The 113398-nt window shown below is 64.8% G+C and carries 99 protein-coding genes, 1 tRNA gene and 2 pseudogenes (2 of these 102 only partly in view); 41 read left to right on the top strand and 61 right to left on the bottom strand.

All coding sequences use genetic code 11. The annotated features are described in order from the left end of the window. The 6 genes from AC1RMD_RS08420 to wrbA form a co-directional block, all read right to left on the bottom strand. Positions 1-1033, bottom strand: the 5' portion of a protein-coding gene (locus AC1RMD_RS08420; protein ID WP_492925518.1) for a lipocalin-like domain-containing protein. 68 nt of this gene lie to the left of the window's left edge; the window shows 1033 of its 1101 coding nt (coding positions 1-1033); the start codon lies at positions 1031-1033; its stop codon lies off the left edge, out of view. Beyond that, a complete protein-coding gene (locus tag AC1RMD_RS08415; protein WP_492925662.1) occupies positions 1033-3588 on the bottom strand; it encodes an FtsX-like permease family protein in 2556 nt (851 codons plus the stop codon). The genes AC1RMD_RS08420 and AC1RMD_RS08415 overlap by 1 nt, the downstream gene beginning before the upstream one ends. Before the next feature lie 62 nt (positions 3589-3650). Beyond that, the gene (locus tag AC1RMD_RS08410) at positions 3651-4097 is read right to left on the bottom strand and encodes a DUF4124 domain-containing protein (protein WP_492925516.1); all 447 of its coding nucleotides are present in this window, start codon (positions 4095-4097) and stop codon (positions 3651-3653) included. An 11-nt stretch (positions 4098-4108) separates the two neighbouring features. Further along, a complete protein-coding gene (locus tag AC1RMD_RS08405) occupies positions 4109-5515 on the bottom strand; it encodes an FAD-binding oxidoreductase (protein ID WP_492925514.1) in 1407 nt (468 codons plus the stop codon). Further along, positions 5512-5919, bottom strand: coding sequence for a DUF2069 domain-containing protein (locus AC1RMD_RS08400; protein WP_492925660.1), 408 nt, complete (start codon positions 5917-5919; stop codon positions 5512-5514). Before AC1RMD_RS08400 ends, AC1RMD_RS08405 begins: the two co-directional genes overlap by 4 nt. Positions 5920-5932: 13 nt before the next feature. After that, complete coding sequence (gene wrbA / locus AC1RMD_RS08395; RefSeq protein WP_492925512.1) at positions 5933-6544, bottom strand: NAD(P)H:quinone oxidoreductase; 612 nt, start codon at positions 6542-6544, stop codon at positions 5933-5935. A gap of 134 nt (positions 6545-6678) precedes the next feature. Between wrbA and AC1RMD_RS08390 the strand changes: the two genes are divergently transcribed. Further along, the gene (locus tag AC1RMD_RS08390) at positions 6679-7983 is read left to right on the top strand and encodes a YihY family inner membrane protein (protein WP_492925510.1); all 1305 of its coding nucleotides are present in this window, start codon (positions 6679-6681) and stop codon (positions 7981-7983) included. On the opposite strand, the gene AC1RMD_RS08385 is transcribed toward AC1RMD_RS08390, so the two are convergent. After that, positions 7980-9440 (bottom strand): aminotransferase-like domain-containing protein, encoded by a 1461-nt coding sequence (locus tag AC1RMD_RS08385; protein ID WP_492925508.1) that lies wholly within the window; start codon positions 9438-9440, stop codon positions 7980-7982. The genes AC1RMD_RS08390 and AC1RMD_RS08385 overlap by 4 nt on opposite strands. Positions 9441-9449: 9 nt before the next feature. Further along, positions 9450-10034 (bottom strand): LysE family translocator, encoded by a 585-nt coding sequence (locus AC1RMD_RS08380; RefSeq protein ID WP_492925506.1) that lies wholly within the window; start codon positions 10032-10034, stop codon positions 9450-9452. Between the two features lie 174 nt (positions 10035-10208). On the opposite strand from AC1RMD_RS08380, the gene AC1RMD_RS08375 reads away from it, so the two are divergent. Then, on the top strand, positions 10209-11345 hold the full coding sequence (locus AC1RMD_RS08375; protein WP_492925504.1) for an HAF repeat-containing protein: 1137 nt from the start codon (positions 10209-10211) through the stop codon (positions 11343-11345). On the opposite strand, the gene AC1RMD_RS08370 is transcribed toward AC1RMD_RS08375, so the two are convergent. Beyond that, a complete protein-coding gene (locus AC1RMD_RS08370) occupies positions 11326-12129 on the bottom strand; it encodes an alpha/beta fold hydrolase (RefSeq protein ID WP_492925502.1) in 804 nt (267 codons plus the stop codon). The two genes, AC1RMD_RS08375 and AC1RMD_RS08370, sit on opposite strands and share 20 nt — an antisense overlap. 1 nt (position 12130) lies before the next feature. Then, positions 12131-13441, bottom strand: a complete 1311-nt coding sequence (locus AC1RMD_RS08365) for an O-acetylhomoserine aminocarboxypropyltransferase (RefSeq protein ID WP_492925500.1) — start codon at positions 13439-13441, stop codon at positions 12131-12133. Positions 13442-13636: 195 nt separating this feature from the next. Here AC1RMD_RS08365 and AC1RMD_RS08360 point away from each other — a divergent pair, with 195 nt between their 5' ends. Then, a complete protein-coding gene (locus AC1RMD_RS08360; protein ID WP_026334688.1) occupies positions 13637-14092 on the top strand; it encodes a CBS domain-containing protein in 456 nt (151 codons plus the stop codon). An 80-nt stretch (positions 14093-14172) separates the two neighbouring features. Here AC1RMD_RS08360 and AC1RMD_RS08355 read toward each other — a convergent pair whose 3' ends face one another. Next, the gene (locus AC1RMD_RS08355; RefSeq protein WP_492925498.1) at positions 14173-16434 is read right to left on the bottom strand and encodes a putative bifunctional diguanylate cyclase/phosphodiesterase; all 2262 of its coding nucleotides are present in this window, start codon (positions 16432-16434) and stop codon (positions 14173-14175) included. A gap of 252 nt (positions 16435-16686) precedes the next feature. Between AC1RMD_RS08355 and aroC the strand changes: the two genes are divergently transcribed. Both aroC and AC1RMD_RS08345 read left to right on the top strand, forming a co-directional pair. Then, positions 16687-17814, top strand: a complete 1128-nt coding sequence (gene aroC / locus AC1RMD_RS08350) for a chorismate synthase (RefSeq protein WP_492925496.1) — start codon at positions 16687-16689, stop codon at positions 17812-17814. A 3-nt stretch (positions 17815-17817) separates the two neighbouring features. Next, positions 17818-18969 (top strand): MFS transporter, encoded by a 1152-nt coding sequence (locus AC1RMD_RS08345; RefSeq protein ID WP_492925494.1) that lies wholly within the window; start codon positions 17818-17820, stop codon positions 18967-18969. A gap of 1 nt (position 18970) precedes the next feature. Here AC1RMD_RS08345 and AC1RMD_RS08340 read toward each other — a convergent pair whose 3' ends face one another. From AC1RMD_RS08340 to AC1RMD_RS08325, 4 genes are all read right to left on the bottom strand, one after another. Further along, the gene (locus AC1RMD_RS08340) at positions 18971-20467 is read right to left on the bottom strand and encodes an HDOD domain-containing protein (protein WP_492925492.1); all 1497 of its coding nucleotides are present in this window, start codon (positions 20465-20467) and stop codon (positions 18971-18973) included. Continuing rightward, positions 20464-22137: a putative bifunctional diguanylate cyclase/phosphodiesterase gene (locus AC1RMD_RS08335; protein WP_492925490.1), complete on the bottom strand. Its 1674-nt coding sequence runs from the start codon at positions 22135-22137 to the stop codon at positions 20464-20466. Before AC1RMD_RS08335 ends, AC1RMD_RS08340 begins: the two co-directional genes overlap by 4 nt. A 259-nt stretch (positions 22138-22396) precedes the next feature. Next, positions 22397-23698: an enoyl-CoA hydratase-related protein gene (locus AC1RMD_RS08330; protein ID WP_492925488.1), complete on the bottom strand. Its 1302-nt coding sequence runs from the start codon at positions 23696-23698 to the stop codon at positions 22397-22399. A gap of 17 nt (positions 23699-23715) precedes the next feature. Further along, positions 23716-24918 (bottom strand): acetyl-CoA C-acetyltransferase, encoded by a 1203-nt coding sequence (locus tag AC1RMD_RS08325; RefSeq protein WP_492925486.1) that lies wholly within the window; start codon positions 24916-24918, stop codon positions 23716-23718. Positions 24919-25027: 109 nt separating this feature from the next. On the opposite strand from AC1RMD_RS08325, the gene AC1RMD_RS08320 reads away from it, so the two are divergent. The 6 genes from AC1RMD_RS08320 to AC1RMD_RS08295 all read left to right on the top strand — a co-directional run bounded on the left by AC1RMD_RS08320 (position 25028) and on the right by AC1RMD_RS08295 (position 29998). Further along, the gene (locus AC1RMD_RS08320) at positions 25028-26188 is read left to right on the top strand and encodes an acyl-CoA dehydrogenase family protein (protein ID WP_492925484.1); all 1161 of its coding nucleotides are present in this window, start codon (positions 25028-25030) and stop codon (positions 26186-26188) included. Next, a complete protein-coding gene (locus tag AC1RMD_RS08315; protein WP_492925482.1) occupies positions 26185-27861 on the top strand; it encodes an isovaleryl-CoA dehydrogenase in 1677 nt (558 codons plus the stop codon). The genes AC1RMD_RS08320 and AC1RMD_RS08315 overlap by 4 nt, the downstream gene beginning before the upstream one ends. Positions 27862-27876: 15 nt before the next feature. After that, positions 27877-28458, top strand: a complete 582-nt coding sequence (locus tag AC1RMD_RS08310; RefSeq protein WP_492925480.1) for a TetR/AcrR family transcriptional regulator — start codon at positions 27877-27879, stop codon at positions 28456-28458. 38 nt (positions 28459-28496) lie between these two features. Beyond that, on the top strand, positions 28497-29147 hold the full coding sequence (upp, locus tag AC1RMD_RS08305) for a uracil phosphoribosyltransferase (protein WP_332853601.1): 651 nt from the start codon (positions 28497-28499) through the stop codon (positions 29145-29147). 5 nt (positions 29148-29152) lie between these two features. Next, positions 29153-29509 carry an Hpt domain-containing protein gene (locus tag AC1RMD_RS08300; RefSeq protein ID WP_492925478.1) on the top strand — a complete coding sequence of 119 codons (357 nt, stop codon included), beginning with the start codon at positions 29153-29155 and terminating at the stop codon, positions 29507-29509. Positions 29510-29794: 285 nt separating this feature from the next. Continuing rightward, positions 29795-29998: a cold-shock protein gene (locus AC1RMD_RS08295; RefSeq protein ID WP_020703630.1), complete on the top strand. Its 204-nt coding sequence runs from the start codon at positions 29795-29797 to the stop codon at positions 29996-29998. 87 nt (positions 29999-30085) lie between these two features. Here AC1RMD_RS08295 and AC1RMD_RS08290 read toward each other — a convergent pair whose 3' ends face one another. Beyond that, positions 30086-30997 (bottom strand): LysR family transcriptional regulator, encoded by a 912-nt coding sequence (locus AC1RMD_RS08290; RefSeq protein WP_492925475.1) that lies wholly within the window; start codon positions 30995-30997, stop codon positions 30086-30088. Between the two features lie 200 nt (positions 30998-31197). Here AC1RMD_RS08290 and aceB point away from each other — a divergent pair, with 200 nt between their 5' ends. Beyond that, positions 31198-32796: a malate synthase A gene (aceB, locus tag AC1RMD_RS08285; RefSeq protein ID WP_492925473.1), complete on the top strand. Its 1599-nt coding sequence runs from the start codon at positions 31198-31200 to the stop codon at positions 32794-32796. 33 nt (positions 32797-32829) lie between these two features. On the opposite strand, the gene gloB is transcribed toward aceB, so the two are convergent. Further along, positions 32830-33636 (bottom strand): hydroxyacylglutathione hydrolase, encoded by an 807-nt coding sequence (gene gloB / locus AC1RMD_RS08280; RefSeq protein WP_492925471.1) that lies wholly within the window; start codon positions 33634-33636, stop codon positions 32830-32832. A 21-nt stretch (positions 33637-33657) separates the two neighbouring features. Here gloB and AC1RMD_RS08275 point away from each other — a divergent pair, with 21 nt between their 5' ends. From AC1RMD_RS08275 to AC1RMD_RS08245, 7 genes are all read left to right on the top strand, one after another. Then, on the top strand, positions 33658-34437 hold the full coding sequence (locus AC1RMD_RS08275; RefSeq protein ID WP_492925469.1) for a class I SAM-dependent methyltransferase: 780 nt from the start codon (positions 33658-33660) through the stop codon (positions 34435-34437). Beyond that, positions 34430-34870 (top strand): ribonuclease HI, encoded by a 441-nt coding sequence (rnhA, locus tag AC1RMD_RS08270; protein ID WP_492925467.1) that lies wholly within the window; start codon positions 34430-34432, stop codon positions 34868-34870. The genes AC1RMD_RS08275 and rnhA overlap by 8 nt, the downstream gene beginning before the upstream one ends. A gap of 53 nt (positions 34871-34923) precedes the next feature. After that, positions 34924-35640: a DNA polymerase III subunit epsilon gene (dnaQ, locus tag AC1RMD_RS08265; protein WP_492925465.1), complete on the top strand. Its 717-nt coding sequence runs from the start codon at positions 34924-34926 to the stop codon at positions 35638-35640. Between the two features lie 71 nt (positions 35641-35711). Beyond that, positions 35712-35786 (top strand) — tRNA-Val (locus tag AC1RMD_RS08260). Positions 35787-36060: 274 nt separating this feature from the next. Then, on the top strand, positions 36061-36849 hold the full coding sequence (locus AC1RMD_RS08255; protein WP_492925463.1) for a substrate-binding periplasmic protein: 789 nt from the start codon (positions 36061-36063) through the stop codon (positions 36847-36849). Beyond that, a complete protein-coding gene (locus tag AC1RMD_RS08250; RefSeq protein WP_492925461.1) occupies positions 36846-39023 on the top strand; it encodes an ATP-binding protein in 2178 nt (725 codons plus the stop codon). Before AC1RMD_RS08255 ends, AC1RMD_RS08250 begins: the two co-directional genes overlap by 4 nt. Beyond that, a complete protein-coding gene (locus tag AC1RMD_RS08245) occupies positions 39020-40276 on the top strand; it encodes a response regulator (protein ID WP_492925459.1) in 1257 nt (418 codons plus the stop codon). Before AC1RMD_RS08250 ends, AC1RMD_RS08245 begins: the two co-directional genes overlap by 4 nt. 88 nt (positions 40277-40364) lie before the next feature. On the opposite strand, the gene AC1RMD_RS08240 is transcribed toward AC1RMD_RS08245, so the two are convergent. From AC1RMD_RS08240 to AC1RMD_RS08215, 6 genes are all read right to left on the bottom strand, one after another. Beyond that, a complete protein-coding gene (locus AC1RMD_RS08240; RefSeq protein WP_492925457.1) occupies positions 40365-42509 on the bottom strand; it encodes a copper-transporting P-type ATPase in 2145 nt (714 codons plus the stop codon). Between the two features lie 59 nt (positions 42510-42568). Then, entirely contained in the window at positions 42569-45694 is a 3126-nt protein-coding gene (locus AC1RMD_RS08235) for an efflux RND transporter permease subunit (RefSeq protein ID WP_492925455.1), read from the bottom strand. 11 nt (positions 45695-45705) lie between these two features. Then, a complete protein-coding gene (locus AC1RMD_RS08230) occupies positions 45706-46974 on the bottom strand; it encodes an efflux RND transporter periplasmic adaptor subunit (RefSeq protein ID WP_492925453.1) in 1269 nt (422 codons plus the stop codon). Beyond that, entirely contained in the window at positions 46971-48242 is a 1272-nt protein-coding gene (locus AC1RMD_RS08225; RefSeq protein ID WP_492925451.1) for a TolC family protein, read from the bottom strand. The genes AC1RMD_RS08230 and AC1RMD_RS08225 overlap by 4 nt, the downstream gene beginning before the upstream one ends. A gap of 162 nt (positions 48243-48404) precedes the next feature. Then, entirely contained in the window at positions 48405-48815 is a 411-nt protein-coding gene (locus AC1RMD_RS08220; protein ID WP_492925449.1) for a hypothetical protein, read from the bottom strand. Positions 48816-48935: 120 nt separating this feature from the next. Next, positions 48936-49364, bottom strand: coding sequence for a YybH family protein (locus AC1RMD_RS08215; RefSeq protein ID WP_492925447.1), 429 nt, complete (start codon positions 49362-49364; stop codon positions 48936-48938). Positions 49365-49553: 189 nt separating this feature from the next. On the opposite strand from AC1RMD_RS08215, the gene AC1RMD_RS08210 reads away from it, so the two are divergent. Further along, a complete protein-coding gene (locus AC1RMD_RS08210) occupies positions 49554-49745 on the top strand; it encodes a hypothetical protein (protein WP_492925664.1) in 192 nt (63 codons plus the stop codon). A 64-nt stretch (positions 49746-49809) separates the two neighbouring features. Here the strand turns inward: AC1RMD_RS08210 and AC1RMD_RS08205 are convergent, their stop codons facing one another. Then, positions 49810-50382: a response regulator gene (locus AC1RMD_RS08205; protein ID WP_492925445.1), complete on the bottom strand. Its 573-nt coding sequence runs from the start codon at positions 50380-50382 to the stop codon at positions 49810-49812. A gap of 67 nt (positions 50383-50449) precedes the next feature. Further along, positions 50450-52120 carry a response regulator gene (locus tag AC1RMD_RS08200; RefSeq protein WP_492925443.1) on the bottom strand — a complete coding sequence of 557 codons (1671 nt, stop codon included), beginning with the start codon at positions 52118-52120 and terminating at the stop codon, positions 50450-50452. A gap of 277 nt (positions 52121-52397) precedes the next feature. On the opposite strand from AC1RMD_RS08200, the gene AC1RMD_RS08195 reads away from it, so the two are divergent. Further along, positions 52398-52784, top strand: coding sequence for a VOC family protein (locus AC1RMD_RS08195; RefSeq protein ID WP_492925441.1), 387 nt, complete (start codon positions 52398-52400; stop codon positions 52782-52784). 3 nt (positions 52785-52787) lie between these two features. On the opposite strand, the gene AC1RMD_RS08190 is transcribed toward AC1RMD_RS08195, so the two are convergent. Next, positions 52788-53615, bottom strand: a complete 828-nt coding sequence (locus AC1RMD_RS08190; RefSeq protein ID WP_492925439.1) for a helix-turn-helix transcriptional regulator — start codon at positions 53613-53615, stop codon at positions 52788-52790. Between the two features lie 2 nt (positions 53616-53617). Next, positions 53618-54244, bottom strand: a complete 627-nt coding sequence (locus AC1RMD_RS08185; RefSeq protein ID WP_492925437.1) for a YbhB/YbcL family Raf kinase inhibitor-like protein — start codon at positions 54242-54244, stop codon at positions 53618-53620. A 230-nt stretch (positions 54245-54474) separates the two neighbouring features. Here AC1RMD_RS08185 and AC1RMD_RS08180 point away from each other — a divergent pair, with 230 nt between their 5' ends. Further along, a complete protein-coding gene (locus AC1RMD_RS08180; RefSeq protein WP_492925435.1) occupies positions 54475-56694 on the top strand; it encodes a putative bifunctional diguanylate cyclase/phosphodiesterase in 2220 nt (739 codons plus the stop codon). A gap of 87 nt (positions 56695-56781) precedes the next feature. Continuing rightward, positions 56782-57186, top strand: a complete 405-nt coding sequence (locus AC1RMD_RS08175) for a bacteriohemerythrin (protein WP_492925433.1) — start codon at positions 56782-56784, stop codon at positions 57184-57186. Between the two features lie 8 nt (positions 57187-57194). Here the strand turns inward: AC1RMD_RS08175 and AC1RMD_RS08170 are convergent, their stop codons facing one another. Genes AC1RMD_RS08170 through AC1RMD_RS08150 form a run of 5 tightly spaced genes read right to left on the bottom strand, consistent with a single transcriptional unit; the run spans position 57195 to position 61575 of the window. Further along, on the bottom strand, positions 57195-57659 hold the full coding sequence (locus tag AC1RMD_RS08170) for a DUF4405 domain-containing protein (protein ID WP_492925431.1): 465 nt from the start codon (positions 57657-57659) through the stop codon (positions 57195-57197). Between the two features lie 3 nt (positions 57660-57662). Next, complete coding sequence (locus tag AC1RMD_RS08165; protein WP_492925429.1) at positions 57663-58487, bottom strand: FAD:protein FMN transferase; 825 nt, start codon at positions 58485-58487, stop codon at positions 57663-57665. Beyond that, positions 58484-59020, bottom strand: coding sequence for an FMN-binding protein (locus AC1RMD_RS08160; protein ID WP_492925427.1), 537 nt, complete (start codon positions 59018-59020; stop codon positions 58484-58486). The genes AC1RMD_RS08165 and AC1RMD_RS08160 overlap by 4 nt, the downstream gene beginning before the upstream one ends. Position 59021: 1 nt before the next feature. Continuing rightward, entirely contained in the window at positions 59022-60338 is a 1317-nt protein-coding gene (locus AC1RMD_RS08155; protein ID WP_492925425.1) for a hypothetical protein, read from the bottom strand. 16 nt (positions 60339-60354) lie between these two features. Continuing rightward, positions 60355-61575, bottom strand: coding sequence for a cytochrome-c peroxidase (locus tag AC1RMD_RS08150; protein ID WP_492925423.1), 1221 nt, complete (start codon positions 61573-61575; stop codon positions 60355-60357). A gap of 182 nt (positions 61576-61757) precedes the next feature. On the opposite strand from AC1RMD_RS08150, the gene AC1RMD_RS08145 reads away from it, so the two are divergent. Beyond that, the gene (locus AC1RMD_RS08145; protein WP_492925421.1) at positions 61758-62498 is read left to right on the top strand and encodes a substrate-binding periplasmic protein; all 741 of its coding nucleotides are present in this window, start codon (positions 61758-61760) and stop codon (positions 62496-62498) included. Here the strand turns inward: AC1RMD_RS08145 and AC1RMD_RS08140 are convergent. Next, positions 62482-64701, bottom strand: a complete 2220-nt coding sequence (locus tag AC1RMD_RS08140; protein WP_492925419.1) for an ATP-binding protein — start codon at positions 64699-64701, stop codon at positions 62482-62484. The genes AC1RMD_RS08145 and AC1RMD_RS08140 overlap by 17 nt on opposite strands. Positions 64702-64710: 9 nt before the next feature. After that, positions 64711-65862: a pyridoxal phosphate-dependent aminotransferase gene (locus tag AC1RMD_RS08135; RefSeq protein ID WP_492925417.1), complete on the bottom strand. Its 1152-nt coding sequence runs from the start codon at positions 65860-65862 to the stop codon at positions 64711-64713. A gap of 134 nt (positions 65863-65996) precedes the next feature. Between AC1RMD_RS08135 and AC1RMD_RS08130 the strand changes: the two genes are divergently transcribed. Then, a complete protein-coding gene (locus AC1RMD_RS08130; RefSeq protein WP_492925415.1) occupies positions 65997-67151 on the top strand; it encodes a branched-chain amino acid ABC transporter substrate-binding protein in 1155 nt (384 codons plus the stop codon). 16 nt (positions 67152-67167) lie between these two features. On the opposite strand, the gene AC1RMD_RS08125 is transcribed toward AC1RMD_RS08130, so the two are convergent. Then, positions 67168-69399, bottom strand: a complete 2232-nt coding sequence (locus tag AC1RMD_RS08125) for a TonB-dependent receptor domain-containing protein (RefSeq protein WP_492925413.1) — start codon at positions 69397-69399, stop codon at positions 67168-67170. Positions 69400-69552: 153 nt separating this feature from the next. Here AC1RMD_RS08125 and AC1RMD_RS08120 point away from each other — a divergent pair, with 153 nt between their 5' ends. From AC1RMD_RS08120 to AC1RMD_RS08105, 4 genes are all read left to right on the top strand, one after another. Next, positions 69553-69942, top strand: coding sequence for an OsmC family protein (locus tag AC1RMD_RS08120; protein WP_492925410.1), 390 nt, complete (start codon positions 69553-69555; stop codon positions 69940-69942). Between the two features lie 240 nt (positions 69943-70182). Then, on the top strand, positions 70183-70569 hold the full coding sequence (locus tag AC1RMD_RS08115) for a hypothetical protein (RefSeq protein WP_492925408.1): 387 nt from the start codon (positions 70183-70185) through the stop codon (positions 70567-70569). Between the two features lie 147 nt (positions 70570-70716). Then, positions 70717-71751 carry a choice-of-anchor J domain-containing protein gene (locus AC1RMD_RS08110; protein WP_492925406.1) on the top strand — a complete coding sequence of 345 codons (1035 nt, stop codon included), beginning with the start codon at positions 70717-70719 and terminating at the stop codon, positions 71749-71751. Beyond that, entirely contained in the window at positions 71748-73160 is a 1413-nt protein-coding gene (locus tag AC1RMD_RS08105) for a PA domain-containing protein (RefSeq protein ID WP_492925404.1), read from the top strand. Before AC1RMD_RS08110 ends, AC1RMD_RS08105 begins: the two co-directional genes overlap by 4 nt. Before the next feature lie 60 nt (positions 73161-73220). Here the strand turns inward: AC1RMD_RS08105 and AC1RMD_RS08100 are convergent, their stop codons facing one another. Together AC1RMD_RS08100 and AC1RMD_RS08095 are read right to left on the bottom strand one after the other, a co-directional pair. Continuing rightward, positions 73221-73535, bottom strand: coding sequence for a PilZ domain-containing protein (locus AC1RMD_RS08100; protein ID WP_492925402.1), 315 nt, complete (start codon positions 73533-73535; stop codon positions 73221-73223). Between the two features lie 64 nt (positions 73536-73599). Next, positions 73600-75021, bottom strand: coding sequence for an MFS transporter (locus AC1RMD_RS08095; protein ID WP_492925400.1), 1422 nt, complete (start codon positions 75019-75021; stop codon positions 73600-73602). 78 nt (positions 75022-75099) lie between these two features. Between AC1RMD_RS08095 and AC1RMD_RS08090 the strand changes: the two genes are divergently transcribed. Then, entirely contained in the window at positions 75100-75957 is an 858-nt protein-coding gene (locus AC1RMD_RS08090; protein ID WP_492925398.1) for a LysR family transcriptional regulator, read from the top strand. Here AC1RMD_RS08090 and AC1RMD_RS08085 read toward each other — a convergent pair. Next, on the bottom strand, positions 75954-76868 hold the full coding sequence (locus tag AC1RMD_RS08085; protein WP_492925396.1) for a LysR family transcriptional regulator: 915 nt from the start codon (positions 76866-76868) through the stop codon (positions 75954-75956). The genes AC1RMD_RS08090 and AC1RMD_RS08085 overlap by 4 nt on opposite strands. 132 nt (positions 76869-77000) lie before the next feature. Here AC1RMD_RS08085 and AC1RMD_RS08080 point away from each other — a divergent pair, with 132 nt between their 5' ends. Continuing rightward, positions 77001-77732 carry an SDR family NAD(P)-dependent oxidoreductase gene (locus AC1RMD_RS08080; protein WP_492925394.1) on the top strand — a complete coding sequence of 244 codons (732 nt, stop codon included), beginning with the start codon at positions 77001-77003 and terminating at the stop codon, positions 77730-77732. 11 nt (positions 77733-77743) lie between these two features. Then, entirely contained in the window at positions 77744-77956 is a 213-nt protein-coding gene (locus AC1RMD_RS08075) for a 2-hydroxymuconate tautomerase family protein (RefSeq protein WP_492925392.1), read from the top strand. A gap of 7 nt (positions 77957-77963) precedes the next feature. Here the strand turns inward: AC1RMD_RS08075 and AC1RMD_RS08070 are convergent, their stop codons facing one another. Together AC1RMD_RS08070 and AC1RMD_RS08065 are read right to left on the bottom strand one after the other, a co-directional pair. Then, positions 77964-78629 (bottom strand): Crp/Fnr family transcriptional regulator, encoded by a 666-nt coding sequence (locus AC1RMD_RS08070; protein ID WP_492925390.1) that lies wholly within the window; start codon positions 78627-78629, stop codon positions 77964-77966. After that, complete coding sequence (locus tag AC1RMD_RS08065; RefSeq protein ID WP_492925388.1) at positions 78626-79345, bottom strand: Crp/Fnr family transcriptional regulator; 720 nt, start codon at positions 79343-79345, stop codon at positions 78626-78628. The genes AC1RMD_RS08070 and AC1RMD_RS08065 overlap by 4 nt, the downstream gene beginning before the upstream one ends. Before the next feature lie 138 nt (positions 79346-79483). Between AC1RMD_RS08065 and AC1RMD_RS08060 the strand changes: the two genes are divergently transcribed. Further along, complete coding sequence (locus AC1RMD_RS08060; RefSeq protein WP_492925386.1) at positions 79484-81217, top strand: putative bifunctional diguanylate cyclase/phosphodiesterase; 1734 nt, start codon at positions 79484-79486, stop codon at positions 81215-81217. On the opposite strand, the gene AC1RMD_RS08055 is transcribed toward AC1RMD_RS08060, so the two are convergent. The 10 genes from AC1RMD_RS08055 to AC1RMD_RS08010 all read right to left on the bottom strand — a co-directional run bounded on the left by AC1RMD_RS08055 (position 81207) and on the right by AC1RMD_RS08010 (position 94156). Further along, complete coding sequence (locus AC1RMD_RS08055) at positions 81207-82346, bottom strand: esterase-like activity of phytase family protein (protein WP_492925384.1); 1140 nt, start codon at positions 82344-82346, stop codon at positions 81207-81209. The genes AC1RMD_RS08060 and AC1RMD_RS08055 overlap by 11 nt on opposite strands. Positions 82347-82375: 29 nt before the next feature. Further along, on the bottom strand, positions 82376-83794 hold the full coding sequence (locus tag AC1RMD_RS08050) for a DUF3526 domain-containing protein (protein ID WP_492925382.1): 1419 nt from the start codon (positions 83792-83794) through the stop codon (positions 82376-82378). Next, positions 83791-85281 (bottom strand): DUF3526 domain-containing protein, encoded by a 1491-nt coding sequence (locus tag AC1RMD_RS08045; protein WP_492925380.1) that lies wholly within the window; start codon positions 85279-85281, stop codon positions 83791-83793. The genes AC1RMD_RS08050 and AC1RMD_RS08045 overlap by 4 nt, the downstream gene beginning before the upstream one ends. Beyond that, positions 85241-85945: an ABC transporter ATP-binding protein gene (locus AC1RMD_RS08040; RefSeq protein WP_492925378.1), complete on the bottom strand. Its 705-nt coding sequence runs from the start codon at positions 85943-85945 to the stop codon at positions 85241-85243. The genes AC1RMD_RS08045 and AC1RMD_RS08040 overlap by 41 nt, the downstream gene beginning before the upstream one ends. A 9-nt stretch (positions 85946-85954) precedes the next feature. Beyond that, positions 85955-88246: a TonB-dependent receptor gene (locus AC1RMD_RS08035; RefSeq protein ID WP_492925376.1), complete on the bottom strand. Its 2292-nt coding sequence runs from the start codon at positions 88244-88246 to the stop codon at positions 85955-85957. Positions 88247-88255: 9 nt separating this feature from the next. Continuing rightward, positions 88256-89500, bottom strand: coding sequence for a GTP-binding protein (locus AC1RMD_RS08030; RefSeq protein ID WP_492925374.1), 1245 nt, complete (start codon positions 89498-89500; stop codon positions 88256-88258). Between the two features lie 155 nt (positions 89501-89655). Next, positions 89656-90081, bottom strand: a complete 426-nt coding sequence (locus tag AC1RMD_RS08025; RefSeq protein ID WP_492925372.1) for a Fur family transcriptional regulator — start codon at positions 90079-90081, stop codon at positions 89656-89658. Positions 90082-90144: 63 nt separating this feature from the next. Continuing rightward, a complete protein-coding gene (hmpA, locus tag AC1RMD_RS08020; RefSeq protein ID WP_492925658.1) occupies positions 90145-91326 on the bottom strand; it encodes an NO-inducible flavohemoprotein in 1182 nt (393 codons plus the stop codon). Positions 91327-91431: 105 nt separating this feature from the next. After that, positions 91432-93702, bottom strand: coding sequence for a TonB-dependent receptor (locus AC1RMD_RS08015; protein ID WP_492925370.1), 2271 nt, complete (start codon positions 93700-93702; stop codon positions 91432-91434). A 97-nt stretch (positions 93703-93799) separates the two neighbouring features. After that, positions 93800-94156: a DUF2946 domain-containing protein gene (locus tag AC1RMD_RS08010; protein ID WP_492925368.1), complete on the bottom strand. Its 357-nt coding sequence runs from the start codon at positions 94154-94156 to the stop codon at positions 93800-93802. A gap of 88 nt (positions 94157-94244) precedes the next feature. Between AC1RMD_RS08010 and AC1RMD_RS08005 the strand changes: the two genes are divergently transcribed. Continuing rightward, positions 94245-96314 (top strand): TonB-dependent receptor family protein, encoded by a 2070-nt coding sequence (locus AC1RMD_RS08005; RefSeq protein ID WP_492925656.1) that lies wholly within the window; start codon positions 94245-94247, stop codon positions 96312-96314. Here the strand turns inward: AC1RMD_RS08005 and AC1RMD_RS08000 are convergent, their stop codons facing one another. The 10 genes and pseudogenes from AC1RMD_RS08000 to AC1RMD_RS07955 all read right to left on the bottom strand — a co-directional run bounded on the left by AC1RMD_RS08000 (position 96315) and on the right by AC1RMD_RS07955 (position 105090). After that, positions 96315-96542, bottom strand: coding sequence for a hypothetical protein (locus tag AC1RMD_RS08000; protein ID WP_492925366.1), 228 nt, complete (start codon positions 96540-96542; stop codon positions 96315-96317). A 324-nt stretch (positions 96543-96866) separates the two neighbouring features. Next, positions 96867-97118 (bottom strand): DUF29 domain-containing protein, encoded by a 252-nt coding sequence (locus AC1RMD_RS07995; RefSeq protein WP_492925364.1) that lies wholly within the window; start codon positions 97116-97118, stop codon positions 96867-96869. A 19-nt stretch (positions 97119-97137) separates the two neighbouring features. Then, positions 97138-97590 (bottom strand): DUF29 domain-containing protein, encoded by a 453-nt coding sequence (locus AC1RMD_RS07990; protein WP_492925362.1) that lies wholly within the window; start codon positions 97588-97590, stop codon positions 97138-97140. 57 nt (positions 97591-97647) lie between these two features. Further along, positions 97648-100020 carry a hypothetical protein gene (locus AC1RMD_RS07985; protein WP_492925360.1) on the bottom strand — a complete coding sequence of 791 codons (2373 nt, stop codon included), beginning with the start codon at positions 100018-100020 and terminating at the stop codon, positions 97648-97650. Further along, positions 100017-100748, bottom strand: coding sequence for a hypothetical protein (locus AC1RMD_RS07980; RefSeq protein WP_492925358.1), 732 nt, complete (start codon positions 100746-100748; stop codon positions 100017-100019). Before AC1RMD_RS07980 ends, AC1RMD_RS07985 begins: the two co-directional genes overlap by 4 nt. 80 nt (positions 100749-100828) lie before the next feature. Continuing rightward, positions 100829-100933 (bottom strand): annotated as a pseudogene (locus AC1RMD_RS07975) (catalase); the annotation flags it as partial. After that, positions 100918-101051: pseudogene (locus AC1RMD_RS07970) on the bottom strand (catalase); the annotation flags it as partial. The pseudogenes AC1RMD_RS07970 and AC1RMD_RS07975, both read right to left, overlap by 16 nt. A gap of 91 nt (positions 101052-101142) precedes the next feature. After that, on the bottom strand, positions 101143-101529 hold the full coding sequence (locus AC1RMD_RS07965; RefSeq protein WP_492925356.1) for an OmpA family protein: 387 nt from the start codon (positions 101527-101529) through the stop codon (positions 101143-101145). Positions 101530-101781: 252 nt separating this feature from the next. Then, positions 101782-103953, bottom strand: a complete 2172-nt coding sequence (locus tag AC1RMD_RS07960) for an ATP-dependent helicase (RefSeq protein ID WP_492925354.1) — start codon at positions 103951-103953, stop codon at positions 101782-101784. A 3-nt stretch (positions 103954-103956) separates the two neighbouring features. Then, on the bottom strand, positions 103957-105090 hold the full coding sequence (locus AC1RMD_RS07955; protein ID WP_492925352.1) for a LacI family DNA-binding transcriptional regulator: 1134 nt from the start codon (positions 105088-105090) through the stop codon (positions 103957-103959). A 192-nt stretch (positions 105091-105282) separates the two neighbouring features. Here AC1RMD_RS07955 and AC1RMD_RS07950 point away from each other — a divergent pair, with 192 nt between their 5' ends. The 7 genes from AC1RMD_RS07950 to AC1RMD_RS07920 all read left to right on the top strand — a co-directional run bounded on the left by AC1RMD_RS07950 (position 105283) and on the right by AC1RMD_RS07920 (position 112303). Next, positions 105283-106533, top strand: a complete 1251-nt coding sequence (locus AC1RMD_RS07950; protein WP_492925350.1) for an Hsp70 family protein — start codon at positions 105283-105285, stop codon at positions 106531-106533. A gap of 15 nt (positions 106534-106548) precedes the next feature. Then, positions 106549-107169, top strand: a complete 621-nt coding sequence (locus AC1RMD_RS07945; RefSeq protein ID WP_492925348.1) for a 3'-5' exonuclease — start codon at positions 106549-106551, stop codon at positions 107167-107169. A 55-nt stretch (positions 107170-107224) separates the two neighbouring features. Continuing rightward, positions 107225-107572, top strand: a complete 348-nt coding sequence (locus AC1RMD_RS07940; protein WP_492925346.1) for a hypothetical protein — start codon at positions 107225-107227, stop codon at positions 107570-107572. Between the two features lie 75 nt (positions 107573-107647). Continuing rightward, a complete protein-coding gene (locus AC1RMD_RS07935; RefSeq protein WP_492925344.1) occupies positions 107648-109117 on the top strand; it encodes a hypothetical protein in 1470 nt (489 codons plus the stop codon). A 9-nt stretch (positions 109118-109126) separates the two neighbouring features. Continuing rightward, complete coding sequence (locus AC1RMD_RS07930; protein ID WP_492925342.1) at positions 109127-110032, top strand: metal ABC transporter substrate-binding protein; 906 nt, start codon at positions 109127-109129, stop codon at positions 110030-110032. Next, the gene (locus AC1RMD_RS07925) at positions 110029-110811 is read left to right on the top strand and encodes a metal ABC transporter permease (protein ID WP_492925339.1); all 783 of its coding nucleotides are present in this window, start codon (positions 110029-110031) and stop codon (positions 110809-110811) included. The genes AC1RMD_RS07930 and AC1RMD_RS07925 overlap by 4 nt, the downstream gene beginning before the upstream one ends. A 106-nt stretch (positions 110812-110917) precedes the next feature. Further along, positions 110918-112303 (top strand): tetratricopeptide repeat protein, encoded by a 1386-nt coding sequence (locus AC1RMD_RS07920; protein WP_492925337.1) that lies wholly within the window; start codon positions 110918-110920, stop codon positions 112301-112303. A 5-nt stretch (positions 112304-112308) separates the two neighbouring features. Here AC1RMD_RS07920 and AC1RMD_RS07915 read toward each other — a convergent pair whose 3' ends face one another. Then, positions 112309-113398, bottom strand: the 3' portion of a protein-coding gene (locus AC1RMD_RS07915; protein ID WP_492925335.1) for a GGDEF domain-containing protein. 731 nt of this gene lie beyond the right edge of the window; 1090 of the gene's 1821 nt are visible here — the last part of the coding sequence; the start codon falls outside the window, past its right edge — the gene reads right to left on this strand; its stop codon occupies positions 112309-112311.

Here is a 113398-nt window from a genome sequence, read left to right as displayed (position 1 = left end):
GCTCCAGCGTTACCGCGCCTTCCCAGTACACCGCGCCGGTGGAGCGGCGCGAGTCCAGTTCCTGGTCGTCCTGCAAAGGCATGACCTGCCACACGGTGCTGCCGGTGGTGAGCTGGGTCGCGACGGGATACTCGGCATTGGTGCGGGGCGAACGCCACCGCCTTTGCGGGGTAAAGCTGACCTGATCCGGCGAGAACTGCGTGATCTTACCGGATGCATCGCGCCATGTCGCGTGCGACCATAGTTTAGCACCTGTCTTGCCGCGCATCTGGAAAGCCATCAGGGCGCCGCCGTCGGCGAGATTGGCGCCTATCCAATCCCAGCCGGCGGCTTCGGCGGCGACGTACTGGGTCGACCATTCGTGATCGAGCCAGGCGGCGCCGGTGACGGCGACCGCCTTGCCGGCGCTGGTGACGGTGCCGGTGGTGGTCAACTGCGGCTCGCTGTAGTAGTAGCTGCTGTCGGAAAGTTGCGCGCCCTTGCGGGAATAACCACGGTCGCCCTGCAGCAGCACGGGCTGCGACGGCGCCAGTTTCAGCTCCAGCTTGAAGCTGGCGGCGTCGAGGTGGATCTGGTAGCTGCCGTCGGCGGCGCGTTTCATGCGCCAGTCTTCGAGCTTGACGTCGGTGTCGCCAACCTTGACATAGGACAGGCCGAACCCTTCGCGCGCGCTGCGCTGGTCGTGCAGCAGTTTGCCGTTGGCCGGATCGGAGACGGCCGCATGGCCGATGATCAGCTGCTTGGGCGCGAACTGGCTGGGATTGGCGCGGTCATGCTGGGTGGCGCTACGGAAGAAGGTGACCTGGAAACCCAGCGGCTTGCCTGCGGCCGTGTTCAGCCAGCCGGTGACGTACCACCATTCGGTCTTGTAGTCGGGATGGGCGCCGAAGTCCGCCGGAAATCTGAGCGAGGCGCCGGGCGCCAGCGGCGCGACCGCCTTGAACACCGGCTCGGCGGCCTGCGCGGAGACTGCGGCCAACAGCGACACTGACATCGACAGCGCGGCCGCGCAACGTTGTACGAAATGCTTCATTACCAGTCCTCCCTGACTGCACGTATCGGCCCGCCCGACAGCGATTGGCGGCCGGCCAGCAGCGCCGTCAGCGCGGCGGCGGCCAGCAGCAGGCCGGCCACGATGGCCAGCAAAGGCCACGGCAAGTGCAGCTGCATGGTCCAGTGGAAGGACTGCGGGTTGACCACGAAAACCAGTATCAGGCTGATGACCCAGCCGAGCGCGAAGCCGGTGACGATGCCCAGCCCCGTCAAGGCGCCGCCTTCGATGGCCAGTATCGCCAGGATCTGGCGCCGCGTGACGCCGACGTGGCGCAGCATGCCGAACTCCTTGGAGCGCGCCAGCGTCTGCGCCGAGAAGGTGGCGGCCACGCCGAACAGGCCGATGACGATGGCGATCGCCTCCAGCAGATAGGTGATGGCGAAGCTGCGGTCGAAGATCTTCATGCTCATCGCGCGGATCTCGGTCGGCGCGGTGGTCGCCAGCGCGGCGGCGAACGGCAGGCGTTTCATGGCGCTTTCGGTATCGGCGGCCTTGGCGCCAGGCTTGAGCCATAGCGCGGCGTTGCTGGCGTCCATGTCGCCGGTGATGGCGCGGTAGTCGACCAGCCGCATCTGGATCGAGCCGGTTGGGCGGGCATAGTCGCGCCATACGCCGGCCACCTGGAAGGCGTGCAGGGTGCCGTTCAGCGGCAGTTGGATGCGCTGCCCCACGCTCATGCCGTACAGATCGACCATCGCTTCCGATATCCATACCGGCGACGGAGCGCCGGGGCCGGGCACCTGCGTGGCGCCGACGATGGCCAGGGTTTTGCCGGGATCGGCCGGGTCGACGTTACGGGCCATCAGCGCGACCGGCGGTCGGGCCGGCGCCAGCGAGATGGCGCGCATGCGCAGGAAGTCGGCGCTGGCCACGCCGGGCAGGGCGGCGATGGCGGCCTGCTCCTGCGGCCGCAGCCCTGCGGTGGTGCCGGCGCTGGTGGTGCTGACGTAGATATCGGCCGGCAGGATGTGTTGCAGCCAGTCGTCCAGCGATACGCGGAAGCTGGCGACCATGATGGCCATCGCCACCATCAGGCTGAAGCTGGACAGCACGCCGCCCAGCGCGATGCCCGCCTGGCTGGAGGCGTTGGCAAGGCGCGACAGCGTCAACGTGACCACCGGCGAGGCGCCGGGCTTGCCGGCGGTGGCCTTGCTCCAGCGCTGGTGCGCCAGGCGGAACACGATGGCGGCCAGGCGCGGCATCAGCGCGATGGCGCCGACCAGCAGCAGCGCGATCGACAGGTAGCCGAACAGCGGCAGTTCAAATATCGGCGGCGCCTGCGACAACAGCGCGGCCAGCGCGATGCAGGCGAGCGCCGGCCAGGCCTTGGACAGTCGCGACATCGCCGCCTCCTCGGTGCCCGACTTGAGCGCGACGGCAGGCTTGGCGCGGGCCGCGTCCAGCGCCGGCGCGGCGCAACCGAGCAAGGCCACGGCGACGCCGAGCGCGAAGTAGATCGTGGCGGCGACCGGCGTGAACTGCACCTGCGGCCGCACGCCGGAGAAGAAGCCGGCGCCCAGGTCGGCCCCCATGAAGTGCAGCGCGGCGGCCGCCATGCCGTAGCCGGCGGCGATGCCGATGGCCGATCCGGCCACACCCAGGCTCAGGCCTTCGATCAGGATCTGGCGCAGCAGGTGCTTGCGGTCCATGCCCAATACGCGCAGCAGCGCGAACTGGCTGCGGCGGCGTATCACCGACAAGGCCTGGGTGGAGAACACCAGGAAGGCGCCGGTGAACAGCGCCACCAATGCCAGCACGGTCAGGTTGACGCGGTAGGCGCGGCTCATGCCTTCGTTGCGGCTGTTCTGGTCTTCGTCGTTGGGTTGGTTGACGCGGAAACGGCCGGGGTAATCATGTTGGAGTTGTTGTTCCAGCTCGGCCTTGAAGGCGTCGCGATTGACGCCGTCACGCAGCTTGATGTCGATGCGCGACAGCTGGCCGAGCTTTTCGAAGCGCCATTGCGCCGCGCCCAGGTCCATCACGCCGATGCGCTGGCCGGCGCGGGCGCGCTGCAGCGAACCGGCCACGCGCAGTTTCAGCTCGCCCACGCCCACTTGCAGCGTCAGCGGCGCGCCCTTGGCGGGTTTGAGCCATTCTTGCGCCGCCGTCGACAGAAACAGCGCGTCGTCGGCCAGGATATCGGTCGGGTGGTCTTCGGCGGGGACGCCGATCAGGTCGGAGGAGATGAAGCTGGCGCGAAAGACGTCGATGCCGAGGATCTTCAGCGCGGTTGGCTCGCCGGGCACGGAAGCGTCGAACTCCAGCACCGGCGAGGCCGCGGCCACGCCTGCGCGCTGCGCCAGCACCGGGTAGATGGCTTCGTCGAAGAACGGCTCGGTGCCGCGCACCTGAACGTCGGCCACGCCGGATAGCCCCTTGATGGCGGACGAAAATTCGTTGAAGGCGGCGGCGTTGATCAGATGGATGGCAAAGCCGAGCGAGATGCCGACCGCAATCGCGGCAATCGCCACCAGGGCCCGCAGCGGATGCGCGCGCCATTCGCCCAGCAACAGCCAACGTGACAAGCGGCCCATCGCAGCCGAGTCCCGGATCGGCGCCGGGGCGGCTGGTTTTGCTACGGATATCGGTTCATGCATTACTTCGGACACTCCAGCGCCAGGGTGTCGCCGGCGCGTTTGGCGCGCAGCTTGGCGCTATCGAGATTGGGGAGGGTGGCGCGGGCCACGTCTTCATCGGCCCACTGCTTGTTCAGTTTGAGCTTGCCGCAGCGCTTGTGCTGCACGGCTGCGGCCTGCCCGGCTTTGTCGGCTGCGCGGGCATCCTGGGCCTCGCGCTGGAGGCGGGCTTTTTCCAGAGTGGTCGCTTCCTTGCGTTGCCTTGCCAGGTCGCGCGCCGCCGCCGGGTCGGGCGCCGGAGCGGACGGCACCGCCAGCGTCGCCGCAGCCGCCGCGTTGGCGGGACAGGGCATGTCGCTGTAACTGACCTTGCCGTCGACGGTGCATTTGTAGACGCCCTGGGCGTGCGCAGCCAAGGCCACGGCGCACAGCAGCACGGCGCAAGGCAGGCGAAGATGAATGTTCATGGCGGTCCCGTTCACAGAATTTTCCCGGGATTCATGATACCCAGCGGGTCCAAAGCTGCTTTGATGGCCCGCATCATGTTCAGCTCCACCGCCGATTTATAGTGCGCCAGCTCGTCCCGTTTCAGGGCGCCGATGCCGTGTTCCGCCGAAATCGAGCCGCCGAAACCGACCACGCTGTCATGCACCACGCGATTGACCGTGTCCTGGTTGGCCAAAAAATCTTCGTTGGAGATGCCTTCCGGCGGCGCCACGTTGTAGTGCAGGTTGCCGTCGCCCAGGTGGCCGAAGCACACCAACTGGCAGCCGGGGAAGGCAGCTTCCAGCAAGGGCCCGGTGGCCGCGATGAAGTCGGCGATGCTCGATACCGGCAGCGAAATATCGTGTTTGATGTTCTTGCCGGCCTTGGCCTGCGCCAGCGGGATATGTTCGCGCAGCTGCCACAGTCCGGCCGATTGGGCCACCGATGTCGCCACCACCGCATCGCTGATGACGTCGTGCTCCAGCGCCGCGCTGATGGCCTGTTCCAGCAGGCCGACGGCGTGCTGCTCCGATTCGCTGCTGGACAACTCCAGCAGCACGTACTGCGGATGCGGCGCCGCGAACGGCTTGGACAGCGACGGGAACTGCTGCGCCACCAGCTCCAGGCAGTAGCGCGACATCAGCTCGAAGGCGGTCAGGCTGGAGCCGCAATGGTCCTGCATCAGGTTCAGTAATTGCAACGCGTGGGCGGGCGAGGGCAGCGCCGCCAGCGCGGTGATGCTGGCCTTCGGCTGCGGATACAGCTTGAGCACCGCGCCGGTGATGATGCCCAGCGTGCCTTCCGCGCCGATGAACAGGTCGCGCAGGTCGTAGCCGGTATTGTCCTTGCGCAGACCGCGCAAGCCGCTCCAGATCTCGCCCTGCGGCGTGACGACTTCCAGGCCGAGGCACAGTTCGCGCGTATTGCCGTAGCGGAGAACCGCCGTGCCGCCGGCGTTGGTGGACAGGTTGCCGCCGATGGTGCAGCTGCCTCCCGCCGCCAGCGACAGCGGGAACAGGCAGCCCGCTGCGGCTGCGGCTTCCTGCACCTGCTGGAGGATGCAGCCAGCATCCACGGTCATGGTGCGGTTGACGGGATCGACCTGTCGGATAGTGTTCAGCCGCGCCAGGGAGAGGACGACGGCGCCGCCGCTGGCATCCGGCACGCTGCCGAGCACCAAGCCTGTGTTGCCGCCCTGCGGCACCAGGGCCACGCGCCACTGCGCGCAGGCGCGCACCAGCGCCGCCACCTGGTCCACCGACGCCGGCCGCAGCACGGCCAGCGCCTTGCCGGTAAAGCGGCCGCGCCAATCGGTGAGGAAGGGCGCCATGTCGGCGGGCGTGTCGAGTACAAAGGCATCGCCCACCACGGAGCGGCAGTGGGGGAGGAAGTCCATCATTTGACGGTGTTGACCTTGACCTTGTCCAGCAGTTCCTTGGCCAGCTTCTTCGCCGCCTTTTTATACGGACGCAGATACATCACGGCGCACACGAAGTAGATGCAGACGATCAGCGCCTCGCCCCAGGCCAGCCATGCGGACAGCGTACCCTTGTCGCTCCAGCCGCGCACCACGCCTTCGGTGAAGTACAGCAGGATCATCATCGATGTCCACTGCAAGGTATAGATGTCGCGCTTCCACACGCCGTACAGCGGCAGCAGCAGCGGCACCGCCTTCAGCACCAGCCAGGAGCCGCCCGGTTTCAGCGGCGCCAGCACCATCTCCCACAGCACGCACCAGACAATCAGCGTCGCCAGGCTGCCGATGGCGCCCCAGTGAAAATACTTTTGCATCGTGTTTTCCATCATGCGATCCCGTTCAAGCGACGGCGCGCAGTTTGACGGCCGTTTCGGCCAGGCGCCGGCCCAGCGCGATGGCCAGGCGTTTTTCATCTTCCGTGATGGTCTTCGTGCCGTCAAGTCCGGACCAGTGGCTGGCGCCGTAGGGCGTGCCGCCGCTCGAGGTGGTCATCAGTTCCGGATTGGTGTAGGGCAGGCCAAGCACCATCAGGCCGTGGTGGAACAGCGGTATCATCATCGACAGCAGCGTCGATTCCTGGCCACCGTGCAGGCTGCCGGTGGAGGTGAACACGCACGCCGGCTTGCCGGCCAATGTGCCGGACAGCCATTGGGCGGCCGTGCCGTCCCAAAAATACTTCATCGCCGAGGCCATGTTGCCGAAGCGGGTGGGCGAGCCAACCGCCAGGCCGGCGCATTCGGCCAGGTCTTCCAGTTCGACGTAGGGCGCGCCGTCGGCCGGCACGTCCGGCTCGGTGGCTTCGGTCACGGTCGACACGGCGGGCACCGTGCGCAGGCGCGCATCGCAGCCTGGCACGCTCTCCACGCCCTGCGCGATCAACTCGGCCAATTTGCGCGTCGCGCCGTGTCGCGAGTAGAACAATACGAGAATAATCAGATTAGGTTGGTTCATCAGCGGTATTATAGGGCGCTTTAGCGGGTGGCATCGCTGCCACTCTTGTATTTCGATTATTGCTCATGTACGAAAAATATATTCATCCGGTTTTCCAGTATGTTTCCCGCAGTTGCCGTGGCGGGATAGATACAATGCGTTCGCTGTCCTGGCCCGAAGTACGGGACCTGTTCCTGTTTGCCCAACGCCGCCTGCGCGAAGAAAGCCTGCCGCAAGTGGCCGGCAGCCTCACTTTCACCACGGTGTTCGCGCTGGTGCCGTTGTTGACGATCGCGCTGGCGATCTTCACCACCTTCCCGCTGTTTAATTCCTTCCGTAGTTCGCTGGAAGCCTACTTCGTGCAAAGCGTGATGCCGAAGTCGATTTCCACCACCATCCTGAACTACCTGACCATGTTCGCCTCCAAAGCCACGCGGCTGTCGGCGGTGGGCGCGGTGGCGCTGATTTTCACGTCGATCGCGATGATGAACCTGATCGAACGGGTGTTCAACCGCATCTGGCGGGTGCGCGCCGAACGGCGCTGGACCAAGCGCATCCTGGTTTATTGGGCCATCATCACGCTCGGCCCTTTGCTGATCGGTGTGTCGCTGACGCTGTCGGGGCGGGTCTTCATGGCCACCAGCGATTTGATCGGCGACGTGCCGGTGGTCGGCGCGCTGATTTACACGGTGCTGTCGCTGGCGCTGACCACGGCCGGCTTCACGCTGCTGTACGTGGCGGTGCCGAACCGCGACGTCGACTGGTACGACGGCGCCTGGGGCGGCCTGGTGGCCGGCCTGGCGTTCGAGGTGGCCAAGCGCGGCTTCGCGGTCTTCATCACCCAGTTCCCGACCTATTCGAAGATCTACGGCGCGCTGGCGGCGCTGCCGTTGTTCCTGCTGTGGGTGTATGTGTCGTGGTTGATCACGCTGTTCGGCGCGCTGCTGGTGGCCGCGCTGCCGGTGGTGAAGTACGAGCGCTGGTGGCATGAGGCGCAGCCGGGCGGTGAATTCGTCGACGCCATGGCGATCCTGAGGGTGCTGCATCTGGCCTGCAAATGCGGCGATACGGCGCTGGTGAGCGCGGGCGCGATCCGCGCGCGCACGCGGCTGGGCTTCGACGAGATGGACACGCTGCTGGAAAAAATGATGGCCGAGGGCTGGGTAGGGCGGGTCAAGGTCGATGCGCCGCAGCGGGTGCAGTGGGGCAAGCGCGTCAGCGATGGCGACAACTGGGTCATCCTGGCCAATGTGGAGAAGCTGACGCTGGCCGAAGTCTATCGCCTGTTCGTGTTTTCCGGCCTGCCGATCAATGCCGGCGTGGTCAGCGACAGCGACGATGAGCGCGACCAGCAAGTGGCGCGCGAAGCGGCGTCGCTGGCGCGCGAAGTGGAATCGGCCGTCGAGGCTGGCCTGGGCAAGACCCTGGCCGAACACTTCGGGCCGATCGACTGCCGCTAGTCTTTCAAACTGGCCGCGCCGCTGGCGCGCGCCAGGCTTGAGCGGGCGCCTGCCACGGCTTGCAGGCGCTCCCGCAGGTAGTTGCTCAGGCGTGGATGCTGGCTGAAAGCGACGTTGAAGCGGATGTGCCGGTCGGGCGTGTCGTTGGCCGAGAAGGCGGCGCCGCGCATCAGCAAGATATCGTTGCGGAAGGCGTCCTGCACCAGCAAGTCGACGTCCAGGCCTTCCGGCATCGTACCCCACAAGAAAATACCGGCATCGCCGGGCTGCTCGAACAGCACGCCCGCCGCACTCAATTGCTGGGTGCTGGCGTTGCGGGCCGCCATGATCTTGCGATGCAAACGGTCCAGGTGCTTGCGCAGGTTGCCGGCTTTGAGGACTTCCAACAGCACGTACTCGTTCAGCGCAGGCATTGTCATGATGGAATGGATCTTGGTTCGCATCAGCACTTTGAGCAAGGCCGGGGCGGCGGCCAGATAGCCCATCCGCAGGGCCGGACTCAGCGCCTTGCAAAAACTGGAGTAGTAAATCACGCCGTCGAGTCCGGCCATGGCGGCCAGCCGCGTACTGTGGCTCTGCTGGAAGTGGCCGTGTACATCGTCTTCAGCGATCAGGAAACCATGCTGCTGCGCCAGCGTCAACACCTTGTGCAGGTTGGCGGCGCTGCTGCTCCATCCGGTCGGGTTGTGCAGCGCCGTTTGCACGAACAGCAGGCGCGGGCGATGCTCGCGGCAGGCGGCCTCCAACTCGTCCAGGTCGAGACCGTCGGGCCGGCGCTTGATCGGCACCAGCCGTATGCCGTCCTGGCGCAAGCGGCCAAACATCAGGAAATAGCCGGGGTCTTCCACCAGCACGGTGTCGCCAGGCTGCAAAAAACTCCGGCAAATCAGGTCGATCGCATGGGTGCCGCCAAAGGTCGTGAGGATGTGGCCGGCGTCGGCGGCGATGCCGACGCCGCGCAACAGCAGCGCGATGTGTTCCCGGAGTTCCGGCAGCCCCTGCGGCGGACAGCGCGACGCCATGCCGGCGGCGCTGCCGGTCACGGCCCGTTGCACGGCGGTGGCGGGCACCGCGTCCTGCAGCCAGGTCGGCGGCAAGGCGCCGCTGCTGGCCAACAATACGCCGGGGCGTTGATCGTTGGCCTGCTGCGCCAGCCAGACCGGTTCTTGCTCCACGCCCGCTTCCAGCGCGACCTCGTCGGGAATGGACTTGCCGGCGCCGTTGGTCGTGCTGACAAAGAAACCCGCCGTACCATGGGAATCGATGACGCCGGCCGCGACCAGCCTGTCATAGGCCGTCACGACGGTGTTGGTGCTGACCGCCAGCTGGGCGGCAAGCTGGCGTATCGACATCAGCTTGGCGCCGCCAGGCAGCGCCCGGCTCTCGACCATATGGCGCAGCTCGGCCTCAATCTGCGAGGACAGGGCGATGGGCGAGGAGCGGTCGATGGCGAACATGGCGAGAGTCTAGCGTAAAAACATCACGGCGAGGACCAGCAGGATGGCGGCCATCGTCAAATTGAACAGGCGCTGCTTGCGTGGATCTTGCAGGAAGCGGCGGATCGAGACGCCGAACAGGGCCCACATGGCGTTGCACGGCGCGCCGACCAGCATGCCGATCACCGCGATCAGCAGCGCATCGACGACCGTGCTCTGCCCCGCAGGCATGAAGACCGACGCCACGGTGACGGCCTTCACCCAGCTCTTGGGGTTAAGCGCCTGAAAGGTCGCAGCCTGGCTAAATGACACTGCCTTGGCCGCTTGCGCGCCACCCACCGATGCCCCGCTGAGCTTCCAGGCCAGGAACACCAGGTACAGCGAGCCGGCGATGCGCAGCGCTTGTTGCGCCAAAGGGTAGGCGACAAAGACGCTGCCGAGCCCAAGGCACATGAGCATGGTTTGCACGAACATGCCGGCCTGGATGCCCATGATGACTGGCAATGCGCCACGGCCGCCGAAGTTGGCGCCGGTGGTGGCGAGCATGACGTTGTTCGGTCCGGGCGTGGCCGACATCACCAGGCAATAGCTCATCAAGGGCAGCAGTTCGGTCATGGTGTGCATTCTGAGTGTGGAGGTGGCGCCAGTCTAGAAGCGCGGCGCGGTGGGCACAAGGCACAAGAGCCAGGGGCCGGACTCATGCTGTATCAGTCGATGCATGGCGACAGTTGCCGATCGTCCGGCTATCGTTATAGAATCGGCATTCATAAAAATCAACTGGGAGATGTCATGCTGAGAATGCCGATGGCGGTGGTCTTGTTGGGTTTTGCCGGCGTGGCGTCTTCCGCCCAGCAGCTGCACCCGCCGGGTTTGGGCGAGCGTGGCAACGAGGCCAGTATCGCGGTCGACATCAACGCCTCTGGCCAGGTGGCCGGCATCATCGAGGAAGAGAGCGGCCGCCAGCGCGCGGTGCTGTGGAATAAGCGCCTGGTTGAGCTGGGCACCCTCGGCGGCAGCGACTCCTTCACCACCGGCATCAACGTCGGCGGCGACGTCGTCGGCTCGGCGCAGGACGGCGCCGGCCACTGGCGCGCCTTCGTCACCCGTGCCGGCCTGGCGATGCGCGACCTCGGCACGCTGGGCGGCGGCAGCAGCTACGGCACCGGCATCAGCCGCTCCGGCCAGGCGGTGGGCTTTGCCGATACCAGCGACGGCTATTTCCGCGCCTTCTCCACCGGCGCCAATGGCGACGGCCCGCTGGTCGACCTGGGCACCCTGGGAGGCAAAATCAGCTATGCGGCCGGCGTCAACACCGATGGCGTGATCGTCGGCACGGCGGCGCTGTCGGACGGCTATCGCCGCGCCTTCATCTACCGTCCGGGCGTCGGCATGACGGACCTGGGCACGTTGGGCGGACGCTCCAGCGGCGCCACCGCCGTCAACGATTCCGGCGTGGTGGTCGGCTCATCCGAAACGCCAGACCGCCGCTGGCACGCCTTCGTCCACGATGGCAAAAAGATGGTCGACCTGGGCGCGATGATCGGCTACGGCAACAGCTTCGCCACGGCCATTAACGCCGCCGGCCACGTGGTCGGCAGCATCCGCATCGGCGACGAGCGTCGCTCCTTCGTCTACCGCGACGGCAAGATGACCGTGCATCCGGGCGGTTTCGGCCTGTACCTGGTCAACAGCATCAACGCCGAGGAACTGGTGATCGGCGCCAAATACGTCGGCAAGAAGTTCGAGGCGTCGACCATGCACTCGGCCCAGCGCGCCGTGGTCACGCACGGCGACACCGATCTGCTCATGCTGATTGCGGTGGTGCTGGCCACCACCGCGGGCATCGTGATCTACCGCCGCCGTTATCGCGGCATCGTGATGCAAAGCGCAAACCGCATCATCCGCTTCAAGTTCCCGCAAAACTGAACAGGGCATCCAGCACCGCGTCCGGCTGCTCGCTCATCAGCGAGTGGCCGCTGTCCACCGTCACCACCTTGCCGTGGCTGATGGTGGAGGTCAGCAGTTTGGTGGATTTGGGTGGCGTCATCATGTCGCGCGCGCCGAACAGGAACAGGGTGGGGCAGCGCACCGCCTGCGCCGCGACTTCGCCGTTGGCGTAGGCGTTGCAGGCCGAGAAATCCGTGTAGAACACCTGCTGCGGATTGATCTGCGAGATGCGCTGCATCAGCCGGCGCGAACCGCCCATCGTATTGAAGCCCGGTCCGGGGCACGACGGCTTTTGCGCGATCGACGAGTGCGACCAGATGTTGACCATGTCGATGGCGCTCTGCTCATCGGTGCGCGAGGTTTCCAGCAGCGCGTCCGAGACTTTCATCGGATAGGTCGAACCTATCATTCCCAGGTGCGTCACGCGTTCAGGCGCCTGGTGCGACGCTTCCAGCGCGATCAACGACCCCATGCTGTGGCCGAACAGCGCGGCCTTCTGCACGCCGGCGGCGTCCAGCACTTGCAGCAGCCAGTCCGCCAGTTCGGGCACGCTGCCCTTGGCCGCGCCTTTGCTGCGACCGTGGCCCGGCAGGTCCAGCGCCAGCACGCTGTAGCCGTGATGGGCGAAATAGCGGGTCTGCAAAATCCACACCGAATGATCGTTTTGCGCGCCGTGGATGAAGACCACGGTCGGCAGGGCGGCGTTGAACGGCTTGCCGCCGGTGTAGCAGTAGGCGTCCACGCCTTGTACGGTCAGCAGCATGTCATGCTCCTTTCTGCGACAGCTTCAGGCCGCGCGCCAGGTCTTCGATCAAATCGTCCACGTCTTCCAAGCCTACCGACAACCGCATCGTGCCTTCGGTGATGCCGGATGCCGCCAACTGGTCGGCCGGCACGCGGAAGTGGGTGGTGGAGGCGGGATGGATCGCCAGCGACTTGGCGTCGCCGACGTTGGCCAGGTGCGAGAACACCTTCAGGCTGTCGACGAAGCGGCGGCCGGCGGCGCGGTCGCCCTTCAGGTTGAACGAGAACACGGCGCCGCAGCCTTTGGGCAGCAGGCGCTTGGCCAGTTCGTAGTCCGGGTGCGACGGCAGCTCGGGGTAGGACACCGATTCCACGGCGGGATTCGACAGCAGGAACTCGACCACCTTGCGGGTGTTGGCCACGTGCCGGTCCATGCGCAGGCCCAGCGTCTCCACGCCTTGCAGCACGGCGAAGGCGTTGTGCGGGCTCATGACGGCGCCGAAGTCGCGCAGGCCTTCGCGGCGCGCGCGCAGCGCGAACGCCGCCACCGTGGACTCTTCCGTGAACACCATGCCGTGGAAGCCGTCATACGGCTCGCACAGTTCGGCGAAGCGGCCGGTTTGCTCGTAGGCCGCCTGCCAGTCGAAGGTGCCGCCGTCCACCAGCAGGCCGCCGATGGCGGTGCCGTGCCCGCACAGGAACTTGGTCGCCGAATGGAACACCAGGTCGGCGCCGTGTTCGAAGGGCTTGAGCAGGTAGGGCGTGGTGAAGGTGGAGTCCATCATCAGCGGCAGGTGCTGCTCGTGCGCGATGGCGGCGACGGCTTCGATGTCCAGCACGTCCAGGCCGGGATTGCCCAGCGTTTCCGCGAACAGCACCTTGGTGTTGGGGCGGATCGCGGCGCGCCAGGCGTCGAGATCGCGCGGGTCGACAAAGGTGGTTTCGATGCCGAAGCGCTTGAGCGTGTAGGCCAGCATATTGTGCGAGCCGCCGTACAGCGCGCGCGAGGCGACGATGTGCGAGCCGGCGCCGGCGATGGTGGCCAGGCCCAGGTGCATCGCGGCCTGGCCGCTGGCGGTGGCGATGCCGGCCACGCCGCCTTCCAGCGCGGCGATGCGTTCTTCCAGCACGGCGTTGGTCGGGTTCGAGATGCGCGAGTAGACGTGGCCGGCGCGTTCCATGTTGAACAGCGAGGCGGCGTGGTCGGAGTCCTTGAAGGCAAAGGATGAGGTGAAGTAAACCGGTGTGGCGCGGGCGCCGGTGGCGGGGTCGGGCGCCGCGCCGGCGTGCAGCGCGAGGGTGTCAAAACCGGGATATTTGGGTCCGCTCATAAGGTCTCGTTGGAGTGATAGGAATGCCCGGCATCCTACCCTGAATCGCGGCTTGGCAACAGCACTGTAAAAATGTTGCGATTTGCTTATCCAGAGCGCTGGATTTTTTGCCGGGCATACGCTACATTCGCTATAAGGCTACAATAATTAGAACTCCCATTCATATAGCCCACTCAGCGGACAGGACGGCCCAAAATGAAAGTTTCCGAAATTCTTCAGGTTAAAGGCAGCATTCTCTACACTATTTCGCCTGACCAGCCGTTAGCGGACGCCGCCAACACGATGGCGGAAAAAGACATCGGCTCGCTGGTGGTCATGGAATTCGGCGAATTGGCCGGCATGCTGACCTTCCGCGAAGTGCTGCGCGCGCTGCACGAAAACGCCGGCACGGTCGGCGCCGGTACGGTGCGCAAGCATATGGACGACCATCCGATCACGGTGACCCCGGATACCGAGGTCAACGAGGTGCGCCGCATCATGCTGGAAAAGCACGCGCGCTATCTGCCGGTGATGAACGCCAAAACCATACTCGGCGTGATTTCATTCTACGACGTCGCCCGCGCGGTGCTGGAAGCGCAGAGCTTCGAGAACAAGATGCTGAAGGCGTATATCCGCGATTGGCCGGCTGAAACGGCTGACCAGGCGGATTAAGCCCGCATAGTAGAAACGAAAAACGCCATGTGGCATTGCGACGATCTTGAGCGTCGCAAGCGCACATGGCGTTTTTTTATTTAGGCCGCGCCTTCGAGCGCGTCGTTGCTGAGCCAGCCGTTGAGCGCTGTCGCCGTCATCGGCCGCGCGAACAGGAAGCCCTGCGCCAGCGGACAGCCCAGCGCTTGCAGTATCTGTGCCTGGCGCTCGTCTTCCACGCCTTCCGCGATCACGGCCAGGCCCAGGTTGCGGCCCAGCTGGATCACCATCTCGGCGATGCTGCTGCCGCGCGCGGAACCGGTGATCTCGGTGACGAAGGCGCGGTCGATCTTCAGGCGGTCGATCTGCAAACGCTGCAGGTAGGACAGCGACGAGAAGCCGGTGCCGAAGTCGTCGATCGCGATGCTGACGCCGGTCTGCTTGATCTGGCCCAGCATCTTGATCAGCATGTCCGGCTCTTCCATCGCCATCGATTCGGTGATCTCCAGTTCCACGAACTCCGGCGGCGCGCCGGTGTCTTCCAGCGCCTTGCGCAGCATCTCCAGGAAGTGCGGATGGCGGAACTGCACCTGCGAGACGTTAATCGACATCATGAAGTTGGTATGCCCGGCCTTGCGCAGGTCGACCAGCTCGCGGCAGGCGGTGCGCATCACCCATTCGCCCAGGTCGATGATCAGGCCCGAATACTCGGCGATCGGGATGAAGCGGTCCGGCGAGATGAACTTGCCGTCCGGCGTCTGCCAGCGCAGCAGCGCCTCGGCGCCCACCGGCCGGCGCGTGGCCAGGTCGATCTGCGGCTGGTACACCACGAACAGCTGGTTCTGGCCGAAGGCGGTGCGCAGCGCGTGCATCATGCGCACCCGTTCGCGGATCTCCACGCCCATCGAGCGCGAGAAATAGAAGTGGCCGGCGCGCTGCTGCGACTTGGCGCGCTTGAGAGCGATGTCGGCGTCCTTGAGGGCGTCGGCGCCGCTGCCTTCATGCTCGCCCAGGCGCACCAGGCCCAAGGTGGCCGACAGCTGCACGTCCTGGCCGTCGATGCTGAACGGGTGGGCGAACAGCGCCAGGATATTGGCCGGGTTGACTTGCGCGGAATCGCCCAGCACGCAGAAGATGTCGCCGCCGATGCGCGCCACCGTCAGCTGGTCGCCCAGCTGCGTTTGCAGGCGGCCGGCGACGGCCAGCAGCAGCATGTCGCCGAACTGGTGGCCCAGCGCGTCGTTGGTCTCGGCAAAGTGATCCAGGTCAACCAGCGACAGCGTGGCCTCGTCGCGCGCCGGGCCGGCCAGCGTGGCGTCCAGGATCTCGACCAGGCGGGTGCGGTTGGGCAGTTTGGATAGCTGATCGTAGAAGGCGGCGTTGTGCAGGTGCGTGACCAGCTCCACGTTGTCCAGGCCCACCGCCACGTTGGAGCAGAACACTTCCAGCAGGCGTTCGTCGATCTCGGTCGGCGCGCGGCCGACGTCGAGGTAGGCGACGAAATCGCGGCTGGCCTTGCCGGCGAAGTACAGCGTGATGAAGTCCGGGCCGTAGACGTTGCGGCGCTGGCCCAGGGTCAGCTCCATGGCGTCGTACACCGGCTTGTGGTCCTGGTCGCACAGCGTGGCGTTGTCGAGGTGGCGGTAGCTGCCGATGGTGGCCATCACCATCAGCTGGTGGCAACCGTCTTCCGGGCATTCCTGCACGCACAGCACGCCGTTGCCGTCCTGGCCGAGCAGGTCGGCAATCTGGGCCAGCACGCCGGAGGCGAAGTTCTGCACCCCGTGCAGCGACATCAGCTGGGTGCTGGCGTGGACGATCTGGTTCAGGCCGCGGCGGCTGTCGTTGATCTTGCGGATTTGTTCGTAGGAGCGGATCGCCGCCGTCACCGTGGTGAACAGCTTGATGCGGGTCAGCTCGGACTTGGTCTTGTAATCGTTGATGTCGAAGTCGCGGATGGCGTCGATCTCCGGCGCATAGCCGGGCTGGCCGGTGCGCAGGATGATGCGCACGTCGGCCAGGTTCAGCGTTTCGCGGATGTAGCGCACCAGGTGCAGGCCGGCGTCGTCCTGCTCCATCACCACGTCGAGCAGGATGACGGCGATTTCGGTTTCGTGTTTTAACAGTTCGCGCGCCTGCCCGGCCGAATACGCATGCACGAATTCGAGCGGGCGCTGCTGCATGTCGAGGTTGCCGAGCGCGAAAGTGGTGGTCGAGTGTACATCCTCATCGTCGTCGATGATCATGACCCGCCAAACGTTGCGGGCACCCGCTACCGCAGGAGCCGTCGGATGCTCTTCTAAGAATACCAGATCGTCTTGATCGTCCTTGGATTGCTCAAGGGGTGTGATCGGTGGGGGCATGTGTAGCTTCTCCAGGATTTCTCGGTGTTCTTGAGTTCAAGTATATAGCGAATTGTTAAAAAGAACGCGGTTTTCCCACGGTTTATACAGAACGTTGCATACTGATGTGCAAGTTTGCCATGCTTACATTGAAAGAATGATATTTTACCAATGGAAACTTGTGTCTTGGAAAATATTATGGCGGCGCGACGGCAATCGCCGCCGGCTGGTAGAATTGGGTACTTTCCACCTTTTTCCAAAGATTCTCTTCCTATGTCCGGCAATACATTTGGCAAATTGTTTTCTGTTACTACGTTTGGTGAGTCGCACGGTCCCGCGATCGGTTGCGTGATCGATGGCTGCCCACCGGGACTGCCGTTGTCGGAAGCGGACATCCAGCCGGAACTGGACCGCCGCAAGCCGGGCACGTCGCGCCACGTGACGCAGCGCAAAGAGCCGGACACGGTGGAAATCCTGTCGGGGGTGTACCTGGGCGTGACCACCGGCACGCCGATCGCGCTGCTGATCCGCAACGAAGACCAGCGCAGCAAGGACTACGGCAATATCGCCGAGAGTTTCCGTCCCGGCCACGCAGATTACACTTATTGGCACAAATACGGCGTCCGCGATCCGCGCGGCGGCGGCCGCTCGTCGGCGCGCCTGACGGCGCCGGTGGTCGGCGCCGCCGCCATCGCCAAGAAATGGCTGAACCAGCAATACGGCACCGTGTTCAAGGGTTGCATGAGCCAGCTCGGCGAGATCGAGGTGCCGTTCCAGGACTGGATCCACGTGCACGACAACCCGTTCTTCGCGGCCAGCGGCGACGCCGACCTGATCGCCCGCATGGAAGAGGCGATGGACGAACTGCGCAAGGCCGGCGATTCGATCGGCGCGCGCATCGACGTGATCGCCCAGAACATCCCGGTCGGCCTGGGCCAGCCCATCTACGACAAGCTCGACGCCGACATCGCCTACGCGATGATGGGCATTAACGCCGTCAAGGGCGTGGAAATCGGCGCCGGCTTCAAGTCGGTGGCGCAGAAGGGTTCCGTGCATGGCGACTCGCTGACGCCGACCGGCTTCATCGGCAACAACGCCGGCGGCGTGTTGGGCGGTATTTCGACCGGCCAGGACATCACGGTGTCGATCGCCATCAAGCCGACCTCGTCGATCCGCACGCCGCGCCAGTCGATCGACATGGACGGCAAGCCGGTGATGGTCGAAACCTTCGGCCGCCACGATCCGTGCGTCGGCATCCGCGCCACGCCGATCGCCGAGGCGATGCTGGCGCTGGTGCTGATGGACCACGCGCTGATGCACCGCGCGCAGTGCGGCGACGTCCACGTGACGACGCCGAACATCGCGCCGCCGGTATCGCCGGTATCGCCGACCTCGCGATAAGCGGTGCCGGCACAAGCCCTCAGCTTCGCCTTATTCCTGTTTTGCTACTACGCGCACGCGGGAACCTGGACCACTTACGCCACGCTGTTCTTTGCCGATAAAGGCATGACGGTGGCGCAGATCGGCGTGTTGATGTCGATGACGCAGGTGCTGCGCATCGTCGGCCCCAACGTCTGGGGCTACGTCGCCGACCATTACGACCGCCGCGTGCAGGTGCTGCGCATGGCCGGCTTTGCCGCGCTGGTGGGATTCTCCGGCTTCTTCTTCGGCAGCACCTTCGCCCACTTCATGCTGGCGATGATCGTGCTGAACCTGTTCACCAGCGGCCAGGCGCCGATCTGCGAAGCGCTGATGCTGTCCGAGATGCGCGGCGACCTGACCTTCTATGGCCGCATCCGCATGTGGGGTTCGATCGGCTTCATCGTCTCGGTGACGCTGGCCGCCTACGCGCTGGAACACTACGGCATCGTCGCGCTGCCGTGGGTGGCCGCGGTGCTGCTGATGCTGACCATCGCCGCCGCGTTCCGCCTGCAGGACGTGCCGCGCCGGGTGCACAAGGTGGCGCCGCCGCCGTTGATGTCGCTGCTGCGCCGGCGCGAGGTGATCGCCTTCTTCTCGTCGACCGCGCTGATGGTGGCGGCCCACACCTCGCTGTACACCTTCTATTCGCTCTACCTGGAACGCAGCGGCTACAGCAAGACCGTGATTGGCGCCATGTGGTCGCTGGGGGTGCTGGCCGAGGTGCTGCTGTTCTACTTCCAGGCGCCGCTGTTCAGGCGCTGGGGCGCCAAGGTCATGATGTATGTGACGCTGGCGGCGGCGCTGGTGCGCTTCCTGATGATCGGCTTCGGCCCGCACGTGCTGTGGTTGCTGATCGTGGCGCAGGTGCTGCATGCGGCCACGTTCGCGCTGCATCACTCGGCGTGCGTGATGACTTTGCAGCGCTGGTTCTCCGGGCCCTTGCAGGCGCGCGGCCAGGCGCTGTACATGAGCATTTCGTACGGCGTCGGCGGCTCGCTGGGCGGGCTGTTCCTGGCGCAATGGTGGGAGCGGGCGGGGCCGGAGTCGGTGTACTACGTGGCGGCGGTGCTGGTGCTGTGTTCCGCGCTGGCTGCCGTGCTGTCCTACCGCTGGCAGCAGCGCGATACATACTGAGCTAACTCCGGGTGGAGGTGGCTTCCTGCTTGTGGCGGCGCTCGACCGCCTTGACCACCAGGGCGCGCATGTCGTTCAGCAGCGAGAACTCGGTCTGGCTCAGCTGGATAGGCGGGAAGGAATCGTCCCAGTCGCCATACAGGAAGCCGGCCGGCTGGCCGTTGGCCGACAGCGGCAGGATCACGAAGCTGCGCGCTTCGGACAAGGAACTCTTCCACCATAACGGCAGCTTGGCGGCGAACTTGGCGTCGCGGGCGTTTTCGATGAAGATCACGCGGTCGCTGTTCAGGGCGGCGTGGAAGACATTCGGCTCGTAGGCGTCGTCGAAAGCCAGCGCCGGCAGCAGCTCCCTGCTGCCCTCGCCGAAGCTGATCTTGGCGGTGTACTGGCTGTCCCTGCGGTTGCGCACAAACGCCACCGCGCGCGAGAAGTCCAGGCCTTTGTACACGGTCTCCAGCGCGATCTGCACCATCTGGCCGGGGTTGGCCGTCTCCAGCATGTCGCGCATGTCGGCCAGGCCGCTGAGCAGGATCTTGTTGCCGGCGGCGCGCTGGCGCGTCTTGGCCAGCGCCTTGGCGCGGCGCTCGGCGGGGCGCGACAGCGGCGCGATGGTCAGGTCGGCCGCCGCCACCACCTTGGCCTGCTCGATGGCGTGCATCAGGTTGTCCGGTTCCACGCCCAGCATGGAGGAGTAGGCCACTGTAAGTTGCTTGACCACGGCGGCGCCGTCCGGATCGTCGTGCCACAGCGATTCCGCGCACAGCGCCGACATCGTCGACAGGCCGGCGATCCAGTCCGAGGTGCTCACCTCGGCGCCCGGCGCCGGCGGCGCGACCTTGCGCATGCCGTTCACCAGCGTGCCGGGCAGGCCCCAGTGCAGGGCGGCGGCGTGGCCGATTTCTTCCATCGTCAGGCCCAGCATCTCCGGCGCGATGTCGTCGATGTTGCGGCCTTCCTGGTCGGCGGTGTGCTGCAGCTCGTTCCAGCGGTCCGGCATGTAGAAGGTCATCATCATGCGGCCCAGCGTGTGCAGCATCGAGCACACCACGGCTTCCTCGCCGTGGCGGCTTTCGGCGGTGTAGGCGATCTGCTGCGCCACGATCCCGGCCAGCACGGCCTTTTCCATTTCGATGTGGGCGATGGTGGCGTCGGGCGAGCCGGCGGCCAGTTCCTCGATCAGCTTCAGGCCCAGCGCCAGGTGGCCGATGGCCTCCGTGCCCAGCACCAGCACCGCCTTGGAGACGGTGTTGACATGTTGGCCGAAAGCCGAATACATGCCGCTGTTGGCCAGCCGCAGCACCTTTTGCGTCAGCACCGGATCGGACAGCACGGTGCGGGTCATGTTGAATTCCTGCTCGTCCTCGCCGCGCATCGCGCCCAGGATGGCGGTGATGGCCTTGGCGAAGCCCGGCATGTCGCCGCGCCGGCGGGTGCAATCCCACAGCGTCGCCAGCGTGGCGTCGCCCAGCGGGGTGCTGGCGGTGAAGCGCGCCGTCATTGCGCCACCTGGCGCAGTTCGGCTGGCACCACTTTGACGTGGATGCTTTCCTTGAGCGCGGCCATGGCCACGTTGGCGGCCATCGGCTTGCCGGTCAGGTAGCCCTGGATGTACTGGCAGCCGCGCTGTTCCAGGTATTCCATCTGGCCTTCGGTTTCCACGCCCTCGGCCACCACCGACAGGTCGAGGTGCTTGGCCAGGTCGAGCACGGCGTTGCAGATGGCGCCGTCCTTCTGCGAACCGGGCAGGTCGCGGATGAAGGTGCGGTCGATCTTCAGTACGGAAATCGGGAAGCGCTTCAGGTAGGCCAGCGAGGAATAGCCGGTGCCGAAATCGTCAATCGCGATGCGGGCGTTGCGCTCCGCCATCTTGGACAGGATGGACTCGGCATGCACCGGGTCGATCATCAAAGTGCCTTCTGTGATTTCTAAAACCAATTGCTCACCAAGTAGGCCGGAGAAGGCGATCGCATCGTCCAGCACGTCGAGAAATTTATCATTGCGGAACTGCCGCGGGCTGATATTAACAGAGATGTACAGGCTGCGCTTGGCCACCTCTTCGAACTGTTTCAGCTGTACGCAGGCCGCTTTCAAGGCCCAGGCGCCCAGCAAATTGATGAGCCCGTTGGTCTCGGCGATCGGGATGAAGCGGGCCGGCGGCACCATGCCCAGGGTCGGATGCTTCCAGCGCATCAGCGTCTCGAAGCCCTGGATCTCGCGCGTGCGGGCGTTGACGATGGGCTGGTAGTAGAGCATGAACTCGCCCTCGCGCACGGCCTGGAACATGGCAGCTTCCAGCGAAATATCGTGCTCCGGCGGGCCGGACTGGGACTGGCTGTAGACCACGCAACGGGCCTTGCCGGTTTCCTTGGCGCGCGACATGGCGGCGTCGGCCAGCGCGACCAGCCGCACCTCGTCCTCGGCGTGCTGCGGATACACCGCCACGCCGACCGAGGCGCCGACGTAGATCGTGTGGTGGTCGATTTCGAACGGCGACTGCAAGGTGGCGATCAGGCGGCCGGTGACCAGCTTGATCTGGGCCTCGGTGGCGGTGCCGGGCAGCACGGCGACAAACTCGTCGCCGCCGACGCGGGCCAGGGTGTCGCTGTCGCGCAGGGTCTTGCGCAGGCGGGCGGCGGCGGTGCGCAGCACGGCGTCGCCGATCGGATGGCCGAGGCCGTCGTTGACTTTCTTGAAGCCGTCCAGGCCGATGGTGGCGACCGAGAAGCCTTGGCCGGAGCGGCGCGCGTTGGCGATCACCATGCGCATGCGGTCCGACAGCAGCAGGCGGTTGGGCAGTTCGGTCAGGGCGTCGTGGGTGGCCATGTGGCGCAGGCGTTCTTCGGTGGCGTGCTGCACCGTCATGTCGCGGCCGACCACCAGCAGTTCGCTGGCGCCGTGCTGGTTGGCGTAGCAGGAGACCCGCAATTCGTGCCAGATCTCGGCGTCCGGTGTCTTGATCCGGGCTTCCAGCAGACGGGACTGGCCCGACGCGCCCACGTCGGCCAGCAGGGCGGCCAGCGGCGCCTGCTCGTCCACCGACATCAGGCGGGGCAGGGTGTCGCCGGCCAACGGTGTCTGGCTGGCGATCAGGGTGACCGCGCGCTTGCTGGCAAACAGTATCTGCCCCAGCTGATTCAGGCGGAAAACAACATCGCCCGCCTCTTCCATGAGGTTATCCAATTCATGACGCGGGGATGGGGCTGGGATACTGGAAAACATCGCGAGGATCTAATCTTTCATTTTATACATGTAACGTGGCTGCGCGAATCTTGCAAAACCAGAACGCAATGTATCACTGATGAGAGTGGAATTACATGAAAAATGACAACATCCGGGCTACTTTTACAGTTTTCTATTGAGTTAGGCTAAAAAATAGGGTTGCCACAGGGGACGGCACGGCTGTTTCGGGCAGCCGTGCGAGGGGGATTCAGGCGCTTTTGGCGGCCGGCCCGGCGTAGCGAGGGCCGAGCTCGGCTGCACGGTTGGCATAGTGTAGCTGGCCGATATGCTGGACCAAGTGGACCGCTCCGCCGGTGTGGGCCGGGAATCCGAGCAAGCGCACGGAAATGAGGTCGGCCTCGTCGCTGCCGACGACGCCCCGTCCGACTTGATCCTGCGCAGTGGCGGACAGGGCGAACAGCAGGCGGTCGCGGATCTCGGCCAGGCCAGGCGCCGGCGTTGCGTCCTCGGTCCGGGTTGGGATGGCTTCCGTGTCCGGCGCCGGCGGCAGGCCGGCGGCGCGGACCGCGTTGCGCAGCAGCGCTTCCGGCACCGACTCGGCGCGCAAGGCTTGCACCTCTTCAGCGTAGCGCTGCTGCAGCGCGGCGGCCAATGCCAGTGCCGCGTCGGACGCCAGGTCGGCGCGGATTTGGCTCAGGCGTATCAGGTTGCGGGCCACCGGGCTGATCGCCGTCTGGCAGAAATAACGGCTTTCGATCAGCTGCGCGCTGTCGAAGTCGACTTGCAGGCCTTCGACCATGGCGCACAGGATGGCTTCCGGCGCCGGCGCGTGGCCGCCGGTGCGCTCGCGCAGCATGGCGGGCGCCACCTGCAGCAGGGTCTGCACCGGTGGGGACGTCAGGGCGCCGCTGGGCAGGCGAAAGCCCTTGACGTCCCACGGCTGCACGGCCGGCGCGTCGGCCGCCATGCTGCCGTGCACCAGCTCGGCGACTTCTTCCTCGTTGTCGGCCACCGCGTGCAGCAGGCCGGCGCGCAGCGCCTGGTCGGCCGTCAAGGTCGCGCCTTCCAGCAGCAGCGGCATGGCGCCCTGCAAGCCGGCCAGGCGCACGCTGCGGGCGATCTCGCCCGCCACCGGCGCCACGCCCAGGTGCACTTGCGGCAGGCTGAAGGTGGCGTCATGCAGGCTGATGCGGTGATGGCAGGCCAGCGCCAAGCCCAGCGCATGGCCGCTGACGTTGCCGCCCAGCGTGGCGATCACCGGGATGCCCAGGCATTCCAGCCGTCGCAGCAAGGCGTTGTAGGCGCCCAGCATCAGCATGCAATCGCCGGCCTGGGCCGTTGTCAGCGACATCAGGTGTTCCACTTCGTGGTCGGAATCGCCGGCGTCGGCGTGGAAGCCGACGATGACGCCGTGCAGCTCGCCGCGCTTGGCTTCCAGCTTGTCGATCAGCGCCGCCAGCTCGCGCTGGAACAGGCGGCTCAGCGGATTGATGGCGCGCGCGGCCAGCATGACGGTGATGGCGCCGCCGTTTTGATGTGTGGTGATCATGATCATGTTGGTTCCGCTCAGACGCGTTCGATGATGGTGGCGATGCCCATGCCGCCGCCGACGCACAGGGTAATCAGGCCGCGCTTGAGTTCGCGGGCTTCCAGTTCGTCCAGCAGGGTGCCGAGCAGCATGCAGCCGGTCGCGCCCAGCGGGTGGCCGAGCGCGATGGCGCCGCCGTTGACGTTGACCTTTTCTTCCGGCACGCCCAGTTCCGTCATGAAGCGCATGACCACCGAGGCGAACGCTTCGTTGACTTCGAACAGGTCGATGTCGCCGATCTCCAGCCCGGCTTTGAGCAGCGCCTTGCGGGCCGCCGGCGCCGGGCCGGTCAGCATGATGGTCGGATCGGTGCCGGTGACGGCGGTGGCCAGCACGCGCGCGCGCGGCTTCAGGCCGAGCCGGTTGCCGGCGGCCTTGCTGCCGATCAGCGCGAGCGCGGCGCCGTCGACGATGCCGGACGAATTGCCGGCCGTGTGGATATGGTCGACCCGCGCCAACTGCGGATACTTGCGCAGGGCCACGCTGTCGAAGCCCATCCTGCCTGCCGCCTCGAACGAGGGCTTCAGGCCGCTCAGCGTTTCGATGGTGGTGTTGGGCTTGATGAATTCGTCTTCTGCCAGGATCAGCACGCCGTTCTGGTCGAGCACCGGCACCACCGAGCGGAAGCGGCCGGCGGCGCGCGCGGCGGCGGCCTTTTGCTGCGAGCGCATGGCGTAGGCATCGACCTGCTCGCGGGTATAGCCGTCCAGCATGGCGATCAGGTCGGCGCCTATGCCTTGCGGCAGGAAGTCGGTGTTGAGGCTGGTTTCCGGGTCCAGCGCCCAGGCGCCGCCGTCAGAGCCCATGGCCACGCGCGACATCGACTCGACGCCGCCGGCCACCACCAGGTCTTCCCAGCCGGAGCGCACTTTCTGCGCCGCCAGGTTGACCGCTTCCAGGCCCGAGGCGCAGAAGCGGTTTAGCTGTACGCCCGCCACTTTCCAGTCCCATCCGGCCGCCAGTGCGGCGATCTTGGCGATGTCGGCGCCCTGGTCGCCGACCGGCGTGACGCAGCCGAGCACCACGTCGTCGATCAGCGCGGTGTCGAGTTTGTGGCGCGATTGCAGCTCGCGCATCAGGCCGGACAGCAGCGTGATCGGCTTCACGCTGTGCAAACTGCCATCCTTCTTGCCCTTGCCGCGCGGGGTGCGGATGGCCTCGTACACATAGGCTTCGGTCATGGAATCTCCTTATCTGGACGACTATCATAGAGTGCAAACGACAACAAAGCAACTGCTTGCTTCGTGCCGGTATTTGCGCTAGTCTGACCTGATAATAAGGGGATAGACCATGTTTGACAGCCACGAACATCAAGAATTGCAACGCACACTGAAGCGCTTCATCGACAGCGAAATCAATCCGCACGTGGATGAGTGGGAGGAGGCTGGCATATTTCCGGCGCACGCGCTGTTCCGGAAAATGGGCGAGCTCGGTTTGCTGGGCCTGACCAAGCCGGTCGAGTACGGCGGCCTGGGCCTCGACTATTCGTACTCGATGGCGATGGCCGAGACGCTGGGCCACGTCGACTGCGGCGGGATTCCGATGGCGATCGGCGTCCAGACCGATATGTGCACGCCGGCCCTGGCGCGTTTCGGCTCGGATGCCTTGTGCCGCGAATTCCTGGCGCCGGCCATCAGCGGCGAGATGGTGGGCTGCGTCGGCGTGTCGGAAGCGCATGCGGGATCGGACGTGGCGGCCATCAAGACCCACGCTCGCAAGGACGGCGGCGACTACATCATCAACGGCAGCAAGATGTGGATCACCAACAGCTTGCAGGCCGACTGGATGTGCGTGCTGGTCAACACCTCCGACGGCCCTGCGCACAAGAACAAGACGCTGGTGATGGTGCCGATGGATACGCCGGGCGTCTCGGTGGGCAAGAAAATCCGCAAGATCGGCATGAACGCCTCCGACACCGGCCTGATTTACTTCGACGAGGTGCGCGTGCCACAGCGCCATGCCATCGGCGAGGAGGGGCAGGGCTTCGTCTACCAGATGCTGCAATTCCAGGAGGAGCGCCTGTGGGCCGCCGCCAACGCGGTGCAGACGCTGGCCAACTGCATCGACCTGACGGTGGAATGGGCGCGCGAGCGGGCGATGTTCGGCGGCCGGCTACTGGATAATCAGCATGTCTATTTCAAGCTGGCGGAATTGAAAACGGAAGTGGAGAGCCTGCGCGCGCTGACCTATCGCGCCGGTCAGCTATATATTAGCGGGCAGGATGTGACGGAGCTGGCCTCGATGTGCAAGTTGAAGGCGGGACGCCTGCTGCGCATCGTGCCCGATGCGTGCATGCAGTTCTGGGGCGGCATGGGCTACAGCTGGGAGAACCGCGTGGCGCGCATGTTCCGCGATGGCCGCCTGACGTCCATCGCCGGCGGCGCCGATGAAGTCATGTTGGGCATCATCGCCAAGCAGATGGGCATCTTGCCCAAGAAGGAGAGGAAATGAATCCATTCGATACGCATGAAGTGCGCAATACGGTTGCGCCGTTTGAAAACGTCAACCTGTATGCGGCCGATCCGGCCTTGCAGCAAGCCTTGCTGCGCGAGGGCGGCGCTGCCGCCGCCGAGTCGCTGCACGCGCTGGGCGCGCAACTGGGCCGGGCCGAAGTGCTCGACCTGGCGCGGCTGGCCAATCTGCACTCGCCCAAGCTGCATAACTTCGACCGCGGCGGCAAACGCGTGGACGAGGTGGAGTTCCATCCGGCCTGGCATAGCTTGATGACCTTGTTGATCGAGAACGGCGCGCACTCGTCGCCGTGGCTGGGCGGTTCTGGCGCACAGGTCGCGCGGGCGGCGCGCTACATGCTGTTCGGACAACTGGAGAACGGCTCGCAATGCCCGGTGACGATGACGTATGCCTCGGTGCCGGCGCTGAGGCAGGCGCCGAAGATCGCCGCCAAGTGGCTGCCGAAAATCCTGTCGACGGAATACGATCCGCGCTCGCTGCCGGTGGAGCAAAAGCGCGGCGCCATCATCGGCATGGGCATGACGGAGAAGCAGGGCGGTTCCGACGTGCGCTCCAACACCACCCGCGCCGAACCGGTGCTGCCGGCCGATGCGCGCGCGATGTTCGGCGACGAGGGCGAGGAGGTGTACCGCATCGTCGGCCACAAATGGTTCTTTTCGGCGCCGCAGAGCGATGCGCACCTGATCCTGGCGCAGACCGATGACGCGGGCAGCGCGGGCTTGTCGTGCTTCTTCCTGCCGCGCTACCTGCCGGACGGCAGCCGCAACCAGATCCGCGTGCAGCGCCTGAAGGACAAACTGGGCAACCGCTCGAATGCGTCGTCGGAAGTGGAGTTCACCGGCGCGTATGGCTGGTTGATCGGCAAACCGGGGCGCGGCATTCCGACTATTTTGGAAATGGGCAGCCATACGCGTCTCGATTGCGTGCTGGGTAGCGCCGGCACCATGCGCGCGGCGCTGACGCATGCGCTGCATCACGCGCGCGGACGTTCGGCGTTCGGCCGGCCGCTGTCCGAGCAGCCTTTGATGCAGAACGTGCTGGCCGACCTGGCGCTGGAATCCGAGGCCGCGACCGTCTTCGGCATGCGGCTGGCGCGCTGCTTCGATGAGGGCGACGATCCGGCTCAGGCGCTGCTGGCGCGCATCCTGACGCCGGCCGGAAAATACTGGATCTGCAAGCGCGGCCCGGCCTTCGGCGCGGAGGCGATGGAAGTCATCGGCGGCAGCGGCTATGTGGAAGACGGCCCGCTGGCGCGCCTGTACCGTGAACTGCCGGTCAATTCGATCTGGGAAGGTTCCGGCAACGTCATGTGCCTTGACTTGCTGCGCGCCTTCGGCAAGACTCCTGCCGCGCGCGCAGCGTTGGCGGCCGAGCTGGCGTTGGCCGGTGACTCCGATGGCGACTACGTCCGCTACACGCAGGCCTTGCTGGCCGACCTGGATCAGCCGCAGTCCGACGAATTCGGCGCCCGCGTGCTGGCCGAGCGTGTCGTGCTGGCGGTGCAGGCCGGCCTGTTGCTGCGGCATGCGCCGGCTTATGTTTCATCGGCGTTTGTCGCATCGCGGCTGGCGCGCGAGCCGGGCGGCGCGTTCGGACGCCTGCCGGCGGGCGTCGATTGCGCCGCGATCCTGGCGCGGGCACTTGTTGAATAAATTGGATAAATAGTTATGACGAATACAGCCCCTGTCGACAACCGCCGCGCCGATCTGGTGCGCGTGGCCGCACGTCTGTTCCGCGAGCGCGGCTTCGACGGCACCACCACGCGCGACATCGCCGATGCGGTCGGCATGCGCTCCGGCAGTCCGTTCTATCACTTCAAGAGCAAGCAGGAGATCCTGGCCGCCGTGATGGAGGAGGGCCTGGTGGCGGGGCTGCCGGCCGCCGAGCAGATCGCCGCCGGCGAACTGCCGCCGCGCGCCAAGTTCCAGGCGCTGGTGCGCGCGCACCTGGAGATCGTGCTGGGAGAAGGCCACGACTTCATTCCGGTGCTGCTGTACGACTGGCGCCGCCTGACGCCTGAGCTGCGTGAGCGCGTGCAAGTGCTGCGCGACCGCTACGATCAACTATGGCAGGACGTGGTGAACGAATTGTCCGCCGCCGGCCTGCTGCGCAGCGACAGCGCGGTTGCCCGCCTGCTGCTGATGGGCGCCATTAACTACAGCGTGCTGTGGTACAAGCCGGGCCAGGGATCGAACCTGGACCAGATAGCAGAGGAGGCGGTCGCCATGTTTCTGGGACCGGAGGGCTAGTATAATAACCGGCACATACCGACTGAAAAGAGCAAACAATGAAACAAGATCCGCGTTTTCCTAATCTGTTCATCACCGACCATCCGCTGATCCAACATAAACTGAGCCACATGCGCGCCAAGGATACGTCGACCCGTACCTTCCGCGACCTGCTCAAGGAAATCACGCTGCTGATGGGTTACGAGATCACGCGCGACCTGCCGCTGACCACCCGCACCATCGAAACCCCGTTGATGACCATCGATGCACCGGTCATCGCCGGACGCAAGCTGGCCATCGTTCCTATCCTGCGCGCCGGCATCGGCATGAGCGACGGCCTGCTGGACCTGGTGCCGTCGGCCCGCGTCGGCCACATCGGCGTGTTCCGCGATCCGGAAACCCACCAGCCGGTGGAATACCTGGTGCGCCTGCCGGACACGGTGGAACGTACCTTCATCCTGTGCGACCCGATGGTGGCGACCGGTAATTCGGCCGTGCACGCGGTCGACGTGTTGAAAAAGCGCGGCGTGACCGACGAGCAGATCATCTTCCTGGCGCTGGTGGCCGCGCCTGAGGGCATCACGGTGTTCCAGAACGCGCATCCCGGCGTGAAGATCTACTGCGCTTCGCTGGATTCGCACCTGAACGACCACGCGTACATCGTCCCCGGCCTGGGCGATGCCGGCGACCGCATCTTCGGCACCAAGTAGTCATCATGGCGATGCCTGAAGATCCAGCCTTTCGTGCCCGATTGGCGGCGCTGAGCGAAAAATTCGCCGCGACCGTGCCGGCGACCTTGGAGCAGATCGGCGGCGCGCTCGCCGTCTGCAAGGCGTCCGGTGGCGAGTTGCCGCCGGATGCGCACCTGCATCGGCTCCACGAATTGCTGCACGGCGTGGCCGGATCGGCCGGGACCTTTGGTTTTGCCATGTTTGGGCAGCAGGCGCGACGCATCGAACACATGGTGCGCGGCGTTTTGGTCGAGCGCACCGGCTGGCCTGCTGTGGCGCCGGAGGTGGAAAAGCTGTTGATTTGGGCCGCGCGTGACGCGCAAGCAACAACTTACGAATAAGCGTGTGCTTGATCCACCTCAAGTCGCGTACTATTAAGTTGTCTACAGTGTTACATACGCCCGGATTTACGAGTGTTGAGCGTTGGAAAGTTATCCTTTTGGGCAGTTTTCTACCAAAAAAAGAATGGCTTTGCATTTATTTTCACGAAGGCGTGCTTTTCTCTCGTAAATGGGTATAATGCGGGATCGTTTAGATTCAAGAGTAGTGCAGTTAGTCTGTCATTTCTTTCTTGCCTCAAACGATATCACGGGCGCAAGCCCAACTTAACTGAAATAGGAATTGTAATGGCAACTGGTATCGTAAAATGGTTCAATGATTCGAAGGGCTTCGGCTTTATCACCCCTGACGAAGGCGGCGAAGATCTGTTCGCTCACTTCTCGGCGATTCAGTCCGCAGGCTTCAAGTCGCTGCAAGAGAACCAACGCGTTTCTTTTGAAGTGACCGCTGGTCCTAAGGGCAAGCAAGCTTCGAACATTCAGCCAATCTAATACGCTGAATCTAACGAAATAAAGAAATCCTCGGTATCCGAGGATTTTTTTTCGCCCGCGTTTTTGTGCGGGCTGTCAAAACGATCACTATTTCCAGGATTTGCGCCAGTAATCCGGCTGCGCATAGGTGTGCCGCAGGAAGTCCACGAAGGCGCGTATCCGCAGCGGCAAGTGCCGGCGCTGCGCGAACACCGCATAAATGTCGTTGCCCGGCGCGGCGTGCTCGTTGAGCACGGTTTGCAGTTTGCCCGCCTCGATCTCATTTCCCACTTCCCACATCGAGCGCCACGCCAGGCCTTTGCCTGCCAGCGCCCAGTCGTGCAGCACCTGGCCGTCGTTGCTGCCCATGTTGCCGCCGACCTTCATCACCACGTTCTTGCCGTTGTCGCGGAAGGTCCAGCCGCGCTGGCTGCCTTCGCTGCTGATCGCCAGGCAGTTGTGCTTGGAGAGGTCGGCCAGCGTTTTCGGTTCGCCGTGGCGCTTGAGGTAGGAGGGCGCGGCCACCACCACCCGTTCGTTGTCGGCCAGCTTGACGCTGACCAGGTTGGAATCGGACAGGCTGGCGATGCGGATCGCGACGTCGATGCCTTCGCCGACGATGTCGACCACGCGGTCGCTCATGTTGAGCGTGACGCTGACGTCGCGATGTTCTGCCAGGAAGGAGGGGATCAGCGGCGCCACGTGCTGGCGTCCGAAACCGGCCGGAGCCGAAATCATCAGGTGGCCCGTGGCGTGCGCGCTACGTTCGGCGACGGCGGTTTCCGCCTCTTCCAACTCGGCCAGGATGCGCTGGCAGTCCTCCAGGAAGGCCGCGCCTTCATTGGTCAGCGCCAGTTTGCGCGTGGTGCGTTGCAAAAGTTTGACACCCAAACGGCTTTCCAGCGCGTCCAGGCGGCGTCCTATCATGGCGGGCGCGATGCCCTCGGCCCGCGCGGCGGCCGACAGGCTGCCCTTGGCAACTACTTCTACGAAGGTGGAAATCTGTCTGAATTGACCCATGGAACGCTTAGCCCGTCATTTGTGATAAAAATGCATAGATGATGTGATTTTTAGTCTCGTTTGCATAACTTATTAGTGAATATACTGTAAAACATATCAAGGCGTAACCGAGTCCGCACACTAAAAGAATCAGCGTGCAACAGGAAGGCCCGTGCTTATAATTTGATCTTGTAGTTAATATTTTCTTTCGGAGAGACCTCATGACGCAGTCCACCATCAATCTGCCGGCAGGCATGGAAATCACGGGCGAGATCAAGCCTGGCTACGAAAACATCCTGACCACCGAGGCACTGTCGCTGGTGGTCAAGCTGACCCGCGAGTTCGAAGCGCGCCGTCAACAATTGCTGGCCGTGCGCGTCGAGCGCGCCAAGCGCCTGGACGCCGGCGAGCGTCCCGACTTCCTGGCCGAGACCGCGCACATCCGCGCCGGCGACTGGAAGATCGCGCCGATTCCGAAGGCGCTGGAATGCCGCCGTGTGGAAATCACCGGCCCGGTCGAGCGCAAGATGGTCATCAACGCCTTCAACTCGGGCGCCGACAGCTACATGACCGACTTCGAAGATTCGAACACGCCGAACTGGGACAACCAGATCACCGGCCAGATCAATATGTTCGACGCTGTGCGCCGCACCATTTCGCTGGAGCAGAACGGCAAGTCCTACAAGCTCAACGACAAGATCGCCACGCTGGTGGTGCGCCCGCGCGGCTGGCACCTGGACGAGAAGCATGTGCTGGTTGACGGCAAGCGCATCTCCGGCGGCATCTTCGACTTCGCGCTGTTCATGTTCCACAACGCCAAAGAGCAGCTGGCGCGCGGCGCCGGTCCTTACTTCTACCTGCCGAAGATGGAATCGCACCTGGAAGCGCGCCTGTGGAACGACATCTTCGTGATGACGCAAAACGAACTGGGCCTGCCACAGGGCACGATCAAAGCCACCGTGCTGATCGAGACCATCCTGGCCGCCTTCGAGATGGACGAGATCCTGTATGAACTGCGTGAACACAGCTCGGGCCTGAACGCCGGCCGTTGGGACTACATCTTCTCGTGCATCAAGAAGTTCAAGCTGGACAAGGATTTCTGCCTGGCCGACCGCGCCAAGGTCACGATGACCGCGCCGTTCATGCGCGCCTACGCCTTGCTGCTGTTGAAGACCTGCCACAAGCGCAACGCGCCGGCGATCGGCGGCATGGCCGCGCTGATTCCGATCAAGAACGATCCGGAGAAAAACGAAGTCGCCATGGGCGGCGTGCGCAACGACAAGGCGCGCGACGCCACCGACGGCTACGACGGCGGCTGGGTTGCCCACCCGGGCTTGGTGGAACTGGCGATGACCGAGTTCACCAAAGTACTGGGCGACAAGCCTAACCAGATCGACAAGCAACGTCCGGACATCGACGTGACCGCCGCGCAGCTGCTGGACTTCAAGCCGGAAGCGCCGATCACCGAAGCCGGCCTGCGTTACAACATCAACGTCGGCATCCACTACCTGGGCAGCTGGCTGGCCGGTAACGGTTGCGTGCCTATCCACAATCTGATGGAAGATGCGGCCACGGCGGAAATCAGCCGTTCGCAAGTGTGGCAGTGGATTCGTTCGGACAAGGGCGTGCTGGAAGACGGCCGCAAAGTCAGCGCCGACATGGTGCGCGCGATGATCAAGGAAGAGCTGGTCAAGGTGCAGCGCGATGCGCCGGGCGGCGACGGTCCAACCTATGTGCGCGCCGGTCACATCTTTGAAGAGATGTCGACCTCGTCCGAGTTCGCAGAGTTCCTGACGCTGCCACTGTACGAAGAGATCTAAAAAAAACCAACGGCCCGCAAGGGCCGTTTTCAATTAGAAGTCATTTTTCCACAAACGCAGCGCGGTGAAGGTGGCCAGCGGCGTATCGATGCGGTCCAGCCGTCCGGCCTGCACCAACTGTTCGGCGATCGCAGGTTCGCGGTAGCGCAGGAAGGGATTGGTCGCCTTTTCCACGCCTATCGTGCTCGGGACCGTCGGCAGGTTGTGCTCGCGCTTGTCGGTCTCCACTTTGACCCGTTCCTGCAGGGCCACATTGTCCGGCTCCACCACGCGCGCGAAGCGCAGGTTGGATAGCGTATATTCGTGGGCACAGTAGACCTTGGTATCATCTGGCAGTGCGGCCAGTTTGCCCAGTGAGCTGATCATCTGGGCCGGCGTGCCTTCGAACAGGCGGCCGCAGCCGCCGGCAAACAATGTGTCGCCGCAGAACAGCCAGGTCGGCGCGTCGTCGGATGCTTCGCGCACGTAGGCGATGTGGCCCATGGTGTGGCCGGGCACGTCGAGCACCGACAGCCGCAGCGGCAGGCCGGGCACGTCGAACACCTTGCCTTCGCCGACCGGTAAAGTGACCGCGGCAATGGTCTCGTTGCGCGGACCAAAAACGGGAACCTGATAATGCTGTAATAATTCAGGGACGCCGCCAATATGGTCAGCATGGTGATGGGTGAGTAGAATGGCGGTGAGCTTGAGTCCGTTTGCTGCGAGCGCTGCCCGGATGGGCTTGGCGTCGCCGGGGTCGACTGCGACGGCGTGGACGCCGTCATGGATCAGCCACAGGTAGTTGTCGTGGAAAGCGGGAACCGTCAGAACACTGAGTGCTTGAGTAGATGAATTGGTCATTGGATCGCAAAAAGGCTAGGCATGGACAAGGCAGGATCTGAGAAATCCATTATAGCGCTGGAAGGCTGGCTGCAAACGCCCGCCGGTGTGTACTTGCGTGAGTGGGAACAAACCTGTCTCGATAATTTAACAGCTGATATCTTCGGATACAACGCGGTGCAGATCGGCATGCCTCAAATCGATGCACTGGCCGCCAATCGCATGCCGTACAAGCTGCTGGTCGACCGCAAAGTGCGCGCAGTCAACGATGCCGCGCTGCGTCCGGTTTCGGTGACGCTCGATTGCACCGAGCTGCCGTTCGCTTCGCAGTCGATCGACCTGGTGGTGCTGCCGCATGTGCTGGAATTTTCCACCGATCCGCACCAGGTGTTGCGCGAGGTCGAGCGGGTGCTGATCCCGGAAGGGCAGGTCATCATCTGCGGCTTCAATCCGGCCAGCCTGTGGGGCGCGCGCCACGTGTTGCGGCGTGTCGGCGGCACTTCCTTTCTACCGCGCACGGAGGAGTTGATCTCTATGCCGCGCATGAAAGACTGGTTAAAATTATTGAATATGGGCGCCAGCCAGAGTCACTTCGGCTGCTATGCGCCGGCCTGCCGCACAGAAAAGTGGCTGCATCGCTACGCATTCATGGATAATGCCGGGCCGCGCTGGTGGCCGTACTTGGGCGGCGTCTATATCGTGCAGGCGATCAAGCGCGTGAAAGGCATGCATTTGATCGGTCCGGCTTGGACCAAAAAAACGGCGTCGGCCCCCGCGGTCGTGCCGGCAACAAATAAAAGGCGGGAACAGCAGGATGGATAAGGTAGAGATTTTTACGGACGGCGCATGCAAGGGTAATCCCGGCCTCGGCGGTTGGGGCGCGTTCCTGGTGGCCGAGGGCGCCGAGAAGGAAATTTGCGGCGGCACCCGCGACACCACCAACAATCGCATGGAATTGCAGGCGGTGATCGAAGCGCTCAACGTGCTCAAGCGTCCGTGCATGGTGACGCTGCACACCGACAGCCAGTATGTGCAAAAAGGCATCAGCGAATGGATACACGGCTGGAAGGCGCGCGGCTGGAAGACCGCCGCCAAGGAGCCGGTCAAGAACGAGGACCTGTGGCGCGCGCTGGACGCCGCGCAGGCCATGCACACCGTCGAATGGCGCTGGGTGCGCGGCCACAACGGCCATCCGGGCAACGAGCGCGCCGACATGCTGGCCAATCGCGGCGTCGAACTGGCACGCGGCCGTTGAGCTGCGTCGGCCTGTTATACTCTTCCGTCCAGTTGTAGCCACCACAGAACACTATGCGCCAAATCGTACTCGATACCGAAACCACCGGTATCAACCCCAAGCTGGGCAACCGCGTCATCGAGATCGGTTGCGTCGAGCTGTTTAACCGCATGCTGACGGGGAATAACTTCCACGTCTACATCAATCCGGAACGCGAGTCGGAAGAGGGCGCGTTGAACGTCCACGGACTGACCACGGAGTTCCTGAGCGATAAGCCGAAATTCCACCAGATTGTTGAAGATCTGCGCACCTACATCCAGGGCGCCGAAGTCATCATTCACAATGCGCCGTTCGATCTGGGTTTCCTGAATCACGAATTCAAGCTGTTGAACCTGCCGGACTTTTCCAGCCACATCGGCGGCGTGATCGATACGCTGGTGCAGGCCAAGGAACTCCATCCAGGCAAGCGCAACTCGCTGGACGCGCTGTGCGACCGCTATGGCGTGTCGAACTCGCACCGCAAGCTGCACGGCGCGCTGCTCGATGCGGAACTGCTGGCCGACGTCTACCTGTCGATGACCCGTGGGCAGAACAGCCTGGGCATGGATGCGGAAGAGGAAGTGGTGGCCGGCGCCGAGCTGCTGGAGCCGGTGCCGCTGGCCGATATCATCTTCCTGCCGGCCTCGGACGACGAGCTGGCGGCGCATGCGGCCACGTTGGCGGGGCTGGACAAGGCCGTCAAAGGCCAGTGCATCTGGACCGCGACGACCGCGCCGCCGGCCGCCGCGTAAAAAGATCGATAGAATTTTCGCCGTTGGCCTTCCCCTGCGGGCAGGTTGTGTGCGATAATTCGCCCCGCTTCGGGAGGTTAGCTCAGGGGTAGAGCACTGCATTCACACTGCAGGGGTCGCAAGTTCGAAACTTGCACTTCCCACCAGAATTCATCAAGAAAATCAAAGGCCTGCGTCAATCTGACGCGGGCCTTTTTTCTTATGGTATGGTTCCCGAGCGCAGGCAGCCTCGGACGGTGTTTCTGGAGACTCCCGACCGCCTGGCGGTCGCTCTCAATGGGATCTGCTCGCGAATGTGCCAGCGTCGAGTTATGCTTTTCAGGGTTAGTGTTGGTGTGCTGCAACGATGGCTCTGTCCGACACAAATCGGCGGTACACTTGTTTCATTCCACGTGGGGACATGAGATGACACGAATAGGCTTGTTCTTACTTGCCGTAAGCGCGCTGGCCGGCTGGCCACCGCCAATCCACGCCCACGCGCCGGAACTCCATCTTGCAAGTCTGGTGTGGTTGCCGTACGTCGGACCTGGCCTGCCCGAGGGCGGCATGTCCGGTGCGGTGGCCAAGGCCACCAGCAAGCGCTTCGGTTACGACGTCAAGATCGACTATTTTCCCTGGAAGCGCGCGATGCAGGTCGGCGGCGCCGACCCGGACTTCATCGGTTACTTCCCCGCTTATTATACGGCGGAGCGGGCGCGCCAATGCCACTTCTCGGCCCCGATGGGCCACAGCACCGTCGGCCTTGCCGTACTGGCCGAGGAACCGCTGCACTGGTCTGTTCTGGACGATCTGGCGGGCGCCAAATTGGGGGTGGTACTGGGCTACTCCAACGGCGAAGCCTTCGACGACATGGTCAAGAAAGGCAAGTTGCGGGTCGACGCGTCGGTCAACGACACGATCAACTTGAAGAAGTTGTTGGCCGGGCGGGTACGCGCGGTCGTGATCGACAGAGCTGTGATGCGCTACCTGCTCGCCACCGAACCCGTACTCAACAAGGAACGCGCGCGTCTGGCGTTCAATGATCATCCCCTGGCCGAGCTGACCTTGCACGTCTGCTTCCAGCGCACCGCCCTCGGACTGAAAATGCAGCAGTCTTACGACGCCGCCTTGCTCCAGACCGATATCGGGAAGATCGAAAATGCGTATTTCGACAAACTGGCCGGCATGCCCGCCGCCAAGCGCCTGTTCCTTAACGAAAGCGCTCGTTGAAACTGCGTGTCGCCATCGTGCTCGCCGTCGCCGTCGGGCTGTTGCTGCCGGCCTCGATTAACATTTACACCAATCGCCATCGCGAGGAAGTGTTGAGACAGCGCTGGGAGTTCGAACATCGCTACCTGACCGATATTCTGGCGCTGGGCATGCAGGAACCGCTGTGGAACGTCGACGCCGACGCCGGCCGGCCATTGCTCGCGTCGCTGTTAGCCGACGAGCGCATCGTCGCCATCCAGGTGCGCGATCAAAAGACCGGCGACTTCCTGTCCGAAGAATATCCAACGCGCCGGCGCGGCCGCAGCTCGCATGTGGTGCGCCAGGTCACGAGCAACGGCACGCTGATCGGCAATGTCGACCTGGAAATGGCCAGCGGACTGCTCGATGCCGAGATCGCCAGCGAACGGCGCATGTTTGCGCTGACGGTGGGCGGCGCCCTGCTGTTGTCGATGTTGATGATCGTCGCCTTGCTGCAACGCCGCCTGCTCGCCCCGATCAAGCGCCTGATGAGCGAATCGGCGCGCCTGGCCGAGGGCGATTTTTCGCTGCCCTTCGTCTGGCACCGAAACGATGAGCTCGGCGCGCTGGGACGCAGCGGCGAGCACACGCGGCGGGCGCTGCACGCCTATTTCATCGAGATCGAGGCGAAGAACATCGCCTTCCAACAAGAGATCGAGTACCGCACCCGCGCCGAGGCCGAACTCGCGCGCCACCGCGACCACCTCGAGGAATTAGTGCGCGACCGCACCACGCAATTGCAGATCGCCAAGGAGCAGGCCGAGTTCGCCAACCGCGCGAAGAGCACTTTTTTGGCGAGCATGACGCATGAACTGCGCACGCCCCTCAACGCGATCCTCGGTTACACCCAGATTTTGAAGCGCAACAAGGCGCTCGACGAACGCCAGAGCGCTGGCCTGAACACCATCGAGCAGAGCGGCGAACATCTGTTGATGCTGATCACCGATTTGCTCGACCTCGCCAAGATCGAGTCCGGCAAATTCGAACTGTTGCTCGCAGCGGTCGACATGAAGGTCTTTCTCGCCGGCGTGGCGCGCATCATCCAGGTGCGCGCCGAGCAGAAGGGCCTGACCTTCGAGGTGAGCGCGCCGGCCCGGCTGGCGCCTATCCTGGCCGACGAAAAGCGCCTGCTGCAGATCCTGCTCAACCTGCTGGGCAACGCGGTCAAATTCACTGATCAGGGCAAGGTGGTGCTGGCGGTCTCCGGCACCGGCGTGCCCGGCGCCAACGGCCGCATCGCGATCCGGTTCGAAGTGAGCGACAGCGGCGTCGGCATGTCCCCCGATCAGCTCGACAGCATTTTCCAGCCGTTCGAACAGGTGGGCGAGGCCGAGCGCAGGTTCGGCGGCACCGGTCTGGGGCTGTCGATCAGCCGGCAACTGGTGCGCATGATGGACAGCGAAATCCATGTCGACAGCGCCCCCGGCGTGGGCAGTCGCTTCTGGTTTGAGCTGGAGGCCGAGCCGGCCGCCGCCGTGCTGGCACCGGCGCGGGCCGAGCGGGCCGTGATCGGCTACAGCGGCGAACGCAAGACCGTCCTGATCGTCGACGACATCGCCGCCAACCGCCACTTGCTGCGCGACCTGCTGAGCAGCATGGGCTTCGATACGGCGCTGGTCTGCAACGGCCAGGAGGCGGTCGATAGCGTGCGCAAGCTGGCGCCGCACGCCGTATTGATGGACATCGTGATGCCCGTCATGAACGGCCTCGAGGCGACCCGCCAGATCCGCCAGCTGGCGGGCATGGCGAAGCTGCCGATCATCGCCATTTCCGCCAGCGTCACCAAGGAGGACCAGGACGACTGCCTGGTGGCCGGCGTGGACGCCTTCATGACCAAACCGGTGCACCAGAACGGCCTGCTCGAGACCCTGGGCGGCCTGCTCGGGCTGGCGCTGCGCTACGAGGAAGAGGCCGCGCCGGCCGAGGGCGCGGCCGACGCCGACCAGTTGATCCCGCCCCCGCGCGCCCAGCTCGAACGGCTGCACCACCTCGCGCGCGAGGGCGACATGCGCGCGATCCGCCAATTGGCCGACGAGATCGAGGCGTTCGGTGTACGGTATGCGGCATTCGCCCAACTATTGCGGCAACTGACGCGGGAATACCAATCCAAGGCACTGGTGGAATTGGCCCAGCGCTACGTGGAGAGTGCGCTATGAATCCGACAGAGCAGCAGACCATCCTGATCGTTGACGACATTCCCGCCAACCTGGGCGTGCTGGTCAATTACCTGGAGGAGAACCAGTTCCGCGTGCTGGTGGCCCAGGACGGTGAAGAGGCGCTCGAGCGCTGCCGCCTGGTGCAGCCTGACTTGGTGCTGCTCGACGTGATGATGCCCGGCATCGATGGCATCGAGACTTGCCGCCGGCTCAAGCAGGATGGCGCCACCGCCCCGATCCCCGTCATCTTCATGACCGCCCTGACCGACAGCGAGAACGTGGTGGCGGCCTTCGACGCCGGCGGGGTCGACTACGTCACCAAGCCGATCCGCATCACGGAAGTGCTGGCGCGCATCCACACCCACCTGGCCCTGCGTGCCATGCACCGGCAGTTGATGTCCCAGAACAGTTTGCTGAAAGAAGCGAACGATCGCCTGCTCCAGGCCGAAAAGATGGCGTCGATCGGCCAGCTGGCCGCCGGCGTCGCCCATGAAATCAACAACCCCATCGGTTTCGTCAACTCCAACATGGGCTCCTTGCAGACTTATGTGACGACCCTGTTCGGCGTACTCGACGATTACCAGCTGGCCGCCGCCGCAGCGCCCGAGGTGGCGGCGCGCATCGCCCAATTGAAGGATGCCGCCGAAGTCGACTTCATCCGCAGCGATTTTCTCGCCCTGATGAGCGAGTCGCGCGACGGCTTGCAAAGGGTGAAGGAGATCGTCCAGTCGCTCAAGGATTTCTCGCACGGCGAGAGCGCCGACTGCGCCAGCGCCGACCTGCATCGCGGTCTGGACAGCACTTTGAACATTGTCAGCAATGAGATCAAATACAAGGCCGAGATCGTCAAGGAATACGGCCAGCTGCCGCCGGTCATGTGCGTCGCGTCCCAGCTCAACCAAGTGTTCATGAACTTGCTGGTGAACGCTGCCCACGCGATCGTCGACCGGGGCGTGATCACGATCCGCACCGGCGTTGCCGGGCAATGGGTCTGGATCGAGATCGCCGACACCGGCAGCGGCATGACCCCCGAAACCGTCCATCGCATTTTCGAACCCTTCTATACGACCAAGCCGGTCGGCACCGGCACCGGCCTGGGCCTGTCGGTTTCCTACGGCATCGTCAAACGCCACGGCGGCCGCATCGACGTCGAGAGCGAGTTGGGCAAGGGCAGCCGGTTTACCGTGCACCTACCCATCCACGGAGACGCGGCAGCGCAGCACCCACAAGCAGGCGCCAGCGTCACTCCCTGACCGTGCGCAGCGGCCGGTGCGGGTGACTCCTGCTCGTCGAGGGCTGCCAAAAGTACGGAAAAAGTACGGAGTCTTAACAATCTGGACTTCATTTGAGCCGCAGCGCGTTGCCGATGACCGATGCCGAACTCAGGCTCATGGCCAGCGCCGCGATCAACGGCGACAGCAGCCATCCGGTCAGCGGATAGAGCACGCCGGCGGCAAGCGGGATGCCCAGCGCGTTGTAGACGAGGGCAAACAGCAGATTCTGTTTCATGTTGCGCACCGTTGACACCGAGATCAGGCGCGCGGTCGCAATGCCGCGCAGGTCGCCCTTGACCAGCGTTACCTGGGCGCTGTTCATGGCCACGTCGGTGCCCGTGCCCATCGCCACGCCGACATCGGCCTTGGCCAGCGCCGGCGCGTCGTTGATGCCGTCGCCGGCCATGGCCACTACCCGGCCCTCGCGCTGCAGCTTGTCGACCAGCGCGAGCTTGTCGGCGGGCTTGACTTCGCCATACACCTCGTCGATGCCCAGCCGGCGGGCCACCGACCTGGCGGTCGTGACACCGTCGCCGGTGGCCATCACCACCCGTATGCCAGCCGCCTTCAGCGTGTCGAGCGCTTCGCGGGTGCTGGCCTTGATCGGATCGGAAACGGCCAGCAAGCCCGCGAACGCGCCGTCGACGGCCAGGTGCATCACGCTCGCGCCCTCGGTGCGCAGCGCCTCGGCGCTGGAGCGCAGCGATTGCACGTCTATCCCCAGCTGATCCATCAGGGCGGTATTGCCCAGCGCCACGGCCTTGCCGCCCAGCGTGCCGCGCACGCCTATGCCGCTGGCCGACTCAAACGTATCGGGCTTGTCGAGCGTCAGCTTGCGCTCGCGCGCGGCGCGCACGATGGCGTCGGCCAGCGGATGCTCGCTGCCTTGATCGAGACTGGCCGCCAGCCGCAACACGTCTTCCTCCGAAAAGCCGGCCGCCGCGACGGCCCGCTCGAACGCCGGCCTGCCTTCGGTCAGGGTGCCGGTCTTGTCGACGATGAGGGTGTCGACCTCGCGCAGTTTTTCGATCGCCGCCGCATCACGGAACAACACGCCACGGCTTGCCGCCTTGCCCGTGGCCACCATGATCGACATCGGCGTGGCCAGGCCCAGGGCGCACGGACAGGCTATGATCAGTACCGCGACCGCGTTGATCAAGCCGAAGACCCAGCTGGGCTCCGGGCCCAGCAGGCCCCAGATGAAGAAGGTCAGGGCGGCGATCGTCACCACGCCGATCACGAAATAGCCGGCGACGACATCGGCCATGCGCTGCATCGGTGCCTTGGAGCGCTGCGCGGCGGCCACCATCTGCACGATCTGCGCCAGCATCGTTTGGGAACCGACGCGCTCCGAACGCATCACCAGCGCGCCGCTGGCATTGAGCGTGGCGCCGATCACCTTGTCTCCGATCCGTTTGGTCACGGGTATCGGTTCGCCGGTCAGCATGGATTCGTCGACGGCGCTGCTGCCTTCCAGTACGACGCCGTCGACCGGCACCTTTTCGCCCGGCCGGATGCGCAGCGCGTCGCCGACATGCACATGGGTGATCGGCACATCCTCCTCGGTGCCGTCGGCGTTGATGCGGCGCGCCGTCTTTGGCGCCAGGCCCAGCAGCGACTTGATGGCGGCCGAGGTCTGCGAGCGGGCCTTCAATTCCAGCATCTGTCCCAGCAGTGTCAGCGAGATGATGACGGCGGCCGCCTCGTAGTACACGCCGATGCGTCCCATGGACATGAACGAGAGTGGAAACCATTGCGGCGCGAAGGTCGCCACCACGCTATACAGATAGGCCGCCCCCGTACCCAAGCCGATCAAGGTCCACATGTTCGGGCTGCGGTTGATGATCGACTGCGCTCCCCGCACGAAAAATGGCCAGCCGGCCCACAGGACGATCAGCGTCGCGAGGACAAACTCGACGATGCTCTGGGTCGCGACCGGTAGCAGTCCGAGCTGGTGCCCAAACATCGCCAGCGTGGTGACGATCACCGTCAATGGCAGCGTCCACCAGAAACGCCTGGCGAAATCCTTCAGTTCAGGGTTGTCGTCGTCGCCGGGCTCCGGCATCAGCGGCTCCAGCGTCATCCCGCATTTCGGGCAACTGCCGGGATGGTCCAGCCTGATTTCCGGGTGCATCGGGCAGGTGTAGAGCACGCCGGCTGCCGCGGCTTGGTGCAGCGTCGAATGCATAGCTGTTCCCTCTGGTTTGTTCATGATCATGTTCTCCCTGTTGGCGCCCCGAAGGGCGCTGCTGCCGATAGCCGGCCTTGCCATTACGTTTCCCATCCCTTGCCGATACGCCATTGCTTGACCAGCGCGTACAGCGCGGGAATCACGGCCAGTGTCAGGACGGTGGAGGAAATCATGCCGCCCACCATGGGCGCGGCGATCCGGCTCATGACTTCAGACCCGGCGCCCTTGCTCCACAATATGGGCAACAGCCCGGCCATGATGGCCACCACCGTCATCATCTTGGGCCGCACACGTTCGACCGCGCCCTCCATGACCGCCGCGTACAGATCGGCGGCGTCCGCTTGCGTGCCCGCCAGCTTGCAGCGCGCCTTGGTCGCCTCCCATGCATGGTCGAGATAGATCAGCATGACCACGCCCGTTTCGGCCGCCACCCCGGCCAGCGCGATGAACCCGACCGCGACCGCCACCGACAGGTTGTAGTTGAGCAGCCACATCAGCCAAACCCCGCCCACCAGGGCGAACGGCACCGACAGCATGACGATCAGCGTCTCCGTCAAGCGGCGGAAGTTCAGGTACAGCAGCAGGAAGATGATCAGCAGCGTGACCGGCACCACCAGCTTCATCTTCTCGATGGCCCGCTCCATGTATTCGAACTGCCCGCTCCAGGTGGCGTAGTAGCCCGGCGGGAATTTGACCTGGGCGTTGACGGCCTTGCGCGCGTCGGCCACGTAGCCGCCGATGTCGCGATCACGGATGTCGACGAAGATGTAGGCCGACAGCAGGGCGTTTTCGGTGCGGATGCCCGGCGCTCCTTTCGCCAGTTCGATATGGGCCAGCTGGCCGAGCGGAATCATGGCGCCGTCCGCCACGGGCACCAGCACCTCGGCGCCGATCTGCTGCGGGTCGGCGCGCAGTTCGCGCGGGTAGCGCACGGTGACGCCAAAGCGTTCGCGTCCCTCCACCGTTGTCGTCACCATCTCGCCGCCCAACGCCGTTCCGATCACATCCTGCACCTCCCCCACGGATAGACCATAACGGGCCAGCTGCGTGCGGTCCGGCTCGATATTCAAGTAGTAGCCGCCGGTGATCCGTTCCGCGAATGCCGAGGTGGTGCCGGGCACCTGTTTGACGACGGTTTCGATCTGCTTGGCCAGCTTCTCCATTTGCTCGAGATCCTTGCCGAATACCTTGATGCCGATCGGCGTGCGGATGCCGGTCGAGAGCATGTCGATGCGTGCCTTGATGGGCATGGTCCACGCATTGGCAACGCCCGGCATCTGCAGCGCCTGGTCCATTTCCGCGATCAGCTTGTCGATCGTCATGCCGCGCCGCCAGGCCGATTCCGGCTTGAGGTTGATGACGGTCTCGAACATTTCGGTGGGCGCCGGATCGGTCGCCGTATTGGCGCGGCCGGCCTTGCCATAGACCGAGGCAACCTCCGGGAAGCCCTTGATGATCTTGTTTTGCGTCTGCAACAGCTCGGCGGCCTTGGTCATCGTCATGCCGGGCAGGCTGGCCGGCATGTACAACAACGTTCCTTCGTTGAGCGTGGGCATGAACTCGCTGCCCAGGCGGGAGGCGGGGTAGTACGACAGCAGCACGACCAGCGCGGCGGCGGCGACCGTCGCTTTTCGCCAATGCAGTACGCCCTGGATGATCGGCCGGTACAGCCAGATCAGGAAACGGTTTACAGGGTTTTTCGCTTCGGGAAGTATCCTGCCACGGACGAACAGCATCATGAGCACCGGGACCAGGGTGAGCGACAGGATGGCGGCGCCGGCCATGGCGAAGGTCTTGGTGTAGGCCAGCGGCGAGAACAGGCGTCCCTCCTGGGATTCGAGCGTGAACACAGGCAGGAAGGACACGGTGATGATCAGCAGGGAGAAGAACAGCGACGGTCCCACTTCCTTGCAGGCGCAGATGATCGCCTCGGCGCGCGAATCGCCGTCCCGCAGGCGCTCGATGTGCTTGTGGGCGTTCTCGATCATGACTATCGCCGCATCGACCATGGCGCCGATCGCGATGGCGATCCCGCCCAGGCTCATGAGATTGGAGCTCATGCCGAGCAGGTGCATGACTGTAAATGCCACCAGCACGCCGACCGGCAGCATCACAATCGCCACCAGGGCGCTGCGCACATGCAGCAGGAAGACCACGCAGACGATGGCGACAATGACGCTTTCCTCAACGAGCGTGCCCTTCAGCGTATCGATGGCGCGGTGTATCAGCTCTGAACGGTCGTACACCGCTTCGATCGACACCCCGTCGGGCAGCCCGGCGCTGATTTCCCTGATCTTCTCCTTCAGGTTGTGGATCACTTCCAGCGCGTTTTGCCCGTAGCGCGACATGGCGATGCCGGAGACGACCTCGCCTTCGCCGTTGAGTTCGGCAAGGCCGCGGCGCTCGTCGGGGACCAGTTCCACCCGGGCGATGTCGCGCACCAGGACCGGCGTGCCCTTGTCGCTTTTGACGACCAGATTCTCCAGGTCGCCGCGCCCGCGCAAGTAGCCGCGACCACGCACCATGTATTCCGTTTCCGCCATTTCCACAATGCGCCCGCCGACATCGCGGTTGGAATCGCGGATGACCTGGCTCACCTTGGACAGGGCGATGCCGTAGGCGCGCAAGCGCAGCGGGTCGACCGTCACCTGATAGGTTTGAACGAAGCCGCCTATCGACGCCACTTCGGCCACGCCGTGCGCCTTGGCCAACTGGTAGCGCAGGTACCAGTCTTGCAGGGTGCGCAGTTCGGCCAGCGTCCTGTCCTTGGCCAGCACCACATATTGATAGACCCAGCCCACGCCTGTGGCGTCCGGCCCGATCTGGGGTGTCACGCCCTTGGGCATGCGCCCGGAGGCGAAGTTCAGGTATTCCAGCACCCGCGAACGCGCCCAGTAGATGTCGGTGCCGTCTTCGAAGATCACGTAGACGAACGAGGCGCCGAAGAAGGAGAAGCCGCGCACCACTTTCGATTTCGGCACGGACAGCATGGCCGTCGTCAATGGGTAGGTCACCTGGTCCTCCACCACTTGAGGCGCCTGGCCCGGGTATTCCGTGTAGACGATGACTTGAACGTCGGACAGATCGGGCAGCGCGTCTATCGGCGTCTTCGCCACCGCGTAAATGCCGCCGATGATGATGAACAGCGTGGCCAGAAGCACGATGAAGATGTTCCGGCCCGACCAGTCGATGATTTTATTGAGCATGGCGTTTTCCGTTAATGACCCGCGTGCCCAAAGGCGCCCACGGCCGCCTTGAGGTTGCTCTCGGCATCGATCAGGAAGTTGGCGGCCACCACCACCAGCTCGCCCTCCCGGACGCCATCGAGCACTTCGACATAGGTGTCGCTGCGCATCCCGAGGCGCACCGCGCGCGGCTCGAATTGCCCCGCCTTGTGCTGGACCAGCACCATGCGGCGCGTGCCGCTATCGATCACGGCGGACAGGGGAACGGTCACGGCCCGGCTGGCCGCCGGCACGGCCAGCTCGACCCTGGCAAACATGCCGGGCTTGAGCAACTGGCCGGCGTTGGACAGCTCGATCCGGACGGTGGCGGTGCGCGTCTCGGCCTTGAGGGTGGGATAGACATAGCTGATCTCGCCATCGAACGCACGGCCGGGATAGGCGTCCAGCGTGACGGTCGCCTTGGCGCGCGGCCGGACGGCGCCGATATCCTGCTCGAAGACGTCGGCCAATACCCATACCGTCGACAGGTCGGTGATCTGGTACAACATATCGCCGGGCATGAAGCGCATGCCTTGCACCGCCTTCTTCTCGGTGACGATGCCGGACACCGGCGAGCGGAAAGTCAAGGTGCGCCGGGGCGCGCCGCCGTGTTCCAGCGCTCGCAACTGCTCGTCGGAGATGTCCCAGTTCTTCAAGCGCTGCAGGCCGGCCGCGGCCAATTGCTGCATGCCCGACCGGGCATCGCTGGCGCCGGCCTCCAGCGACTGCACGCCTTGCTGCGCGATCACATATTCGCGCTGCGCGGCCACCAGATCCGGGCTGTAGACCTCGAACAGCGCCTGGCCCTTGCCGATGGCTTGGCCGGTGGCGTTGACGTGCAGGCGCTCGACATAACCCTCGAATTTCGGCGCAATGGTATAGGTACGCCGCTCATCAGGCTCGACCCGTCCGAGCGCGCGCACCACCTTGCCCAGCGCCTTGACGCCGGCGGCCTCGGTCCTCACGCCCAGCTTCTGGACCTTGTCGGTGGTGATTGTGACGTGATTGGCCGGCGCAGTTTCGCCGTCGCCGTCTCCTTCATAGACCGCGACATAGGCCATGCCCATCTGGTCTTTCTTCGGGATGGGGGAGGTGTCCGGCAATCCCATGGGGTTGCGGTAGTACAGCGGTTTGCGCGGCGCTGTCGCGGTTGCGCTGGTGGTCGCGGCGCCTGCGGCGCTGCGCTGGCCGATCCAGTAGCCGCCTGCGGCGATGGCGGCGGCCGCCGCCAGGCCCAGTATGGCGAGGGTTCCCCGATTCATAATGCTTCTCCCAGCAAGCGTTCAATGTCCACCAGGCGCACGGCGGCATCGAGCTGCGCCTTGAAGCGGCTCTGCCTGGCCATGCGGATCTGACGCTGTGCGTCGAGTACGGTAGCGAAGTCGACCTTGCCGTTTTCATAGCCGGCCAACGCGGCATTGAAGGTGAGCTGTGCCTGCGGGATCAAGCTGTCCGCGACGCGCTGTTCGACGCGCTGCGCCGCTTCCAGTCCCGACAAGTCTTCCGCCAGTTCGGCCAGCAACTGATTGGCCATCGCATCCTTGCGGGCGCGCGCGGCGGCGAGCATGGATTGCGCCTCGCGCTCCTGCGACCTGCGCGACGATTGTTGCAACGGGATGTTGAGTTCGACCATCAACTCCCAATTCTTGACCGTGCGCCCCGATTGCACTGGTGCGATCCCCACGGTGAAGTCGGGATACCGGTTTTTGAGCGTCAGGTCGCGCCCCAGCTCGGCCGCTTGCAGCTTGGCGTTGGCGGCGAACAATTGCGGATTGCCGGCGCGCAGCCGGTTCTCCAGCAACGCGTAGTCGAGGCGTGCCGAGGCCGGCGGTGGCAGCGTGTGGACCGGGGCCGCCAACGGCGCGTGGGCCGGCCGCAACAACAGCATGTTGAGCCGAACGCGGTTCATGCGGATGTCGCTCTCCAGCCCGAACAAGTCGTTGGCCAGCGCGGTCAGCTCCACCTGGGCCCGGATCACATCCTGCTGGGCGGCCAGGCCACTGGCATAGCGTGCCTGGGCAACCTTTTCCAGGCTGTTCATCAGCTCGAGGATTTCACGGGTCAAGCGCTCGTTCTGGACCAGGTAATAGGACTGCGCGTACGCGCCTTTGATCCGCGCGGCGATGTCCTGCCAGCTGCTTGCCGCGCCGGCCTTGGCGGCATCGGCGTCCTGGCTCGCGATCGAGCGCTTCAGCTCGCGTTTGCCGAACCAAGGCACATCTTGCATGATCTGGTAGCGCGTGCTGGCGGCCCGAGCGGGCGAGAGCGACGGATTTTGCTCGCCTCCCATGGTGACATCCTGCAGCTCGACGCGCAGTCTGGGGTCGGCAAGCGCGCCGGCCGGGCCGACGCGTTCGGCGGCGGCGGCGGCGTCATGACGCTGCGCCGCGTAATCGGGATTATTTGCCCTGGCCAGGTCCAGCAGGCTGTCGACGGTGGTGCCTGGCATAGTCTGCGCCACGGCGGCGCCAGCGGCGATGGTCAAGACCAGCCCTATGGCCCGGGGCAGGGCGCTCATTGCATATTGCATATTCTCTCCTGCGTTGCGGGGATCGATGGATGCGGCTGGGCCTGTTACTGTCGGGGCATGTATGTCATTCCCGCAGCGCGGCGCCGCAACGACGTGCATCGTCCTGAAAGGGGGATGCACGTGTGATTCCGCGATGGCGAAGCCATCGCTCAGGTGGGCGTGTCAGATTCTGAAACAGCAGTTTCGAACTGTCGCCGGCGGCGCGGTGGTGCGCAGCAACGAACCGTCATGATCGACCAGGGCGACGGTGCGATAGGGAACGGCGGGATGGACGAGGGATGCGACTAGTTGTGTCGCCACGAATGGCGCGACATCGGGATGGACCGGACGGTCCAGCGACTGATCGTCCGGTTGGCAGTGCGCATGGCACAAGGGCGACGGTGCTGCGGCGAGATCGCGGCAGCCAGCCATAGGTTGATGATCGCCGGCAGCGTCCGCAAATCGCAACTGTTGCACCACAGGTTTGGCCGGCATCCCCGGACATGCGTATGCAGCGACAGCAAACTGCATGAACAGTATGCTGATCAGCACCAACAGTGCCGCATAGGTCTTGGATGAACGGGAAAGCCGCATGGCGCTACAGCTAAACGCTGACTGGGTAGGATGGAGGCACCATACTAAGCGATAGTCTTGCACAAAAAGCTTGATCCAAATCAAAACTCTGCAAATTTACCCCGCTGCTACCCCATACACTTACTTCGATTTGCGTGACGACCAGTGGACGTGAACGATCATCCATTTGTCGGCCTGCTTTTCGAGAATGGCGGTCTCGGTACCAAAGTGATGGACATTGTTCCCTTTGTATTTGCCGGTGGTTTCCGTCTCCTGCATCACGATCGCCAAATTGCCGTCGACGCGCTCACTTTGCTTGAGGACTTTGTTCTTCGTCGCCGCGGCGAACTCGATATCGCCCTTAAGGTGATGGCCGGTATATTCGTCCCGGGATCGTTCGACATAACCGGATTCGTAGATCTGAATTCCAGGGGCCAGCAATGCGCTCGCCTGCTCAGGCTTTCCCGTCGCCAGGGCTGCATGGAATTCTGCCAAGGTCTCTGTCGGCGTTGCCGCGAGGAGGGGCGCGCCAATGGCGGAAAGAGCGAGCAGCGAAATGAGGTGGCGCATGTAGGTCTCCATAGACAATCGTTGAAGTGTTAAAGCTATGCGATTTAATCAGCTGAAGCAGCTTGTTGCAAGGTTCATTTCAAGCCGTTGTTTCCCGGTGAAGTGGCTTGACCTTCCTTCGGTGGGAAGGTGTATGGCCCCAATGTCAGCGGCACGGCGGCGGCAACCACGTTGCCGACGCGCCAGCCCATGCTGACGAAACACACCACCATCTGTTCAACGCGACAAACACCTGCTGCGGGCTACCGTCTGGCGGTGCTGCGGGCCTCCGACATGCGGGCGCAAGCGCAAACCGAATCCGCGCGCGCGGCGGTTGCTGCCTTCAAGGCGCTCGGTGGCGGTTGGCAACACCAGGAAACCGGCGCGGTGGCGCTGCGCTGAATACTGGTGGCCGGGTTGCGGTGGCCCAAGTCATGGGCGCGAGCCGGCAGCGCTTCCGCGCGCCTTAGACGCTAGCCCGGGTCAACAGCATTTGCTCCACCGCCGCCAACAGCTGCTCGTTCTCGAACGGCTTGCGTAGCACGCCATGCGCCCCCAAAGTCAGCGCCGTCTGCAGGCGCTCCTCGGTATCGGCGGATACCACGAGCGTTTTCGACGGCGCAAAAAGCTCGGCCTTTTTCAGAAAATGCAGCACGTCCAGGCCATCGAGGCCGGGCATGCACAAATCCAGTGTCATCACCGTAGGCTTAAACGTCGACAGCATGGCGCCCGCTTCGAATCCATTGGACGCGATCGCCGTTTCAAAGCCCGCTCCGCGCAACACACGCTCGATCGCGCGCGCCATGGCCGGTTCGTCATCGACGATCAGCACGCGCCTGGGCACCTCAATTGCACGCGAGCGGTCGGGGATGCCGTTTTCGCGCATGAAGCGATGCAGCTCGTCGGGCAAGACCCGGCGATCGCCTCTGCCTGGCAATTTATACGCTTGCAATAGTCCGCGGTCTATCCAACGTAAAACCGTTCGAAAATTGACCCCGCAAATGCGTGCGGCCTCACCAGTGGTCAATACGTCTTCCATGCGCTCATCCTGTCTTTTGCGTTGTTTTTTGTAGGATAGTCAGTTTGATCAACATTGGCAATCTGCATCACAGTCCGCCTACGGCAAGCGCGTCGGGCATGATGCTCTCCAGTTGCAAGCGGAGTTCGGTATGGCGCGGGTGGCCGGGCGCCATCCGGTCGATCAGCGCCAGCACCTCGGCGGCCTCGGCCAGCAGCCCCGCATCGTAACCGCGCTTTTGCACATGCGAAATCAGTATCTGCGCCGTATTGAATAGAACACGCAGATTTCCCGGCAACTTCAGGCGCGCGGCGCGCATCCACTCGATCGCCTCTTCCAGCTTGTCGGTCTTCCATAACAGCACTCCGCGATTCATGATGTCGGTCGCCTCCCTGCGCGCATTTTCGATCAGCTCGAGACCCTCTTCGCCCATGTGCGCACACGCGAAGACCTTTTCCACCGCGTCACGCACGCTCTTGTCGTCGTCGTTGTTCTGGATGATGTGACACAGCAGTTTGACCGCAGCTTCCTTGATGCCCACTTCGAGCAGCAAGGTCGCGATATCCATGCAGATATTGGGGGAGGGCAGATCGGCCGCGGTCGCCGTGGACAGCATCGCTTCGAACTCTTCGGCGATAATCATCGCGCTGCGCTGATCCTGATTGTCCAGGTACACCAGTCCTTCGGTGATTCTGGCGCGCAGATCGCTGGCGGGTCCGGCGAATTTTTTTTGTACCGCCGCCAGGATCTGCATCGCTTCCTTGGGCGCCTTCTTGATGCCGCATACCCGCGCCAGCGCAAAATAGGGGTCCGCGGTCCGGCTGACCGAGTGCTCGCCGACACTGATGCATTTGCGGAAGGCCTTCTCCGCCGCTGCGACGTTGCCCAGCCCCAGGGAAACATCGCCCAGCGACCTCTGGCGCGCCGGGGAGTTGGGCGACAATTTGGCGGCCCGCTCCAGTACCGTTCCGGCTTGCTCCTGCTGCCCCAGCTGCTTGTGCGCGGCGGCAAGCTGATCGTAGGCTTCCAGGTACAGGCTGTTGCCATCGATGACATGCTGGAACATTTGACAGGCCCCGGCATAGTCACCGTCCTGCAAATGGAGCTTGGCCAGCCCGGCCTTGGCCCAGGTGCAATCGTGCTGGCGCAAGATGCTTTCATAGAGGGCGCGGACCTGGCCACGCTCTCCACATTTGAGCAATAAATTGGCCTTCATGCGCAGCAAGTCATTTTCGTGCAGCTTGTTGCCGGCGATCTGCATGTCGCACAGCAGGGCCGCGCCGGCATAGTCTTTTCGCGCGTAGGCCAGGTCTATCCTCTTGAACACCTGTTTCTTTTGCCAAATGCGATTCAAGCGCGTATTTAACATGCCCTCGGTGATCGGTTTGATCAGATAGGCGTCGGGATGATATTCGGCCGTGCCCATCACCGAATCGGCGCTTTTCTCGGCCGACACCATGACGAAGATGCAGCTGGGATTGAGCAGATTGCCGCTACGTGCCTCTTCCAGGATTTGCTGGCCATTGCGCCCGCCGTCGAGGTGGTAGTCGCACAAAATGACGTCGTAGCGCTTGTTGCTGATGAGGGCGATCGCTTCGGCGCCATCCATCGCCTGGTCGATGGATTTCGCGCCCATGTTACGCAGGCTCTCGCGCATCAATTGGCGGATGCTGGCGCAATCATCGACCACCAGATAGTGCTTGTCGGTCCAATTGGCGGCTTTGGCGGTGTTGGCACTCGGCTTCTTGTTGGCAAACATATGGTCCATCGTGCTCCCTTTCGGCGACCGCCGCATCACCAGCGTCGGTGTGCTGCCAGTTCGACATTGCCAAGTGGCAACCCCATACTCCCAATGTAGACCATCGTGACTATCCTGTCAAACCAGACTTTCCTTGATCTGGGCGGTGCTTGAAGAGGGTTGCATTTCTCACTATATTTTGTGGCAATAAGATACGTTAGAATGATCCAGCCTTTCGTCGGCTGGATTTTTTGTCGGACGGAAGCTGATTCAATTTTCGATTACCTTAGGAGCCTGCATGAAACGTGTCACTGGCATAGGCGGTGTGTTCTTCAAATCTCCCGACCCCAAGGCGCTGGCCGAGTGGTACCGGGTCCATCTTGGTCTGGAAGTGGAGGCGTGGGGCGGGGTCGGATTCCGCTGGGCCGGGCCGGATAACCCGGGTGGTACGGGCACGACAGTGTGGAATCCGTTCAAGGCCGACACCGACTATTTCGCCCCGAGCACGGCCAGTTTCATGATCAATTACCGGGTAGCCGACCTGCATGGCCTGCTGGCCGCGCTGCGCGCCGAAGGCTGCCGGGTCGAGGACAAGGTCGATGAATCGGAGTACGGCAAGTTCGGCTGGGTCATCGACCCCGACGGCAACAAGATCGAATTGTGGGAGCCGCCCGAAGGCCAATAAGCGTCAGCGCACGTGCGAGGGCGAGCAGCCGAACCGCTCGCGGAAGCGCAACGAGAAGCGGGCGTGTGCCTGATAGCCGCAGGCTGCGGCGACCGACGGGATGCTCCATCCGGTGGTCTGGAGCAGGCCCATGGCGTGATGCATGCGCACCTCCAGCAGCAGGGTTTCAAAGCGCAGTTGCTGGGCCGCCAGCCGCCGCCTGAGGGTGGCCTCGCTCATCGCCAGCTCGCGGCCGGCCTTGGCGGCGGTCCACTGCTGGCCGGGCGCGTCGCTCAGCAGGCTGGTGAGCAGATCGCCGACGTTCTGGCTGGCGGGGCGGGCAAACACGATGCCTCGGTCAGCCAGAGCCAGCAGCAGTCCGAGCAGACGATGCATCAGCACCCGCTCGCTCACGCCCGCAGTGCTCACACCGCGCAGGCAGTGCTCCAGGGTCTCCGCCAGATCGTCATCGAAGGGCGTTTCGCGCCAGGCGGCTACGGCGGCCAGGGGAAGCTCTTGCTGGTCGTAGCGCTTGTGAAATTCGCGCAGCACTTCCGGCGCAATGGCCAGCAACAGCGAGCGAAACCTTGGCTCCTCGCCACCTGGCAGCTTCACCAGGTCCGCGCAGACGTTCTGGGCCACCGCCATCAGCGCGGACGGTGCTTCCAGCAAGGCCTGCGCAGCGCCGGTGTCCAGGCTAAGACTGCCTGATTTGACCAGCAGGATGGTCGCTTCCATGAAGCGGAAGCGACTGGCGCGTTGCGGCTGCCGCAGGCAGGGCTGCGCCAGCATGCACAGGCCGCGGCGGGCGATCGGCATGCCCGATGGCAGTGTCCACTGGCCGTTGTCCATCGTCAGAGCAGCTTGGGATTGAGCGTGTAGGTGCCGGTCAGGCTGGCTTCGGCCAGCACATGGCCGGCGAGCGCGCCGCGGATGGCCGGGCCGTCCAGCGCCAGTTCTTGCGGCAGCGCCGGCACGTCGAGTGCGTACAGCGTGAAGACGTAGTGATGCAACAAGGTGTCGTTCCACGGTGGGCAAGGACCGTCGTAGCCGTAGTAATTGCCGCTCATCTGGGCGTCGCCGGCAAACCAGTTGCTGTAATCGTTGATGCCGTGCTTCATGCCGCCCGTCGCTCCGGGGCCGGATTTGCCGCGTGGCGTCACGCCGTCGCTATGGCTGCCGGCGGCGATGGCGCGCGTGGCGCCCGGGATGTCGAGCAGCAGCCAGTGGAAGAAGTCGACACGGGGCAGGCTGGCCGGCACTTCCCGGCCTTCCTGGTTGACGTCGTCGCCTCGGCTCGGCACGTCGGGATCATGGCAGATCAGCACGAACGACTGCGTGCCGGGCGGGACATCGTCCCACGCCAGCTGTGGGTTGCGATTGCCGGAGAGGGTGATGTGGGTGTCCGGGGCGATCACGGCGAAGGCGAACTCGCCGGGTATGGGCTGGTTGTCGGAAAAGCTGGTGCTGGTCAGTTTCATGGTTGGGAGATCTTCGATAAAAGTTGTAGGCAGTGCTGAAATTATAGAGGCTGGCGCGTCTGCGCGAGCAAGCAATCCAGTCAATTATTGCGCTATTCCGATCAAAATGACGGCTTTGGTGCCGGTTGCCAGGGATGGCCCGCTCGATGTCGAGATCTTGATTTCGATCAAATTTTTTATTGATATGAATCAGTATCCTTGTAGAAAACAGCTCTCTGCGAGGCATGGCCATGACCAATCACAAGCCACTTCAGTTCGCGCCGGGCGCCGGCAGCGCGGCGTGCGATTGTGCCTGTCCCGCAGCTGACCGCCAGCAGGGCGCCGCGCCGCCCTTGCTGCCCGCTGCCGTCGGCGCTTGCCACAGTTTCGCCTGCACCGTGCTCGACGCCTTGCGCGAACAGATCGCCGTGCTGGGGCCCGACGGCACCATCCTGGCGGTCAACACCGCATGGCGCGAGGCCGCCGCCGCGCGCCACCAGCCGGGGCAGCCGGCGCTGTACGCCGACCTCGGCGGCAATTACCTGGAGCTGTGCCGTGAAGCGGCAGGGCGGGGAATGGACGGCGCAGCCGAGGCCGAGGCTGGCATCAGGGCCTTGCTGGCCGGACAAAGCAGCCGCTTCGAGATGGAATATCCTTGCCATACCCCGGCCGCGCGGCGCTGGTTCCGCATGACGGTGTCGCCGATGAGCTACGGCTGGCAGGGGGCGGCGGTGGCGCACGAAGACATCACCGAGCGCCACCTGGCCGAGGCCAACCTGCGGATCGCCGCCACCGCCTTCGAATCGAACGAGGGCATGATGGTCACCGACAGCCACGGGATCATCCTCAAAGTCAACCAAGCCTTCACCCGCATCACCGGCTATCCGATGGAGGAGGCGGTGGGCGGCACGCCGCGCATGCTCAGCTCGGGCCGCCACGACGCCGATTTCTACCGGGCGATGTGGGACGAAATCGGCGAGCACGGCAGCTGGTCCGGCGAAATCTGGAACCGCCGCAAGAACGGCGAACTCTATCCCGAACACCTGAGCATCACCTCGGTGCGCGACGACAGCGGCCGCGTCTGCAACTACGTCGCGGCGCTGACCGACGTCACGCTGAGCAAGGCGGCCAGCGACGAGATCCGCAGCCTGGCGTTCTACGACCCGCTGACGCGCCTGCCCAACCGCCGCATGCTGCTGGAGCGGCTGCGCCAGGTGCTCGACGCCAGCAAGCTGCACGAGCGCTACGGCGCGCTGGTGTTCATCGACCTCGACAACTTCAAGACGCTCAACGATACGCTGGGCCACAATGTCGGCGACCTGCTGCTGCAACAGGTCGCCGACCGCCTGCAGGAGTGCCTGCGGCAAGGCGACACCGTGGCCCGCCTGGGCGGCGATGAATTCGTCGTGCTGCTCGAGGGCCTGGGCTGCGCCGAGCCGGCGGCGGCGGTCCAGGCCGAACAGCTCGGGGCCAAGATCCTGGCCGAGCTGAATCGTCCGTATCTGCTGGGCTGCCATCTGTGCCATAGCACCCCGAGCATGGGCGCGACCCTGTTCCACGACGGCTGGCCGGCCCATCCGGAGGAGTTACTGATGCAGGCCGACATCGCCATGTACCAGGCCAAGCAGGCCGGTCGCAACGGCATGCGCTTCTTCGACCAGAAAATGCAGGACAAGATCCGCTCCCGGGCCCGGCTGGAGGAAGCGTTGCGGCATGCGATCGATGAGCGGCGCTTCGAGCTCTATTACCAGCCCCAGGTCGACCAGCAGGGACGGGTGGTCGGCGCGGAAGCGTTGATACGCTGGCAGCAGGCGGACGGCAGTTTCATGTCGCCGGGCCGCTTCATTCCGCTGGCCGAAGAAACCAGCCTGATCCTGCCGATCGGCCAGTGGGTGATGGAAACGGCCTGCGCCCAGCTGCGCCAATGGCAAGACCAGCCGCACATGGCGCAGTTGGTGATGGCGGTGAATGTCAGCGCGGCGCAGATCCATCAACGGGATTTCTTCGAGCAGGTGCAGGAGCTGATCCGGCGCCACGGCATCGACCCCTCGCGGTTGAAACTGGAGCTGACCGAGGGCCTGCTGCTGGAAAATATCGAGGAGATCATCGGCACCATGGAGCAGCTGCGCCAGATCGGCGTGTGCTTCGCGCTGGACGATTTCGGCACCGGCTATTCATCGCTGCAATATCTGCGGCGCCTTCCGCTGAGCCAGCTGAAGATCGACCGCTCCTTCGTCAACGAATTGGCCGGCAACAGCAACGACCAGGCCATCGTCACGACCATCATCGCCATGTCGCGCAGCCTGGGGCTGGACGTGATTGCGGAAGGCGTGGAAAGCATCGAGCAGCGCAGCCTGCTGGAGCAGTTGGGCTGTCATCGTTACCAGGGATTCTTGTATAGCCAACCGGTGCCTGCGGAGCAGTTGCGGCAATGGCTGGCCGCCCGCCCGCCGCCGCTCGGTATTATTTGATCTGGATCATGGATTTAGTCGCCCCGCGCGCCCATAGTCCTGGTTGGCGGCGCATGGTGCGCCGGCCCGATCGACCACGAGGACATTATGGACAATCTCGGTTGGACCCCGGACATGGCGCTGGGCATACCGCTGTTCGACGAAGCGCACGAGGCGCTGGCGGAACAGATCAAAGTGTTGACCCACTGCAAGGACGAGGACTTCGCTGCCGGCCTGGCGCAACTGATCGAATGCCTGGAGGATGACTTCCGCCACGAGGAGGCATTGATGGAGGCGATCGACTACCCGGCGTTGCGCAGCCATCGCGAGCAGCACGCCCGCGTGCTGGCCTCCTTGCATCAGCAGGAAAACGGCGCCACCAAAAGCGGCAGGACGGCGGTCGGCCTGGTGCTGCCGTGGTTCCACGCCCATCTGGCCACGGCCGACACGGCGCTCGCCATCGCGCTGCAAATGAGCGGCCTCGATCTCGACGAGGCGGCCAAGGTCGGCTAGCGCCGCGCCTACGGGTGCTGCGCGGCGCGCCGGCCGAGCAGCACGTGCAGCACGAACAGCAGGGCGGTGGCAAGACCGACCACCCAATGCAGCGACGACCATACCGGCCGGTCGCTCTCGCCTGCCAGGTAGTACAGGCCGAAGCCGCTGACGGTCAGCGTCAGCATGGCGGCGATCATGCTCCAGCCGGTGCGCAGATTGCGGGCGGCCTTGATCGCGCGCCGGATGTGCGCGTTCATCAGGCTGCCGATGAAGAACAACATCGCCATCGCGGCCGCGCCGTGCAGCTTCATCGACCACGGCTCCAGTGGATTGATGGTTTCGCCGAACTGGCCGACCGGGCGGAAGAAGTGGCGCGCCAGCAGCCAGGCGGCGCCGCTGAGCAGCAGGGCGGCGAAGCTGGCGTAGATGCAGCGGCGGTGCCAGCGCTCGACGCGCAGGTTGACGTGGGGACGGGATCGGTGGGTATGCATCGGTCAGATTATAAACGCCGACGCTTGCGATGCGGCCAGCGCCGGATGTTGCGCATCGCCGCTGGCCAGCACCACCTTGGTCAGCGCGTCGGCCACGGCGCAGCGCGGCGCGCGCACCGACACGCTGACGGAGTTCACCAGCGGTTCGCCGCTGCGGCCGTCGACCAGCGCGCTGATTTGGCGGCCGCCGTGCCGGCGCGCCGAGAAGTAGGCGGCCGACGTGGCCAGCGCCTCGTCGCGCAGCGACACCTGCGCGGCGGCGCGCCCCGGCGCCAGCGGATCGCGCACGGCGACCGGCCAATCGCGCTCGCCGAAGCCGCGCAGGTCGCCGCCCGCGTTGACACAGCCGCTGGTGGCGCCGGCGCGCTGCAAAGCCGCCACCGCCAGATCGACCGCGTAGCCTTTGGCGATGCCGCCCACGTCCACCCAGCCATGCGCCAGCTTGCGCGCCAGCGGCTCCCGCTCGCAGCGGTAGACGGCCAGCGCGGCTTGATACGCGGGGACGTCGGCGACGTCGGGGCGCGGCAGGCAATGCCAGTCCACCAGCAGCGGCGCGCAGGCGATGTTGAACAGGCCTTGCGACAGCTCGGCCATCCGCGCCGCCAGTTGCAGCACCTGCCAGCTGTGCGGATGCAGCGCCAACACCGTGCCCGGCGCGGCGCGGTTCAGGCGCGAGACATCGCTGGCGGCGTCGTGAAAACTCATCAGCCGGTGCACCAGCGCCACTTCGGCGAAAGCCAGCGCGATCGCCGGCGCCACGGCCTGCGGATCGCCGTCCGCCGCGATATCGACCAGGGTGCCCAACCAGGGCTGGGCGCGCCGCATCATTTTTTCAGCGCCACCTGGGCGATGGCGGCGATGCGCCGCACGCCGTCGGTCAGGTGGGTGCAGGAGAGGGTGGCGCCGCTGATGTTGGCGATGCCGTCGCCCACCGCCAGACCGCCCGTCTGCGCGGACTTGCCGCTGAACTGGCGGCGCCAGGCCGGCAGGCGGATTTCGCCGCCGTGGCTTTCGCGGTAGGTCAGGATCTCGACCTGGCGCACGGTGGCGTCGGGATTGAGGCCGACCGCATACGAGATCAGCTCGAACTTGCCGATCACCTCGTCGAGCACCATGTAGCCCAGCAGCTTGTCGCCGCTGTAGGCGCCCACCACGCGCCAGTTGACCGAGCGCGCCGCCAGCCCCGCCAGCTTCTCCACCTGCTGCATCTGCGGCAGCGACAACGCCACGTCCTGCAAGTGGAACGCGGTCGCATCCGGGAACATCAGCTTCTGCGCCTGCTCCGCGTTCAGGTACTGCGCCGCGAAGGCGGGCGCGCCGGCGGCGCATGCCGCCAGCGGTATCCAGTGCCGGTAGCGCATATCAGTACGAGAAGCCCATGCCCAGGTTCAGGCGGTCGCGCGATTTGTCTTGCTTGAACCACTGGTAATCGGCCTTCAGCACCACGCCATCGCCGACCTTCAGGTTGGCGCCGACGGTGGTGACTTTTTCGTCCGGCGACGCCGCCACGCCCAAGCCCTGCGGCACGGCGGCGTAGCTCTTGGCGGTGTTGAACTGCTCGTAGCGCGCGAAGGGACTGAGCGTGTAGTCGCCCGCTTGCAGCAGGCGGTAGGCGGCCTGGGTGTACCAGCCGGCAAAGCTGTTCGGCACCGGCGTGGGATTGCCGACCAGCGTCTCGTTGAGCGCTGCGGTGTTGCTGATCTGGCCGCGCGCGTACAGCGCCGACAGGTCCCAGCGGCCCGGCGTGTAGCGGGTGTGCAGGTCGACCATCGTGATGCGGGCGTCGTTGGCGGTGAAGCCGTCGGCCTTGTGGCCGGCCTTGCCGGTGAAGATGGAGCCGCCCACCAGCAGGCCCGGCACGCCGCGCCAGTTCAGCGCCGCGTGCACGCTCAGGTCGCGCGACTTGGCCTGCTGGCCTTCCTGGTGGATGGAACCGAGCGGCGATTCGCGGCCGTCGCCGCCGGCGGCGTCCCATTTGCCCAGGTCGAAGCCGGTGGTGATGCCGGTGTCCCAGGCCAGGCCGTAGGCGGTGTCGCCGGACAGGCTCACGCCCACTTCGCGCCAGGTCGACGGGATGATCGCCGTCTCGACGAAATTGCGCTCGACGCCGTAGTAGGCGGTCGGCTCGTGGTTGGCGTTCAGCAGGCCCATGGGAATCAGGTACAGGCCGACCTTGCTGCGCAAGCCGTTGCCGAATTCGCGTTCGACGTACAACTGCTCGACTTCGGCCTCGCCCTTGTCGTCGGCCGAAACGATGGCGTGTTCCCATTCGAGTTCGGCGACCACCTTGGTCTTCGGATCGAAGCGGTGCTCGATGCCGATCACGGCGCGGCGCACGTCGGCCTGCGCGGCGCTGGCGTTCTTGCTCGGACGGGTGTAGTTGACTTCACCGTAGGCGCCGAAGACGGTGGCCGGCGCCGACGGTACTTCAACCGCGGCCAGCGAGACCGGTGCGCTGACCCGCGCGGCGGCCGGTGGCGGCGCCGAGGCCAGTGCCTGCTGGCGTTGTTCCACCGCTTCGGTTTTCCTGACGCTGGCTTTCAGTTCGGCCTTCAGCTGTTCCAGTTCGGCGGCCATCTTGTCGATGCGGGCCAGCAGTTCGGCCTCGCCGGCGGTGGCGGCGAAAGGCGCGCCGAGGAAGGCTGCGGCGAGGGCGGTGGCGATCAAATGCTTGTTCATGTTCAGGTCTCTGCGATTAAGGGTTGGTTTGGTAGCCGTCGGTCAGCGTGCCGAGGAATTTGACGACATCGTCGATCTCGCCGGGCGACAGCGCCGGCGCCATGCCGGGCTGGCGGTTGTAGGGCACTTCGGTGGTGTTGACGTTCTTGAGGTATTGCGGCGGCAGGTCGTCAAACTTCCGCACCACGCCGTCGGCGCCGGTCGGGTACCACTCTTCCGGGTTGGTGTCGCGCCGCACGTAGAAGGCCACCACGTCCTTCAGGTTGTCGAAGGCGCCGTTGTGGAAGAAGGTCTGGCGCGTGGCGACGTTGCGCAGCGTCGGCACTTTGAAGGCGCCGCACAAATCGGTGCGGGCGGCCAGGTCGGTGCGGTCAGGGCCGCACAGGCCAAGGTCGAAGTAGGCCGGATCGGCGGTCGCCGCCAGCTTTTTGTTGCGCGGTACGCCGAGATTGTCGAAGGTGAAGTCGGTGAACAGCGGCGACGAGCCGTCGGCCCCGCGCGCGCTGGTGTGGCAGCCGATGCAATTGCCTTTGGCCGGATCGTTGAACAGCGCCAGGCCGCGCAGCTCCTGGTCGGACAGCTTCACTTTACCGGCCAGGAACTGATCGTATTTGGAGTCGAAGGGGTGGAAGTCCTGGTCCTCCAGCTGGTATTTTTGCAGCGCGAAGGTCATGCGGCTGAAGGCCTGTTCGGCATTGTCCAGGATGGCGGCGCCGAATTGGGCGCGGAACTGTTCGACGTACGGGGTTTTCTTCAGTTTGTCGATCACATCCTGCTTGCTGGCGTTGGCCATTTCGTGCGCCGCCAGGAAGGGGCGCTCGGCCTGCTCCGCCAGGCTTTGCGCGCGGCCGTCGCGGTCGATGCCGCCGGTCGGCGTGCCGTCCTTGGCGAAGAAGAAGGCCGGATTCTGGTTCAGGTAGCGCAGCGACGGCGCGGCGCGGAAGCCCTGCACCTCGCCGTTGGCGCCGCCCAGCTGGGCGGACAGCTTGTTGGCCGGGCCGTGGGCGTGGTCCGGGCTGTGGCAGGTGGCGCACGACTGCTTGCCGGACGCCGACAGCGACGGGTCCTTGAAAATCAGTTCGCCCAGCCGGGCGGCCGGGCCGAGGCCTGCGTCAGCGACGGGCGGGGTCGGCGTCGGCGACGGGACGGCGGAACCACCGCCGCCGCTGCACGCGGCCAGGCTGGCCAGCAGCAGCGCGGCGGGAAGGAGGGCGGCGCGGGAATAGTGTGTAGGCATGCGGTTTTTGGTAAATGGGAATGACAACAATTCGCATTATCCACTAAGTGTTGATTTTATGCCAATCCGGCAGGCCGTTTGTGGTGTATTTTCCCTTCCGACCAATTGCTGACGATGCGGCAACGCCGCGCTACAATGGGCTGATGCGACGTTTGCCGACCAGGGGTGTTGTACTGAGTGCGATGCTGTCCTTGCTATCGACGCTCGGGGGCGGCGTGGCCGCGACCGAGATCCGTACTTCGGCGCAGCAGGGCACCGAACCCAAATTCCAGAACGTCGACGCGAGCGGCGGGCGCGTGGTCGGCATCTGCATCGACGTCATGCGCGCCGTCGAAAAGCTGGACCCGGGCTTGAAGTTCACCGGCGACCAGCTCTGGCAGCCATTGCCGCGCATATACTCCGGCATGGACCGCGGCTTATTGGATGCTTCCTGCGGCCTCTCGCATTCGCCCGAGCGGGACAAGAAATTCGTGTTTATCGGCCCGCCGCTGTTCTCGATCCGCTACCACCTGATCGCGCGCAGCGACGAGGCGGCGGTGATCGCCAATTGGGACGACCTGCGCAAGCTGGCCCCGGACAACGTGGTGCTGGCCAATCGCGGCTTTGCCGGTGTGAGGGTGCTGGAGTCGGCCGGCGTCGACAAGATCGATGCCGGCGCCTCCGATCCGAGACTCAATCTGCAAAAGCTGCTGGCCCACCGTGGCCGCTTCTTCTTCCATCGGATGCCGGGTTTGCAGGCGGTGCTGGACCGCTCGGGCATGGCTGAAAAGTTCAAGATCCTGCCGACCGTCATGGCCGTCAGCCCGCTGTATTTCGTTGTGGGCAAGCACGTCGATCCGGCCTTGGCCGAGCGCCTGCGCGCGGCCTTGCAGACCTTGGAAAAGAACGGAGAGCTGGAACGTATCGCTAAGTCCTGGGAGTAGAGGACAGATTGGCGATCAATGCCAACAGCGCTTCGACGTCGACCGGCTTGACGAAGTAGTGGTCGAAGCCGGCTTCGCTGGCCAGGTCGCGGTCCTCGCTGCGGCCGTAACCCGTCACCGCCACCAGCGTGGCGTTGGCCGTCTGCGGCAGCTCGCGCAGGCCGCGCGCCAGATCGTTGCCGCTGATGTCGGGCAGGCCGATATCGAGCAGGCATAGTTCCGGCGACATGCGCCGGGCGATCTCCAGCGCGTCCAGCGCGGTATGCGCGACCAGCACCTCGTGGCCGGAGGCGTCGAGCAGCAGTTGCAGCGTTTGCGCGGCATCGATATTGTCGTCCACCACCAGCACGCGCAGCCTGGCGCCGCCGGCCGCGGAGGGCCCGGACGCCGCCGGCGCGTTCTGGCCTGGTCCGCCGGGCAGCGAGATGGTGAAGGTGCTGCCTTGCTGCTCGCCCGGGCTATCGGCGGCGATGCTGCCGCCATGCAGCTCCACCAGCGATTTGACCAGCGCCAGGCCCAGTCCCAGCCCGCCTTGCGAGCGGTCCGGATTGCGGTCGGCCTGGGCGAACAACTCGAACACGCGGGCACGCAGCTCCGGCGCCATGCCGATGCCGGAATCGCTGACCACCAGCCGCACCACGCCATCCCCGCCATGCACCGACAACGTGATAGCGCCGTCGACCGGGGTGTACTTGGCGGCGTTGTTGAGCACATTGACCAGCACCTGCACCAGCCGCTTGTGGTCGCCGTCGACCTGCTGCGGCACCTCGGGCAGCGACACTTCGAAATGCTGATGCTTGCTCTTGAACAGCGGCTCCGCCTGTTCGACCGCGTCGGCCACCACATCGGCCACGTTGAGCGGCACGCGCGTCACCGTCACCAGCCCGCGCGTCACGCGCGAAACGTCGAGCAGGTCGTCGACCAGGCGCGTCATGTGGTGTACCTGGCGTACGATGATGCCGGCCGTGCGCTCGACCGCCGCGGCGGTGGCGTGACCGCTTTGCAGCAGCTGCGCGCCGGCGCTGATCGGCGCCAGCGGATTGCGCAGCTCGTGCGCCAGCATCGCCAGGAATTCATCCTTGCGCTGGTCGGCCAGGCGCAGCTGGTTTTCCGCCTTCGTGTGCTGGACTTCTTTTTGCTGCAAGGCCTCGGCCATCGCGTCCAGCGCCCGCGCCAGTTCGCTGATTTCCTCGTTGCCGTAGACGATGCCGCTGCGCGCGCCCAGCGTGCCGGAGGCGATGCTGTTGGCGGTGGTGGCCAGGCGCTTGACCCGGCGCAGCACCAGCACGTCGCCGACAAACCAGGCCGCCAGCAGCGCCAGCGCCAGCGTGACGGCCAGCGCCGACATGTCCAGCAGCTGGTCGTGGCGGGCGGCGGCGGTGATGTCGTCGGCCGGGATGCCGATGGTGACGGTGTAGTCGGACAAGCCGTTGTTGCCGACGCGGGCAAAGCGGTGCAGGCGCTCGACGCCATCCGGTCCGGTCAGCAGCACCGGCTTGCCCGGTTCGCCGGCCATGGCGGCGCGCATTTCCGGCCACACCATCTGGCCGAACCACTGCTCCGGATTGGGCTTGCGCGAAATGATCTTGCCGTCCGAATCGGATGTCAGCAGCAGCGATCCTGGCGGCAGCTTGATGTCGGCCACGAAGCGATCCAGCTTGGACAGGTCCAGCGCGGCGAACACCACGGCCTTGACCCTGTCGCCTTCGCCCAGCAGCGGGTAGGTGAGGTTGATGGTGTGCTTCTGGATCACGCGGCCGAACACGTAGCCGCCGGCGACGAAGCGGCGCAGGTGCACCGCGCGGCGGAAGTGCGAGCGGTCGGACAGGTTGACCGGCGCGGACGACGGGATCGCGCTGCAGGTGACGTCGCCGTTCAACTGGATCAGGCCCAGGTTGGCGTAGTCGGGATTCTGCAGCTGGATATTGGCCAGCAGGCGGCTGCAATGGGCCTGGTCGCCGGTCAGGTCGGGAATGCTGGCCAGGTCGCGCAGGATCTGGCGCGCGCCCTCGATCGATTGGGCTTCGTTGGCGGCGGCCAGGTTGGTCAGGCGTTGCAGGTTCTCTTCCGCCACCTGCACCGCGTGCTGGCGTTCGCGCACGCCGCTGACCAGCGTCATCACCGCGATAGGGGCGATCGCCAGCGCCACCAGCAGGATCAGGCGGCTGCGCAGGCTATTGAGCTGGAAAAGTAGAAAGGCCATGCTGGGTGCTTAACGGGCCCGATAGCGTGCGTTGCCATAGCGGATGATCGCTTCCACGCCGCGCCGCAGCGTGGCGATGTCGTCCGAAATATAACCGATGCGGATAAAGCCCGGCGCACCCAAGGCGTCGCCCGGCATCAGCGCCACCGAGTACTCGTTGAGCAACTGCTCGGTGAACTGTATGGTGTCCGTGGTCAGCGCCGAGACGTCGCCCCACAGGTAGGGGCCGGAGGCCGGGCAGTGCATGCTCATCCAGGGCAGGCCGTGCACCATGTCCAGCACCAGGTCGCGGCGCTGGCGGTATTCGTCCAGCATCGCGGTCGGTTCGCCGGATTCGAAGGCGCTAGCCAGCGCCAGCTGGATCAGCATGGGCGCGGCGGCGGTGATCGGGCCTTGCAGCGTCTCCATCGCCGAGACGATGTGGGGCGGCGCCACCGCGAAGCCGGCGCGCCAGCCCATCATCGCGTAGCTTTGCGAGGCGGAGTAGATGCTGACGATGCCGATTTGCTGCCAGTCCGGGCGCGCGGCCAGGCTGGTATGGACGCCTTCGAAGATCAGCTTCTCGTAGCTCTCGTCGACGATGGCGCGGGTGCCGGTGCGTTTGAGCCAGCCGGCGATGCGTTCGATCTCGTCGGCCCGCAGCACGCCGCCGGTGGGGTTGTGCGGATTGTTGATGATCAGGATCTTGGCCGGCGGCAGGCTGTCGAGGAATTCCGCGCTGACGGTGGCCGGCAAGTCGACCAGCACCGGCTCCAGCCCGAGCAGCTGGCAGGTGGTGACATAGGCCGGCCAGTGCGGCTTGAAGATGATGACGGCGTCGCCCGGATCGGCCATCACGTACAGCGCCTGGTACAAGGCCTGCTTGGCGCCGTTGGTGACGATGATTTCGCTGGCGCTGGCGGCGATGCCGTTTTCGTTGCGGACCTTGACGGCCAGGCGGGCGCGGATGTCGGCGTCGCCGCCCACCGTGGTGTAGGCCAGCGACGGTTGTTGCAAGCCGTCGCGCACCGCTTGCAGCACGCTTTCCGGCGCCTGGAAATGCGAAATCGCGATCGAGAAGTCAATCACGTCCTCGCCGCGCGCCTTCATGGCGTCGACCCGGCCGTGCATTGCGGTGGTTGCCAGCGGCTGGCAGCGGGCGATGCGTTGTGAAGTTTCCATGCAAAGTGTCTCTATGGCAAATTTTACGATTTGTTATTCTACTTCAGATAGCTAAGTCAGTACGCACGACTGCGTACATATTTGCCGGATGGTATCCTTGTCGGCTTATCCAATCAGGGCGCCTCAATTATCTTATGCGATTAACAATTAAAACATGTGGCCCGGTGCTTGCGCTGGCCCTGGTTGCCAGCGGCGCCGCGCGGGCGCAAGCGATCATCAAGATCGGCCATGTGGCGGCGACTTCGGGGCCGATTGCCCACTTGGGCAAGGACAATGAAAACGGCGCCCGCATGGCGGTCGACGAGCTTAACGCCAAGGGCGTGGTCATCGGTGGCAAGAAGTACAAGATCGTGCTGCAGGCGGAGGACGACGCCGCCGATCCCAAGCAGGGCACCACCGCCGCGCAAAAGCTGGTGGACGCCAGGGTCAACGGCGTGATCGGGCATGAGACGTCGGGCACGACGATTCCGGCCTCGCGCATCTACCACGACGCCGGCATCCCGCAGATCTCGCCGTCGGCCACCAATCCGCAGTACACGCGCCAGCGCTACGAGACCGCGTTCCGCAACATCGCCAACGACGAGCAGCTGGGCGCCGCGCTGGCCCGTTACGCGATGCTCAACGTCAAGGCCAAGCGCATCGCCGTCATCGACGACCGCACCGCCTACGGCAAGGGGCTGGTCGACGAATTCGTCAAGAACGTCAAGCGCGCCGGCGCCGCGTCCGGCACGACGGTGGTGTCGACCCAGTTCACCACCGACAAGGCCACCGACTTCAGCGCGATACTCACCGCCATCAAGGCGACCAGGCCGGATATGGTGTTCTTCGGCGGCATGGACGCCGTGGCCGGGCCGATGCTGCGCCAGATGAAGGCGTTGGCGATCCCGATCAAGTTCATGGGGGGCGACGGCATGTGTTCGGATTCGGTGCCGCGGCTGGCGGGCGACGCCATGAGCGACGGCCAGGTGATCTGCGCCGAGGCGGGCGGAGTCGAGCCGTCGCAGGAAAAAGGCATGGCCGATTTCCGCGTGGCCTACAAGAAGAAATTCGGCATCGACGTCGAGACTTATTCGCCATATGCCTACGACGCGCTGATGACGATGGTCGAGGCGATGCAGAAAGCCGGCTCGCCCGAGCCGGCCAAGTACCTGCCGGCGCTGGCCGGCATCACCCACAAAGGCGTCACCGGCAACATCACCTTCGATGCGCGCGGCGACGTGAAAGACGGCGTCCTGACGATCTACACCTTCCGCAACGCCAAGCGCGAAAAAGTGGCGGTGATGAAATAACAACCCGGGGTCGGAATCAGCCTTCCGACGGGCCGCCGCGGCCTGGGCCTTGCGGCGGGCCGAAGCGTGGTTCATTGCTTGAGTCGGCGGCCGTGGCGGCGCCGCCCAGGCGGTAGGACAGGCCCAGGTAGAACACCCGGCCGTCGAAGCGGCGGGTGCTGGTCTCGCGCAGCGTGGCGCTGTTGACGACGGTCTCCATCTTGTTGGTGCTGAACAGGTCGGTGACCGTGCCCACCAGGCTCAGACGCGGCGTCACGGCCTGGCGCACGCTCAGGTTGAAGGTGTTGTTCGGCGAGCGGTAACCCTGGCCGGACAAGGTCTTGCCCTGCATCTGCAAGGCCATCTGCACCTGCGTCGCGGCGCTGGCCGCATAGTTCAGGCGCACCCGGCCGCTCAACGAGTTGGCGCTGCGGCTGACCAGGGCGCCGCTGGCGTCCTGCGTGGTCTGCTGGCTGCGCGCCAGGTTGCCGTTGGCGTTCAATGTCAGCGTCGGCGTCAGCTTGCCGTTGACGCTGAATTCCAATCCGCTCGAATGACTGCCTGCGCCGTTCTGGCGTGTGGTCAGCAACACGTTGTTGCCGATGAAGGTGCGGTAGTCGACGATGGCGTCGGTGTCCTTGCGGTAGTAGCCGCGCAGATTGGTTTCCAGCGCGCCGTACTTGGTCTCGTAGCCCACTTCGAAGGAGTCGGTCTTGGTCGGCTTCAACATCGGATTGCCGGACGAGACGTTGAACTCGTCGCGATACACCACGTAGGGATTGAGGTCGTTGGCGTTCGGGCGGCGGATCCGGCGCGCGTAGGAGAAGCGCATATTGGCCGTCTCGGTCGCCTTGTAGGTGGCGAACAAGCTCGGGATCAGGTTGGTGTAGTGGTTCTTGGCCTCGACGCCGCTGGTGATCTGCTGGACGTCCATGCCGGTGTACTCGGTGCGCAGGCCGCCCAGCACGCCCCAGCTGTCGTTCAGCTTGCGCTGGTAGGAGCCGTACAGCGCGACCACGGTTTCTTCCAGGTCGAAGCGGTTGCTGCGCGCCGGATTGAGCACGGCGACCGAGGTCAGCGGATCGATGTCGGTGTACAGCGTGTCGAAGTTGTTCTTGTTGGTGGCGACCTTGTAGCCCGCCTTGAGGCTGCCGCCGGCCAGCGGACGTTCGTAGTCGCCGGTGAAGTCGACGATGTGGCTGCCGCTGTCGTTGCGCTGGTGGGCGCGGGTGTCGGCCCGGTTGCCGCCGGCGTAGTCGTTGGCGTAGGCGCTGTTGCTGTCGTTCTCGGAGGCCGAGACGCGCAGGTCGATCTTCAGCGTTTCGTTCGGCAACCGGCCCTTGTGGTCGTAGCGTCCGCCCCAGCTGAAGTTCCTGGCGTCGCCCTCGCGCGCGGTGGTGCGCACGTAGTCGGTGGCGGGGAAGCCGGTGGTGGCGCCGTTGAGGTAGTGGTCGACGCCGCGCTGGTCGTTGCCGCGGCCCATGTAGTTGGCGCTCGCGGTCAGCGTGTCGCTCTGGTCCAGGTTGTAGCTGACGGTGCCGTTCACGCCGGCCATGTCGTTCAGGCCGGCGCCGGACGAGCTCTGGCTGCTGTGCACGAAGGCGCCGGTCGCCGGATCGAGGCGGTCGCGGCTGACCACGGCGGTGGAGTTGCGGCCGTCGTGGCGCAGGTTGACGCCGCCCTGGAAGCCCCACGGTCCCTCGTTGTAGCTGCCCGACGCGGCGCTGTTGTAGCGGCCGGCGTAACCGGCGTTGGCGTTGAGGTTGGCAAAGCCGCCCGGCTTGCGGTTGCGGCGCATCACCAGGTTGAGGATGGGGCCGCCGCCGGCCTCGTTGCCGAACTGCGCGCCGGGGTTGTTGATCACTTCGACCGACTCGATATCGTCGGCGTTCATCGCCTGCAGCGTCGGGCCGCGGTTGTCGCCTTGCAGCATGGCGGACGGCTTGCCGTCGACCAGGATCTGCACATTGCTGCTGCCGCGCAGCGTGACGCTGCCGTCCGGGTCGACCGCCACCGACGGCACGTTGTTGAGCGCGTCGGCGGCGGTGCCGTTGGTGCTGCTGATGTCGGACTTGACGTCGTACACCTGGCGGTCGATGCGGTTGGTCGGCCGCTCGCCGGCCACGTTGACCGACGGCACCACCGTGGCCGCTTCCTTGGGCTTGGCCGTGGTGGTCGGCTTGGCGTCCGGTTTATCGGTGGCGGGCTGGTTTTGGGCGAGGGCGGTCAGCGGCGCGGCGAGGCAGGCGGTCAGGAATAGCTTGTGCATGGGGAGTCGGGCCGATGCATCGGCGCCGTCTTGTTCGTCGTTGAAGGGATGACATTCTACATTTGTTCATTGGCAGGAATGATTGCTATTTACAATACTTTACTTAAGCTGGGCGCTGCAGGCTAAAATGGCGGCCTGCATATAGGGGATGACATGGCACGCGGCACCGCACATATCGGCAAGGACAGCTATCAAACCACCATCGAGGTCAGCGGCCACACGCTGGTCGGCGACGAGCCGGAGCGCAACGGCGGCCGCGACACCGGTCCGGCGCCCTACGATTTCGTGCTGGCGGGCCTGGGAGCATGCACCGCCATCACGCTGCGCATGTACGCCGACCGCAAGCAGTGGCGGCTGGAGGCGGTCGAGGTCGGCCTGCACCTGAGCCATGGCGACGATGGCGCGATGATGGTCAAGCGCACGCTGTCCTTCACCGGCGCGCTGGATGCCGAACAAAAAAACCGCATGGCCGAAATCGCCGAGAAGACGCCGGTGACGTTGACGCTGAAGGCCGGGATGGTGATTGACACGACCGTCAACTGACGGTTGGCCGCGCCTGCGCGGAGGTTGTGTTCCGCACGCGAGCCAGATCAGAGCCTGCGGTGCTGCATGATCGAGAATGCGCTTGTACTTCGGCGAGCGCGACATGAAGCAGGCATCAGCCCGGCGCATCTGTTGAGCAATTCGAACAGTTGGCCAGAGAGGCGATTAGTTACTATGTTGGCCCTGACTTGGGCAGTCATATCGACTATATTAAGAGAAAATGGTCGGCGAGGTGACGTCATGATGTTGAATCGCGAAGAGTTTGAGAGGGCGTTGGCAGTATTGTGCAGCGACGGGCTTGCTCGGATGGACACGGATTTGCTGCTACGCGTCGCGGTGACTGTCTGGTACACCTCGCTTGTTCCCGACCTGGGCAAGGTGCCTGAACCATTCCGTGCCGACATTGGATATCTGCTGGATCGGCTTTCTCGGTTTAACATCATGGCGAAGCAACGCAAGTTGGATTTGCTCGCATCGCTGGAACCATACAGGCCAGCCTGCCCTCCGGTTACGGATAGCCAGTGCAAGGACGTTCGCGCAATTGAATGGGGCGCCTCCGCCGATCTGATGCCGTTTGTCGATGATCTGCTGCCCTACCAAACCCGCCACTACGCCGCCACCATCTGAGCGGAAAGATTCCGAAAATTATCCGGCCACCGCGCCGGATTTTTTTTGCGGACGCGGGAACTGATGAGTATTGAACCGGTCAAATAAAAGCAAGTTGAGCCGTACCAATGAGGTTTCCGATTCGACCTTCTCATCATGGGGATAGACATGGACTTGATTAAACGCTGGGCGGGGCTGCTTGCAGTCGCCGCTGGTTGTACCGTCTCCGCTGCCGCCGCGCCGCTGCTCAGCGAAGGCTTCAACGACATCACGACCTTGCCCGCCAACGGCTGGGTGTTGGTGAACAACAGCTCGCCGCCCGGCAGCACTTCCTGGTTTCAGGGGACGCCGGTGATCTTCGCGGCGGCCGCCGGCCCGGCCAATTCCTATATCGCGGCCAACTTCAACAACGCTGCCTTCGGCGGTGCGGTCAGCAACTGGCTGCTGACGCCGGAGCTGGCCCTGTCCAACGGCGAGTCGCTGAACTTCGCCTTGCGCCTGCTGGGAGAAGGCTTCCTCGACACGGTCGAAGTGTACCTGAGCTCCGCCGGCGCCAGCACCAACCTGGGCGGCTTCAATCTGCTGGCCTCATTCGATTCGGCCACGGACACCGGCTGGGTCGACCACGCCCTCACGGTCGGCGGCTTGACGGCGCCGGTCAGCGGAAGGTTTGCCTTCCGTTACGTGGTCGACGACACCAGCGTCCACGGCGATTACATCGGCATCGATTCGGTCAGCGTGAACGCGCTCGCGATCCCGATTCCCGGCACCATCGCCTTGATCGCGCTGGGTTTGTGCGCGCTGGCGGGCGTATCGCGTGCGCGGCGGCCGGCGGCTTGCTTGGCGTTATCCGGCCTGGCGTTGGCGGCGGCGACGGCGCGGGCCGCGCCGGAGAATGGCCTGATGACGTTCCCGCATGTGAACGTTGTCACGCAGCAGGTCGCGCCACAGCCGGCGGCGGATGCCGGCGGCCTCAAGGCCTACAAGGATCCCGCCACCGGCAAGCTGGGCAGCCCAGGCCTGGACCAGGCCACGGAGTTGGACAAGGCCATCCGCGCCAGCGCCGTCGGGACAAGAGCGCGTTCCACCCGACCCGCGACGATCCATCCGCCGCACGGCGGCGTCGGTGTGCTGCTCGACGAAACGCATACCCAGTATTCGGTGGTGCACAAGAATCCCGCTGCCCAAGGAGAACAAAAATGAAACGCGTTTTGCCAGCCCTCATGACGGCAGTGGCGCTGCTGTGCACATCGGCGGCCTGGGCCGCCGCCACCATCACCATCGTCAACGGCGATCCCGCCGGCGTCGGCTTCAACGACGCCACGCCGGTCGCCCCAGTCGGCGGCAACACCGGCACCACGCTGGGCGCGCAACGGCTGAACGCCTTCCAGGCCGCCGCCAGCAAGTGGGGCGGCACGTTGACCAGCACGGTGCCGATCCGCATCCTGGCGACCTGGGAAGCACTGCCGTGCAACGACGGCGGCGCGGTGCTGGGCTCGGCCGGCGCGCTGGAAGTATTCAGGGACTTCCCCGGCGCGCCGGTCGCCAACGCCTGGTTCAGCAAGGCGGAGACCAACAAGTACCTCGGCGTGGACGCCGATCCCACCACGCCGGACATCCGCGCCCGCTTCAACGTCAACCTGGGGCAGCCGGGCTGTTTTACCGGCACGCCGTTCTATCTGGGCCTGAACAACCTCCACGGCGCCCAAGTCGACCTGGTGACGGTGCTGCTGCATGAGTTCGGCCACGGCCTCGGCTTCCAGACCTACACCGACGACGAGACCGGCGAACAACTGGACGGCGTCCCCAGCATCTGGGACTACTTCCTGCTGGACAGCAGCAGCGGCAAGCTGTGGAAGGATATGAGCGACGCCGAGCGTGCCGCATCGGCCCTCAAGTCCGGCAAGCTGGTGTGGAACGGAACGCTCGTCAAGCAGGCCGCACAGACGGTGCTGCAACAGGGCGCGCCGGTGTTGACGATGCTGGCGCCGGCTGGCGTCGCCGGCATTATCCAGGTTGGCACGGCCAGCTTCGGGCCGCCGCTGGCCAGCCCCGGCCTGACGGGGGAAGTGATGCCGGTGGTCGATACGCTGCCCGACCGGGGCCTGGCCTGCACGCCGCTATCGCCGGCCAACGCGCTGGCGGTCAACGGCAAAATCGCGCTGATCGATCGCGGCGCGTGCACCTTCGTGATCAAGGTCAAGAACGCACAGGATGCCGGCGCCATCGGCGTCATTATTGCCGACAACGCCGCCGGTGCGCCGCCGCCCGGCTTGGGCGGCACCGATCCCGGCATCGTGATCCCCGCCGTGCGCATCACGCTGGACGACGGCATCCGGCTCAAGGCTGCGCTGGCGACGCGCTCGCGCGTGCATTCCGCCGTTCACGCCAACCTGGGCGTGAACCTGGCGCTCCGCGCGGGAACCGACGCGGCAGGCCGGGTGCTGATGTACGCGCCCAATCCCAACCAGCCGGGATCGTCCGTCTCGCACTACGACGTCAGCGCCTTCCCGAACCTGCTGATGGAGCCGTCCATCAACGGCGACCTGACACACGAGGTGATCCCGCCGCTCGACCTGAGCTTCCCGCTGCTGCGCGACATCGGCTGGTAGCGTCGCCAAGACTGCTGGCGTTGACCGTGGTGGTCGGGCTGCACGGCCAGGGCCACCAGGTCAGACTTCCGGCGCGCTGGTGAGGTAATCGAAGATCAATTCCGCCGCCTGCTCGGGCATGGCCAGGAAGCGCGCGCCGTTGCGATAACGGCCGTGCGTTCCGATCAGGGCGCTGTGCAGCACCGTCAATGTGACCTTGTTTTGGATGGAACTGCCGGGAAAGCAGAACGTCAGCACGTAGTTGGTGTCGACCGGCAGCGGATGATCGCTGAGGAAGGCTACGCCCATGCGGGAAATATCGATGATCTGCGTAACGACGTAGTTTTGACCATCCATGTCGCTGATGTGGGCATCCACCTGTAGCAAGCGGCGCACGTGTTCTCGTCTCGGGTCCATCTATTCATGCCAGCGAAAAAACACCAGTATGACAGATCTGCGCCTACCGAGGCTGAACCTCTAGTGTACGGGGCTGCCGGGCCGCATTGTTCGATGCGCCGGCGCGGATGCACGTAAAAGCCAGCACTCCGCCCAGCAGCAGCAGGCCGCTCGATACCGCCATCGCCAGCTGAATGCCGCCAAGGATATGGTGGTTGGCGCCGCCAGCCACCAGCGCGCCGAAGATCGCCACGCCGACCGCGCCGCCTACCTGGCGCGCCGTGTTCAGCACCGCCGAGGCGGTGCCGGCCTGGTGCCGCTCCACGCCGGACAGGATGGCCGTGGTCATCGCCGGCACCGCCAGGCCCATGCCGGCCGGGATCAACGCCAGCCCGGGCAGCATTTGCAGGAAAGTGGCGTCGTTCGAGATGCCCCACCAGCCCAGCAACGCGTAGCCGCTGGCGCCTATGAAGGCCCCCATGATCATCGGCGTGCGCAGCCCGGTGCGCGGCGTCATCCAGCCGCTGACGAGGTTGGACAGGATGAACGTGGCGGTCAACGGCAAGAACACCAGTCCCGCATGCAGCACGCCGAAGCCGCGCACCTTTTGCAGGTAAAAGCTAAGCACAAAGATCACGCCGTAGTACGAAAAATTCATCAACACGCCGAACAGCACCGCGCCGGAGAAGGGCGCGCCGCGGAACAGCGACAGCGGCAGCATCGGCGACTTGCTGCGCGATTCGACGCGGATGAACAGCGCGCCGGCCACGATAGCCGCGGCCAACCCGCCGCGCACCATCCAGTGCGACCAGCCCAGCGATTCAAACTCGATGACGGCGCCGATCAAGGCGGTCAGCGCGACGATGGCCAGCAATTGCCCGGCCAGGTCCAGCGAGCGATGCGGGTCGCGGCCGGCCAGCGCCGGCACCACACGGCAGGTCAGCCAGAAACCGATAACGCAGATCGGGATATTGACCCAGAAGATGCTGCGCCAGCCCGCCACCGACAGCAGCAGGCCGCCCAGCACCGGCCCGGCCGCGATCGATACGCCACCGGAGGCGGTCCACCAGGCGATGGCCTTGGCCAGCATGGCTTTGTCGTCGGCGTAGGTGGCGTTGAGGATGGCCAGTGAACTGGGCACCAGCAGCGCGGCGCCGATGCCTTGCAACGCGCGGGCGAGATTCAGGGCGGTGGCGCCGGGCGCCATCGCGCAGGCCAGCGACGCCGCCGTGAACAGCGCGAAGCCGGTCAGGAAGGCGCGGCGCGAGCCGAACTTGTCGCCCAGCGCGCCGGCCGACAACAGGAAGACGGCGAAGCCCAGCGTATAGGCGTCCACCACCCATTGCAGGTCCGTCACGTCCGCGCCCAGCTCGCGACCTATCTGCGGCAGGGCGACGTTGACGATGGTGACGTCCAGCTGGACGACGATGAAGGCGAAGCTGCATGCGAGCAGGATGGCCGGGGAGGGGGCGCGGTCGGTTCTCATGACATCACTATAGGATGGTTTGACTATTTCAAAAAATGAATAATAATGAAGACATCTATCTCATTTTAAGAATCGTTCATGGAACTCTCCGCCTTGCGCATCTTTAAAGCGGTCGCCGAAGAGGGCAGCATCACGCTGGCCGCGGCGCGCCTGAACCGGGTCCAGTCCAACGTCTCGGCGCGGTTGACGCAGCTGGAGGAGTCGCTGGGCGTGCCGTTGTTCCATCGTTCCGGCCGCAAGCTGCAGATCACCGTCGAAGGTTCGCGCCTGCTGGCCTATGCCGATCGCCTGCTGCAGTTGGCGGAGGAAGCGCAGGCCGCCGTGCGGCCGGATCAGAAACCTTCCGGCCAGCTGCGCATCGGATCGATGGAGACCACGGCGGCGGCGCGCCTGCCGCAAGTGCTGGCCGGGTTCAATCGCAAGCACCCGCATGTGGATCTGATACTGGACACCGCGCCCACCGATCAGTTGCTGGAAGGAGTCCTGAAGCACCGGCTGGATGTGGCCCTGGTGGCAGGCCCGGTGCAGCACGCGGAGCTGGAACAGCTGCCGGTGTTTGTAGAGGAACTGGTGCTGATCACCTGCCACGGCCATCCGCCGGTGAAGTCGCCGCAGCAGCTGGCCCGCCGCAACCTGCTGGTGTTCCGCACCGGTTGCACCTACCGCCGCCGGCTGGAGGCCTGGTTCGCCGAAGGCGGCGTGGCGCCGGCGCGGGTGTCGGAATTCGGCACCTTTGAAGCGATCATCGGCTGCGTGGCCGCCGGCATGGGCGTCGCGCTGATGCCCAAGGAGGTGCTTGACCAGCGCAAGCTGGCCAAGACCATACGCCAGCATGCGCTGCCGCCGCGCATCGCCCAGGTTGAAACACTGCTGGTCTGGCGCAAGGACGTGCTGCATCATCCGGCCCGCAGCGCCTTCGCGGACAGTCTGTCCTAGTGGCCGGGCAGTTTGGCCACCAGGAAGTCGACAAAGGTGCGCACCCGCAGCGACAGGTGGCGCGCATGCGGATACAGCAGGATAAAGGGCCGCGACGTGCCGCCGTGTTGCGGCAGCAGTTCGACCAGCTCGCCGCGCGCCAGATCGTGTTCGATGATGTAGCGGTAGGTCTGCACCAGGCCCGCGCCCGCGCGCGCCAGCGTGACGATGCCCAGCACGTCCTCCGAGCAGCATAAGCCGCCGCTGGTCGGCAGGTCGATCGCCGCGCCGTCCCGCATGAACTGCCACGGAATGCGCTTGCCGGTGCTGGGCAGCTCGAACTGTATGCATTCGTGCTGGTGCAGGTCGTCCAGCTTGCGCGGCTTGCCGTGCCGCTTCAGGTAGGCGGGCGAGGCGACCAGCACCAGTTCGGCGTCCTCCAGTTTGCGCGCGATGAGGCTGGAATCGGCCGGCGCGCGGCCGCGTATCGCCAGGTCGTAGCCTTCGTCGGCAAAGTCGATATTGCGATTGCTGACGTGGATATCCAGCGTCACTTCCGGGTACTTCCTGCGAAACTCCCCCATTAGCGGCAGCAGGCGGTAATGCGCGTACGGCGTCGGTGCGCTGACGCGCAGCGCGCCGGCCGGCTTGGCCTGGGCGCCCGTGAGCTGGCGCTCGGCGTCCGTCAGCAGCGACAGCGCTTGCCGGCATTGTTCGAAATAGTTACGGCCGCCGTCCGTCAGGCGGATCTGGCGCGTGGTGCGCACGAACAGGCGCACGCCCAGCCGTTCCTCCAGCCTGGCGATGGAGCGGCTGACGGCCGCCGGCGTCACGCTGGCCGCCGTGGCGGCCGCGGTAAAGCTGCCCAGTTCCGCCGCAAAGCAGAACAGCTCTATGCTGCCCAGCAGGACGTCGTCGAAATTGCGCTTCATGTCGGCCTTATTAATTACATAGTGTATCAATTATCTTGCATTGAACCTCATTTATCAACGCCGAAGTCATAAGTATAGTGATCTGCATGGCGTCGCTGAACGCCGCAACCAGAAACTCATAGGAGCATGATCATGAAAACAGTCATCGTCACCGGCGCATCGAGCGGCATCGGCTTTGCCATCGCCGAGGCTTACCTGAAGCGCGGCTACAACGTGGTCGGCAACGCCCGCACGCTGGACCGCTTGCAGAGCGCCGCCGCGCAGTGGGGCAACCCATCCAACTTCCTGCCGGTGGCAGGCGACATCGCCGATCCGGCCACCGCCAAGGAGTTGTTCGCACGCGCCGTCGCGGCCTTTGGCAAGGTCGATGTCCTGATCAACAACGCCGGCATCTTCATCGCCAAGCCGGTCGGCGACTACACGCAGGAAGAAGTACAAACCATCGTCAACACCAACCTGATGGGCTTCTTCTACCCATCGCAAGCGGCGGCGCGGCACATGAGCGCCAACCGCGGCGGCCATATCGTCACCATCACCGCCAGCCTGGCGATGCAGCCGACCGCCAAGGTGCCGGCGCTGCTGCCCATCCTGATCAAGGGGGGGCTGAACAACGCCACGCGCGGCCTGGCGCTGGAACTGGCAGCTTCCAACGTCAAGGTCAACGCGGTTGCCCCCGGCATTATCGATACGCCGATGCACGGCAAGGACGAAGGCACCCGCGCATTCCTGAAGACCTTGTCGCCAAGCGGCGAAATGGGGCGCGTGAAGGATGTGGTGGAGGCGGTGCTGTATCTGACCGAATCCGGTTTCACCAGCGGCGTCGTGCTGCCGGTCGACGGCGGCGCCACCGCCGGCACCTGGTAAGGAGCCGCGCCATGCCATATGTGAACATCCGCGTGACCAATGAAGGCGTAACGGCGGCCCAGAAGCTGGAGCTGATCGAAGGCGTCACCGACTTGCTGTCCCGCGTGCTGGACAAGGACCCGGCAACCACCTTCGTCATCATCGACGAAGTGGAGACCGACAACTGGGGCTTGAACCGCGAGAGCGTCACCACCCGCCGGCGCCGGCCCAAGTCGGCGCTGTGACGCGGCGTCAGGCGGCCTGGGAGGCGATGGCCAGCGGCGCCCCGGCCGCCAGCCGCTCCAGCGCGGGACGGGACAGCACCACAAAGCCGCGCTGGCCCAGCGATATCCAGCCGTTGCGCTTGAGGGAACTGAGCGTGCGGCTGACGGTGGCCGGGGTCAGACCCAGGTAGTCGCTGATGTCCTGGCGCGACATCGGCAGCGGCGAGTGCGTTTCCAGCATCGGCGCCTGCGGCGCCGGCCCCGCGCGCTGCAGCAGGAACATCACGATGCGCTGGCAGGCGCCGGCGCTGCGCAGGATGGCGGCGGCCAGCTGCTGGCGGTCGATCTCGCGGCTCAGCATCGCGCTGAACAGGTCGCAGCTATACGGTTCTTCATCCATCAATTCGGCCAGGTGGCGGTACTGCACCACGTCCACCTGGCAGTCGGTCAATGCCACGGCGGAGGCGTGCCGATACTGCTCGCCTATCGTATCGACGCCCAGCCAGTCGCCCGGGCGGGTGAAGTCGATGATGCGCTGCACGCCGTCGCCGCAGGGCTGGTATAGCTTCAGGTGGCCGCCGCGGACAAAATACAGTTCGCCATCGGCCTCGGCGCCCATGTGGAACAGGTGCTCGCCGCGCGCCAGCTGCACCTGGCTGCCAAGCTGGCATTGGGCCAGTTCCAGCGCCGTCATGATGCCACCATTGCCGGTTCCGGAGGGCTGCCGATGGCCATGTTGCGCAGCGCCGACAGGTTCAGCAGCTTGATGTCCCTGCGCCGCAGCTCGAACAGTGCGCGCTGGCGGAACAGCAGCAACAGGCGGCTGACGCATTCGGCGGTCACGCCCAGGTAGCTGGCGATATCGCAGCGCGACATCGGTAGCCGGAACTGCTCCGCCACGTGGCCGTATTCGACGCGGCGCTGCGACAGCGACAGCAGCAGGTCGGCCATGCGCTGCTCGGCCTGGGTATTGCGCAGCATGAGGGTGGCGCGCTGTTCGCGGCGGATCTCGCGGCTGAGCAGGGCGTGCAGGCTGGCCCGCATCACCGGGCGTCGGCGGCCTTCGAAGGCGTGGCGGTTCCAGTTGATGCTGCATACCTCGCTGTCCTCCAGCGCGATGACGGTGTTGGCGTGCCGCTCGCGATCCATTGCATCAAGGCCGAGGAAGTCCGGCGCCAGCGCGAAGCCGATGATGTGCGCCGGCTGCTGCGATGCGGCGCGCAAAACCTTGAAGCTGCCGGAGCGGATGTTGAATATGTGATCGCTGACTGCATCGCCGGCCTGGTACAGGGTGGCGTGGCGGGCGATGCGGATGCGCTGGCTGGCGTCCCGATTGCCGGCGGCGGCGCCGACGCACGTCATGCGATGCTCGCACTCGGCGCAATTGTTGCGTTCGATGGAGGTAATCATGATTTCCTACTCTTATTTTTTGGACGATCAGATCATGGTAGTGACCTGCAACTGCAATTTCTTTGATCCAGATCAATTATTTTCTTGATGAGGATCAGTAACCTTCGCTTACTCCATTCTCTGTAACTAAGGTTCTTCATGTCACCTTCCCTGAGCGCGTGTGCACCGGCGTATGTCGCCGCCCCCGATCCTGACGCGGCGCGGCGGCTGGCCGCCACCGTATTCGAAGCCGCGCAGGGCATGATGGTGACCGACAGACGCGGCCGCATCGTGCGGGTCAACCGGGCCTTCGTCCGCATCACCGGCTACAGCAGCGAGGAGGTGGTGGGGCAAACGCCCAGGCTATTGAGCTCGGGGCGCCACGTGGCGGACTTCTATACCGTGATGTGGGCCGCCATCGCGCGCGACGGCATTTGGGAGGGGGAGATCTGGAATCGCCGCAAGAACGGCGAGGTCTATCCCGAACACCTCAGCATTACCGCCGTGCGCGACGACCACGGCGAGATCACCAACTATGTCGCCGCGCTGACGGACATCACGCTCAGCAAGGCCGCCAACGATGAAATCCGTAGCCTGGCGTTCTACGATCCCTTGACACGCCTGCCCAACCGCCGCCTGCTGCTGGACCGCTTGCGGCAAGTGCTGGCCGCCAGCAGCCAGCATGACCGCTACTGCGCGCTGATGTTCATCGACCTGGACAACTTCAAGATCCTGAACGACACACTGGGCCACAACGTCGGTGACCTGCTGCTGTCCCAGGTCGGCGAGCGCTTGCAATCGAGCCTGCGCAAAGGCGACACTGTCGCGCGCCTGGGCGGCGACGAATTCGTGGTGCTGGTGGAGGGTCTGAGCAGCGGCGCGCTGGAGGCGGCTGCCGAAGTTGAATCGCTGGGCGCCAAGATACTGGTGGCGTTGAACCGGCCATACGAACTGGGGACACATCACTGTCGCAGCACGCCGAGCATCGGCGCGACCTTGTTCCATAACGGCGAGCCGCCGCAGCCGGATGAACTGCTGATGCAGGCCGATATCGCCATGTATCAGGCCAAGCAGGCCGGCCGCAACGGCATGCGTTTCTTCGACCAGCAAATGCAGGACCGCATCAGCGAGCGGGCGCAAATGGAAAACGATTTGCGCCACGCGATCGAGCGCCACGAGTTCGCGTTGCATTTCCAGCCGCAGATCGACCAGCACGGCAAGGCGCGCGGCGCCGAGGCGTTGATACGCTGGTTACGCAGCGATGGCGCGACGGTGTCGCCGGTCAGCTTCATTCCTCTGGCGGAAGAGACCGGGCTGATACTGTCGATTGGCCACTGGGTGCTGGAGGCTGCGTGTGCGCAGCTCGCCGCCTGGCAAGCGGTGCCCCGGATGGCGGAGCTGGTCCTGGCGATCAACGTCAGCGCGCAGCAATTCCATCAGCCGGATTTTGGCGCGGAGGTGCGCGCTGCGCTGGACCGGCATGGCGTCGATCCGCGCTTGCTGAAGCTGGAGTTGACCGAGGGCGTGCTGCTGGAGAAGATCGAGGAAACCATCGCCTGCATGCAGGAACTGAAGGCGGTCGGTGTGCGTTTTTCGCTGGACGATTTCGGCACCGGTTACTCTTCACTGCAATACCTGAAGCGCCTGCCGTTGAGCCAACTGAAGATCGACCAGTCTTTTGTGCGCGACCTGGCCAGCGACAGCAGCGACCAGGTCATCGTGCGGACCATCGTTGCGATGGCGCGCAGCCTGCAACTGGACGTCATCGCGGAAGGCGTCGAAACAATGGCGCAGCGCGTGCTGCTGGAGGAACTGGGCTGCCGGCGCTATCAGGGATATCTGTACAGCCGTCCCGTGCCGGAACCCGAGCTGCGCACCTTGATCACGGAATAACTTCGAACAGCAGCAGCTGGATGACCTGGTTCTTGCCGAAGTTGTCGTCGGAGATCAGCACCAGGCTGGCGTGGCCGTTGGGCAGCTGCGGTCCGAAAGACATGCCCTCCAGGTTGTCCACCGTGGGCAGGTTCAACTGGTTCAGGTCCAATACCAGGCGCTTGTGCGCAAGGCGATACGACGCGCCTTGCAACGCCGGCAGGTGCTGGATGTCGGACGCGGCTGCCGTGTCGATTTCGAACAGCCGCACATAGTCCTTGTACTTGCCGTCCGCGCCTTGCACGCCGGAGCGCTCCATCGCCAGCAGCCGGGTGTCACCGAGCGCCACGATCTCGGAGATGCCGTTGTCGGCGAATTTGCCCTTGCCCGGCGTGGCCGGAATGGCGCTGAGCGGATAGGCAAACTGGCCGAGCACCTTGCCGTCGCGGCTGAAATGGGTAATGCGATTGACCGCACCGTGTTCCGGCGTCGGCGCGTCGCTGTCCTGGTACATCGGGCCCTCCATCGACACCCACAGCGAGCGTCCATCCGGCGCGAAGCTCAAGCCCTCGAAACTCAGGTTGTTGCGCGGCCCGGTGGCGTGATCGGAGGAGACGCTGAACACAGCCGGCAGCGACAGCGTGGAGATAAAGCGGCCGTCCCGCGCCGCATGGCGCACGAAAGGATCGAGGCCAAGGGCGACATCGCCTTCGCTGGCATACCAGATGCTGCCGTCCCGCGGATCGACGCGGATGGTTTCCAGATCCGGTACGACGCCACCGTGCATCGCGTATTCTTCCTTGGAGGGATAGCTGCTGCCGTCCGGCTGCAGCAGGAACGATACGCCGGTCAGCTCGACCGACTTGAACGCATGTTCGTCGTAGGCCAGGCGCGCGCGGTAGTAGCGGGCGGGGTTGTTGGCCGAGCGGTCGTCGCTGATGATTGCCCATTCGCCGCTGGCGGCGTCGTAGTCGATGCCGGACAAGCCGCCGACCATCGTGCCCTGGAACTGCTGGCGCCACGGCAGGCGTTGCTCGCCGATGAAACGCAAGCTTGGCACCGAGTTCGGCGGTGTGCTGTTGGCGCTCAGCGGCGCGCAGGCCGCCAGCAGAAGGGTGCATGCGATGGCCGCTATTGTTTTCTTGTTCATGGGGGGAAGTATAGCGTTGGTGGCGGCGTTCAGCGAGCAGCCCGGCCACCGCTCCTTCGCAGCGATGCCGCCGTTAGCGCCAGCAGCACGGCTATCCACGCGCCCAGTGCGGCCAGTTGCGGCGGAAACTTCGGGCTTGCATACAGCGCGGTGGAAGCGCCAAAGCGCGGCACACCGTCGAAGTCCAGGAAGCCGTAGCCGCCAAGGCAGGTGGTGGCGCAGTGGCGCTTCGCATCGCCCAGCGTCGCCAGCCGGACGGCATTCTGGAAGTAGGCGCGCAGCCGCAACTGGTGGTGCTGGACCTCGGTCATGAAACGCTGGTGGCGCGCACCATCGTGGCCGGCGATGATGGCCATGCTTTCATAGGCCAGCGTGACTGGACTGATCGCCAGCGCCCGATCGAAGAGCGCCTGACGCCGCGCGCCCGCTTGCTGGAACTGGCGCTCCACGCCTGCCATCTGGTTTTCCAGCGCCACGGCGCGCTCAAGTCGGGGCAGTCCGGCGGCAACACGGTCGCCGGCGTCGCGCATCGCCTGCACATAGTGCTCTCGTTGCGGTACCGGCGCCGCAAGATGGATGGATGCGGTGGTCGCCGCCGGGAGCATGATAGCCAGCACCAGCCAGGCGCCGAAGCCGGCGAAGGCCGCCGTCATCCGGCTGCCGCAGACCGCACAGATGGCCATCGCGGCCGCGCCCCAGAACGTGGAATACAGCAGCACCACGCCCGCCCAGGCGGCCAGCGCACGCAGGCCGGCGCTTGTCACGGCCACCGCGCCGCCCAGCAAAGCAGCGGCGGAGCAGAGTGCCAGCAGCAGGGCGGTGGCGCCCAGCGTGCGCGCCATCACCTGTGCGGCCAGCATCCGGCCCTGGCCCACTCCCTGCAATTGCAAGGCGCGCAGGCGCAGGCTTTCACGGTCCTGGGTCAGCACGGAGGTGCAGAGCGCCAGCAGGATCAGCGGCCACAGATACACGACAAAGAACGCCAGGTCGAAACGGCCCGCGGCCAGGCGGGCAGGATGTTCGATCTCCACCGCGGTGCGGCTGGACTGCATGGACTCCGCCCGCACCCGGACATACGCCGGCTGGAGGTCCGCCTGGCCGACTGCCAAAGCGCCGCCTGCCGCAAGCGGCTTTTCCGCAAAGCCGACGTGCTCACGGAATGCATAGCCGCGGACGTCGATGGGCGTGCGAAACCATTGCAGATCCTTGAACTCGGCTGCGCCGGGATCCGCGAAATAGCGTTGCGCCAGGATGTTGGCGGCACTGCGGGCCTGCGCTTCCTGGGCCTTGGCGGCGGCGACGGCCGCGCCGGTATGCCGGTCGAAGCGCGCACCTTCAAACAGGCCGAAACCCGCCAACAGCACAGCAACCAGCAATAGCGCGATGCTGCCGCGTTCCCGCAGCTGGATCCGCAAGTCGTATGCGATCAGGATGATTGTTTGTTTCATCTTATGCTTCCTCGACGTAGGTGGCGCAAGCCTGCGCCGCACAGCAACAGGCTTGCCAGGAACAGGGCCGCCAGGGGCAGTCCCTGGTGGACCGCCAGCGCGGCGGGATCGAGCGGCGCATAGGTGAAGCGGAACGGAGGCACCTGGTTCCAGAGCGACTGGTCGCCGTCGTAGCGAACACCGTTCTTCTCCGGGTTGGCGGTGATGGCGTTGTTCATTACATCCTGTATCACGCGGCGTTGCCGTTCGGCGCCGTTGATGAACTGGATGTGGTGCGCCGTATCGCTGCCGGCGGTGGCGCCGGACAGGCCGGCCAACGCCACCGCCGGCGACAGCCATCCAGCCAGCGCCGCTGCCTCGCTCTGCTTGCGCATGGCGTCAAACAAGCGCCCATAGTGTTGATCGAATAGCCGGTCGCCATGCTGCTCGCCGCGCCGCAGGCTGATCCCGGCCCAGTTGACCGGCAGATCTTTAACATCGCTAACGCCGTATTGCCGCAGCAGTTGCTGCTGGTCGCGCCGGGCCTGTTGCGGATCGTCCGGTGCGCCGAGCGCAGCGTCGAGATCTGCACGGAATTGCTGCATGCTCGGCAGCGGCGCGGCCGCTTGCGCCAGTTCGATCGCAGCGCGCGGCAGCACCAGCGTGGTGGCCGCCCACAGGCCGATCAACATGGCCAGGCTGGCGCGCAGGGACGGCGCCCAAGCCGAGACGCCGGCAATCAGCGTGGCCCAGGTGCAGAGATAGAGCAGGTAGCCGCCGGTGAATATCGCCCCCCGCATGGCGCCGTCGCTGAATGGACTACGCGCTTGCTGCGACCACTCCAGGGCGGAGACGGCGATACAGGCCGGTAGCGCCAACGTCGCCGCCAGGCAAAGCAGCACCGCGCCGCGCGCCAGCGCGATGGCGCTTAGTGGTGCGGCGTTGATGCGTAGCGACGCCAGTGTGCCGCGTTCACGCTCGCCGGCAAACATGCCGAAGCCGAGAAAGATCATCGCCATTGGCGCGATCACCTGCAGCACGAAGGCCGGCGTCAGGCGGAACTGCCGGTTCGCGCCTGGTTCGTCGTCGGCCGGACGGTAGACCAGCTCATTTTGCTTGTGCGCTTCGAGCCAGACGCTGGAACCGACATAAGGTTCGATGCCCGGATCCAGCGCGGCCAGCGCGGACAAGGGCTTGAACACGTAGACGCCATAATGCGCGGCCGCGTGCGGATACTTCTTGCCCTGGCTCGACCAGCGTTGCTGTTCCGATTGCCGTGCATCCGCCCTGGCCGCCAGTGTGTCGTTCAGTTCCAGCGACGACAGCAGCGCCGCGCAAGCGGCCAGCATCAGGCCCACGGCGATCACCAGCCACACGCGCCAGTCGCGCCGTCGCTCGCGCCAGTCGGCCTGCCAGGCGCCGCGCCAGGCGATGCCCCAAGTCTGCCAGCCCGGGCGTGCGCCGTGCCTAGGTGCGGCGGGCGAGGATGTCAAGGTAGTTACGTTCAAGTTCGCCTGCATTCAGTTCTCCCAGTCTCCATTCACCGGCCAGACGGCCGCCCACCAGCATGCCGCAACGGTCTGCCAGTTCCTGCGCGCGAAACAGGTCGTGCGTCGCCATCAGTACCGCCGCGCCTTCGTTCGCCAGCGAGCGCACCAGTTCTCCGAAGCTCACGCTGGCTTCCGGATCCAGTCCGGACGTCGGTTCGTCCAGCACCAGCACTTGCGCGCCCTTGGCCAGCGCCATGACGATGCCGACCTTTTGCCGCATGCCCTTCGAGTAGCTGGATGCCATGCGATGCCACGCATGCTGCGGCAGGCCCGCGCGCTCCAGCAGCGTTTCGATCTGTCCCCGGCCTGGACGCCGGCCCGACAGGCGCATGAAGAACTCGACGTTCTCCACTCCGGTCAAGCGTTCGTACAGCGCGATGTTTTCCGCGATGTAGGCCGCATGTTCGACGGCGGCGCGGGCCGGCGGCAGGCTGGAGCCGGCCAGCTGGATGCCGCCGCCGTCGGCGTCGACAAAGCCCAGCAGGCAGCCGATGGTGGTCGACTTGCCGGCGCCGTTGGGGCCCAGCAGGGCGTAGATTTCCCCGCTGTGCACATGCAGATCGAGGGCGTCGACCACGGTACGGCCGTCGTAGCGCTTACTCAATTTTTCGATGCGTATCAAGCCGCTCTCCTAGAACGCATAGCGCGCTTCAAGCGACAGCGTGCGTCCCGGGTAGGGATGCAGCTGGTAGGCGCGGTTGTTGTTGAGGTTATCGACGCCGATGGCGACTTCGGTGTTCCTGGCCGGCTTGACCAGCAGCCGCACGTCCAGCTGGCTGACGCGAGAGACCGCGCCGTAGACATCGGTGTTGTAGTCGCTGTTATTGATCTCGTTGAACTGGGCGCCGGAATATCGATAGCTCGCGGCGACGCTCCAGACGTCGGTGGGGGCGTAGGTCAGCGTGGTGGCCGAGCGCACGCGCGGCACGCGCGCCCAGTTCTTGCCTATCGATGGACGATAGTTGTCGTTCTCCAGGACGGTCGACTTGCTGAAGGCGATATTGGCGTCCGCGCTCAGGCCTCGTATGCCAAGGCGGTCGACCTGTCCGACCAGCTCCAGCCCACGCGTGCGCACCCGCCCGATGTTCTGGACGTTGGTCACGTTGGGGAAGACGTTCAGATTCAACTGGGTCCAGATGGTGTCGCGCACATCGTCCTGGAACAGCGAGGCGCGCAGGCTGCCAATTGCGTAACGTTGTTCCGCCATCAGCTCCAGCGCGTTGGACCGTTCCGGCTTCAACTTTGGATCGTTGATGACGATGCTGCTGCCGACCGCCGTGCCCTGGAACAGTTCGGCCACGGTGGCGAAGCGGGTGGCGCGCGCGGCGGACAGTCTCACCGTGGTATCGGCCGAGGCATCCCATGCCAGCGAAAACTTCGGCGACCAGGCTTGCTCGCTGCGGCGCGGATAGGACTGCGCGGCGCCCGGCGTGCGTTGCGCGCCTTTGGTGGCCTGCCACGATTCGGCACGCAGGCCCAGGATCGCTTGCCAATGCGGCGCGAACCGCCAGGCATCCTGGCCATACGCGGCCAGCACCTGTGTCTCGCCGCCGACAAACTGCGCTTCCGGACCAGAGGCGTTGCGCCAGTCGGCGGTATTGCGGGTGGCTTGTTTGAGTTTGTAGTCGTCCGCGTGCAGGCCGAAAATGAGGGCGTGGGCGCCACCGGTCCAGTCGCCGGCCACAGGTGTGTAGCTAGTTTGCAGATCCACCGAATTGAAGCCGCTGCCGTCGCGCACCACGGCGTTGCCGGCGCCGCCGCTGGCTGCGAACGGATCGGCGCTGCCGGCGTTGCGCTGCACGTCGTCGAGGATGCGATAGGTGCTGGCGGAGACGCTGGCATTCCATCCGCTCCTGTGGCGGGTTTTGACCGTCAGGCCGGCCTGGGCATGGTGTTCGTCCCGCTTGTATGGCGCGAAGGCGGATGCCGGCAGCACAAATACGTTGGCGCCATCGGTGACGCGGCCGGACCAGACGCTGTTGCCGGAGGCGTCGCGCAGAAAGGTACTGTTGCGCGTTGTGCTTTGGTTTTCCCACCAGGCGAGGAAGCCTTCCGCGCCAAGCGTCGGCGAGATGTCGTAGCCGAAGGTCGCCTTCACGGTGTTTTGCAAGGTGTGGTCGATGGCGCCGGCGTTGGCGCCGAAGATGGCGCGCCTTGTCCCGTAAGGTCCGGTGTCGTAGACGATGCCGGTGACTGGCGTCGCGGTTCCGTTGGCGGCGGGCTGTGGGAATTCCCCCGCCGCGTTGGCGGTGGCGGTGTAGTAACCCATCGGCTGGCTGGTCGCGTCCTGGTGATTGAGCATCAGCTTGTACCACAGGCCGGAAGCCAGCTTGTCGCCGATGATGGCCGAGCCCTGATAGTTGCGGTAGTGGTCCTGGTCGCCGTACTGCGCGTACGACTGGTTCTGCATCGCTACCCGCACCGATCCGCCAAACGTGGTCGGGCGGCTGGTGCTGACGGCGATGGTGGCACCGATCGCGTTGCCCGGGTAGAGCGCCGAGAAGGGGCCGTACAGTACTTCGACGCGGGTGATTTCCTCCGGCGCGATCATGTTCCAGCGCGGCGCATCGAAGCGGCCCAGGAAGTTCGACAGCAGATAGCCGTCCATCGTCACCAGCGCGCGCGGCGCCTGCGTGGTGGAGAAGCTGCGGCCGCCCACCAGCGCGTTGCGGTCGCCGCTATATCGCTTGCGGATCGTCATGCTCGGCATATTGCGCAAGGCGTCTTCCGGATTGAAGATGTTTTGCTGTTGGCGCAGTTCTTCCTGGGTCTTGGCGACGCTGGTGGTCGGCAGGTCGGGATCGAGACCGCTGCGGGCGCTGTTGACGATCACTGTCGGCATGCTGGCTTCGTCCGCGCAGACAAAGGCGGCGGCCAGCGACAGCGAGATTGCTGTCGCCAGGGGGCGTAGGTTCGGGGTCATATTCTGGTCTTAGTGGGTTGGCGTCTGGGGCTGGTCTTCGCGCTCCCAGTCAGGGAACGGATCGGTGTAGTTGCGCCATGCGGCCGTACCGGCCGCCATTTCGACGTCGCTCAGCACACAGGTTTCGAACGCGGCTTCGATGGCGCCTGGCTCCATGTCGCGGCCGATGAATACAAGTTCGTTCAGGCGGTCGCCATACGGTTCCACCCACACGGCTTCAATCGCCAGCCGGTCGGGATCGCCTTGGGGTGGCCAGTTCTCCCTGTCGCTGGCAGCCCACCATTGGCCGACCGGCTCCACCGAGGCGATCTTGCCGGCGCGTGAGTAGGCAACCGCCCAATCGGGACGGCTGGCCAGCCACACATAGCCCTTGGCGCGTATCAGGCCGGGAAAAGCCTGGTCGAGGAAGCGGTCGAAGCGTTGCGGATGCAGCGGCCGACGGTCGCGCAAGACGAAGCTGGAGATGCCATATTCCTCGCTCTCCGGCAGGTGGATGCCGGCCAGCTCGCGCGCCCAGCCGGCCATCTGGCTGGCCTTTTCGAGGTCGAACTTTCCGGTGCCGAGTATCTTGTGCAGCCCGACCCGGCCTTGTTCAGCGTAGACGACCGCCGCGCCCGGATTCAAAGCCTTGATGACGGCGCGTACTTCGCCCAGGTGCTCAAGCGAGACCAGGTCCGTCTTGCTGACGACGATGACGTCGGCGAACTCGATCTGCTCCGACAACAACGTGGCCAGCGTGCGGTCGTCGCCTTCGCCCGCAGTTTGGCCGCGTTGGGCCAGGTAGTCGGTCCCGTGATAGTCGTTGAGCAGGTTGACGGCGTCGACCACGGTGACCATGGTGTCGATCCGGGCGATGTGGTTGAGAGAGTCGCCGTGTTCGTCCTCGAAATCGAAGGTGGCGGCGACCGGCATCGGTTCGCCGATGCCGGTCGATTCGATCAGCAGGTAGTCGAAGCGCTGGCTGGCGGCCAGCTTGCGCACCTCCAGCAGCAGGTCTTCGCGCAAGGTGCAGCAGATGCAGCCGTTGCTCATCTCGACCATTTTTTCCTCGGTGCGCGATAGCGCCGCACCGGCATTCTCCGCGCCCTGGCGCAGCAGCGAAGCGTCGATATTCACCTCGCTCATGTCGTTGACGATGACGGCAACGCGCAGGCCTTCGCGGTTGGCCAGGATGTGATTGAGCAGGGTGGTTTTACCTGCGCCTAAAAAGCCGGAAAGGACGGTGACCGGTAGCCGGGTGTCGAGCGTGGACATGGATTTCTCGCGGTGGATGCGCGCTGGCGCGGAGATTATGGGATACCCTCTAATGCAATTGAATTGCATATAGGGTTCGCATCATAGATGGTTTGAAATATTAACGCAACACAGTTGCATTAATATTTCAACGAAGGGCGGGACGTGCGTTCAGCTTAGCGCTTGGCGCAGTGGGGGCAGGTGCCCTTGATGAGGAAGTCCATTTCCTGGCTTTGAAAGCCGTCCGGAAGCTTGATCTTGCGCGGCAGCGGAACTTCGGTGAAGCAGGTCACCTCTTCACAGCTGGTGCACTGGAAGTGCGCGTGTTCGTGCGCATGATGGCCGGCGCCGGCGCTGAAGCGCCAGACGGTGTCGGCGCCGGCGATGCGGTGTACCAGCTCGTTCTCGGTCAGCCATTCCAGCACGCGATACAGCGTGACCGGGTCGAGCGCCGCATCGGACAGATGGGCGTGGATCTCGTGGTGGGTCAGCGATTTTTGCTGGGCAAGCAGAAACTCCAGCACCGTCACGCGTGGCCGTGTCACGCGGGCGCCGGTGGCACGAATCAGGGTTTCAGCTTGGCCTGCTATGAAGGTTTGCATGGTATCGGTGATAAATGGGATGAAGCGCCGCTATCTTATCACGGAGGATGGCGGCGCTCATGCTCAACCCAGCGCTTCGGCAGGACCGAAGAACTCGTAGTAGGTTTGCGATTGCGGCACGCCCAGTTCCAGCAGGTGCGACTTGATCGCCTTCATGAACGGCGTGGGGCCGAGGAAGTAGGCTTCAACGTCGCGCGTCTCCGGCAGCCACGCGCTCAACTGTTGCTGGTTGATATAGCCGGTGGCGTGCGGTTGCGGGCCGCTGTCGTTGGCCGCTTCGTAGCAGTAGAAGCGCTGCAACTGCGGGTGCTGCGCCGCCAGCGTGTCGATGTCGTCACGGAAGGCGTGCACGCTGGCGTTGCGGGCCGCGTGGATGAAGTGGACCGGGCGGCCGGTGTCGAGCGCCGCCGTCAGCATCGCCAGTGTCGGTGTGATGCCGACGCCACCGCTGATCAGCACCAGTGGCTTGTCGCTGTCGGCCAGTGTAAAGTCGCCGGACGGCGGCGCCAGTTTCAAACTGTCGCCAACGTTGACGTGGTCGTGCAGGAAGTTGGACACCGCGCCGCCCGGCTCACGCTTGACGCTGATGCGGTAGCTGCTGCCGTTGCTGGCGGCGGACAGCGAGTACTGGCGGCGTTGTTCCTCACCGTCCACGTCGATCAGCAGTCCGATGTACTGGCCCGGCGCATGCGCCACCACTTTGCCGCCGTCGGCCGGCTGCATGACGAAGGAGGTGACTTCGTCGCTCTCGACGGTCTTTGAAACGACCTTGAATTCGCGCGTACCGCTCCAGCCGCCTTCTGCCGCTTCGTTCTTCTCATAGACGGCTTGTTCCGCGCCGGCCAGGATATCGGCCAGTTGGCCGTAGGCCGCGCCCCATGCGTCGATGACCGCATCGGTGGCGACGTCGGCGCCCAGTACTTCGCGGATCGCCTTCAGCAGCGATGCGCCGACCATAGGATAATGCTCGCGTTGGATTTGCAGCGATACGTGCTTGTTGACGATGGTCGATACCAGCGGACCCAGTTGCTCCAGCCGTTCGATATTCTTCGCGTACATCAGGACCGCATTGGCCAGCGCGCGTTGCTGGTTGCCGTCTGCCTGGTTGGCCTGGTTGAAAATCGGCTTCACTTGTGGGAAGTCGCGGAACAGCGTGAGGTAGAAATGACGGGTCAGGGCTTCGCCGCCTTGTTCCAGGATAGGGACGGTGGCGCTGATGATGGCTTTTTGTTCGGTGCTGAGCATTTTGCGGTCCATGTGTGGTTTCGACGTAAAGAAGTATATCACATGAATGTTTAAATGTCAGAACAGGCGCAATCGAAAAAACGATCGCGCTTGCGGTGAATCAGCTTACAGATCGAACTTCAGTTCAGCCACGTAGGTCCGCTGCGGATATGGGTGGAAGTTCCAGTACTTGTAGTTGTTGAGGTTATCGATGCCGATCGCCGCGCTCCACTGGCGGTCGATGCGATAGCGCGCGCGCACGTCGGTGGTGAAGTATTTGCTGCCGCCCATGTAGGCGAAGCCGTTGACGTCGGTGTTATCCAGCGTCGAATACTGGCTGCCGCTGTAGCGCGCGGCCAACGTCAGCGAGAGCTGGTCGCTCACGGCGTAGGAGGCCACGCCGGTGGCGCGCCATTCCGGGATGCGCGGCTGCCATTTGCCCACGCTGGCGGGGAACTTGTCGTTGCGGGCGATCTTCGAATCGGTCCAGGTGACGCTGGAGCTCATCGCCAGTCCGCGCACCCACACGTCGTCCGCCGTGTAGGCCACTTCCAGCCCCTTGGTGTTGATGCGGTCGAGGTTCTGGATAGTGCTGACGTTCGATCCTGCCAGCACATTGGTCTGCGAGTACAACGCGTCCCTGGTGCGTTCGCCGAAGGCGGTCAGGCGCAGCAGGCCGTTGGTCAGCCTGCGTTCCGCCGTCAGCTCCGTGGTCCACGATTTCTCAGGCTTCAGGTTCGGATCGTTGTTGATCAAGTCGCCGGCGGCGTTGATGCCGCCCTGGTAAAGCTCGGACACGGTCGGCATGCGCACGGCGCGGCCCAGCGAGGCTTTCAATACCCAGTCGTCGCTGGCCTGGTATGCCAGCGCGGCTTTGGGCGACAGGTAGTTCTCGCTGCGCTCCGGATGCGGCTTGGTCGCGGTGCGGTTGGAGGTGGCGCCGTCGTGCGCGGCCCAGTGCTCGTAGCGCATGCCCAGCACCGTCTTCCAGCGTGGCGCGAACTTCCAGCTGTCTTGTGCGTACAGGCTGTTGGCTTCGGTCTTGCCGGTGAAGGCGGCATTGCGGTCGCCGGGTGCGCCGTCCATCCAGTTGTTGGCGGCGTGCTCGATGCTGGACAACTTATACGCCTCGCGCTGGTAGCCGAATTCCGCCACATGCGCCGGTGAGGGGCGCCATACGCCCTTGGCGGACAAGGTGTTCCAGCCGGTGCCGCCCTGGTTGACGATGCGGCCGGCGCCACCCGCCAGCGCGGCCGGCAGCTCGACGGTGGCGGCGCGCAGCCGGTCCTTGTCGTAGTCGTACACGCTGGCCGCCACTTCCCAGTCGAACACTCCCTTGGTGTGGGACTTGAGGGTCAGGCCGTGCATCACGTGCTGGATATTTTCGTTCGACAGGTTGAAGTCCGTCGCGCCTGGCGTGTAGCTGCGGCCGGCGATGTTGACGGCGCCGCTGTAGACCGGGCGTCCGGCGGCGTCGCGCAGGTAGGTGTTCGGACGTCCCTCGGAGTCGTTGCGCCATACGCCGAAGGTGTAGGTGGCGCGCAGCGTCGGCGAGATATCGTAGGCCAGCTTGCCTTTGAACTGATACTGCACCGTGTGATATTGGGTGGCGGTGCCGAGGATGAACCAGTCCTTGTTGGTGCGGTCCAGCCCCGCCACCGCGCCGGTGACCGCGACGCCCGCGCTGCCTGGTTTGCCCACGCTGAGCGCCCTGGTCGGGAAGGTCAGCGGCTGGCCTTCGCTGTCGGTGCGGTTGACGTCCACATGCCACGACCATCCGCCCTGGCGGTCGCCCAGCGAGATGCCGGCCTGCTTGCCCTGGTAGCTGGTGCTGGTGTTATACAGCTCGAAGGGCTGGTGCGTCAGCGTCAGCTTGGCGTGGGCTTCGAACTTGTTCGGCATGCGGGTCACGTAATCGACCACCGCGCCGACCGAGTTGCCGCCGTAGGCCGCGGAAAAGGGGCCATACAGCACATCGACGCGCTCGATCTGCTCCGGGCTGACCATGCCCCAGCGCGGCGCGAAGCTGGCGCCGTTGCCCAGGTAGTTGGACAGCAGGATGCCGTCGGCGTACACCATCGAGCGGGCGCTGTTGCCGGTGCCGGAGGCGCGGGTGGACAGCACGGCGTGGTTGTAGTCGCCGATGTAGCGCTTGCGCACCAGCAGGCTGGGGAGGTATTTCAACGCATCTTCGGCGTCGGTGGCGTTGATGCTGCGTTCGATGTCGGCCTGGGTGATGCCTTCGATCGTGGTCGGGATCTGGGTCGGCAGCGAGGTCGGACGGTTGCCGGTGACGAGCACCGTGCCCAGTTGATGGATGGGCGCGTCCTGCGCGCAGGCGAAGGTGGAGAAGGCGGCAAGCAGCGCCAGCGCCAATGGAGACATGGTCGGTTTCATGGTGTTCCTGATGTTGGGATGATGACCGCCGCCTGCGCACGCACGGGGGGGGCGCGCGGCGGGCGGCAGCGGGTACGGCTGAAGATTCAGCTGACGATCAGGAACGGGCGGGCGGTCCGCGCGGTTTGGCGGCGCTCCAGCTATGCAGGGGCCTTGGTGCGCTGTAGAACAGCGGCGGGTAGTAATCATGGCCGCCGACGACGGCGAAACTGGCCACGGACTGCGGCAGCAGCGCGAAACTGCCGCCGTGCGTGACGCAATAGGGACAGTGCTCCATCGCGTGGTCGGCCGTGACGGGGGATTCCTTGCTCTTGTCGACCGAGCAGATCTCGGCGTAGCCATACGGCGAGTCCGGCGTCAGCGCGCGCGAAACTGCCGGGGCAAGCGCACTGAACAGGACGGCCAGCATGGCGATCCAGATGTGCAGCGTTCGACGTTTCGCAAGCTTGAACATGGCGACAATTATAACAAATTCTCTCACTTACATTTGAGAATGAGAAGTGTTATCATTTGCATTGTTGATACACCACCGCACCTACACCATGTCGCTGACCACCATTCCGTTTAACCGTTCCCTGATCGCCGTTGCCGTCTCCTTGTTGGCCATGCCCACCCACGCACAGGAGGCCGCCGCGCCGATCGAGTCTATCCAGGTGGCCGGCAGCTGGCTGGGTTCGGGCTTGCAGAACAGCGTCAAGAACTTCGCCGGCGCCCGTACCGTGCTGAAGAAGGAAGACATCGACCACAGCGGCGCCGCCGACATCGGCGACGTGATGCGCCGCATTCCGGGCGTGCAGTCCACCGACAATTCCGGCACCGCCGGCAGCGCCATCTCGCTCAACATCGGTGTGCGCGGCCTGACGGGGCGCTACTCGCCGCGTTCGACGGTGCTGCTGGATGGGATACCGCTGGCGGTGGCGCCCTACGGCCAGCCACACCTGTCGTTCGCGCCGGTCAGCCTGAACAACATCGAATCGATCGACGTGGTGCGCGGCGGCGGCGCGGTGCGCTACGGTCCGCAGAACGTCGGCGGCATCATCAACTTCCGCAGCCGCTCGATTCCCGATACGCCGGGCGTCAGCGGCGATGCGTCGTTCCGCTACAACGACTTCAACAACGGCGGCCAGAACCGCCAGTACAGCGCCTTCGTCGGCAGCCAGCAGGAGGGCGGGCTGGGCGTGGCGGTGCTGTACTCGGGCATGGCTGGCACCGAGTGGCGCGCAGGCAGCGATGAAAAGGTCAACGATCTGGCGGTGAAGTTCCGCTATCAGCTGAACCCGCATAGCGAGCTGAACGCCAAGCTGTCCTACTACGAAGTCAATTCGCGCACGCCGGGCGGGCTGACGGTGGCGCAGTACGACGCCGACCCGTTCCAGAATACGCGGCCCACCGACTACTGGAGCGGCGACCGCCGCAGCGCCGACATCGGCTACCTGAACACCTTGTCGGCCACGCAGGAGTTCGAAGTCAAGGCCTACTACAGCGACAGCTTCCGTCAGAGCGCGTTGATCAACGCGGCCAAGACGCAGCTGACCAGGCAGCCGCGCAACTATGAAGTGCTGGGTGTCGAGCCGCGCTACACGCAGCGCTTCGCCACCGGCGGCCTGACGCACGACGTCACGGCCGGCTACCGCTACCTGCGCGAGCGGGGCGACGACAACAGCGCCATCCAGACCCTGAAGACCGGCGTCAACGGCGCCACGACCACCTTCGTCAACAGCACCGACGCGCATGCCGTGTATGTCGACGACCGCATCGCTTTGGGCGCGTGGCGCATCACGCCGGGTCTGCGTTACGAGCACATCAAGTCGGAGCGCAAGGATGTCAGCGCCAAGTCGGTGTTCGAGACCGCCAACAACAAGGCCTTGCCGTCGCTGAACGTGGCGTATCTGGTGAACCGCGCGCTGACCGTGTTCGCCAACTACACGACGTCGTTCGGCCCGGTGCAGAACACCCAGCTCAATTCGCAGACGCCCACCAATCCGTTGAAGCCGGAACTGGCCAGGACGGCCGAACTGGGCGCGCGCTGGAAGACCGGCGCGGTCAACGCCGAGGTCACCGCCTTCAAGCTCAAGTTCGACAACCAGATCCTGCAAGTGCCGGGCACGACGCCCGCCGTGTTCCGCAACCTGGGCGCGACCAACCATGACGGCATCGAGACGGCGGCCGACTATACCTTTGACGACGGCGGCGCGTTGGCCGGCCTGAACGTCTACGCGAACTACACCTACACCAAGGCGATCCAGGATTCGGGCGATGCGGCGGGGCTGGACGTGCCGTTCTACTCGCGCAACACCGACACGTTGGGCGCACGCTACCAAATCGGCGCATGGACGGCCAACTTGTCGACCACCCATCAAAGCAAGCAATATTCGGACACGGCCAACACCGTGCTGGAAGCGGTGAACGGCGGCAACGGCATCGTGCCGGGCTTCCGTCTGTGGAATGCGCAGTTAAGCTGGAAGATGCCGGGCAAGCCGGGCTATGAAGTGATGGCCGGCATCAACAATCTCGCCGACAAGCGCTACTACACGCGCAACGTCGACGGCAACGCCGGCCGCATGGTGGGATCGCCGCGCAGCGCCTACCTGCAACTGCGCGCCAACTTCTGATTAGTGCAGCACCCGCGGTGCGGGTTGCATGCTGAAGCCGGTGTAGTCCATGCGCAATGCTGGCGAGATCGCTTCGGCCTGGTCCAGTTTGCGCTGGACTAACTTATGCCAGGCGCGCGCCCAGCGGGCCGCCAGCTGGGATTCCTCCGCCGAACGCGCATACAGCGTCCTTTCCACGGCGATTTTCTGTCGTTGCAGGGCGTAGCTGGCAGATATCAGTGTAGTCATGGTGGCGGTAACGCTGGCTAGGGTTAAATAGTATGCCATGCCATTCTGCCCGGCTCGCCGACGATTGAATGTGCGCCATTTCACCATAACGACGAGAAACCAAATATGGACGTGTAAAATGCGCGCTCTGTTGCGTTTTCGCATCACTTATAGTCTTATTTTATTTCCACGTGGACAACTAATCTTTCCAGGAACGCGTTGGCGGGCTTGACCACGTCGTTCGCGCTTGTGCCTGAATGCATCGCTCCGCATGGCACCGTGCCTTGCAAGTCCAGCATCTGTCACAACGCTGCGAGCAGCTGCAGCACCGCGCAGGAGTTGCGGTTATGGCGTGAAATCCTGATCGAGTATCTGCTCGAGGGAAAATGGATTTTCCGTCGGAAAGACATTGGCAGGCAGGCCGGTTTCGGCCGACGCCAATTTAACGGCGATTGGGTAGGCCTGTTGCACATACTCGGGCAGTGATGCGCGCAGGCTCGGGCTGTCGTCCAGCAGCAGTTGGATTTGTGCGTCTATCCACTGCGCCAGATCGTCGTCGTAGTTCGGATGCTTGCGGGATTGGACCGGTGTTTGCACGATGTTCTCCCCGATCTCGTTACGGTGCGAAATCTTGGTCCAGCAGCTGTTCGATGGAATAGGGCAGGCTGGGCGGAAAGTCTTCTTCGTTCAAGCCGGTCTCCTCGGCCGCACGACGGCGGGCGATGGGGTAGCACTCCGCGGCAAATTGCGGCACTTTCTTCCGCATGCTGGGACTGGTCTTCAGCAATCGCGCGATGCGGTAACGTTGCTCGATCAACGTCGATCGCCACTTGTTTTGCGGGTAGTCTTTTTGGAACTGGCACTTGAGCAGGTGCATGACGAGCACCGTCAGCCGGCTGTCCAGTTCGTGCTCGTATTGTTTTTTCATGCCGTCGAGCTCCCCGACCAGGTTCTCCATGTCCAACTCGGAGAACCTGCGATCCAGCAGCAGTTGGATTTGCGCGTCTATCCACAGCGCCAGATCGTCGTCGTAGCTCGGGTGTTTGCGGGATTGGACCAGGGTTTGCATGGCGCGCCTCCAGATTCGTCAGGCTAATCCTATGCCTGTTCCCGCGTTTGATCCCACTCAATAGAAGTACGGTGTCTTGCGCGCCCACTCGTTGTTCTTGTAACGCTTGTGCAGCAGCGCGAAGGCGCTCTTCGACAATGCCTTGGAATCGGCATCCAGACAGCCGCCGCGGGTCGATTGCACCGTCACGTACAGCAACCACGGCAGCTCCGGGTCGTTCGGCACGGCGGTGGCGCGCTGCATGACGAAATCGCCGAGGTAGCCGGTGGCGGTCTTCAAACGGGACAACTGCGCCAGCTCCTGGTCGCGCGCGGCGGCGTTGCCGAGCTCCGGCATCGGCGGCGAGTGTTCGGCTTCGGTGTTTTCGCCGTAGCTTTCGCCCGCCTTGGCCGGCACCTTGCACCACATGTCGGCCAGGGTGTCGTCCGGCGCGCGCGCCGCGATGTCGGCGCTGGCGTAGCTGTACATCGGCGACAGGCCGTACTTCAAGGCGTTCACCAGCATCCACGCATGGTGCTCCGGCGTGCCCGCCAGTTTGCGGTACTTCTGCATCACCGCCGTCAGCGCCGGCGCGTTCTGCTCGATCTGCAGGGCGGCGCTCAACGCGGCTTCGCCCTGGCCCAGCAGGTCGGCGCGCATCCATGTGGAGACGGCGATCTGCACGCGCAGGGCCTTCGGCAGCTTCGGATTCGCGGCCAGCTCGGACAGGTCTGCGGTGGACAGGCCGCTGTTGAGCCAGCGGATGCCGTCGGCGGCGATGTCCACGCGGGCAGGGGCCGCACCGGCTTCCTCGCTGGCCTTGGCCAGTTCGCCGGTATCGGGATCGAGATCGCGGCTCGATGCGCGCAGCAGATAGTTGGCGGCGTCCGCCGGCGACGATGCCACCGCAAAGCGCTCCTGCAGGAACTGATTGCGCACGCTGGTGGAGCTGTTGGCGGCCAGCGCAGGCCCGGTCAGTACGCCATCGGCAATCGCGCGGGCCTTGTCGGCCTGCTTGCTCAAGCGGTAGTGACGGGCCAGCGCGTAACGCATGGTCAGGTACTCGGGCGTATTGGCCGGCGCCTGCAGCGCGGCTTTCTCCAGTTCCGGCGTCATCTTCTCCGATAGCAGCACGGCGGCCAGCAGCCACACGCGCGCCTGAGCCTTGTTGCCTTCCTTGGCGTAGCGGTTCCACTGTTCGACCGCGTGCGCGCGTTCCACCGCGCAGCCGGGCTTGGCCTGGTACTCCCGGCACTGCTGGACAGTCTGTATCCAGTCGATAAAGCCTGCGCTGCTGCGCAAGGCGGTGCGGGTGTCGGCCTGTTCGGCGACCGGCGCTTGCAGCAGGTCGTTAGCCAATACACGCCAGTCGCCCAGGTGATCATCCAGATACGGATTGGCGCGCGGGTCGTCCAGCAGCTTGCTCAGTTCCGCAAAGCGCAGCGATGGCGTCAGCCGCACCTGCATGCTGCGCACGATGGCGCGGCTGGCTTCATGCAGCGACGCCAATTCTGGATTGGCGAGGATATGATCGGCGCTGGCCTGGATCCCGGCCAGCTTCTTCTGTGCGGCCGCCAGACGGGCCGCAGCGGCGGCCGGGCCTTCGCGCCTGGCGTCGAGCCGATCCTGCCAGATCGCCTGCTCGGGATTCGGCCCCGCCACAAACACGGCGCCGCGCGCCTGCGAGCGCAGACTCAGGTACTCGCCCCAATGGCGCAGCGGATGCTTGTCGGTGGCGCCGATCTTGGCGAACAGGCTGCCGCTGAGCGCGTAGTTCTCGCCGTAGAAGGCGGCCGAGGCCAGCTGATATTGCTGCATCTGGCGCCAGTACGGCGCTTCCGTGGCCGGCAGTTCCACCGGAGACGGAATCACGCGCTTGGCGCCATCGAAACGATTGCGCTGCGCTTCCACGTCGTCGCCGCAGAATTTGAAGACCTGGCGCTGCGTCGTCACCCACGCATTCAGGCGGGCCGGCGTGGCGTCGCTGCGGCGCGCCAGGTCGTTCAGCGTGGCGGTGGCGAAGGTGTAGCTCCCCAGCGGACAAGTCAGATAGCCGTTGGCCATGCTGTCGTCGTCCTTGGGCGCGACCGGCGCCTGCTTCAAGGCGCTGTTGACGGCCGCCTGCCACGCGCCATAGACCTTCTTGCCGTCGGATGCATCGACCCAGCCGCCATTGCGACTACCGATGGCGCGCAGCAGGCCGCCTTGGGGATTGGGCGCCGCTTTCAAGCCGTCGGCGCCGAGCAGCACGCTGCGCCAGGCGGTGTACATGTACATCCGTTCATAGCTCGGCATCACGATACCCAGCTCGCCGCCCTGGTAGCGGTTCAAGGCGATATCGGGACCGCTGCGGTTGACATAGGAATCCCACGCGCCGCCGCCGCTGGCGCCGGCGCTGGTGCAGGCCAGCAGCGCCGCGGCGATGGTGAGTGGACGAAGTAGTGTGGTCATGGAGAGCTCCTTGAAAGCGGCGACAGGTCCGCACCGTCGCGCTTCCACGCGTGGCGGTCGAACCAATAGGTTTTGCGATAGCGGGCCGCGACTTGCGGCGTGAACGGTTCTTGCGGAGAGAATCCTGCGCTGCCCGCGCGGCAGCTGGCGTGCAGCGTGGCGGGCGATTGTTCGACGATGTCGCGCATGCTGGCGCTGTCCCGGCCCATGCGGAAGAACATCGGGACCACCTCGTCGGCGGCCAGTCCGTCCAGCCAGGCCGGTGAGCGGCACCACCATCCGAGCGCGGTCACACTCAGCTTGATCTGCGGCGGCAGCGCGTCGCGCAGCTGCTTGACCAGGGAACGATAGAACTCGCGCTGCGAGGGCTTGGCCTCCATATCCAGCTGCACCCAGCCCGAGGTGCCGACGGCCGCCGCGTCGAGCAGCGCCCGCACGATCATCGCGCGGCTGGCCTCGATATCCTGCGGCGGATTGACGGTGCTCACTTCCACATGCAGCACCGGCGTGACGCGCGTGGCGGCCGGCATCGCGGGCCGGCGCATGCGCGGACGGGTGCGCGCGGTGTCGCCGGTCAGCAGGATATGGCGTTGCAGGACTGCCGCTTCGGGCGTGGACCATGCGGGCAGCAGGGCCTCGTCCCACAGCCAGGCGACGGCCTGCGCGCGGGCGGCGCAGTGGCATAGCAGCAGGGCGCACATGGCCAGGCGGAGTAGAAGGGAGGGCATCGGAAAACGGGGCGACTAGGTTCCCCATTTTACCGATGTTTATTTTTTCCGCAAGGTTGTTCTATTTGCTTTCAAGCGCGGTGATTGCCGTCGGTGCGCATGGCGCCGTCGCGGTGGAAGCTGTGGTACGGGCACTTCGGCGCGTTGACCGGAATCGCGTGATGGTTCACGCCCAGGCGCGTTCGCCGGCCGCGGTGGACAAGCGCCGAAGATGTCGGTCTTCTTACCGACCTCGGAGAACAGCGCCGCGCGCGTGTACTTGCTGATGTCGTGGGTGACGGTGAAGGTGCCGAAGGCGCCGGATCGGGAGAGCCCAAAACAAAAACGCCCGGCTGTTGGGCCGGGCGTTTGAGCTTACTTCATACTACCTGATCTTGCGAATCGCTGGCGCGAATTACTTGCTAGGGTACACGATGTCTGCGCGACGGTTTTGTGCGCGGGTTGCGTCGTCGCTGCCGGTGGCTTTTTCCTTACCGTAGCTGATGGCTTCCATCTGGCCGTCTTTCACGCCTTGTACTTTCAGGGCGGTGATCACGGCTTGCGCGCGCTTCTGGCCCAGGGCCAGGTTGTACTCGGCGCCGCCGCGTTCATCGGTGTTGCCTTCGACCTTGATCGCGATATTGGCATTGGTCGACAGGAACTTGCCGTGATCGGCAACCAGGGCGTTGAATTCTGGCTTGACGACGTACTTGTCGAAGTCGAAGAACACGCTGCGGTTTTTGTAGATCGAGCTGTTTGGGTCCAGGTAGGCTGGCAGGGACACGGCGACCGGCTTGGTCACTGCTGGAGCTGGTGCTGGTGGTGCGACTTTGACTGGCTCTGGAGCCGGTGCCGGGGCAACGACCGGGGCTGGGGTGCTGCAAGCGCTCAGAACAGCAAGTGCGCAGGCTGCCAGCAAGAATTTTTGTTGTGCGTTCATGGAAATGCTCCCGAAATGGTTCAGTTTTTTTGGACGTGCATGGGGTGTGAGGCTTGGACACCAGCCGCGTCCGACATTATATAAGGGTTTCCCTCAGAAAATTAACTTGCTGCATTATTTTTTTATCCAAGGCGCGAACGGGGCCAGATCCTTGCCGGCCTCGACAAACCAGGCGCGGCGGGTGATGTCGAATTGCGCCCCGAGCGCCTTGACCTGGTCTTTTTCGTGGTAGCTGGCGGTCAGGTACTGGCGCGCGGCCGCGGCCGGGGCGGCGGCCGACCTGGCCTGGTTGCGGGCGATGGCGGCGTCGGCGGCGGCGGCCGATTTGGGCAGGCGCATTTGCGCGATGAAACCGCTGCGCCGCGCCGCATCGGTGGGCGAGAGCAGCGTCAGGCGCGCGCGGGCGCGGGTGGCGCCGACGTAGAACAGGTTTTCTTCCTCGGCCTTGGGCTGCATCGGATGCGGGAATTCGTCCGCTTGCAGGAAGGGCAGGATCACGTGGTCGAACTCCTTGCCCTTGGCGTTGGCCACGCATTCGATCAGCACCGCCTTGCGTTCGCGCTTGCGGCGCACGAAGGCTTCGCGCGCGTTGAGCGCGGCCCAGAACTCGGCCAGCGTTTGGCCGGAGGCGGCCGCCGCTTCCAGCAGGCCGGCCACGGATTTGTTGACCACGCCCGCTTCGTAGGGACGCACGAAGATGCGGCGCGCCGTCGCCACCAGTTTCACGCGCTCGCACACTTCCGCCAGCACGGCCGCCGCCGGCGTGGCCGGATCGACGCCGGACAGCCAGGCGATGGTGTCGATCACGGCCTTCTTGGTGGCCTGGCTGGCGACGTCGCGGTAGTTCGGCTCTTCGCCGTCGCGCCGTTCGTCTTCGATCAGGAACAGTTCGCCCAGCAGCGCCGGGTCCTTGATGATCTGGGCCTTGAAGTTGTCCATGCGGCGCGCGGAGAAGCGCATCTCGCTGAAGGCGGTCATGGCGTCGACGATGGCGGTGCGCACCTGCTCCGTCTTGACGGCGCCGAAGTCCTTCAGCGCGATCGCCAGCAGGCCGCGCAGGAACAGGATCTCGTCGCGTTGCAGGTAGCCGGCCATGGCGGGCGTGCGGTAGTCGATGTCGGCCTCGATCAGCGCGTTCTCGATGGCCATCGATTGATGGCGGTCGCGGATCAGGATGGCGCAGCCGTCGAGCTGATGGCCGTCGGCCTTCCATTGCTCGATCGCGGCGACGGCCTGCTGGGCGCAGCCGGCGCTGTTGTCGTAGTGCGCGTGGCGGATCTGGGTGTGCAGCGGCAGGCTCGATTCCACCGCCTTCTGCTTGAACTCCGCCATCGCATAGGCCAGGTGCGGGCCGTGGCGGTAGCTGTAGGTCAGCGGGTAGCGCACCAGGTTCGGGTAGTTCTGGGCGAAGCGGCGGTTCAGGTATTCGTCGCTGGCGCCCAGTTTGGCGTGGATCACCTGGTCCTTGTCGCCGGCGCCGACGAAGTAGCAGTGCGGATTGGCGATCAGCGCGTCGAGGATCTGGAACGCCGCTTCGTTCAGGTCGTGCAGCTCGTCGCACAGCACCAGCCGGTAGTCGGGCAAGTGTTCGGCCAGGCGCGCGCCCGCCTGCAGGTTGCTGGCCAGGTCGTAGGTGGCGTCGAACGGACCGCGGAACACCGCGCCGGCGCCGCCGTCCAGGCGCAGCGTTTCGTATTCCACCGTGGTCAGGTAGTCGGTCAGCGGCACGCCCATGGTCTCGGCGACTTCCTCGACGCCCAGGTATTCGACGTCGGCGGCCAGCGCCATGGTCGCTTTCAGTTGCAGCTGCACGTCGAGGAACTGGGCCAGCGCGATGCTGTGGGTTTGCAGGTTCAGGTCGTCGCGGCGGCCGGCATAGCGCAGGTTGACGCGATCGATCGCGGCCAGCGCGTAGTCTTTCAGCTGGCGCGCTTCGGCGCACTGGCGCAGGTTGTCGCCGTCGATGCGGTCCAGCAGCAGGCCGGCGAAATCCTCGAACGTCAGCACCGCGACCCGGCTGGCCAGCGCGTGCGGCACGCCGACGTCGAGCAGGCGCTGGCGCATGACGTCGCGCGCTTCCGGCGTGAAGGTCAGCGCCAGGATCTGTTCCGGCGGCAGTTTGCGCGCCAGCGCCTCGCCGATGCGGATCGCCAGCGTGGTGGTCTTGGCGGCGCCGGCGTTGGCGTCCACCAGCACCACCTTGTTCTGCGCTAGCTGAATGGCGGTCTGCTCGGGAGTCGGGATCAGGCCTTGCGGGGTGAAGCGGGGAGGATTTGCATCGGTCATGCGCTACATTATAGCGGCCGGCACGCGGACGCCGGTGGCGGACGCCGTCGTCGCGGCCGGCGCGGCCGGCCTGGGGCGCAGCCGCGCGGTGGCGCCTTCGATGAACTGGGCGCTGAACACCCGCCGTTCGACCTGGGATTCGCGGCTGTCGATGACGGTGCACAGCAGGCTGGCGGCCGCGCTGGCCATCTTGGGCATGGGCTGGCGCAGCGTGGTCAGGTTGTAGCTCAGCCAGTTGGACGGCTCGACCGCGTCGAAGCCGGCCACCGACAGCTGGCCCGGCACGTCGATGCCCAGCTCATGGCGGGCGCAATCGAGGCAGCCGATGGCCATGACGTCGCTGCCGCAGATGATGGCGTCGGGGACGCCGCCCATCTGTGCGATCAGCGCTTTCAGGCCGGTGGCGCCACTTTTATAGTCGTACTCGCCCGGCACCACGACCGGCGGCGGCAGGCCCAGCTCGGCCAGCCGTTCGCAGGCGCCGCGATGGCGTTCGCTGGCGACGCTGGAATCGGCGCTGCCGCCGATGATGCCGAAGCGGCGGTGGCCGGCGGCGGCCAGCCGCGAGACCAGCATGCGGCCCGCTTCCAGGTGGTCGCAGGTGACGGTGTTGACCGACTGGTCGCGCAGCGTGCGGTTGAACAGCACCAGCGGCATGTGGCGGCGCTCGAATTCGGCCACGTGTTCGTCCGACAGGCGGGCGGCGGCGATCACGCCGTCGACCTGGAATTGCCAGACGTCGGCCAGCACGCGGTCGACATCGGATTCGCGCGCCAGCGGGAACAGCAGCACGCGCTTGCCCAGCGTGGTCAGTTGCTGGCTCAGTTCGGCCAGCAGTTCAGGGTAGTACAGGTTGGCCTGGTTGGTGATCAGCACCGCGACCATGTTGGAGCGGCGCGTGATCAGGCTGCGCGCGGCGGCGTTGGGGATGTAGTCCAGCAGCGCGGCCGCCTTCATCACCCGTGCGTGGGTGGACTTGGACACGCTGGCGCCGGGCTTGAAGCAGCGCGACACCGCCGATTGCGACACGCCAGCCACCAGCGCCACGTCATACGAGGTGACGCGGCGGGCTTCACGGGCAATGCTGGCTTTGTGTTCAGTCGCGCAGACTTCGATTGTCGGCTTGGATTTGGTCATCGTCTCGTTACGTGCGTGGTGCGGCTTGCATCTTGTTTAGTTAAACGAGCATAATCAAAAACTTACTCGTTAGCAACAATAATCGTTTTTCTTTCAAGAAATATTTGGTCGAGTGTGGTCCCGCTGCAATTTTTCCTGAGGGACGGGGTTTTCTGATAAGATAACGCCCCTTTATTCACGTGAAGGGTCGACATGGCCATTGCTTGCGGCGTCGATTTTGGCACGTCAAATTCCACGGTGGGCTGGGTGCGTCCCGGACACCCGGTGATGTTGGGACTGGAAGACGGCAAGACCACCTTGCCGTCGGTGGTTTTCTTCAACGCCGAGGACGAAGAGGTTAGCTTCGGACGTGCGGCGCTGGCCGAATATCTGGCCGGCTACGAGGGGCGCTTGATGCGCTCCATGAAGAGTTTGCTCGGGACCAGTCTGATCGACGGTCAGACCGAGGTGGGGGGCCGCGCGCTGCCGTTCCGCGCGCTGCTGGCGCAATTCATCGGTGAAGTGAAGCGCCGCGCCGAACAGTCGGCCGGGCGCCAGTTCACGTCGGCCGTGTTCGGCCGTCCCGTTCATTTCATTGACGACAGCAAGGAAAACGACCAGCTGGCCGAGGATACCCTGGCCGAGGTGGCCCGTTCCGTCGGCTTCAAGGACATCGCCTTCCAGTTCGAGCCGATCGCCGCGGCGTTCGACTACGAGTCGCAGATCACCCGCGAAGAGCTGGTGCTGATCGCCGACATCGGCGGCGGCACCTCGGACTTTTCGCTGGTGCGCCTGTCGCCCGAGCGCGCCACCAGGAGCGAGCGCCGCGACGACATCCTGGCCAACGGCGGTGTGCACATCGGCGGCACCGACTTCGATAAATACCTGAGCCTGTCCTCCGTGATGCCGCTGCTGGGCTACGGCAGCCGCCTGCGCAACAACAGCGAAGTGCCGTCCAGCTACTTCTTCAACCTGGCGACCTGGCACACCATCAACCAGGCCTACACCAAGAAAATGTGGACCCAGCTGTCCGACCTGCTGCGCGATTCGGCCGAGCAGGAAAAGCTGGGCCGCCTGCAAAAGCTGATCGACCAGCGCGCCGGCCACTGGCTGGCGATGAAGGCGGAGGAGGGCAAGATCGCCCTGTCCGACGCCGCCAAGGTGCAGCTGGAGCTGGACCGGCTGGCGCCGCCGGTGACCCTGGAGCTGGACCGCGCGCAGTTCGACGACGCCATCGGCCACCTGGTCGGCTCGGTCGAGAACACCGTGCTGAGCCTGCTGCGCGACGCCGGCGTGGCGCCTGCCGACGTGGATACTGTATTCTTCACCGGCGGTTCCAGCGGCGTGCGCATGCTGCGCGAGCGCATCGGCGCGCTGGTGCCGACGGCCCGCAAGGTCGAAGGCGACCTGTTCGGTAGTATCGGCGCCGGCCTGGCGCTGGATGCCGTGCGCAAGTTCGGCTAAATAGAAGGGAACACCATGCTCGACCAATCCATCGTTATGCTCGACTTCGAGACCACCGGCCTGTCGCCCGATATGGGCGACCGTATCACCGAGGTGGCGGCGTTGCGCATCGTCGGCGGCAAGGTGGTCGAGCGCTATGTGTCGCTGATTAACTGCAATGTGCGGATCCCGTCCTTCATCACCGGCCTGACCGGCATCACGCAGGCCATGGTCGATGGCGCGCCGCCGGTGTCGCGGGTGGTGCCGGAGCTGCTGGACTTTATCGGCAGCGACGCGCTGTCGGCCCACAACGCCAGCTTCGACGACAAGTTCCTGCGCGCGGAGGCGGCCCGGCTGGGCCTGACGCCCGGCTATCAATCGCTGGTGTGCTCGCTGAAATTGTCGCGCCGCGTGTTCCCCAAGTTGTCGAGCTACAAGCTGGGCAATCTGTCGGGCGAGCTGGGCATCCGTTTCAAGAGCGCGGCCCACAGGGCCGAGTCCGATGCGGAAGTGGCGGCCGAAGTGCTGATCCATATCGGCAAGCACATCGCATCGACCTACGGCATCGCCGGCGTCGATCCGAGCTTGCTGGTGGCGATCAATAAACTGGCGGCCGCCAAGGTGCACCAATTCCTCGAGAAACAAAAAGGTCGCTGAAAACCGGTAGCTCGCATTACAATACCGGCACTGATGGCTCGATAGTTGGTATTTTGTGAATATACGCCGCAACTTCTTGTATGTGCTGCTGTCGCTTCTGCTGGTGTTCTCCCAGCAGATGGGGTACGCGCACGCGCTGTCGCACGCTATGGGCGCGACCGGTGCGGTGCAGACCGTCGCGCAGCAGGACGAAGAAGCCAGCGGCGGCGTCACCAAGTTGGCGCCGGATCACCATTGCGCTCAGTGCCTGGCGTTTGCGCAGATCGCCGCCGCCGACTCCCATTCCCATTCCTTCCCGCTGGCCGACTATACTTCGGTAGCCGTCACCCACACGCCTGCGCCGCTCGATTGCCGGCGCACCGTCTGCGGCTTCCGATCGCGAGCGCCGCCCGTCCTGTCCTGATCGCACACCCTTGATCCGTCACCGCCGCCGTTTGGGCGGAGGTGCGGCTGATCGTAGCTATCTACAGGATTTGACATGTTGAAACATAAAGTGATGATGGCCGCCTTGAGCGTGGCCGTGGCGGCCCCGCAGGCCTACGCCGCAGACAAAAAAGAACAGAAGGAACTGGCTGAGATCCGCGCCGAGATCCGCCAGATGAAGGAGGCCTACGAGGCGCGCCTGCAGGCCATGGAGCAGCGCTTGCAGCAGGCGCAAGCGGACAATGCCGCCGCCAAGGCGCAGCTCGCGGCTATCGGTGCGGGCGCGCCGGCCGCTTCGGCCGCGGCCGCTGGCGCCGCGCCTGCGGTCGCCGCCTATGTCGAAACGGCGGCGGCGCCCGCCAGCGCGGCGCCGACCGGCAGCGCCAATCCGGCCAGCAATCTGCTCAACCCGAACATCTCGATGATCCTCGGCGGCACGCTGCAAAACCTGAAGCAGGATCCATCCCAGTACCGCCTGCAAGGCTTCGCGCCGAGCGGCGGCGAGGTCGGTCCCGGCAAGCGCGGCTTCAACCTCGGCGAATCCGAGCTGACCCTGGCCGCCAATATCGACCCGCAGTTCGCCGGCCAACTGACCTTTTCGCTGAGCGGCGAGAACGAAGTTGGCGTTGAGGAAGCCTTTGTGCAGACGCGCGGCATGTCGAACGGCCTGAACATCAAGGCCGGCCGCTTCCTGTCGTCGATCGGTTACCTGAACGGCCAGCACGCCCACACCTGGGACTTCGTCGATGCGCCGCTGGCGTATCAAGCCTTCCTCGGCGGCCAGTACAAGCCGGACGGCGTCCAGGCCAAGTGGCTGGCGCCGCTCGACCGGTTCCTGGAAGTGGGCATGGAGGCCGGCAACGGCACGGCTTTCCCGGGCAACGACCGCAACAAGAACGGCGCCGGCGCCGTCAGCGTGTTCGCCCACCTGGGCGACGACATCGGCAACTCGTCCAGCTACCGCGCCGGCGTGGCCTATCTGCACACCGGCGCCGAACAGCGCGCCTACGAGGACCAGGGCCTGAACAACAGCTTCAGCGGCAAGTCGAACATGTGGATCGCCGACGCCATCTACAAATGGGCGCCGAACGGCAATTCGACCAACACCAACTTCAAGCTGCAGGGCGAGTACTTCCGCCGCAAGGAAAGCGGCACGCTGAACTACGCGCTCGAGACCGACGCGGCGGCCAGCGGCGACTACCGCAGCGTGCAATCGGGCTGGTATCTGCAAGGCGTGTACCAGTTCATGCCGAGCTGGCGCGCCGGCCTGCGCTACGACCGGCTGTCGTCCGGCTCGCAGCGCATCGGCCTGATCGACAGCGGCGCGCTGGCCTGGTCCAACCTGCCGATACTCGAAGCGTACAACCCGTCGCGCCGCAGTTTCATGATCGATTACAGCCCGTCCGAATTCTCGCGCCTGCGCTTGCAACTGGCGCGCGACCAGTCCCGTCCGGGCGTCACCGACAACCAGATTTTCCTTCAATACATCATGAGCCTGGGCACGCACGCGGCCCACGCGTTCTAAGGAGCAGGCATGAAACGCACACTCAAACATCTGCTGCTCGCCGCCGCCTGCGTCGCGGCCACCTCGGCGCACGCCGCCATCAACGTGCTGGCCTGCGAGCCGGAATGGGAAGCGCTGACCAACGAGCTCGGCGGCGACAAGGTCAAGGTCTCCAGCGCCACCAACGCGCTGCAAGACCCGCACCGCATCGAAGCGCGGCCGAGCCTGATCGCGCGCACGCGCAACGCCAACCTGCTGGTATGCACGGGGCTGGAGCTGGAGGTCGGCTGGTTGCCGGTGCTGGTCCAGCAATCGGGCAACGGCAAGATCGCCGCCGGCCAGCCGGGCAACTTCGAGGCGGGCGCCTTCGTGCCGCGCCTCGACGTGCCGGGCAAGGTCGACCGCAGCGACGGCGATGTGCATGCCGCCGGCAATCCGCACATCCAGCAGAACCCGCACAATATCGCGCTGGTCGCGGTGGCGCTGGCCAGGCGACTGGCCGAGCTGGACCCGGCCAACGCCGCCTACTACCAGGCGCGGCAGAAGGACTTCGCGGCGCGCTGGGATGCGGCCATGCTCAAGTGGGAGAAGCAGGCGGCGCCGCTGAAAGGCGTGGCCGTGGTCGAGCATCACAAGAACATGGAGTATCTGATGGGCTGGCTGGGCTTGCGCCAGGTCGGCACGCTGGAGGCCAAGCCGGGCGTGGAGCCGAGCGCGGCGCATCTGTCCGAGCTGCTGTCGCGATTGCAGCGGGCGCCGGCCAGGATGGTGATACGCGCCGCCTACCAGGACGGTCGCGCGTCGCAATGGTTGTCCGAACACGCCAGGATTCCGGCGGTGGTGCTGCCGTTCTCGGTCGGCGGCGACGACCAGAGCAAAGACCTGTTCGGCCTGTTCGATTCGACGGTGCAACGCTTGCTGGACGCAAATAAATGAACGCTGAAGCGCTCGATCTGACGATTGTCCTGCCGGCCCTGCTGGCCGGCCTGCTGGTGCTGCTGACCCACGTGCCGCTGGGCGCGCAGGTGCTCAAACGCGGCATCGTGTTTATCGATCTGGCGATCGCGCAGATTGCTGCGCTCGGCGTGATCGTCGCCGGCGCCGCCGAGCTCGATCCGCAAAGCTGGGCCGTGCAGGCCGCGGCGGCCGCTGCCGCCGTGCTCGGCGCGCTGCTGCTGACGTGGACCGAGAAGCGCTGGCCGGAAGTGCAGGAAGCGCAGATCGGCGTGATGTTCATCCTGGCCGCGACGGCCGGCCTGCTGCTGGTGGCGCACAATCCGCACGGCGGCGAGCATTTGCAGGACTTGCTGGCCGGCCAGATCTTGTGGGTGCGCTACGAGCAGCTGTTGTTGCCGGCCGCCGGCACGGTGGTGATCTGCGGCCTGCTGTACTTCCTGCGCGATCGTTTGAGCCGGCTAGGTTTCTACCTGATCTTCGCGCTGGCGGTCACGGCGTCGGTGCAACTGGTGGGCGTGTATCTGGTGTTCACCAGCCTGATCGTTCCAGGCCTGGCGGTGCGTCACTATGTGGGCAAGAAACGCCTGGTGCTGGCCTACCTGATCGGCGCCGCCGGCTACGCAAGCGGACTGGTATTGTCGACGCTCCACGATTTGCCGTCGGGTGCTCTGATCGTCTGGTGCCTGACGATAATAGCCATTGCCGTCTACGCATTCGGCCCGAAACCGGACGGCGCGCGGCGCGTGGCCCATCACTAGAAACGATAACATTTCATCATGACTCGTTTGAGCGCGGTCAAACCCATGCCGGGGCCGCGTTTTACACTTTAACCAACAATGTTGTGGTGTTGGCCAGAGGTGTACCATGAAGAATCAAAGCTCGGCGAGGGCAGGTTACGACACTTTTCTATGGTACCGGGAGGCGGCCGAGCGCGGCAATCCTTACGCCCAGTTCAATCTGGGCCTGGTCTATAAAAAAGGGCAGGATGTGGCGCGCGACGAGGTGCGCGCCTTCTACTGGATGTCCAAGGCGGCCCAGCAGGGGCTGGCGTTCGCGCAGAATCACCTGGGCGTGATGTACTTCAACGGCCGTGGCGTCGCCCATAACGACAAGGAAGCCGTGCGCTGGTTTCGCGCGGCCGCGCTGCAGGGCGAGGTCTCGGCCCAGCAAAATCTCGGACAGATGTACAAGAAGGGCCGCGGCGTGGCGCGCAATGACGAAACCGCCTTGTCGTGGTTCTACCGCGCCTCCGAACAGGGCGTCGCCAGCGCGCAGACCTTGCTCGGCGAGGCCTATGTGCACGGCATGGGCGTGCGCCGCAACTATCCGTTGGCGCTGGCCTGGTTCCGCAAGGCGGCGCTGCAAAACGACGCCAGCGCCCAGCTCAATCTCGGTTTGATGTACAAGCACGGCCACGGCGTGGCGCGCAGCGACGGGCAGGCGCTGGCCTGGTTCCGGCAAGCCGCCGCGCAGGGGTGCGCGGTGGCGCAGCGGCTGGTGGGCGTGGCTTATGCCGAGGGGCAGGGCGTGGTGGCCGACCAGCTGCGCGCCTACGCCTGGCTGCTGCGGGCGGCGGAACAGGAAGACGCGGATGCGCAATTCAATCTCGGCATCATGCTGGCCAACGGCAAGGGCGTGGACCGCGACGACGAGCTGGCCTTCAGCTGGTACCGCCGCGCGGCCGAGTCCGGCCATGTGCTGGCCCAGTACAACCTCGGCGGCATGTACGCGCGCGGACGCGGTGTGCCGCGCGACGAGCAGCGGGCGCTGGAGTGGTACCGCATGGCGGCCGAGCAGGGCGCGCCGAACGCCCAGTTCAATGTCGGCGTGATGTACGCCAACGGCCACGGCGTGGCCAAGGACGAGGCGCGGGCGGTGGCCTGGTATCGCTGCGCGGCCGAGCAGGGCGACGCCAGTGCGCAGAACAACCTCGGTGTGATGTACGCCAACGGCCTGGGCGTGGCGCGCGACGAGGAACTGGCCGTGAGCTGGTATGGCAAGGCGGCCGAACAGGGCCACTCGTTGGCGCAGTTCAACCTGGGCGGCATGTACGGCAGCGGGCGCGGCGTGGCGCGCGACGACGAGAAATCCTGCATGTGGCTGACCTTGGCCGCCGAGGCCAGCGAACTGGCGGCGGCCAGCAACCGCAAGAAGTCGGACCTGGACTTGACGCCGCAGGCAAGGGAAGCGGCCAGCGAACAGGCGCGCCTCTGGCGGGCCGCCCATGCTACCCAGGCGCGCCCGGCCTGAGCCGCTCAGTTGGCTTGTTGGCGGCGATCGACGAACAGGCTGTTGCCGTGGATTTTTTTGGCTTGCTTCTTCGATTCCGCCGCCGCGGTGGCGATCTGGTGGTGGGTGTAGTACTGGTGCGGTTCGACGCGGATCGCGCCGATCGACAAACTCATCAGCGAGTAGAACACCTTCTTGCCTTGCCGGTCTTCGCTGATGTAGCCGCCGCGCTCGCGGTCTTCAATGCTGTAGAAATCCTGCACCTGCCGTTCGAAATCTTCCAGGATGGCGGAACAGCGGGTTTCCCAGTCTTCGCTCTGGAACAGGACCATGAAGTCGTCGCCGCCGATGTGGCCGACGAAGTCGCGGTCGCCGTCGGTGCGTTCGCTGAGCAGGCGGCCGGTCAGCTGGATCACGTCGTCGCCGCGGCGGTAGCCGTAGACATCGTTGAACGGCTTGAAATGGTCGAGGTCGAAGTAGCAGACCCAGAACCGCGTGCCGCTTTCCAGCAGGCGGTCGATATGCTCGTTGATCGGCACATTGCCCGGCAACTGGGTCAGCGGATTGGCGTAGCGCGCGGCGGTGATCTGCATCTGCGTGATCTCGCGCATCAGGTCGTGGCCCGTGCCCATGCCCAGGTAGCGTCCCTGGTCGGTGATGATGAAGCCGTTGAACAGCTGGTGCGCGTCGGCCTGCACCATGCGGAAGCTCAGGTCTTGCAGGCTGGTGTCCTTGTCGGCGATCAGCGCCTTGCTGTCCATGAACTGCTTGCACGACTTCTTGCCGTACAGCTCGCGCTGGTAGGGGCGGGCGAAGTGCTCGATCATGTCGAAGCGGCTGACCAGGCCCAGCGGCACGCCGTCGTCCACCACCGGGATGATCAGCAGCTTGGGATGGCGCACGAAGATTTCGTACAGCTCGTTGTTGTTCATGCAGGACGGCACCGAGTCGGTCTGATGCAGCAGCTTGTAGATGCTGGCGCTGTTCTTTTCCGCGCCGCGCTGCGGGTAGACCGCCACGCCGTTGCGCGCCAGCGCCTTGACCACTTCGGCCGGCGCGGCGCGGGCCGGCTGGGCGTGCGGCCGGCCCAGGTGGTAGCCCTGGCCGAAGGCGACG

It is taken from the genome of Duganella sp. GW822-FHT06D06 (assembly GCF_058799615.1).
Note: the sequence above shows the minus strand (reverse complement) of the source record. Positions and strands in the feature narration are given on the sequence as shown.

What these genes read in the sequence shown, in the direction of transcription:
- AC1RMD_RS08105 (WP_492925404.1), top strand. Translation starts at nt 71,748, where the DNA reads ATGAAACGCGTTTTGCCAGCCCTCATGACGGCAGTGGCGCTGCTGTGC.
- AC1RMD_RS08415 (WP_492925662.1), bottom strand. Translation starts at nt 3,588, where the DNA reads ATGGGCCGCTTGTCACGTTGGCTGTTGCTGGGCGAATGGCGCGCGCAT.
- AC1RMD_RS08190 (WP_492925439.1), bottom strand. Translation starts at nt 53,615, where the DNA reads ATGGACAACGGCCAGTGGACACTGCCATCGGGCATGCCGATCGCCCGC.
- dnaQ (WP_492925465.1), top strand. Translation starts at nt 34,924, where the DNA reads ATGCGCCAAATCGTACTCGATACCGAAACCACCGGTATCAACCCCAAG.
- AC1RMD_RS08315 (WP_492925482.1), top strand. Translation starts at nt 26,185, where the DNA reads ATGAATCCATTCGATACGCATGAAGTGCGCAATACGGTTGCGCCGTTT.
- AC1RMD_RS08095 (WP_492925400.1), bottom strand. Translation starts at nt 75,021, where the DNA reads ATGAGAACCGACCGCGCCCCCTCCCCGGCCATCCTGCTCGCATGCAGC.
- AC1RMD_RS08295 (WP_020703630.1), top strand. Translation starts at nt 29,795, where the DNA reads ATGGCAACTGGTATCGTAAAATGGTTCAATGATTCGAAGGGCTTCGGC.
- AC1RMD_RS08245 (WP_492925459.1), top strand. Translation starts at nt 39,020, where the DNA reads ATGAATCCGACAGAGCAGCAGACCATCCTGATCGTTGACGACATTCCC.
- AC1RMD_RS08115 (WP_492925408.1), top strand. Translation starts at nt 70,183, where the DNA reads ATGATGTTGAATCGCGAAGAGTTTGAGAGGGCGTTGGCAGTATTGTGC.
- AC1RMD_RS08175 (WP_492925433.1), top strand. Translation starts at nt 56,782, where the DNA reads ATGGACAATCTCGGTTGGACCCCGGACATGGCGCTGGGCATACCGCTG.
- AC1RMD_RS08210 (WP_492925664.1), top strand. Translation starts at nt 49,554, where the DNA reads ATGCTGACGAAACACACCACCATCTGTTCAACGCGACAAACACCTGCT.
- AC1RMD_RS08340 (WP_492925492.1), bottom strand. Translation starts at nt 20,467, where the DNA reads ATGACGGCGCGCTTCACCGCCAGCACCCCGCTGGGCGACGCCACGCTG.
- AC1RMD_RS08140 (WP_492925419.1), bottom strand. Translation starts at nt 64,701, where the DNA reads ATGGCCTTTCTACTTTTCCAGCTCAATAGCCTGCGCAGCCGCCTGATC.
- AC1RMD_RS08165 (WP_492925429.1), bottom strand. Translation starts at nt 58,487, where the DNA reads ATGATGCGGCGCGCCCAGCCCTGGTTGGGCACCCTGGTCGATATCGCG.
- AC1RMD_RS08125 (WP_492925413.1), bottom strand. Translation starts at nt 69,399, where the DNA reads ATGCACAAGCTATTCCTGACCGCCTGCCTCGCCGCGCCGCTGACCGCC.
- AC1RMD_RS07990 (WP_492925362.1), bottom strand. Translation starts at nt 97,590, where the DNA reads ATGCAAACCCTGGTCCAATCCCGCAAACACCCGAGCTACGACGACGAT.
- AC1RMD_RS08030 (WP_492925374.1), bottom strand. Translation starts at nt 89,500, where the DNA reads ATGTCCACGCTCGACACCCGGCTACCGGTCACCGTCCTTTCCGGCTTT.
- AC1RMD_RS08365 (WP_492925500.1), bottom strand. Translation starts at nt 13,441, where the DNA reads ATGAGCGGACCCAAATATCCCGGTTTTGACACCCTCGCGCTGCACGCC.
- AC1RMD_RS08130 (WP_492925415.1), top strand. Translation starts at nt 65,997, where the DNA reads ATGCGATTAACAATTAAAACATGTGGCCCGGTGCTTGCGCTGGCCCTG.
- AC1RMD_RS08195 (WP_492925441.1), top strand. Translation starts at nt 52,398, where the DNA reads ATGAAACGTGTCACTGGCATAGGCGGTGTGTTCTTCAAATCTCCCGAC.
- AC1RMD_RS08200 (WP_492925443.1), bottom strand. Translation starts at nt 52,120, where the DNA reads ATGTTTGCCAACAAGAAGCCGAGTGCCAACACCGCCAAAGCCGCCAAT.
- AC1RMD_RS08160 (WP_492925427.1), bottom strand. Translation starts at nt 59,020, where the DNA reads ATGCGCTACCGGCACTGGATACCGCTGGCGGCATGCGCCGCCGGCGCG.
- AC1RMD_RS08320 (WP_492925484.1), top strand. Translation starts at nt 25,028, where the DNA reads ATGTTTGACAGCCACGAACATCAAGAATTGCAACGCACACTGAAGCGC.
- AC1RMD_RS08310 (WP_492925480.1), top strand. Translation starts at nt 27,877, where the DNA reads ATGACGAATACAGCCCCTGTCGACAACCGCCGCGCCGATCTGGTGCGC.
- aceB (WP_492925473.1), top strand. Translation starts at nt 31,198, where the DNA reads ATGACGCAGTCCACCATCAATCTGCCGGCAGGCATGGAAATCACGGGC.
- wrbA (WP_492925512.1), bottom strand. Translation starts at nt 6,544, where the DNA reads ATGAACCAACCTAATCTGATTATTCTCGTATTGTTCTACTCGCGACAC.
- AC1RMD_RS08155 (WP_492925425.1), bottom strand. Translation starts at nt 60,338, where the DNA reads ATGAACAAGCATTTGATCGCCACCGCCCTCGCCGCAGCCTTCCTCGGC.
- AC1RMD_RS08010 (WP_492925368.1), bottom strand. Translation starts at nt 94,156, where the DNA reads ATGTTCAAGCTTGCGAAACGTCGAACGCTGCACATCTGGATCGCCATG.
- AC1RMD_RS08375 (WP_492925504.1), top strand. Translation starts at nt 10,209, where the DNA reads ATGCTGAGAATGCCGATGGCGGTGGTCTTGTTGGGTTTTGCCGGCGTG.
- AC1RMD_RS08330 (WP_492925488.1), bottom strand. Translation starts at nt 23,698, where the DNA reads ATGATCACCACACATCAAAACGGCGGCGCCATCACCGTCATGCTGGCC.
- AC1RMD_RS08180 (WP_492925435.1), top strand. Translation starts at nt 54,475, where the DNA reads ATGACCAATCACAAGCCACTTCAGTTCGCGCCGGGCGCCGGCAGCGCG.
- AC1RMD_RS08050 (WP_492925382.1), bottom strand. Translation starts at nt 83,794, where the DNA reads ATGAAACAAACAATCATCCTGATCGCATACGACTTGCGGATCCAGCTG.
- AC1RMD_RS08135 (WP_492925417.1), bottom strand. Translation starts at nt 65,862, where the DNA reads ATGGAAACTTCACAACGCATCGCCCGCTGCCAGCCGCTGGCAACCACC.
- AC1RMD_RS07980 (WP_492925358.1), bottom strand. Translation starts at nt 100,748, where the DNA reads ATGCCCTCCCTTCTACTCCGCCTGGCCATGTGCGCCCTGCTGCTATGC.
- AC1RMD_RS08055 (WP_492925384.1), bottom strand. Translation starts at nt 82,346, where the DNA reads ATGAACAAGAAAACAATAGCGGCCATCGCATGCACCCTTCTGCTGGCG.
- AC1RMD_RS08065 (WP_492925388.1), bottom strand. Translation starts at nt 79,345, where the DNA reads ATGATTACCTCCATCGAACGCAACAATTGCGCCGAGTGCGAGCATCGC.
- AC1RMD_RS08390 (WP_492925510.1), top strand. Translation starts at nt 6,679, where the DNA reads ATGCGTTCGCTGTCCTGGCCCGAAGTACGGGACCTGTTCCTGTTTGCC.
- AC1RMD_RS08170 (WP_492925431.1), bottom strand. Translation starts at nt 57,659, where the DNA reads ATGCATACCCACCGATCCCGTCCCCACGTCAACCTGCGCGTCGAGCGC.
- AC1RMD_RS07985 (WP_492925360.1), bottom strand. Translation starts at nt 100,020, where the DNA reads ATGACCACACTACTTCGTCCACTCACCATCGCCGCGGCGCTGCTGGCC.
- AC1RMD_RS08290 (WP_492925475.1), bottom strand. Translation starts at nt 30,997, where the DNA reads ATGGGTCAATTCAGACAGATTTCCACCTTCGTAGAAGTAGTTGCCAAG.
- aroC (WP_492925496.1), top strand. Translation starts at nt 16,687, where the DNA reads ATGTCCGGCAATACATTTGGCAAATTGTTTTCTGTTACTACGTTTGGT.
- AC1RMD_RS08145 (WP_492925421.1), top strand. Translation starts at nt 61,758, where the DNA reads ATGCTGTCCTTGCTATCGACGCTCGGGGGCGGCGTGGCCGCGACCGAG.
- AC1RMD_RS08110 (WP_492925406.1), top strand. Translation starts at nt 70,717, where the DNA reads ATGGACTTGATTAAACGCTGGGCGGGGCTGCTTGCAGTCGCCGCTGGT.
- AC1RMD_RS08410 (WP_492925516.1), bottom strand. Translation starts at nt 4,097, where the DNA reads ATGAACATTCATCTTCGCCTGCCTTGCGCCGTGCTGCTGTGCGCCGTG.
- AC1RMD_RS08300 (WP_492925478.1), top strand. Translation starts at nt 29,153, where the DNA reads ATGGCGATGCCTGAAGATCCAGCCTTTCGTGCCCGATTGGCGGCGCTG.
- AC1RMD_RS08090 (WP_492925398.1), top strand. Translation starts at nt 75,100, where the DNA reads ATGGAACTCTCCGCCTTGCGCATCTTTAAAGCGGTCGCCGAAGAGGGC.
- rnhA (WP_492925467.1), top strand. Translation starts at nt 34,430, where the DNA reads ATGGATAAGGTAGAGATTTTTACGGACGGCGCATGCAAGGGTAATCCC.
- AC1RMD_RS07950 (WP_492925350.1), top strand. Translation starts at nt 105,283, where the DNA reads ATGGCCATTGCTTGCGGCGTCGATTTTGGCACGTCAAATTCCACGGTG.
- AC1RMD_RS08335 (WP_492925490.1), bottom strand. Translation starts at nt 22,137, where the DNA reads ATGGAAGAGGCGGGCGATGTTGTTTTCCGCCTGAATCAGCTGGGGCAG.
- AC1RMD_RS07935 (WP_492925344.1), top strand. Translation starts at nt 107,648, where the DNA reads ATGTTGAAACATAAAGTGATGATGGCCGCCTTGAGCGTGGCCGTGGCG.
- AC1RMD_RS08355 (WP_492925498.1), bottom strand. Translation starts at nt 16,434, where the DNA reads ATGCCCCCACCGATCACACCCCTTGAGCAATCCAAGGACGATCAAGAC.
- AC1RMD_RS08405 (WP_492925514.1), bottom strand. Translation starts at nt 5,515, where the DNA reads ATGATGGACTTCCTCCCCCACTGCCGCTCCGTGGTGGGCGATGCCTTT.
- AC1RMD_RS08360 (WP_026334688.1), top strand. Translation starts at nt 13,637, where the DNA reads ATGAAAGTTTCCGAAATTCTTCAGGTTAAAGGCAGCATTCTCTACACT.
- AC1RMD_RS07930 (WP_492925342.1), top strand. Translation starts at nt 109,127, where the DNA reads ATGAAACGCACACTCAAACATCTGCTGCTCGCCGCCGCCTGCGTCGCG.
- AC1RMD_RS08075 (WP_492925392.1), top strand. Translation starts at nt 77,744, where the DNA reads ATGCCATATGTGAACATCCGCGTGACCAATGAAGGCGTAACGGCGGCC.
- gloB (WP_492925471.1), bottom strand. Translation starts at nt 33,636, where the DNA reads ATGACCAATTCATCTACTCAAGCACTCAGTGTTCTGACGGTTCCCGCT.
- AC1RMD_RS08085 (WP_492925396.1), bottom strand. Translation starts at nt 76,868, where the DNA reads ATGAAGCGCAATTTCGACGACGTCCTGCTGGGCAGCATAGAGCTGTTC.
- AC1RMD_RS08000 (WP_492925366.1), bottom strand. Translation starts at nt 96,542, where the DNA reads ATGACTACACTGATATCTGCCAGCTACGCCCTGCAACGACAGAAAATC.
- AC1RMD_RS08150 (WP_492925423.1), bottom strand. Translation starts at nt 61,575, where the DNA reads ATGCCTACACACTATTCCCGCGCCGCCCTCCTTCCCGCCGCGCTGCTG.
- AC1RMD_RS08235 (WP_492925455.1), bottom strand. Translation starts at nt 45,694, where the DNA reads ATGCTCAATAAAATCATCGACTGGTCGGGCCGGAACATCTTCATCGTG.
- AC1RMD_RS07955 (WP_492925352.1), bottom strand. Translation starts at nt 105,090, where the DNA reads ATGACCAAATCCAAGCCGACAATCGAAGTCTGCGCGACTGAACACAAA.
- AC1RMD_RS08025 (WP_492925372.1), bottom strand. Translation starts at nt 90,081, where the DNA reads ATGCAAACCTTCATAGCAGGCCAAGCTGAAACCCTGATTCGTGCCACC.
- AC1RMD_RS07960 (WP_492925354.1), bottom strand. Translation starts at nt 103,953, where the DNA reads ATGACCGATGCAAATCCTCCCCGCTTCACCCCGCAAGGCCTGATCCCG.
- AC1RMD_RS08005 (WP_492925656.1), top strand. Translation starts at nt 94,245, where the DNA reads ATGTCGCTGACCACCATTCCGTTTAACCGTTCCCTGATCGCCGTTGCC.
- AC1RMD_RS07920 (WP_492925337.1), top strand. Translation starts at nt 110,918, where the DNA reads ATGAAGAATCAAAGCTCGGCGAGGGCAGGTTACGACACTTTTCTATGG.
- AC1RMD_RS08240 (WP_492925457.1), bottom strand. Translation starts at nt 42,509, where the DNA reads ATGAACAAACCAGAGGGAACAGCTATGCATTCGACGCTGCACCAAGCC.
- AC1RMD_RS08400 (WP_492925660.1), bottom strand. Translation starts at nt 5,919, where the DNA reads ATGGAAAACACGATGCAAAAGTATTTTCACTGGGGCGCCATCGGCAGC.
- AC1RMD_RS08380 (WP_492925506.1), bottom strand. Translation starts at nt 10,034, where the DNA reads ATGACCGAACTGCTGCCCTTGATGAGCTATTGCCTGGTGATGTCGGCC.
- AC1RMD_RS08185 (WP_492925437.1), bottom strand. Translation starts at nt 54,244, where the DNA reads ATGAAACTGACCAGCACCAGCTTTTCCGACAACCAGCCCATACCCGGC.
- upp (WP_332853601.1), top strand. Translation starts at nt 28,497, where the DNA reads ATGAAACAAGATCCGCGTTTTCCTAATCTGTTCATCACCGACCATCCG.
- AC1RMD_RS08215 (WP_492925447.1), bottom strand. Translation starts at nt 49,364, where the DNA reads ATGCGCCACCTCATTTCGCTGCTCGCTCTTTCCGCCATTGGCGCGCCC.
- AC1RMD_RS08070 (WP_492925390.1), bottom strand. Translation starts at nt 78,629, where the DNA reads ATGACGGCGCTGGAACTGGCCCAATGCCAGCTTGGCAGCCAGGTGCAG.
- AC1RMD_RS08080 (WP_492925394.1), top strand. Translation starts at nt 77,001, where the DNA reads ATGAAAACAGTCATCGTCACCGGCGCATCGAGCGGCATCGGCTTTGCC.
- AC1RMD_RS08225 (WP_492925451.1), bottom strand. Translation starts at nt 48,242, where the DNA reads ATGCAATATGCAATGAGCGCCCTGCCCCGGGCCATAGGGCTGGTCTTG.
- AC1RMD_RS08205 (WP_492925445.1), bottom strand. Translation starts at nt 50,382, where the DNA reads ATGGAAGACGTATTGACCACTGGTGAGGCCGCACGCATTTGCGGGGTC.
- AC1RMD_RS08220 (WP_492925449.1), bottom strand. Translation starts at nt 48,815, where the DNA reads ATGCGGCTTTCCCGTTCATCCAAGACCTATGCGGCACTGTTGGTGCTG.
- AC1RMD_RS08230 (WP_492925453.1), bottom strand. Translation starts at nt 46,974, where the DNA reads ATGAATCGGGGAACCCTCGCCATACTGGGCCTGGCGGCGGCCGCCGCC.
- AC1RMD_RS08120 (WP_492925410.1), top strand. Translation starts at nt 69,553, where the DNA reads ATGGCACGCGGCACCGCACATATCGGCAAGGACAGCTATCAAACCACC.
- AC1RMD_RS07945 (WP_492925348.1), top strand. Translation starts at nt 106,549, where the DNA reads ATGCTCGACCAATCCATCGTTATGCTCGACTTCGAGACCACCGGCCTG.
- AC1RMD_RS08015 (WP_492925370.1), bottom strand. Translation starts at nt 93,702, where the DNA reads ATGAAACCGACCATGTCTCCATTGGCGCTGGCGCTGCTTGCCGCCTTC.
- AC1RMD_RS08035 (WP_492925376.1), bottom strand. Translation starts at nt 88,246, where the DNA reads ATGACCCCGAACCTACGCCCCCTGGCGACAGCAATCTCGCTGTCGCTG.
- AC1RMD_RS07925 (WP_492925339.1), top strand. Translation starts at nt 110,029, where the DNA reads ATGAACGCTGAAGCGCTCGATCTGACGATTGTCCTGCCGGCCCTGCTG.
- AC1RMD_RS08370 (WP_492925502.1), bottom strand. Translation starts at nt 12,129, where the DNA reads ATGCTGCTGACCGTACAAGGCGTGGACGCCTACTGCTACACCGGCGGC.
- AC1RMD_RS08275 (WP_492925469.1), top strand. Translation starts at nt 33,658, where the DNA reads ATGGACAAGGCAGGATCTGAGAAATCCATTATAGCGCTGGAAGGCTGG.
- hmpA (WP_492925658.1), bottom strand. Translation starts at nt 91,326, where the DNA reads ATGCTCAGCACCGAACAAAAAGCCATCATCAGCGCCACCGTCCCTATC.
- AC1RMD_RS08325 (WP_492925486.1), bottom strand. Translation starts at nt 24,918, where the DNA reads ATGACCGAAGCCTATGTGTACGAGGCCATCCGCACCCCGCGCGGCAAG.
- AC1RMD_RS08385 (WP_492925508.1), bottom strand. Translation starts at nt 9,440, where the DNA reads ATGTTCGCCATCGACCGCTCCTCGCCCATCGCCCTGTCCTCGCAGATT.
- AC1RMD_RS08060 (WP_492925386.1), top strand. Translation starts at nt 79,484, where the DNA reads ATGTCACCTTCCCTGAGCGCGTGTGCACCGGCGTATGTCGCCGCCCCC.